Genomic DNA, 112,995 nt, shown 5'->3' on the forward strand with positions numbered 1-112,995 from the left:
TCCGACTTCATCGACACACCGATCTGGTCAGACTTTGGTTTCGACGGCAGCTACACCTACTCCGACAGCACATCGAATGATCCGGCCCTAGACGGCAGCGAACTGCCGTTCATGGACAACTCCGAGCATTCGCTGAACGCTGCGGTCTGGTATCAGGGCGACAAGCTTCAGGCTCGGGTCGCCTGGAACTATCGGACGCCTCGCTTGAACGGCACCATGGGCACAACCCTCGACGGGAAGCAGGTGTTCATTCCGATCTACCAGGACACGTCGCAATACGTGGACGTGAACGTGACCTATGACGTCAGCGACATGGTGACGATCTACGCGAACGGCTCGAACGTCCTGGGCGAAATCGAGGAATACTACCTCGAGTTCAAGGACGGCGCGAAACAGTTCCAAGCCCGCAACGAGTTCGAGCCGCGTTACACCATCGGCGTGCGCGCTCGCTTCTAATCCCTTCCTGAGCAGACTGGCCGGCGACATTCGTGTCGCCGGCCTCTTTTTTCGCGTATTGGTACCGAGCCATGGATGAGATCGACGATCCTCGCATCCGTTCCATCGTCATCGTCGGCGGCGGCACCGCCGGCTGGATGACGGCTGCGGCCCTGGTTCAGCATTTCCGCACCACCCCGCTGAAGATCACCGTGGTCGAGTCATCCGACATCGGAACCATCGGCGTGGGCGAGGCGACCATTCCCACCATCCGTCGGTTCTATGGGCAGCTGGGGCTGCGCGACGACGACGTTATGCGCGCCACCCAGGCGACGTGCAAACTGGGCATCCGCTTTATCGACTGGTCCGGGCCCGGCTCGGACTTCATCCACCCCTTCGGCCTGTACGGGCAGGACGTGAAGGGGATCGGTTTTCATCATTACTGGCTGAAGCAGAAGCGCGCGGGCGATCCCGCGCCGCTAGCCGCCTATTCGCTGGGCGCGTCGCTGGCCGCCGGCGGCAAGTTCACCCTGCCCTCGCCCAATCCGCCGTCGTCGTTGTCGGTGTTCGACTGGGCCCTGCATCTGGACGCCGGCCTGTTCGCCCAGCATCTGCGCGCCTATGCCGAGGCCGGGGGCTGCGCCCGTATCGACGCCCGCATCCGCGCGGTCGAACTGCGGCCCGAGGACGGTTTCGTGCGCGCCCTGACCCTGGAAGACGGACGCGAGGTCGAGGGCGATCTGTTCGTCGACTGTTCGGGTTTCAAGAGCCTGGTGATCGGTGAGGCCCTGGGCGTCGGGTTCGAGGACTGGGGCCGCTGGCTGCCGTGCGACGCCGCCTATGCGGTGCAGAGCGCCAACCGCCCCGGCGACGCCCCCGCCCCCTTCACCCGCGTCACCGCTCGTTCGGCCGGATGGCAGTGGGGCATCCCGTTGCGCCACCGCGCCGGCAACGGACTGGTGTTTTCCAGCGCCCATCTGAGTGATGATCAGGCCCTGGCCGAGCTGATGCCCCATCTGCTGGGCGATCCGCTGACGGAGCCGCGACGCATTCCGTTCCGCCCCGGTCGGCGATCGCAGGCCTGGGCCAAGAACTGCGTCGCCATCGGTCTGTCGGCGGGTTTCCTGGAGCCGCTGGAGAGCACCAGTATCGCGCTGATCGAGACCGGGATCGAACGGCTGAAGGCCCTGTTCCCCGACCGCCGCTTCGCCCAGCCGATCCTGGACGAGTTCAACGACCAGACCGCGCGCGAGATGGAGCGGGTGCGGGACTTCATCATCCTGCACTACAAGCTGAACCGGCGGACCGACACGGACTTCTGGCGCGACTGCCGCGAGATGCCGATCCCGGAGACGCTGGAGCGCAAGGTCGCCTTGTGGACCGCCCGAGGTCAGTTCGTCCGGTATCGGTGGGAGATGTTCCACCCGGCCAGCTGGCTAGCCATCTATGACGGCTTCGGCCTGTATCCCGACGGCTACGACCCCGCCGTGGAAGCCATGGACCCCGCCTATCTGGCGCGCAGCCTGGCCGAGATGCGCGCCAATATCGCCGACCTGGTCGCCCGCACCCCCGACCACGCCCAATTCCTGGCGGGGCTCGATCCCGCCGCCTCCGCCTCAGCCGCATGAGACCCGACATGGACCAGCCCCGCCGCCCCCTGAAGAAGATCTGCATCGTCGGCGGGGGCACCGCCGGCTGGGTCGCCGCCGCCCTTATGGCCGAACATTTCAAGGGGCGGATGGCCGAGATCGAACTGGTCGAATCCGACGACATCGGCACGATCGGCGTCGGCGAATCCACCGTGCCGCCCTTCCTGGAAATGCTGAAGCGGCTGGGTATCGACGAGCGCGACTTCATCCAGAAGACCCAGGCCAGTTTCAAGCTGGGGATCCAGTTCGAAGACTGGACGCAGAAGGGCGAGAGCTATTTCCACCCGTTCGGCGCCGTTGGGGTTCCGGTGGATATCAGCGACTTCTATCCGGTCTGGCTGAAGGCGCGGATGAACGGTTATGACCGGCCCCTGATGGATTTCGCCGCTGCGGCCCGGATGGCGGCCCAGGGCCGGTTCATGCTGCCGTTCAAGGCCCAGCGCACCCCGGTCGGGGGTGCGTCCTACGCCGTTCACGTCGATGCGAAACGGGTGGCGCGCTATCTGCGCGACTTTGCCGAAGCGCGGGGCGTCAAACGCACCGAGGGGATCGTCGAGGATGTGATGACGCGGCCCGACGGCTTCGTCAGCGGCCTGAAGCTTAAGTCGGGCCAGACGGTCGAGGCAGACTTCTTCATCGACTGCACCGGCTTCCGGTCCCTGCTGATCGGCAAGACCCTGGGGGTCGGCTATACGGACTGGTCCGAATGGCTGATGTGCGATCGGGCCATCGCCGTCCAGACCGAGAATGTCGGACCGCCCACACCCTATACCCTGGCTCAGGCTCAGGACTGCGGCTGGCGCTGGCGCATCCCGTTGCAGCACCGCACCGGCAACGGCCATGTCTTCTGCAGCCGCTACATGTCAGACGACGAGGCGACGGCGCGCCTGTTGGCGCAGGTCGAGGGGCAGCCGGTGGTCAATCCGATGGTGGTGCCGTTCAAGACCGGAGTGCGCGAGAAGATCTGGGACAAGAACGTCCTGTCGCTGGGCCTGGCCAGCGGTTTTATCGAACCGCTGGAATCCACGGCCATCCACCTGATCTATCGCGGCATGGACTTCCTGTTCCGGCTGATGCCGGACCTGGACTGCGATCCAAACCTGGCGGCCGAGTACAATCGGCGGATGACGGTGGACTACGAGGAGATCCGCGACTTCATCATCCTGCACTACGCCCTGACGCGACGGGACGACACGGCCTTCTGGCGGCAATGCCGGGACATGGTCCTGCCCGAGGGCCTGCAGCACAAGTTGGAGGTCTTCCGCGCCAACGGCAGCCTGGTCGAGGCGTTGGATCCGCTGTTCCGCAATGTCAGCTGGTATTCGGTGATGGACGGGATGGGGGTGCGGCCCCGGTCCTATCCGCCGCTGGTGGACCGGATCGATTTCGCCGGCCTGACCGACGAGATGGACCGCGCCGCCAATATTCTGAACGCCTTCGTCGCCGACCTGCCGACGCACCAGGCCTTCATCGACACCCATTGTCCGGCCCCATCGGTCAATCTGCCCACGCCGTTGGCCGTGCCGGCCTGACATCGGCGCGCTTGCCTTGGCGCGGCCAAGCCTGACACAATGGCGCAGGGGATAAGGGATCAGAGTTTGCGTCGCGCCGTCACCATCAAACACGTCGCCGCCGAGGCGGGCGTTTCGCTGCAGACCGTGTCGCGGGTCATCAACAACGAGCCGAATGTTCGCCCGGTTGTGCAGGAGCGTGTACGCGCCGCTGTCGCCAAGCTGGGCTATGTTCCCAGTCTGGCGGCGCGGCGAATGGGGGGATCGCGCTCCTATCTGCTGATGGCGCTGAACGACCGGGACCGGACCATTGAGGGCTGGAAGTCCGGCGAAGGCACCGACTGGGTCGATCAGATGCTGATGGGCGGCATGCTGAAGTGCGAGGCCCACGGCTATCGGATGATCTTTGAGCTCGTCGACACCCATTCCGACCACGTCGACGCCGCCGTGCGCGGGGCCATTGCGGCCTTGCACCCCGACGGCGTCATCCTGACCCCGCCGCACAGCGAGAACCCCGCCATCACCGGCCTGTTGAGCCGGCTGGGTCTGCCCTTCGCCCGCATCGCCTCCATCGCCGAAGGGGACGGGTTCGCGGTGTCGATGGACGACGCCAAGGCGTCGGCCTTCGCTGTCGATCACCTGCTGGGCCTGGGCCATGTCCGCATCGGCTTTATCACCGGCAGCGAGGAATACGCCGTCAGCGGCGCGCGGCTGGACGGTTATCGTCAGGCCATGTCGGCCTCGGCGCACGGCCTGGACGAGACGCTGATCGCGCGGGGCGATTTCTCATACGAGTCCGGCGTCGCCGCCATGGAGACCCTGTTGGCCCTGCCGTCGCCGCCGACAGCCGTCCTCGCCAGCAACGATCGCATGGCCCACGCCGCCTTGCGCACGGCCAAACGGCACGGCCTATCGGCGCCCGCCGACCTGTCGGTCATCAGCTTCGACAACACGCCCCTGGCCCGGTTCGCCGACATGACGGCCGTCATTCAGCCGATCGCCGAAATGAGCGCCGTCGCCGCCGAACTGCTGATCCGTTCCACGGTAGGCGACGCCGACCTGCCCAGGCAAAGCATGGTCGATTTCGGCTTTGCCCCGAGAGGGTCGACGGCCGCACCGAAAGCCTGACCCCCGTCCGCTTTCGTTCTGGCGGTTAATGAAACGTACACGGCTGGAATGTCTTTCATCCGCCGCCTCAACGTCATCCATCAGCATTCCCAGCGTCGCCTCAGCGACATGGCCGCCGGTTACTGATCGCCGTTCAGGCCAAGCTTGGGGAAAAACGATGGCGAATGAATTCAAGACGCGGCTTATGGCTGCGGCGGCGATGACCGGCGCGATGGCGGCGGCGCATGGGGCGCTGGCCCAGACGACGGAGCCGGCGAGCCTCGACGAGATCATCGTCACGGCCCAGCTGCGCGAACAGAAGACCATCGAGGTGCCGTTCGCCCTGACCGCCTATTCCGGCCAGTTCCTGGGAGACCTGGGCATTCAGGAGTTCGAACAGCTGTCGGCCTTCGTGCCCGGCTTCCTGGTGCAGAACCAGTCGCCGAACAACCCCGGTTTCGTGATGCGCGGCATCACCTCCGACTCCGGCGCCGCCACCGCCGAGCCCCGCGTGTCGGTGTTCCAGGACGGCGTGTCGATTTCCAAGTCGCGCGGCTCCTATGTCGAACTGTTCGACCTGGAGCGGGTCGAGATCGCAAAGGGTCCTCAGTCGACCCTGTACGGGCGCGGCGCCCTGATCGGGGCCGTCAATCTGGTCCAGAACCGCGCCCAGCCCGGCGAGACCGAGGCCTATGCCAATATCGAGGCCGGCAACGAAGACTACCGGATGGTCGAGGGCGCGCTGAATCTGCCGGTCGGCGAGGCAGCCGGCCTGCGCGTCGCCACCCGCCTGAAGACGCGCGGCGGCTCGGTCGAGAACCTGCTGGGCGGCGAAGACTATAACGCCATCGAGACCAAGGCCCTCCGCCTGTCGGGCGCCTGGGAACCTTCGGACGCCATGCGGTTCGACGTGATCGGCAACTATCAGAACGACAACGCCTCGGGCACCTCGTTCAAGTCGAACGCCTATGAGCCGGCCAATCCCACCACCGGCGCGGTGCTGGGCGGCACGGAGCCCTGGGAAGGCGCGGCCCTGACGTCGGGCGCCGATTTCGACGGCGGCAAGACCCTGGGCCTGAGCCGTGAAGTCTGGGGCGTCACGGGTCTGGCCCGGATCGATCTGAATTCGGCCTGGACCCTGAACTCGACCACCGCCTATCGCGAGTTCGACAACTACGAGACCTTCGACGCCGACGGCGTGTCCCTGCCGATCCTGACTGCGGCGGAAGAGACCCATGGCGAACAGTGGAGCCAGGAGCTGCGTCTGGGCTTCGACAACGGCGGCCAACTGACGGGCTTCGTCGGCGCCGGCTGGTTCCATGAAGAAGGCTATCAGCGCACGCCGACCCAGTGGAACGAGAGCATGGCCCTGGCGCAGTTGTCCGGCCTGCTGGACGGGTCGCCGACGGCGGTCGGCGACAACACCCTGCCCGCTTCGCTGTATCCGACCGTTGCGCGTGGGATCCTGGCCTCTCTGCTGACGCCGCTGGGCGCCGGCGCCCTGGCCACGCCGATCGCCGCCAACCTGGACTCGAACCATATCGAGACCCCGATCAACAGCTCGGAACTGACGTCCTACGACGTCTTCGCCGACGCCACCTACGCCTTCTCCGACCGGTTCGAAATGTCGGCCGGCGTCCGCTACACCCGCGACGACAAGACGACGGGCTACGCCAGCTCGGTCGAGAGCCGTTCGGCCCTGGGCGCCCTGCTGGCGATCCAGGCCGGCGCGATCCCGGCGGCCCAGCTGCCGGCCTTCCTGTCGGCCATGGCCAGCCCGGCCTTCGCCAGCCTGCCCGCCAGCGTCTTCCCGCTGTTCGGCCTGACGTCGCAGCCGACCGCCAACAACGGCGACTTCTCCTATTTTGACTCGGAGGACGACGGCGTCACCTGGCGCGTCACGGCCCGTTACGAGCTGACCGATGCTGCCAATGTCTACGCCAACTATGCGCGCGGCCGTCGCCCGGAAGTGATCAGCGCCTCGGGCCCCTCCGGCCCCGGCGGCGCGCCGCGCTTCAGCCCGGTCGACGCGGAAACCGTCGACAGCTACGAGATCGGCGCCAAATCGGCCCTGCTGGACGGCCGTCTGCGCGTCGACGGCGCGGTCTTCATGTACAACTATGAAAACTTCCAGACGACGATCCAGGAAGGGACGCAGACGATCACGACCAATGCGGGCGAGGCCAAGTCCTATGGCTTCGAGGGTCAGGCCAACTTCGCCGTGGCGTCGATGCTCGACCTGTTCGCCACCTACGCCTACAACCACTCGCGCTTCGAGAACGGCATCTACGAGGGTAACCAGTTCCGACTGTCGCCGGACAACGCCGCCTCGATCGGCGCGACCTGGCGCCTGCCGGTCGCGGGCGGCGAGATCGAGGTCCAGCCGACCTATACCTGGCAGTCCAAGGTCTTCTTCGACGACGACAACGACATCCCGGCGCTGCAGACCAGCAACATCGTCGCCGACCTGGTCCAGGACGAATACCAGGACGCCTATGGCCTGCTGAACCTGCGCGTCCGCTATACGCCGGAAGGTGGGAACTGGGGCGTCGAAGCCTTCGGCGAGAACGTCCTGGACGAGGAATATATCAAGGACGCCGGCAACACCGGCGACGCCCTGGGCATGCCGACCTTCATCGCCGGTCGTCCGGCGGCGTACGGCCTGGTGTTCAAGCTGAAACTCTGAGGATCGAACGATGAATCTGGATCGCCGCAGCCTTCTGGGACTGCTCGGCGCGGGGGCGGCGACGCCCGCCGTCGCCCAGTCCGCCCAAACCGGTCAGGTCGCCTTCCTTCATGGGGTGGCCAGCGGCGATCCGGATCAGCATTCGGCAGTCTTCTGGACGCGCGTCACCCCGACCGATCCGTCGGCCGGGGATGTCGCCGTCACGCTGGAGGTGGCGAACGACGCCGCCTTCGCCGACGTAGTTCGCCGCTCTTCCGGCCTGCGCGCCCGGGCGGAGCGCGACTTCACCGTCAAACACGATCTGGACGGCCAGGGCCTGGAGCCGGGTCGCGAGTATTTCTACCGCTTCGTGGCCAATGGCGTGACCTCGCCGGTCGGGCGGGTCCGCACCTTGGCTGCGGGCGCGACGCCCCAGGTCAGTCTGGCCGTAGTCTCATGTCAGCTTTATCCCGGCGGTCTGTTCAACGCCTATGAGGCGATCTCACAGCTGGAACGGTTGGACGCGGTCGTCCACCTGGGCGACTATATCTACGAATACGGCGCCGCAGCCGACGACTATGGCATGACCACCGGCGCAGCCCTGAACCGGGCGCCCCTGCCGCCGCATGAGATCGTCAGCCTGGCCGACTATCGGACGCGCCACGCCCAGTACAAGACCGACCCCGATCTGCAGGCCGCCCACGCCCGCGCCGCCTTCATCTGCGTCTGGGACGACCACGAGGTGGCCAACGACACCTGGATGCTGGGCGCCGAGAACCACCAGCCGGCGACTGAGGGCGACTTCGCGACGCGCAAGGCGGCGGCCCTGCGCGCCTATTACGAATGGATGCCGATCCGCGAGGCCAAGGCCGGCGGCATGAAGGAGGCGATCAACCGCAGCTTCCACTTCGGCGACCTGGCCAGCCTGCATATGGTCGAGACCCGGCTGCTGGCCCGCGCCGAACAGATGGATTTCGCCAACATCCCCAAGACCGCCGACGGCCGCCCGGACGTCGCCGCCTTCGAGGCCCAGCGCCAGGAGCCTTCCCGCGACCTGCTGGGCGGCGATCAGCGCCGCTGGCTGGGCGAGGCCATGAGCCAATCCAAGGCCGCCGGTCGTCCGTGGCAGATCCTGGGCAATCAGGTCGTCATGGCCCGGGTCAAGGGACCGAATATCGAAGAAATGGTGCCGCCGGCCCAACTGGCGCAGATGATCGCCGGCCTGCCCGCCGAGTATCAGCCGCAGGTTCAGGCCGCGATCCAGTTGTTCAAGCTGGGCCTGCCGTTCAATCTGGACAGCTGGGACGGTTATCCGGCCGGGCGCGAGCGCCTGTACGAGACGATGGAACAGGCGGGCGTCGAGCCCATCGTCCTGGCCGGCGACAGCCATGCCTTCTGGGTCAACGAACTTTACGACAACGGCGGCCAACGCCGGGCGGTCGAGTTCGGAACCTCGTCCGTCTCCAGCCCCTCGCCGGGCGATCTGGTGGCCGGCTTGCCGCTGGGCCTGGCGCTTCAGGCCGCCAATCCGGAGATCAAGTTCTGCGACCAGTCAGCCAAGGGTTATGTCCTGCTGACCCTGGAGCGGGATCAGGCGGTGGGTGAACTGCGCGCCGTATCGACCATCCTGGCCAAGCCGTATGAGACCAGGACGCTGAAACGCTACCGGCTGACGCGGACCGAGACCGGCCTGGGCCCGCTGGAAGACGTCACCGCACCCGCCTGATCGAAGCCACCGCCAGGGTCGCCCCGCCGAAACAGGCGGCGGCGGCCAGGAACAGGCTGCGGAAGTCCTGGCCCAAGGTCTCCAGCAGGACCAGGGCGACCAGGGGTGCGATCGCCTGGGGCAGGGTTACGGCCAGATTGATCAGGCCCAGGTCCTTGCCCCGGTCCTCGACCGACGGCAGGACATCGGTCATCAGGGCGATATCGATGGCGCCGTAGCAGCCCTGGCCCACCCCATAGAGGGCGAAGGCGACGACCACGGCCGTCCAGTCCTGAGTAGTCGCCATGACCGCCGCCGCTAGGGCCAACAGCACCCCGCCCGCGATGGCCAGCGGCTTGCGTCGGGTGATCCGCGAGCCGCCCATGGCCACGATGGTGCTGACGCTGACCACCCCGACGACGGCGATGGCGGTCAGCAGAGAATGGCCGGCCTCGGCCGAGCGTCCAGGGAAGAGGCGCGGGAAGCCGATGGCGTCGGCGACGTAAAAGAGCAGATAGAAGGCCACCAGCGAATAGCCGGTGACGACCAGAAACCGATACGACCAGGCCAGGGTGAAATCGCGAACGGCGAAGGGCGCCAGCAGGCTGGGTAACGAAAAACCTGACAGGGGCGCCCGCGCCCGGTCTGCCGGCACGGGATCCTCACGCGACAGCACAGCGAACGGCACGGTCGCGACCAGAACGACGGCGGCCAGGGTCGCGAAGCGCGCCGCCTCGCCCTGCGGCCCCCAGGCCATGACGACCGAGCCGACCATGGCGGCCAGCGGATAGCCCATGCCCATGACGGCGGACATGGCGCTGCGCCGGTTTTCAGGCACCCGGTCGGCGAACAGGGCGATCAGCGGGGCAAGGAGGATGTTGAAGGTCAGCTGGAAACAGACCAGGCCCAAAATGAGTCCCAGAGGGGTCGAGGACTGCTGGATGGCGGCGTAGCTGCCGACCGTCAGCACCGCGCCGACCACGATCCACGGCCGCCGCCGGCCGTGCCGCGACCGGGTCCGGTCGCTGAGGGCGCCGCCGATGATATTGCCGACCCCGGCCGCCATACAGCCCCAGAACAGGGCCTGGCTGAGCAGCGGCCCCTTGGCCTGGCCGTCGATCAGCTCGGCGTGGAGGGGCGCGAGCACCTGAAGCAGGGGCGCGACGCCGATGAAGGCGCCGATATAGGCGACGGCGTAACCGATCAGAAAGGCCGAACCGACCGGCCGGGGAGACGCGCCGGCGGTCATGCTTCTGGTCTCAGGCCCGTACGGCTCGGGTCGCTTCGACCCCCAGCGCGGTCAAGGACGCCGCCGCGATATGTTCGGCGTTGAGCCCCGCCAGAGCATACATGGCGGCGGGGGCGTCCTGGTCCTGGAAGACGTCGGGCAGGTTCAGGGTGCGGACCTTCAGGCCGCGATCCAGCGCGCCCTTTTCGGCGAGCAGTTGCAGCACGAAGGCGCCGAAGCCGCCCATGGCCCCCTCCTCCACCGTGATCAGGGCCTCATGCTCGCGCGCCAGACGCAGGATCAGGTCGGCGTCCAGCGGCTTGGCGAAGCGGGCGTCGGCGACGGTGGCCGACACGCCCCGGGCCGCCAGCAGGTCGGCGGCCTTCAGCGACTCCTGCAAGCGGGTGCCGAGGGACAGGATGGCGACGGACGTGCCCTCGCGCACGATCCGGCCCCGACCGATCTCGAACGGGGCGGCTAGTTCCGGGATCTCGACCCCGACGCCGTCGCCGCGCGGATAGCGGAAGGCGCTGGGACGGTCGTCGATGGCCAGGCTGGTCGAGATCATGCCCGCCAGCTCGGCCTCGTCGGCGGCGGCCATCAGCACCATGCCGGGCAAGGCGCCCATGAAGCCGATGTCGAACGACCCGGCGTGGGTCGCCCCGTCGGCGCCGACCAGACCGGCCCGGTCCATCGCGAACCGCACCGGCAGCGACTGGATCGCCACGTCGTGGACCACCTGATCATAGCCGCGCTGGAGGAAGGTGGAATAGATGGCGCAGACCGGCTTCATCCCGTCGGCGGCGAGACCGGCGGCGAAGGTGACGGCGTGCTGTTCGGCGATGCCGACGTCATAGGTCCGCTCGGGGAAGGCCTGGCCGAACAGGTCCAGCCCGGTGCCCGACGGCATGGCGGCGGTGATGGCCACGATCGAGGGATCGACCTTGGCGTGTTTGATCAGCTCGGTCCCGAACACCTTGGTGTAGCTGGGGGCGTTCGACACGGACTTGGCCTGTTTGCCCGAGATCACGTCGAACTTGACGACGGCGTGCAGCTTGTCAGCGCTGCTCTCAGCCGGGGCGTAACCCTTGCCCTTTTGGGTCACGACATGGACCAGAACGGGCCGGTCCTCGATGGCCGCAGCCTTCTTCAGGATCGGGACCAGGTTCTCCATGTCATGCCCGTCGATGGGGCCGACGTAGTAGAAGCCCAGTTCCTCGAACAGAGTGCCGCCGGTGACCATGCCCCGGGCGTATTCCTCGGCCTTCTTGGCGGCGTTGCGGAAGGGGCGCGGCAGGTGCTGGGCGACCGAACGGCCCAGGCGGCGGACGTTCTGATAGGCGCCGCCGGACACAAGACCGGCTAAATAGGCGCTCATCCCCCCGACCGGCGGGGCGATGGACATGTCGTTGTCGTTCAGTATGACCATCAGCTGGCCGTTGGTCGCCTCGGCCGCGTTGTTCATCGCCTCATAGGCCATGCCGGCGGACATGGAGCCGTCGCCGATGACGGCCACGACCTTGTTCTTCTCGCCCTTCTGATCGCGCGCGGCGGCGAAGCCGAGGGCGGCGCTGATCGAGGTCGAGGCGTGGGCGGCGCCGAAGGGGTCGTATTCGCTCTCGCTGCGCTTGGTGAAGCCCGACAGGCCGCCAGGCTGGCGCAGGGTGCGGATACGGTCGCGACGGCCGGTCAGGATCTTGTGCGGATAGCACTGGTGGCCGACGTCCCAGATCAGGATGTCCTTGGGCGTCTCGAACACATGGTGAAGCGCCGTGGTCAGTTCGACCACGCCCAGGCCGGCGCCCAGGTGGCCGCCCGTGACCGAGACGGCGTCGATGGTCTCGGCCCGCACTTCTTCCGCCAGCTGCTTCAGCTGGGCGATGTCGAAGCCCCGCATGTCGGCGGGAAACTTGACGGTGTCGAGAAGCGGGGTGTCGGGCATCAGCCGGGAAAACCTTGAAAGTCTGATCGATCAACCCCTGAGGGAGATCGATGTTTCGTATCAGGACCGGCGCTTTAGCACAAAGTCCACGCTCGCCTTGAGGATTTCCGCCTCCAGTCCGAACGGTTCGAGATGGGCGCGGGCCTGGTCGGACAGGTGGGCGACACGTTGGCGCGCCTCCTCCAGGCCCAGCAGGGTGACGAAATTGGTCTTGCCCAAAGCCGCATCCTTGCCGCCGGCGGCCTTGCCCATTTCCTCGGGCGAACCTTCCGCATCCAGAAGATCGTCGACGATCTGATAGGCCAGGCCGACGTCGTGGGCGAAACTGATCAGGGCGTGCTGATGCTGGGCCGAGGCCTCGGCGATGATCAGGGGAATTTCGAAGGCGTAGGCGAACAGGGCGCCGGTTTTCAGCCGCTGCATCCGGGCGACGCCGCCCAAATCGTCGCGCACGCCCAGCAGATCGATCATCTGGCCGCCGGCCATGCCCCGCGCGCCGGAGGCCAGCGACAGCCGCGCCGCCAGTTCGCACCGTACGGCCGCGTCGTCGTGTGTGTCCTCGTCCAGGATGATGTCGAAGGCCGCGGTCTGGAGCGCGTCGCCGGCCAGGACAGCCGTGGCCTCGTCATAGGCGCGGTGGACCGTCGGGCGGCCGCGCCGCATGTCGTCGTCGTCCATACAGGGCAGGTCGTCGTGGACCAGGCTGTAGGCGTGGACGCATTCCAGGGCGCAGGCGGCGCGCAGCACCGACCGCTCATCAATGTCAAACAGCCGTGCGGCCTCAAGGGCGAAGAAGGGCCGCAGTCGTTTGCCGGGCCCCAGCGCCGCATAGCGCATGGCCTCGGTCAAGCGGGCTTCCGGGCCCTCGGCGCGGGGCAGCAGTTCGTCGAGCGCCACGGTGACCAGGTCCGCGACCTCGGCGACCCGGTCGATCACGGCCTGCTCAGGCGAATTGGCGGCGAGGATGTGAGTCAAAACAGCCGCCCGCCCAGCGGCAAGTCGCGATCCACGCCGACCAGCACCACCTCGCCGTCCGCGTCGGGGAAGCCCAGAGTCAGGACCTCGGACTTCACCGGCCCGATCTGGCGCGGCGGAAAATTGACCACTGCCGCGACCTTGCGGCCCTCCAACTCTTCCAGCGTGTAGTGGCGGGTGATCTGGGCCGAGGACTTCTTGATGCCGATCTCCGGGCCGAAGTCTATCTGCAGCTTGAAGGCCGGCTTGCGCGCCTCGGGGAAGGCTTCCGCCTTGACGATCTGGCCGACGCGGATGTCGACCTTCATGAAGTCGTCGAAGGTGATCGCCTGCGTCATTCGAACGACGCCGCCTCGACGCCCTTGGCCTGGCCGTCGGGGCCGACCACGATCTTTTCGACACGCAGCTGGGCCGCCTTCAGACGCGCCTCGCAATGGGCCTTCAGCTTCGCGCCCTCCTCGTACAGGGCGATGGATTCCTCCAGCGGAGCCTGGCCCGATTCCAGGCGCGAGACGATGGTCTCCAGGCGCTGCAGGGCGTCTTCGAAGCTGAGGTCGGCGGGGATGGCGGCGGCGGTATCGGTCATGGCGCGGACCCTAGAGGGGGTCGAAGCCTGCATCAACGGTGGATGCGGCTATCGCTTCTCGTAGCGGCGCTGGGACCAGTATTTGAAGCCCTGATTATGCACCAGTTTCCAGCCGTCGGCCTTCAGCCGGGCGCCGACCATGTGATTGAAATAGCCGTGGGCGAAGACCAGCACGTCCTGGCCGGTTTCGGCGCGGGCGATCAGTTTGCGCGCCGCCTGTTCGGCGCGGACCTCGGCCTGGGCACGGGTTTCCTGGCCGCCGTGGTGGTCGAACGCGTGCCACCAGAAGCGCGACACCACGCCCCACCATTTCGGCGACAGCTTGATCCAGTCGGGGATCGGCGGCGGCGGCAGGGGCGCCTCGATGAACAGGACGTCCGACATCACCTCACGCCCGGCGGCGACGGCGGCGGCGGTTTCCTGGGCGCGCTGGCGGGTCGAGGCGTAGATGGCGCCGGCGCCCTGGGCCGTGGCCACCAGTTCCGGCGGCGGCGTCTGGCCGGCCAGCAGGCCGCCGATTTCGTATTTCGCCCACCAGTCGCCGTACTGACGCGCGGTGATCAGGCATTTGCGTGACAGGGCCGGCTCGCCGTGGCGCGTCAGGGTGATGGCGCCCGGCCGCATGCCGGCCAAGGCGCGGGACGCAGACCCGCCGGCCGGCTGGGCGACAGAGTCTTCGGTCGAATCGAGGGACAGGGCGGGGGATGACATGGCGATCGGACGGGCCTTAAGTTTCAAGGCGTTGTACGTCCTATTCCTCCCCGAGCGCGGCGACATGTGCGACCGCAGAGCGGCCTAGTCCTTCAAGGTCGTAACCGCCCTCGAGCGCGGACACAACCTTGCCTGCGCAGGACCGGCGCGCGACCTCCAGAACCGCGCGGGTCGCCCAGGCGAAATCCTCGGCCTCCAGCGACTGGTGGGCCAGGGGATCGCGGCGGTGGGCGTCGAAGCCCGCAGAGATCAGGATCAGGTCCGGCCGGAAGGCGTCCAGCGCCAGCATCAGCCCGCCGGCGAAGGTCGCGCGCCAGGCCTCGCGCGCCGCATGGGGCGCGACCGGCGCATTGACGATATTGCCCACGCCGGTCTCATTCGCCGCTCCAGTGCCGGGATAGAGGGGCATCTGGTGGATCGAGGCCAGGAAAAGGCTGTCGTCGTGTTCGAACGCCGCCTGGGTGCCGTTGCCGTGGTGGACGTCGAAATCGACTACCGCCACCCTCGCCATCCCCTCGGACTGGGCCACGCGGGCCGCGACGGCGACGGACGAGAACAGGCAGAAGCCCATCGCGCGATCCGGCTCGGCATGGTGGCCGGGCGGGCGGACGGCGGCGAAGGCACGGTTCATCTCGCCGCGCGCCACAGCCCGGACGGCGTCGATGGCGGCGCCCGCCGCCAGCCGCGCCGCAGGAACACTGCCGGGCGACAGCACGGTGTCGGCGTCGAGCCGATTCAATCCCTCGGCGGGGGACGCCTCAAGCAGGCGCGCGACATAGGCGGCCGGATGCACCCGCTCCAGATCGGCAACCTCGGCGTGGGTCGCCGCGCGTCGGTCGCCGGCGAGCCCTGCGTCGGCCAAAGCATCCACAACCGCCTTAAGCCGTTCGGGACTTTCAGGATGGCCTGCACCCGGCGCGTGGGACAGCATCGAGGGATGGGTGAAGATCGGCAGGTCGGTCATGGCGGATGGGTCATTTCTTAGATGCGCCTTGCGGGCAGCCTATCGCAAGCCGATGTGCAAGGCGACGAAACAAGCCCTAGGAGATCGTCATGAAGGCCATTGGCACGACCGGCCCCCGACCTGCGACCGCCCCCGCCGCCCTGGTCGCCTTCGACGCGCCGGAGCCCAGCCTGCGCCCCCGCGACCTGCTGGTCGAGGTCAAGGCCGTCAGCCTGAATCCCGTGGACACGAAGGTGCGCGCCAGCCGAACGCCGGAAGACGGCCAGCCCAGCATCCTCGGCTATGACGCCGCCGGGATCGTGGTCGGCGTCGGGTCCGAGGTCAGCCTGTTCAAGATCGGCGACGACGTCTTCTACGCCGGCCAGATCGACCGCCCCGGTTCCAACGCCGAACGCCAGGCCGTCGACGAGCGGATCGTGGGGCCCAAGCCCACCTCGTTGAGCTTCCCCGAGGCTGCGGCCCTGCCCCTGACCTTCATCACGGCCTGGGAGCTGCTTTTCGATCGGATGAGGGCGGGCCGCGACGAGGACGAGACACTGCTGGTGGTTGGAGGGGCCGGTGGCGTCGGCTCGGCCCTGATCCAGATCGCGCGCGCCGTAACGAAACTGAGGGTCGTCGCCACGGCCTCGCGTCCCGAAACCCGTCAATGGTGCCTCGACCTCGGCGCCCATGCCGTCATCGACCATGCCGGCGCCATCGACGAGGCCCTGACGGCGGCGGGCGAACGCGCACCCAGATACGTCGCCGCCCTGAACCAAACCCAGCCCCATTTCGAATCCCTGGCGCGCGCCGTCGCCGTGCAGGGGGTGGTTGGCTGCATCGACGATTTCAAGGGCCTGCCGATCGAGCTTTTGAAGCTCAAGTCGGCAGGGTTCGTCTGGGAGTTCATGTTCACCCGTTCGCTTCAGCAGACGCCGGACATGATCGCCCAGCATGAGCTGCTGTCCGAGGTATCCCGTCTGGTCGACGCGGGCGTCCTGCGCACGACCCTGACCGAGAACCTGGGGGCCCTATCGGTGGAGGCCCTGCTGGAGGGTCACAGGCGGCTCGAGAGCGGATCGACCATCGGCAAGGTCGCGCTGGACGGCTTCTGAGGCTATGGGCGGATCATGACCGAGACCCTGATCCGCCCCGCCCGCCCCGAAGACGCCGAAGCCCTAGGCGCTCTGGGTCGCCGGACCTTTGTCGACACCTTCGTGACCGGTTTCTGCATCCCCTATCCCGAGGCGGACCTGAAGGCCTTCCTCGACGCCAGTTTCGATCCCGAGCCGACGCGGAAGAAACTGGCGGAGCCCGGCTGCGCCTGGTGGGTGGCCGAGCGGGACGGCGAACTGCTGGCCTTCGCCAACGCGGGCCCCAACGGCCTGCCCCATCCCGAGGCCCGATCGGAGCACATGGAGTTGCGCCGCTTGTATGTATCCAAGGCCGCGCAGGGTCTGGGCCTGGGCACGAAGCTGCTGAACCTGTCGCTGGACTGGATGGAGACCAACACCCAGGGGCCGTTATGGATCGGCGTCTGGAGCGGCAACGAAAAGGCCCAGCGCCTGTATGCGGCCTATGGGTTCGAGAAGGCGGGCGAGTATGAGTACCCGGTCGGCGCCTGGCGCGACCACGAGTTCATCTTGCGGCGCGGATAGACTATGGTGTGGGCATGACCCGCGCTGAACTTCTGGAAAAGCTGCGCGACCTCAAGCCCTGGCTCGAAGAGCAGGGCATCGTAAACGTGCGCCTGTTTGGCAGCTACGCCCGCGACGAAGCGGGACCGGGCAGCGACGTGGATTTGCTGGTGGATACCTCCAGGCCCATGGGCATCGAGTTTCTGACCACGGAACGCCTGCTGGCTGAGCGACTGGAGACGCCGGTCGAATTCTGTTCCTGGGAAGTCATGCGGCCCTATGTCAGGACGACGGTCGAGAAAGACCTGATCCTTGTCTGACGAGGCCGACGCGAACCTGGTCGCCGAAATCCTGGACGCCGCCGGTCGTGTGAAATCCTACCTCGCGTCCGAAGGCCGGGAAGGCTTCATGCGTCAGACGCTGGTTTATGACGCCGTCTGCATGAACCTTTTGCGGACGGGAGAATGCGCACGCTTCCTGAGCGACGACATTAAGATGCGCCTGCCAGACATTCCGTGGCCCGACATCGTCAATCTGCGGAATCGTGTGGCGCACAGCTATGAGACGCTGAAACCGGACGTTCTATGGCTGATCTCTAGCGTAAGCTTGCCAGAACTGGACCAGGCGCTCCGCAGCCTGAGCGAGATTTAATGCTCCTGCCCTTCTTCACCGCCCTGCGCGACGCCAAGGTTCCGGTGTCGATGAAGGAATGGCTCCATCTGATGGAGGCCATGGATCACGATCTGGCCGGGCGCGAGATCGAGGCCTTTTATCACCTGTCGCGCGCGGTGCTGGTCAAGGACGAGAAACACTATGACCGGTTCGACCAGGTGTTCGGGACCGTGTTCAAGGGCGTGGAATCGGTCGGCGCCGGCGAGGATCTGACCACCGACATCCCCGAGGACTGGCTGCGGCTGCTGACCGAAAAATATCTGACCGACGAGGAAAAGGCGCAGATCGAGGCGCTCGGCGGCTTCGACAAGCTGATGGAGACGCTGAAGCAGCGGCTGGAGGAGCAGAAGGAACGCCATTCCGGCGGCTCGAAATGGATCGGCACGGGCGGGACCAGCCCCTTTGGCCACGGCGGCTATAATCCTGAGGGGGTGCGGATCGGCGGGCCGGGCAAGCATGGCCGGGCGGTCAAGGTGTGGGAGAAGCGCGAATTCCGGAACCTTGACGACACGGTCGAGCTGGGCACGCGCAACATCAAGGTGGCGCTGCGTCGCCTGCGCCGGTTCGCGCGCGAGGGGGCGGCGGAAGAACTGGACATCGACGGCACCATCGACGGCACGGCGCGCCAGGGCTGGCTGGACATCCAGATGCGGCCAGAGCGGCGCAATACGATCAAGGTCCTGCTGTTCCTGGACATCGGCGGGTCGATGGACGGCCATATCAAGCTGGTGGAGGAGCTGTTCTCGGCCGCCCGGACCGAGTTCAAGAACCTGGAGTTCTTTTACTTCCACAACTGCCTGTACGAAGGCGTCTGGAAGGACAACCGGCGGCGTCACACCGAGCGGATCGCGACCTGGGATCTGCTGAACAAATATCCCGGCGACTGGCGGGCCATCTTCGTCGGCGATGCGACCATGTCGCCCTATGAGATCACCATGCCGGGCGGTTCGGTTGAGCACTGGAACGAGGAGGCCGGCGCCGTTTGGATGCAACGCGCCCGGCGGCAGTGGGAAAAGTCCGTGTGGCTGAACCCGGTGCAGGAGCGGTACTGGAGCTATACGGCTTCCGTCGGCCTGCTGCGCGAGGTGATGGACGACCAAATGTTCCCCCTGACGCTGGAAGGGCTCGACAAGGCGATGCGAGCGCTGACAAGGTAGTTTTCGCGTCCCGGGCGAACCGCCCCGAAATAGTGTAAGAGGCCTGAGACATGCTCGCCGCCCTCGCCCTGCTTCTTCTAGCCCAACAGGCGGCCCCTGCCGTTGTCTGGGAGGCGCCTGCGCCAGTGGCCGAGACGCCCGCGCCCGCCGTGGCGCACACGGTGCCGCAGTGGGGTCTTGCCGATCCGTTCGGCTATGAGCGGGCGCGGTGCAGCCCGCAGCTACGCGGCGCGCGGTCGCTGGAGGTCTGTCAGGCTGAAGTTCGCGCCCAACTGGCCCTGGCCCTGGGGCCGGATCTGCCCGACGCCCTGCGCCCAGCGGGCATGGCGGGCGACTGTCAGATGACCCAGGCGGCCGAGCGCGGATCGCCCTACGGGCTGCAATGCGGCGCCCAATCGCGCGCACCAACGAATTCCCCCCTGCCCAAGGAGGTGGATTGCCGCCCCCGGCCTGTCGAAGGCGGTTTCAGTTCGGAATGCCGACCCGTCGGTGAGACGGAAGACAAGGGGTTGAAGCTGAAGCTGTGGGGCAACGACTGACGGCTCGCCGTCCTCCAAAGCCAAGCCGCGCGGTCCTCGTTCGCCTCACACCTCGAGCGTCGCTTTGACCCTCGTCAGAGAGGATTTTTTGAGAACGTTCTCAAACATGCTAGCCCTGTCGAAGTTGTCAGGGGGCGGCGATGACTCAGAAAAGCGGCGGACGGCTGAACGCACTGGATGTGCTGCGCGGCCTTGCAGTGGCGGGGATGATCCTGGTGGTCAGCCCGGGCGATTGGGGAATGACGTGGAGCTGGTTGCAGCACGCGGCGTGGGACGGCTGGCATCTGGCCGACATGGTGTTCCCGACATTCCTGTTCAGCGTGGGCGTGGCCATCGCCCTATCCTTTCCGCGGGCCTTCGATCCAGCGGCGCAACGCGCCTTCTGGCTCAGGGTGGGCCAGCGAGTCTTGCTGCTAATCGCACTGGGGCTGGTTCTGGAGGCGACCTATAATCTGACCCTGGCCTTGGGCGGCGGCGGGCCGGGTCAGGCCGATTTAGGACATCTGCGCCTGCCCGGAGTGCTGCAACGGATCGCGCTCTGCTATGGCCTGGCGGTGCTCGCCGTCGTCGCCACGGGACAGATGGCCACGCAGCGGATCAGCCTGCGTCCCGGCGCCGTGGGCGCCGTCATCGCCGCCGTTTTGATCAGCTACTGGCTGTTGCTGACCTTCACGCCCGTGCCGGGCTATGGCGCGGGACGACTGGATCCGGAGGGCAATCTGGGCGCATTCATTGATCGGGCCGTGTTTACGCCCCCGCATCTGTGGCCGTTGGGCTGGGCCGAGCCGGGCGGACCGGTGGTCTATGACCCGGAGGGGCTGCTCTCGACCCTGCCGGCGACGACCAATGTGCTGTTCGGCGTCTTGGCCGGACACATCATCGCCACCCGAGCCGCGCGGGCGCCGCTGATCCTGGCCGCCTCAGGCCTCGGCCTATTTCTCGCCGGCCTGGCGTTGGACCCTGTCTTCGTCGTCAACAAGCGACTCTGGACCTCTAGCTTCGCCCTGGTGAGCAGCGGCTTTTCAGTCATGCTTCTGGCCGCCCTGATGTCTGTCACGGGGCAAAGGGTGATCGCCACGCTGTCGACGCCGTTCCGCATCCTGGGCGGAAACGCGATTGCCGCCTTCATCCTGTCGACCCTTTTGGGACGTCTGTACGGCCTGCCCGTGCTCCCGAGCGCCGAGGCCGTTCAGCGGACGCCGCAGGGCTGGCTCAACGCCCGGATGCTGTCGGTGTTTGGAGAGCCGTATTGGGCCTCCTTCGCCTGCGCCGTGCTGATGGTTTCGGTGGTGACGCTGATCCTCACGCCGCTCCATCGACGGGCCATACACATCCGCCTTTGACCAAAAGAAAGGGCCGCCGGCGAACCGGCGACCCTGACTTCATTCTGATCTGGTTTGATCAGTTACGGTTGTCGCGAAGAGTGTCTTTCACGCCGCCGACGGCGTTCTGGACCTTGCCCTCGACCTGATCGGCCTTGCCTTCGGCCTGCAGTTTGGAATCGCCGGTCATCTTGCCCGCGCCTTCCTTGATCTTGCCGCCGATGTTCTTGGCGGAGCCTTCGATACGGTCATGATCAGCCATGGGAATTCTCCTTTTTGGGCGGCGCCGTCATAGCGCCGCGACGTGAAAGGAGAACGGGACGATCGCCCGCCTTGTTCCGTAAGGTTCAGCTTGCCCGACGCAGCCAGACCGCGACGGCCCAGGCGTGGGCGTCGTGGCGGAGGCGCGACAGAGCCACGGTGGGCTCAAGCCAGACCAGGGTGTGGTCGTCCTCACACTTGGCGTCGGGGTTCTCGGCCACGACCGATGCAGTCCAGAAGCCGCCGACGTTGTAGAGCGGCTGGCCATTGCTCTTCAGATGATACTGGCCTGCCTCGGCGATGCGGTTGAAGGGCGTCACGGTAAGCCCCGTCTCTTCGACGAACTCGCGCACCAGGGCCTGAACCTCCGTCTCCTCCCCGTCCACGGCCCCGCCAGGGAGATCGAAATAGGCGCCGGCCGGACGTTCCACCCGGACGCAGGCGATCAGGCCGTCACGTTGGACGACGCCGAAGGCCGTCGCGCGATGGCGATAGTCTAAACCGGGATTGCGAAGGCCGAACTGGAGCATGGCGAATGTCCGACCTCAGAGGTCGAAGGCCAGTCTGGCGCGAACGCCTTTGTGGGCCCCATCGAACTCGACGGCCGAACGCAGGCCCGAGGCCATGGCCGAGATGATCTTGCCGCCCAGGCCGGTGCCCTTGGGCGTGCCGTCGCCCAGGCCGGGCCCGTCGTCCTCAACGGTCAATATGGCGCGATGCTCGCCGTCCGGTTTCAGGCTGATGCGAATCTCGCCGCCCTGCCCCGGCTGATAGGCGTATTTGACCGCATTGGTGACCAGCTCGGCGACCACGACGCCCAGAGACACGGCCTGGTCGGTGGTGACCCACATGGGAGCGGCGTCCACCACCAGACGGGGCGAGCCTTCGCCGGGGCCGACCGATTTAGACAATTCGTCCATCAGGCCTTCGAGATATTCGTCCATGGCCACGCGGCTCATGTCGCCCGAGGTGTAGAGGCGGCGATGGACATGAGCCACGGCCTCGATCCGCGCCTGGCATTCGCGCAGGGCTTCACGGGCGCGTTCGTCATCGATGTGCCGCATCTGCAAGGAGATGAAGCTGGACACCAGCTGCAAGGAGTTGCCGACGCGGTGATTGACCTCGCGCAACATGGCCTCGGCGCGGTCGCGGGCCAGTCGGATTTCTTCTTGGGCGATCTCGTTCTCTCGCTCCAGCCGGCGGCGGAGCAGCGCGTCCTCCAGCGCGGAGCGAAGCAGGGAGGTGAAGTCCTCGGAGACGTCCTTGATCACATAGTCGGCGGCGCCGGCCCGCAGAGCCGCGACGGCGATCCGGCCGTCCTGAGCGCCGGTCACATAGACGATGGGCGGCGGTGCGGTTAGAGCCAGAATATCCGGCAGGACGTCCAGCCCGTCGCGGGTCGGCATGTAGTGATCCAGGGCGCAGACGTCGTATTCATTGGCCGCAAGCAGGGCCAGGCCCGCGTCCCCGTCGGGGGCGCAGGTCACGGCGTAGCCGTGGCGGCTCATCTCCTTCTCGACTAATCGCGACAGGCCGCGATCATCGTCGATATAGAGCAGCCGAATGGCGCCCGAGGTTTCTATCACTCGATCTCCGGAGCCTGCATCACCGACAGGAACAGACCCAGTTGGCGGATCGCGCCGGCGAAGGACTCATAGTCCACGGGCTTGGTGATATAGACGTTACAGCCCAGGTCGTAGCAGCGCTGGATCTCGACCTTGTCGTCCGTCGTGGTCAGAACGACGACTGGGGCCCGCTTCAGGCGGTCGTCGGATTTGACCCGTTCCAGAATGTCCGTTCCCGACATGTCCGGCAGGTTCAGGTCCAGCAGGATCAGCAGCGGCCCATTGGCCAGGATCTCAGGGCTGAACAGATAGTCGAGGGCCGCGCCGCCTTCATCGAAATGCTTGATCTCGTTGTTGATGTTGGCGCGACGGATGTTTTTTTCGATCAGCTTGGCGTGACCGTGGTCGTCCTCGACCATGATGATTTTGACGGCTTGCGTCACAGTACGCCTCCGGGTTCCGACAGGATCAGTCGTTTGGGGAATTTCAGCAGGAAAGTCGAGCCCTTGCCAAGCTCGGACTCCACATCGATCGTGCCGCCGATACGGCGCACGCTGTTGCGCACGAAGGCCAGGCCCAGGCCCTCGCCGGCGCGGTCCTGTTTGCCGGAGCGGCGGAACAGTTCGAAAATCCGCTCATGGTCCCGCGGAGCGATACCGCGGCCGTTGTCGGCGACGCGATAGACGACCCAGCCGCCGGCGATCTCTTCGCCCGAGACGATGATCTCGCCGGGGCGGCTCGCATCCAGGTATTTGACGGCGTTGTCGATCAGATTGCCCAGGATCTGCTCCATCGACAGGCGGTCGCTATCAACCGACGGCAGGTCTTCGACGATGATGCGAGCGCCGGACGCCTCGGTCTGGTGGTGGACGCTGTCGGCGATGTTCTGGGCCATGGCGGTCATGTCCAGGGTCTCGGGCAGCAGGTTGCGACGCCCCTCGCGCGACAGCTTCAGGATGGCGTTGATCAGCCGGTCCATCTTCTCGGTCGAGGCGCGGATGAAGCCAATGGCCTCCGGCATGTCTTCGCGAACGGCCATGATGACGTCCGTTGGGACGGCCTCACGGCTCTCGACCTCGGTGATCACCTTGTCGATGACCTTTCCGGCCTGCTCCAACTCGGAAGTGTAGCCCATGACATTGACCAGGGGCGCGCGCAGGTCGTGGCTGACGATATAGGCGAAGCGCTGAATCTCGTCATTGGCGCGGGTCAGGGCGGCCGTGCGGTCGCGCACCGTGTCTTCCAGCCCGGCGTTCAGGGCGTCCAGTTCTTCGCGGGCCCTCTGAATTTCGCCGACGTAGCGACGGACCACCCAGGCCGACAGGATCGCCAGCACCAGCACCAGCAGCCCGGCGATGGCGTTCATGACGACGGTCAGGACGCCGAGCCGTTCCGACATCCGTGTGCGCTCGACGATGCGCGTCGATTTGAGGGTATCGAAGGCTTCGATCGTCCCCCTCAGCTCATCCATGTACAGCTTGCCCTGCCCCGACCGCACCAATTGGATCGACTGGCCGATCCTGCCGGCCCGCGTCAGGTTTAAAGTCTTGTCCATCTCGCCGAACTTGGCGTCGGCGAGGGTGTGGATGCGGGTCACATAGGGGCGGAGCGACGGATCCTGGGCCGCGCCCTCGTCCAGCAGGGTCAGAGCGGGAGCCAGTTCGCCGCGCGCCGCCTCGAAAGGCTGCAGGAAATCGCTTCGTCCCGTCAGAAGAAAGCCCCGTTGGGCCGTTTCAGCATCGACCATGGCGATCAGGACGGTCCGCGCAGCCCGGCGCATCCGCTGCGCATTCTCGATCGCGTCGTTGATCGTCGCCGTCCGCTGGATCATCACGAAACTGGCGACATTGACCGTCAGCAGCAGGACGAAGGCCAGGGTTAGGAGGGCGGTAATCGAGCGCACCAGCGACGGCGTCCGCACGAAGTCGCTAAAACGCGACCAGTTCTGGCTTGAGCGAGGTATCATGACGCGGAGCATTAGCGGCGCAGCCGCGCGCGTCAAACGCCCGTTGCACGAAACCTGAGGGCGTTTGGCGACTTAGGGTTAATATGGCCCGGCTTGGACTTGCGGGGGCAGGTCAAACATGGGGAGCGGGACGATGATCTGGTGGTGGTGGGTTTTGCCGGCGGCCGTGGCGCTGATCGGCTTTGTCGTATTGATCCGAGGCCTGCGGGCGCTGTTCGGGGGCAAGCCAGTGCGGGGCGTGGCGGGTTCGCTGTTCGGGGGCGGAGCCCTGTGGGCGGCGTCGTTGGCGGCGCTGTTCGGCATGAATCTCCAGACCTACGAGCGGCTGACCTATGAGCGTCCGGTGGCGACCCTGGCCCTGCGCCAACTCGGGCCGCAATATTACGAGATCAACCTGACGCAGCCGACGCCGCAGGGACAGACGGCCGACGCCGGAACCCTGCATCCCGTTCACGGCGACGACTGGCGGATCGAAGCCCAGGTTCTGAAGTGGAGGCCGTGGGCCAATGTCATAGGTCTGGATTCGCAATACCGGCTGGACCGACTATCCGGTCGGTACCGCACCATCGAACAGGAGTTGCACGGCGAACGCAGCGCCTATGATCTGGCGGCGGCGGCGTCCAACGCGCGCAACGGGGCGGTGCCCTTCAAGGTCGAGGCCTGGGACGCCATTCGCCGGTATCGCCCCTATGTCGATGCGGCCGACACCCTGTACGGCTCGGCCGCCTATATGCCGATGGCCGACGGCGCCCGGTACGAGGTGTGGATCACCCAGTCAGGCCTGGTCGCCCGCCCCGTCAATGACGTGGCGCGCAACGCCTCGGCCGGTGGTTGGACCGTGGCGAACTGAGCCTCATATTGGGGCCTCAGACTTGGCCCAGGGTCCGCAGCTTGGCGCGGGGGTGAATTTCGTTCTGGCTCATGACCACGGTCTGCCCCCGGAACCGCTCGATGATCGAGCGGACATAGGGGCGGGTCTGCGGGCCCGTCAGCAGGACCGGGTTCTCACCGGACATGGCGATCCGTTCGAAGGTGTCGCGCACGGAGCGGATGAAGTCCTGAAGCCGTGACGGGGCCATGGCCAGTTGCTTGTCCTCGCCGCCGCCGATCAGGCTCTCGGCGAAGGCGGCCTCCCATTCGGGCGACAGGGTGACGATCGGCAGGGCGCCGTCGCCGCCCTGATGCTGCCAGCACAGCTGCCGGGCCAGGCGCGCACGGACGTGTTCGACCAGGGTGGTGACGCTGGAGCTATGCGGAGCCGCCTCGGCCAGACCTTCCAGGATGGCGGGCAGATCACGGATCGAAACCTTCTCGCGCAGCAGGGACTGAAGCACACGCTGGAGCGTGGTGACGGTGACGACCGTGGGGATCAGTTCCTCGACCAGCTTCTTCTCTTCGACGCCCAGTTCCTTCAGCAGCTTCTGGGTCTCGCTGTAGGATAGCAGGTCCGCCATATTTTCCTTGAGGATCTCGGTCAGGTGGGTCGTCAGCACCGTCGAGGGGTCGACCAGCGTATAGCCCTGGAAGGTGGCTTCCTCGCGCAGGTTCTCGTTGATCCAGGTCGCGGGCAGGCCGAAGGCCGGTTCTCGCATATGCTCGCCGGGCAGTTCGACCTGACGTCCGGAGGGGTCCATCGCCATCAGGTGGCCCAGACGCACCTCGCCCTGCCCCGCCTCCATCTCCTTGATGCGGATGGCGTAGCCCTGGGTCGGCAGGCGCATATTGTCGAGGATGCGCACCTGGGGGATGACGAACCCATATTCCTGCGCCAGCGAACGTCGCAGGGCCTTGATCTGATCGGTCAGCCGTCGCCCCTCGAGATCATTGATCAGGCTGAGAAGAGAATAGCCCAGCTCGATCTTCACCTCGTCGATGGTCAGGACGTTGCTGATCGGCTCCTCGACCTCCTCCTTGGGCTTGGCGGCAGCGGCGATCTCCGCCTCGGTCGGCTGGGGCTTCAGTCGCCCCCGGCCCAGCCTCCAGGCCATGAAGCCTGATCCGATAGCCAGGGCCGCGAATGGCAGCAGCGGCATACCGGGGATCAGGCCGATCAGGCCTGCGGCGCCCGACACCACGCCCAGCGACACCGGGTTGGTGGCCAGCTGGGTGACCATGGCCTTGTCCGCCGTGCCCTCGACGCCCGCTTTCGACACCAGGAAGCCGGCGGCGATCGAGATGATGATGGCCGGCACCTGGGTCACCAGACCGTCGCCGATGGTCAGCTGGACATAGGTATTGGCGGCCTCCATCGCCGGCATCCCATGTTGTAGGGTCCCGATCAGAATGCCGCCGATGGCGTTGATGAAGGTGATGATCAGGCCGGCGACCGCGTCGCCGCGCACGAATTTGGAGGCGCCGTCCATGGCGCCGAAGAAGGTGGATTCCTGTTCCAGCTCTTTACGACGCAGCTTGGCCTGGTCCTCTGTGATCAGGCCTGACGACAGATCGGCGTCGATGGCCATCTGCTTGCCCGGCATGGAGTCCAGGGTGAAGCGGGCCGACACTTCGGCGATGCGGGTCGAGCCCTTGGTGATGACAACGAAATTCACCACCAGGATGATGGCGAAGATGATCACCCCGATGATGAAATTGCCGCCCATCATCAGCTGACCGAAGGCGTTGATGACCTGGCCGGCGCTGTCGTGGCCTTCTTGGCCGTGGGTCAGGATCAGGCGCGTCGAGGCCAGGTTCAGGCCCAGGCGGAACAGGGTCGAGACCAGCAGCACCGTCGGGAAGATGGCGAAGTCCAGCGGCCGCTTCATCATCACGGCAGTCATCAGGATCAGCACGGACGAGACCAGCGAGATCGCCAGCAGCAGGTCCAGAAGCATCTTCGGGACCGGCAGGATCAGCAGCATGATCACGCCGATCACGCCGACGGCCATCAGCACTTCGCCGCGATTAACCCAGCTCAGCACATCGCGGCCGGTGGGACGCGCCATGCCGTCCTTCATCATCGTGGGCGCGTCAGGCGCAAGAGGCGTGTCAGTCACGGCCCAGCGCCTTCAGTGCGCGGCGGGTCGCTTCGGCGATCACGGCGTCGCGCTGATCGTCGGTCGCCTGGGCCGCGCCGGTGAAATAGGCGGCGACGATGACCGGCGACCCGCTCAGCGGCGTCAGCATGGCGATGTCGTTGGCCGTGCCGTTGGCGCCGCTTCCGGTCTTGTGGGCGACGGTCCAGCCTTCGGGAACCCCGGCCTTGATGCGGTTCGGGCCAGTCGGCGAGGCGATGAGCCACCCCTGCAACAGGGCGTCATATTCAGGCGCCAGCCGGTCGCTGAAGGTCATCTCCCGGATGTTGGCCAGCGTCTGCTCGGGCAGGCAGGTATCGCGCGGGTCGTCAGGCAGGGCAGTGTTCAGGTCCGGCTCCAGGCGCGAAATGACGGTCGTCGTGTCGCCGAACGTCGGCCACCACGCACGCCATACGGCGATTCCGCCCATTTCGCGGATCAGGATATTGGCGGCGGGATTGTCGCTGACCTCCACCGCCGCCTGCATCAATTCGCGGATGGTCAAGACGCCGCCGACCGCTTTCTCGGTCACAGGCGCATGGGGAACCATGTCGGCCTGAGTGATGCGGACGGCGCGATCCAGCCCTTCCTCATTGCGCTCGACCCGTTGCAGGGTCGCCGCCGCTAGGAAAGGTTTGAAGGTCGAGCAGAAGGGGAAACGTTCCTGGCTGCGCCACAGCACGCGCCGGCTGCTGCCGACGTCCAGGGCGGCGAAGCCCAGGCGACCGCCGTGGCGGGACTCCAGATCGTTCAGAAAGAACCCCGGCCCTTCGTCCGCCGTCGCCTCGACCGGACGGGCCGGCTTACAGCCAGCCAGGCCCAACGCGCCGGCGCCGGCGATCATCATCCGCCTGTCCAGCCCGCGTTTCATGATCAGGCCGCATAGCCCGAGGCGGAGACGCCCGACTGGGGCGCGGGGATGGCCGTGCCTTCGTCGGCGTATTCGTTCAGCTTGTTGCGCAGGGTGCGGATCGAGATGCCCAGGATGTTGGCCGCATGGGTCCGGTTGCCCAGGCAGTGGGTCAGGGTGTCCAGGATCAGGGTCTTCTCCATCGCCGCCACCGTCTGGCCGACGAAGCTGCGCGTCACGGCGTCAGCGGCCTGAGCCGCACGCGCCGCCACGCCGCCGCCGTAGGGGTTCTCATGCCCGGTCGAAGCCGTCCCCATCATGCCCGAAGCGGGGTTCAGGGGCTGGCCGTCCGGCAGGCGGATGGCGTCGACGTCGATCTCGGGACCGCTCGCCAGCAGCACCGCGCGGTGCATGGCGTTTTCCAGCTCGCGCACATTGCCGGGCCAGCGGTGGGCGCTGATCGCCTGGCTGGCGCGCGCCGAGATCGGCCGAACCGGCACGCCGTTGGCGGCGGCGTATTTCTTGATGAAATGTTCGGCCAGCACGCCGATGTCGCCCGGACGCTCGCGCAAGGCCGGCAGGCGCAGATTGACGACGTTCAGCCGGTACAGCAGGTCTTCGCGGAACGTGCCTTCCGACACGGCGCGGGCCAAGTCACGATTGGAGGTGGCGATGATGCGGATGTTGACGGGCACCGGCTTGGCGCCGCCGACCCGGTCGATGACCCGCTCCTGGATGGCCCGGAGCAGCTTGGCCTGAAGCCGGGCGTCCATCTCCGAGATTTCGTCCAGCAGCAGGGTGCCGCCGTCGGCCTCTTCGAACTTGCCGATGCGGCGCGCGACGGCGCCGGTGAAGGCGCCCTTCTCGTGCCCGAACAGTTCGGACTCCAGCAGATTGTCGGGAATGGCGGCGCAGTTGACGCTGATGAAGGGGCGTTCCGACCGGCGCGAGTTGTCGTGCATGTAGCGCGCCATCACCTCCTTGCCGACGCCGCTCTCGCCGGTGATCAGGATCGAGGCTTCCGAGCGCGCCACCTGGTCGGCCAGCTGCAGCACCGCCTTCATCGACGGGTCGGCCGAGATCATCGGCTTCTCGTCGTCGGCGACGGCGGCCAGGACGGCGGCGATCAGTTCCGCGTCGGGCGGCAGGGGGATGAACTCCTTGGCCCCGGCCTTGATCGCTGCAGCGGCCTCGCGGGCGTCGGCGTCAACGCCGAAGGCCACGACCGGCACCGTGATCCGTTCGGCCTCGTTCGCAGCGATCAGGGCCGCGATGTCGAGCTGGTAATCGACCATCAAAAGGTCGGCGCCCTGCCCTCGTCGCAACTGCTCGGTCGCCTGGTCCGCGCGCTCGACGTGGCTGACCTTGGCGCCGTGCGCCATGGCCATCTTCACCGCCGAAGCGAGCTGTCCGCTCAGTCTGCCTACCACCAGAAGACGCATTGTTCTTCTCCTCTAAACTTTCATCCGGGTCGCCGTCGTTCAGCCGCGCAGAGCCTGCGCGGCGTCGCCTCAGCCTCCCGAGTCCTCGGTCTTGATGATTTCCGTCATGGTCACGCCCAGCCGGTCGTCGACGACGACGACCTCGCCGCGCGCGATCAGGCGGTTGTTGACGAAGATGTCGATGGCCTCGCCGACCTTGCGGTCCAGCTCCAGCACCGACCCCTTGTTGAGTTTCAGCAGTTGGGCGACCGACATGTGCGACTTGCCCAGGACCGCTGAGATATTCACCGGCACTTCAAACACTGTCGCAAGGTCGGCGGCGGTCTTGTCGCCATGATCATCGACCACGGCCAAAGCGGTGGAGTCCGGGAACTCCTCGAGCGAAAGATCGTCGGAGGCCATCAGAAATCACTCCGGTCAGTATTGATAGGGGGTTCAGCGTGCCCAGCCTCGGCGGCCAGGGCGGCGGTCAGGGCCTCGGCCACGCGTTGGGCCGAGCCTTCCGGATCATGGTCGGCGCGGCCGTCGGCCCATTCCAGCTGGAAGGCCGCAACTCCCATGCCCGGCTCGTCGCGGAAGGCGACGACGCCGGTGAAGCCGCTGTCGGTGCAGGCGCTCTCGATCTGGGCGCGGCCTTCGTCGTCCAGACCGGCCGCGCGCACGACCAGACGCGGCGAGGCGTCGATCTCCTGAGCCAGCGCCTCGAGCGCGGCGCGTAACGGCGCTTGAGGGAAGCGCTCAAGCGCTGCGCCGCCGATAGCGCGCGCGGCCGCCAGGGCCAGGTCGGCCGACTGTTCGCGGTGCGCCTGGGCGACGCCGCGCAGCGACGGCATGGCCGCCGCCACGCCCTGGGCGATGTTGGTCAGGGCCATGGCGCGAATATTCTCGACCTCGGCCAGCGCCTGTTGGCGGGCCTCCAGCTTGGCGTGCGCCACCAGAGCGTCCACCTCGGCCGGCAGATAGCTGCGTTTGGCCGGCTTCCAGGCGCTTTCGCGCACCACCGAGCCATCGGCGCTGAACTCGGTGTCGAAGGCGAAGGGGGTGCTCATGTCAGTAGATCAACTCGTCGTCGGAGCCTTGGCCGGCCAGCATGATTTCGCCCCGCGCCGCCAGATCCTTGGCGACCTGGACCATGGCCATCTGTGCGGCGTCGACGTCCTTGAGGCGGACCGGGCCCATGGACTCCATGTCCTCGCGCATGATCTTCGAGGCGCGTTCGGACATGTTGGAGAAGAACATTTCACGCAGCGGCTCGGATGCGCCCTTCAGGGCCAGACCCAGCGAGTCCTTGTCCACAGCGCGAAGCAGGGTCTGGACGCCGCCGGGGTCGAGCTTGGCCAAGTCCTCGAACACGAACATCAGGGCCCGGATCCGCTCGGCCGACTCTCGGCTGCGCTCTTCCAGGGCGCCGATGAAGCGAGCCTCGGTCTGGCGGTCGAAGCTGTTGAAGATGTCGGCCATCATCTCGTGGCTGTCGCGCTTGGAGGTGCGCGCCAGGTTCGACATGAATTCGGTACGCAGCGTCGCCTCGATCTTGTCCAGGATCTCGCGCTGGACCGGCTCCATCCGCAGCATCCGCTGCACGCATTCCAGAGCGAAATCTTCCGGCAGGGCCGTCAGCACGCGGGCGGCGTGATCGGACTTCACCTTGGACAGGATGACGGCGACGGTCTGGGGGTATTCGTTCTTCAGATAGTTGGCGAGGACCGCCTCGTTCACATTGCCCAGCTTGTCCCACATGGTCCGGCCGGCCGGACCGCGGATTTCCTCCATCAGCCCGTCGACGCGATCCTTGGGCAGGAAGGCGGCCAGTAGCTTCTGGGTCTGTTCGAAGCTGCCCACGACCGCGCCGGAACCCGCCAGGCCGGAGACGAATTCGATCATCAGGGCCTCGACCGCCTCTGCGGCCACGGAGCCCAGGGTCGCCATGGCCTGGGAGATCTCCTTGACCTCCTCGTCGTCCAGCCGCTCCCACAGGGCCGTATGGTCCTCGCCGAGTGCCAGCAGTATGACGGCCGCCTTCTCCGGCCCCGTCAGCTTGTTGGGATCGTCGATAGTGTTCTTCTTGTTGACGAGCTTGGCCATCAGCCTTCCGCCACCCAAGTGCGCAGGATGTTGGCCGCCTCGTCAGGATGGGCTGCGACGAAATCAGCCACCTTCTTGACGGAGGACGCCTTAACCTGACCTTCGATCCGCGCGATGTCGATCTTCTGGTCCATCTCGTTTGGGGCAGGAAGCTGAACCAGTTGCGGCTGTCCGTCCGGTCCGATGACGGTCGTCGTCACCATCTCGACAGGCACGCCGTCAGGACCGGCGACCATCTTTGACGCGGGACCGCTCCCCGCCGTCTTCAGCAACGGGCGCAGGACGAAGAAGATCAGCAGCAGGGCGACCACGGCCAGGATAGCCAGCTCGATCAGCCGCATGATGTCGGCGCGCGAGAAGTCGAACAGCGACGCCTTGCCCTCCAGACCGCCGGCAATGCCCGTGTCGTGGTTGAAGCGAACGTTGATCACTTCGATCTTGTCGCCACGGGCTTCGTCGATGCCCGCAGCGGCGGCCACCAACGACTTGATCTGGGCGATCTCCTCGGCAGTGCGCGGCGCATAGGTCGGTTCGCCCTTGCCGTCTGCAGCGGGAGTCCATTTGCCGTCGACCGCGACCGCGACCGCCAGCTTCTTGACCTCGCCCGGCTCCTTGGTCGTCGTGGTGGTGGTGTTGGAGATTTCGTAGTTGGTCGTCTCGGCGTTCTCGGCGCTGGTCGCGCCGGCCGGCGTATTGGCGGGCGGCGCGCCGCCGGGAATGTTGTTGGCGGCCGTCACGCCGCCGTCGTTCTGGCCGGTCGTGTCCGACGATTGCGATCCGTTGGCTGTGGTCGAACGCACGACCTGACCGTCGGGGTCGAACTTCTGCTCCTGGGTGGTGGAGCGGCTCTGGTCGATGTCGGCGGTCACCTGGACCCGCGCAGCGCCGATGCCGACGACGCCTTCGACGATATCCTTGATCCGCGCCTGCAACTGAGCCTCGGTGTTGCCCTTGGTCTCGGCGGCCGAGGCGGAGGAGAAGGTCCCATCGTCAGAGCCGGCCGCCAGGGTGCGATTGTTCTGATCGGCGACGGTGACACGGTCCGGCTTCAGGTTCGGCACGGAGGAGGCCACCAGATTGCGGATCGCCCGCACCTGATCCGGCGTCAGATCACGACCGCCCAGACCGACCAGGACAGCCGCGGTCGGCTCTCCGGCGGCCGCGGTGAACATTTCGCGGCGCGGCATGGTGATGTGGACACGGGCGGCGGTGATGCCGCGCATCGACATGATCGTACGCGACAGCTCGCCCTGCAGCGCGCGCTGCTCGTTCAATTGCTGCTGGAACTCGGTCTGGCCCAGAACTGATTGGTTATCGAAGATTTCGTAGCCGACGGAGCCGGAGGTCACGAGCCCCTTTTCGGCGATCAACAGCCTGGCCGTACCGACGTCGTCGCGGTTGACCATCACGGTCGAGCCGTCGCCCTTGGAGGCGTATTTAATACCGGCCTGTTGCAGAGCGGCGGTGATCTCTCCGGCTTCGCGCAGGTCCAGATTGGAATAGAGCAAGGCGTCAGGCGCCTGGCCCATGCGCAGCATGACGGCGACCAGCACGGCGGTCACGCCTGCGGCGACGCCGAGGACCGCAGCCAGACGGCCGATCCCGAACTTCTGCAACGCCGCCGTAAAGCCGCCCACGCGTTCCCGCCCCAAACTCGCGGAAGACACAGACGCTCCGCTAGGCAGAAAATGCCGCCTGGATGGTAAACGTCGCGTTAAGAGACGTTTACGCGCTGTCCTAGAGGAACATCCTTAACGCGCCGCCTCGTCTCAATCTTGTGATCCCAGGCCGAGAACCCAAGCCCCGACTCGAGCGTATGATCCGTATACGCCCCCGTCAGAGGGGCATGGAGGATGCTATGACGATCTGGAATCCCCACCACCGTCGCCAATTCGGCGGCGGTCTGCGCGCCACGATGGCCTATGCCGTTGCGGCGGTTCTCTCGATCGCGGTCTGGGTCTTTCTGGCCAGCCTTATGGCCTGACGGCGGTCCCCTGTTTCAACTGAGGCAGGACTTCGGGCGCGCCTGACGGCAGCGGGTCCGACGGGTCTCTTAACCAGGACACGACGTCGCGATAGACGATCTCGGCGTCGAGATCGCGGTTCAACAGATGCCAGCCGTTCGGATACCAGGCTGTGCGCAGCCTCCCGCCTTCAGCGCGTGCACGTTCCAGGGCGATCCGCATCGGACCCTTTTTGACGATGTCGTCATGCGCGCCATACATCAGGATCGCGTCGCCCCGAATACGACTCAGGCTGCGCGCCGAGGTCTCCATCAGATCGACCAGCCCATAGACCGTATCGAACCGGGTCGAGAGGATGCTCATCGGATCCCGCCCGTTACGGATCAGTTCCAGCGTGTTCGATGAGGCATGGATGTCGCGGGTGACGAACTCAGGCGGCGCCAGGGCCACATCCCCAAGGGCGCGCGCGGCTATGTTCAGCGCCGTGCTGTTCACCGGCCCCTGCGTCGACCAGCCCCAGACCCCCGGCGCCAGCAGCACCACCCGATCGGCGTCCGGCGGGTCGTCTGAGCCGAAGGCCGCCGCCGTCACCGAGCCGCCCATGCTCTCGCCCACCACAGCGATGACGGCGCTCGGATAACGGGCGCGAGCCAAGGCCGTGATCTCGCGCAGATCGTCCGTCATGCGTTGCTGTCCGGCCCAGACGCCCCGGCCGGGCGCAGCGCCGAAGCCGCGTTGGTCATAGGACCAGGTCTCAATCCCCTGCTCCGCCCACCAGGGTCCTGCCAGACGGAAGCTGGCGTTGTGGTCATTCATGCCGTGCAGGGCCACGATAACGGCCCAAGGCGCGTGATCGGCCGGTCCCCAGCGTAGATAGGGCAGCCGCGCACCGTCCGACATCACCAGAGCCCGATCCTCAATGTGAGCGCCGGCGAACCCTGGCGGCGGCGTCATCGGCGGCTGGATATGGGGCGCCGCGCAGGCCGACAGACCTATCGTCAGAGCCAGAACGGTAATGGAAACGACGGCTTTCATGCGCACATCCTTGCGGAGCCCATCAAGATCGACCGCACCCGTTCCCGCAGATAGGGAACCACCTCGTCGTCGAACCCCGGGTTCTTCCTCAGCCAGGCTGTATTGCGCCAGGACGGATGCGGCAGGGGCAGAAGGTCCGGCGCATAATCCCGCCAGGCCCGCACCGTCTCGGTCATGCTTGGCTTCGCGCGCCGGCCCAGAGCCCAGGCTTGGGCGTAGCCGCCGACCAGCAAGGTCAGCTCCATTTGCGGCAGGGCGTCCAGCAACTGGGGCCGCCACAGGTCGGCGCACCGTTTAGGCGGCGGATAGTCACCGCCTTTCGGCGCCGTTCCCGGATAACAAAAGGCCTGGGCCGCCACGCCGATGCGATGATCGGCGTAGAAGGTCTCGTAGTCCACGCCCATCCAGTCGCGCAGCCGATCGCCCGACGGATCGGTGAACGGCAGGCCGCTTTCATGCACCCGCCGCCCCGGCGCCTGGCCGCAGATCAGCAGCCGCGTCTCGGGAAAGACCCGCACCACCGGGCGCGGCGTATGCGGCAGCATGCCCGCGCAGGCGCGACAGGCGCGGATGTCGCTCAGGACTGCGTCGAGATCAGTCGTCATCATCCTCGACGACCGGCGGACGGCGGCTGAGGGCCAGGGCCGTCTCCTCCTCGGTCGCTTGACGCAGGCGCGTCACGCCGCGGAAGTCGTCCGGATCGACCGGCTTGCCCTTCTTTGTGATGGTCAGCTTGCCCTGGCGCATCAGGCCCAGGGCTGTGGCCCGCACCTTGGGCAGCATGCGCTGCCACTGCTCGGGCTGTAGCGCCTTGGCCACTTCAGCCGGCTCGATGCTCTTGCCGGGCTCAAGCGCGGCGATTTTGTTCAGGATTGCGGTTTCGATCGGATCGCTCATTGCGCCTATATGCTGCACAGCGAGACCAGAAGTAAGGCCGAGTCGTCATGCCGAAGAAAATCACCGTCACCGAGGGCGAATTCGCCGGCTGGCAGACCTACGACCTCCACGACACTTTCGACGTCGTCGTGGGCCCCTTCTACGGCCGGCTGGACCCCGACGGTCATATGCGCTGCGCCTTCCGCGCCGAGCAGAAACACATGAACGCCGGCGGACGGATGCACGGCGGCTGTCTGATGACCTTCGCCGACATCGCCATGTTCCAGATCGCCTATCAGGAGATGGAGGGCGCCTCCGGCGTCACGGTCCAGCTGGATTCCACCTTCATCGACGGCGCCTATGTCGGCGAACTGATCGAGGCGACCGGCCAGGTCACGAAGGCGGGCAAGAGCCTGATCTTCGTGCGGGGCCAGATCAACACCGGGGAACGGCTCCTGATGACCTTCTCCGGCGTGATCCGGAAGTTCACGCCGCGCGGTTGAGCCGCACGACCAGGGCCATAAGCAGGGCGAAGCCGGCGGCTGGCCAGAGGGCCGCCAGTCCCAGATAGCCGAAGGTCAGGGCGCCCAGCACAGCCCCGAAACTCAGCCCTGCCCACAGGATCAGATAGGCCTTGTAGGCGTATCGGTCTCCGCCGTTTACAGCGCCGGCCAGGGCCTGACCCAGCTTGACCAGGGTTCCGGTCATATAGGTGAGGCTGACCCCGACCTCTCCGTTTCTCAGGAAGACCGAGTTCTCTGCGCCCATGGCCATGACCATCAGGCCGACGGCCGCAGGCGTCAGCCCCATGCCCGCCGCAGCAGCGGCGAGGGCCAGCAGCAGGGCCTCGAACATCAGGACCCGGCTACGCGAACGGGCGTCCTCGCCGCCCGCGACCAGGGCGCCGAGAAACGAACCCAGCACGAACAGGGCCAATATGGCCGCCAGATGTGCGGCCGCCGGCCAATGTCCTTCAGCGAGGTTGGCGGCCAAGCGTGTGGAGTTGCCGCTCATGAAGGAGACGAAGACGCCGCCCAGGTGCAAAAAGCCGAGGCTGTCGACATAGCCGGCCAGACCCGCCAGCAGCAGGGCCAGCCAGCGATCCGACGGCGTCAGCGACCGCAAGGCGGTTCAGACTCCGGCCTTGGCCGCCGGCCGCGCCCGGCAGGCGTCGAACCAGCGGTGCAGGTGCTCGAACTCGGCGGGCGGGCGGTAGCGGACCAGTCGCGCGAAGTCCAAACCGACCAAGGCGACGATGTCGGCGATGGTGAACCGGTCCAGGGCGATGAATTCCCGCTCGGCCAGATGCCGGTCCAGGGTCTTCATGAACCGCTCCGCCGAAACCCGGTTGTACTCAGCCACCTGCGGGATCTGCACCGCCTCCAGCGCCGCCAGGGCCGGGTGAGAGTGCCGGACGTTCAGCATGATCGGGTTGGACAGGTAAAATTCGCACCGGCGCGTCCACATCTCGACCACCGCCTGTTCGCGCGCGTCGCGGCCGAACAGGTTCGGCTCTGGATACAGGGCCTCCAGATAGCGGCCTATGGCTACGGATTCGGAAATGGTCGTGCCGTCGTCCAGCTCCAGCGCCGGCACATGGGGCACGCCGACCTTGGCGCGATATTCGGCCTTCTTGTGCTCGCCCGTCAGGATGTCGACGTCGATCAGTTCGACATCCTCGATTCCCTTCTCGGCCATGACCCAGCGGACCCGCCGCGGATTGGGCGCGCGGTGCGAGGTGTAGAGCTTCATCGGGCGTCTCCGTTGTTTTGGGAAACGCTACTGCCCGAAGACCGCCGCTGGCAAGGCGCCGACGATGGCCGCGCTCATCAGGGTGGCCATGAAACCGGCGAACAGGGCCTTCCAGATCAGGCCCAGAACCTCGTGACGCCGTTCCGGCATCAGCACCGACAGACCGGTGACGGTGATGCCGACCGAACCGATGTTGGCGAAACCGCACAGCGCATAGGTCATCAGCATCCGCGTCCGCTCGCTCATGGCCTCGGGCGGCAGCTTGCCCAGTTCGATGAAGGCCACGAACTCGGTCAGGGTCAGTTTGACGCCCAGCAGCCAGCCGCCCAGCGCCGCCTCGCGCGTCTCGACGCCGATCAGCCAGGCCAGGGGGGTGAACAGGACGCCCAGGATCCGTTCGACCGTCAGCGGCTCGCCAAAGACGACGAAGCCGCCCAGCATGATGTTGACCAGGGCCACCAGGGCCACGAAGACGATCAGCACCGCCGAGATGTTCAACACCACCATCAGGCCGTCCGACGTGCCCTTGGAGATGGCGTCGATGCTGCTGTCGTACTTCAAGGCTGAGTCATAGCTGATCGACTGGATGGCTTCCTTGTCCGGCTCGGGCACGATGATCCGGGCCAGCAGCACCCCGGCCGGGGCCGAGACGATGGAGGCGACCAGGACGTGGCCGGCGGCGTTGGGCAGGGTCTGGGACAGGATGCTGGCGTAGGCGACCATGGTAGAACCGGCGACCGTCGCCAGGCCCACGGTCATCATCAGGAAGATCTCTGACCGGCTCAGCTTGTCCAGATAGGCCTTGATGACGATCGGGCTCTCGATCGTGCCAAGAAAGATGTTCGCCGCCACCGCCAGGGCCGAGGCGCCGCCCAGGCCCATGGTGCGCTGGAACAGCACGCCGAAGCCGCGGATCAGCCACTTCAGGATCTTCCAGTGCCACAACAGGGCCGACAGGGCCGAGATGACCATGATCAGCGGCAGGACGTTGAAGGCGAAGGTGAACAGGGCCCCCTCGTTCTGGACCGCATAGGGCTGATCCCCCCCGGCCAGATAGCCGAACACGAACCGCGTGCCCTGGGCCGTGGCGACCGCCAGGCCGTCGATGGCGCCCGTCACCGCCGCCAGAACGGTGCGCGACCCCGGAATGGCGAAAAGGGCTAGCACCAAGGCGGCCTGAACCGCTACGGCGCCGATGGCCAGTTTCCACGGGAAATCGCGCCGGTTCTCGGAGATGGCCCAGCACAGGGCGACGATGACGACCAGGCCGAACAGGCTCTGGAGGTTCAGCAGACTGAACATGAAAAGGCGATCCCCTGCCCGGCCCGCGCCGGCTTCATCCGCTTCAAGGACAAAGTGACGCGGCTGACAAGGGGCGCGCGCGTATCAGTCGATCTTCAGCACACGGTCCAGACTGATCGCACCCGGTCCGCGGGCGATCAGATAGGCCAGCGGCCCGGCCCAAAGCAGGTGGACGGGCCAGCCGCCCGGCTCGACGAAGAGCTGGATCACCAGGGTCATGACCAGCAAGCCCGCCGCCGCCGGCCGGGTCGCCAGACCCAGCACCAGCAGGATCGGCAACAGATGTTCGGAATAGGTCGCCAGATGAGCCGCCAGGTCGGGCGGCAGCAGGGGCACGCGGTATTCCTCGGCGAACAGATAGCGCGTCGAAGGCGTGATCGTCAGCAGCCCCTCGACCTTGGTCCGCCCAGACAGGAAGAAGGGCGTGGCGATCCCGACGCGCAGCAGCAGGGCCAGACCGGCCTCCGGCACGGCGGCTGTGATGCGTCGGTGAATATCGGCGATGCGATTCATGGTCGGTCCTTTGGGATCGAGGGTGAGGTGAAGACGCCGAGCGCGATGAGGCCGGCGAAAAGGGCGGACAGATCCAGACCGCGCGCGGCGAACTGAGCCGAAGCCGCAGCGACGCCGAACGGCCGGTTGAGGCGGCAGGCGTCCAGGAAGACCCATTCCGCGCGGCTCAACCGCCGCGCCTGCACCTCTGCGCCTGGCCGGTGCACCAGCAGGCCTTCCGCCTCAGCCCGCCATTCAAGAGACGCGTCCGGGGACGGATAGCGATGCGCCAGCCAGAGCGAGGGCGCGGTCCACTCGAACCAGAACAACTGAACCGACGGGTGCAGGTTGGCCGTCACGCCCGCCAGGGCCGGGCCGAGCGCGGCGGCCGAGCGCGCCTCGAACGGCGCTGCGTCCTTGGCCAGATGAGCTTGGGTCCAGGCCCGGTCGAGCCTGGCGCTGGGCGCCAGATAAGTCATGTCCCGAGCCGGCTCGAAGCCGGCCAGCCAATCGGGGAAACCAGCGCCGTAATCGACCAGGACCGGCATATCGCCCGGCTGTTCGGTGACGAAGGCGGCGGCGGCGGCGCGGAACCAGTCTTCGCCGACCATCTGCAACACGGTGGGATAGTTGGCTTCGAGGGCGTCGATCCGACCCTTGATCGTCGTGTTGCGATAGACGGCCAGCGCCCCCAGCGTCCGGTCGCTCGGCTCCAAGTGCGGCCATAGACACTCCAGGTCGCCGGTCAGCGCCCTGGCGAAAGCGGCGTGAAACGCGGTCACGCCACGGCCTCCACGGCCATCAGCGCCGCAGCGGCGCGCGCCTGTTCAGCCAGAAGGACCGGGAATTCGGGAACATCGCCGTCGCGCTCGACCAGGGTCGGCCGGGGACCGATCCGCGCGATCAGACGATCATAAAGCGCCCATACGGTCTCGGAAACCGGGGCGTCGTGGCTGTCGATCAGAAGGGCCTCGCCCCAGACTGGATCGGGCCGATGGCCCGCGAGATGGATTTCGCCCACCAGCTCGCCGGGCACGGCGTCCAGCCAGGCCTCGGCGGAGAAGCCCATGTTCGAGGCGCTGACATGGACGTTATTAACGTCGATCAGCAGGCCGCATCCTGTCCGCCGAGCCATCTCGACCAAAAACTCGACCTCGTCCCACTCATGACCGGCCAGGGCCAGATAGGCGGACGGGTTTTCGATCAGCAGCCGTCTCCCCAGGGCCTGCTGCGCCTCATCGATATGGTCGCACACCAGGTTCAGCATCTCGCGGCTGCGCGGGACGGGCAGAAGATCGGGGTGGTAGACGCCGCCACGTCGTGACCAGGCCAGATGTTCGGACACCATAAAGGGTTCGAACCGGTCGATCAGGGCGCGGAAACGGGCCAGATGATCGCGATCCGGGCGTTCGTCACCGGCCAGGGACAGGCCCACCCCGTGCAGCGACAACGGGCGAACGGCGCGCACCGTCTCCAGCCACGACAGGCGGGGGCCGCCGGCGACCATGTAGTTCTCGGGATGAACCTCGAACCACAGGCCGCGCTGGGCTCCGGCCGCCGGACAGGCCGCGGCCTCCGAATAGTGCTGAGGCTTCAGCCCCAGTCCGACGGTCGGAAGCGACGACATCAGCGGTTCGGGATCGGGGTCAGCGAACCATTGCCCTTGGGCGTCTGGATCGAGGCGCAGGTGCCCTTGGCGACCAGTTTCCAGGCATTGCCCTGATAGTCGCGCACAGACGTGCCGGCGCAGGTGGTGCCGGGGCCGGCGGCGCAGTCGTTCTTGCCCGCCTTGGCCACGCCGTAGCACTTCTCCATGGCGTTTTCCTGCTGCGCGGTGGGGTGGTTTTGCGCGGCGGCGGCATTGGCGCCGAGGGCCAGCAGAGCGCCTGCGCCGACCAGGATCTTGGTGGAGATGTTCATGGGATCGTTTCCTGTTTGACAGCCGTCCGGGGCGGACCAGCTTGACAGGAGGGGTTTCGGTCGCGGCGCGGCCAAGGTTACGCCGACGAGCCGAAAAAAGAATTCGTCGCCGATCCGTACCAGGCATGTAACCTTCGCGGTGTCCGGCGCGAATGGGATGCTGCGTGGTCGACAAGGAAGCCGAGCTCAAACGTCTTATGTTACGGGGTCTCGACGGCGACCCCGTGGCCTGGCGCGCCCTGCTGTCCGAGATGCGCGGCGCCCTGACCCCCTTTTTCAAACGTCGCCTGATCGGCTGCGAAGCCGATGCGGAGGATCTCGTGCAGGACTGCCTGATCGCCATTCACGCCAAGCGCGCGACCTATGACCGGTCGCTGCCGTTCACGGCCTGGGCCTATGCGATCGCGCGCTACAAGCTGATCGATCATTTCCGCCGCCAGGGCCGCCGTCCCGACGTGCCGCTGGAGGAGGCGTCGGTGCTGCTGGCCGAACACACCGTCGAGGACGGCGTCGTGCGCCGCGACCTGAAGAAGGTCCTGTCCATTCTCCCGCTGCGCCAGCGCCGCCTCATCGAGGATGTGCGGGTCGGCGGGTTCAGCCTGGCCGAAGCCGCCCAGCGCAACGGCTTTACCGAGGGCGCGGCCAAGGTCAGCGTCCACCGCTCCATGAAGACGCTGGTCGCCAGCGTGAATCCAGATGAAGACTGACGACCTGATCGACGCCCTGGCCGCCGGACTTGAGCCGGCCAAGCCCGCACGGCCCAGCGCCGTGCTGCTCGCCGCCGCCGCCTTGACGGCCGTGGCGGCCGTGGCCCTGCTGTTGGGAGTCCGGTCGGATCTGGGCCAGGCGCTGCAGGGGCCCATCCCCTGGCTGAAGGGGCTCTATACCGCCGCCCTGGCGGGAACCGGGATCTGGCTGGCGACACGGCTGGGGCGGCCCGGCGTCGATCCGCGTCCGGCGGCCTTCGCCATGCTCGCCGTCGTGGCGGTGGCCTTGCTGTGGGGCGGGATCGAGATGAGCCTGACCCCGCCGGAGCAGCGGATGGCCGACTGGCTTGGAGGGACCTGGACCATCTGCGGCCGCAACATCGTGCTGGTCTCGGCCTTCGCCGCACCGCTGGTCTTCCTGTCGGCGCGGCGGCTGGCGCCGACACGGCCGACGACGGCCGGTCTGGCGCTGGGTCTTGCGACGGGCGGCCTCGCCGCCACCGCTTACGGACTTCTGCACTGTGGCGAGGCGACCGCCGCCTTCGTCGCCACCTGGTATACGCTGGGGATCGCGGCCGCCGGCCTGATCGGCGCCGCCGTCGGCCGCTTCGCCCTGCGTTGGTGACGCCGCCTTAGGCTTGGCGGCGCACCAGCCTGCCGTAGGTCTCCATCAGGTCCAGCGACAGAGCGCCCGGGGTGAAGCGATAATCGCCCACCTCGGCCACCGGCGTCACCTCGACGGCGGTGCCGGTCAGGAAGCATTCCGAGAAGTCCGACAGTTCTTCCGGCATGATGTCGCGCACCACGACCTCGATCCCCTTGGACTTGGCGATCTCGATAACCGTCTGACGGGTGATGCCGTCCAGGATGTGCTCGACCTTGGGCGTGTGCAGCACGCCGTCCTTGACGAAGAAGACGTTGGCGCCCGTGGCCTCAGCCACATAGCCGCGCCAGTCCAGCATCAGGGCGTCGGCGTAACCGTTCCGCTCAGCCGTGTTCTTGGACATGGTGCAGATCATGTACAGGCCCGCCGCCTTGGCGGTGGTCGGCGCGGTGGCCGGATCGGGCCGGCGCCACTTGGACCATTCAAGCTTCAGGCCGCGGGCCTTGACCTCGGGGTCGAAATAGCTGGGCCAGTCCCAGACGGCGACCGCCAGGTGGACCTTGTTATTCAGGGCCGAAACGCTGGTCTGTTCCGGGCCCAGATAGGCGACCGGGCGCACATAACAGTCGGTCAGACCGTTCTTGGCGCAGGTTTCGTTACAGATGGCGTCGATTTCGGCGACGCTGTAGGGTATCTCGAAATCGAGCAGGTTCGCGGACCGCTTCAGGCGCTCCGAATGCGGCGTCAGCTTGAAGATTTCGCCGCCGTACATACGCTCACCCTCGAAGACCGACGAGCCGTAGTGAAGGGCATGGGTCAGAATGTGCGTCTTCGTTTCCCGCCAGGGCACGAAATCGCCGTCCATCCAGATCCAACCATCACGATCGTCGAAAGGAACTAAGGCCATTGAAACACGTCTCCCGCAGAATTGCCGGTGTTAGAGCCGCCCGAATCGTTCAGGTCAACGCCCTGATCGCGGGGAACGTCGCATGAGCATCACCGAATACCGTTCGCAAGGCCGTTCCGGCCCCATCGCCGGGCCGGGCGTGGGTCGCCATCTGCTGATCGTCGACGACGACGACCGCATCCGCGAACTGCTGAAGGAATATCTGTCGCGCGAAGGCTATCGCGTCACCGGCGCCGCCCACGCGGCGGCGGCCAAGCGGATGATGGAACTGATCGAGTTCGACCTGGTCGTGCTGGACGTCATGATGCCGGGCGAAAGCGGCCTGGACCTGACCTCCTGGGTTCGCGCCAAGGCCGAAACCTCTAAGACGCCGGTCCTGCTTCTGACCGCGCGCGGCGATCCGGAGGACCGGATCGAAGGCCTGTCGCGGGGCGCCGACGACTATATGTCCAAGCCGTTCGAACCGCGCGAACTGGTGCTGCGGATCGAGGCCATCCTGCGCCGCACCGGCGGTAAGCCCATCGGCCCGCGCGAGATCAAGCTGGGCACGGCCGTGTTCGACATGGAGCGGCTGGAGCTGATCCGAGACGGCGCCCCCCAGCGCCTGACCGAGGCCGAGGCGCAACTCCTCAAGACCCTGGCCCTGCACGCCCACGCCCCCGTCGAGCGCATGAGTCTGTCGCCCGACACGGCCGACATCACCGGCCGCGCCGTGGACGTTCAGGTCACCCGCCTGCGCCGCAAGCTGGAAGCCGACCCCAAGAACCCGCGCTATCTCCAGACCGTGCGCGGCGTCGGCTATATGCTCGCGCCCGACTGATATGCGGCTGCTGCCCGCCCCCCTGTGGCCGCGCTTCCTGAAGCGGCGCCTGCCGACCTCGCTCTGGGGCCGTTCGCTGCTGATCATCGTCCTGCCAGTGCTGGTCATGCAGGTGGTGGTGACCTGGATCTTCTTCGACGCCCACTGGCAGACAGTGACCGCGCGCCTGTCCGAAGGCCTGGCCGGCGACATCGCCTGGGCTGTCGAGAGCTATGAAGACGATCCCAGTCCGCGAAATCTTGAGCGCCTGGCCGACCGCGCCGAACGGTCCATGTCCCTGTCGATCGCGCTTCAGGAAGGCCGCAGCCTGCCCACAGAGCAGAGGCGCGGGGCCATCGGCGTCGTCGACCGGGTGCTGGACCGCGCGCTGGCGGCGCGGCTGGACCGGCCCTACTGGTTCGACACCACCCGCTACCCCGCCTATGTCGATATTCAGGTGCAGGAGCCGCAGGGCGTGCTGCGCATCATCGCCCCGCGCGAGCGGGCCGTGGCGACCCAGGCCCACATCTTCGTGCTGTGGCTGACCATCGCCACCGTCCTGCTGATGTCGGTGGCCATCCTGTTCATCCGCAACCAGGTCCGCGCCATCGAACGCCTGGCCGACGCCGCCGAGGCCTTCGGCCGGGGCGAGACCGTGCCCCGGTTCAAGCCGCATGGCGCGCGCGAGGTTCGCGCCGCCGCAGTGGCCTTCCTGGCCATGCGCGATCGCATCCAGCGCCACATCGACCAGCGCACCGCCCTGCTCGCCTCGGTCAGCCACGACCTGCGCACCCCACTGACCCGGCTCCGACTGGAGCTGGCCTTGGCGCCGCCGTTCAAGCGTCAGGCCGCCATGCGCGGCGACCTGGACGAGATGGAGCATATGATCGACGAGTACCTGGACTTCGCCCGCGGCGAGGCTGGAGAACCGCCCCAGCCCGTGTCCATCGCAGACCTGCTGAAGGCGGCCGGCGAGGATGCGAAGCGCGCCGGCGCCGAGGTGGATGTTGCGGTCACGGAAGGGCTGACCGCATCGCTTCGCCCGCTCGCCTTCAAACGCGCCCTCGTGAACCTAGCGGGCAACGCCGCCGCCCATGGCGAACAGGTGCGTCTGTCGGGCCGATCCCTAGCCTCGGGCGGGCTGGAGATCACGGTCGAGGATGACGGCCCCGGCATTCCCGAAGAGATGTACGACGAGGCCTTCCGACCCTTTTCGCGGCTGGACGAGTCTCGCAACCAGAATCGCAAGGGCGTGGGCCTCGGACTGGCCATCGCTCGCGACGTGGCGCGCGGTCACGGCGGCGACGTCACCCTGGATCGCAGCGACATGGGTGGGCTGAAGGCAATTATTCGCGTGCCCGGCCATGTCACAATCATCGCCCCCCCTAGCGAAACAACCCCATAAGGCGCATCTTCGAATCCGACAGGGCATGGAGACAAACACGATGCGTAAACTCGCCTTCTTCGCCCCCCTCGCCGCGACGCTCGCCGTCGCCGCCATGGCCCAGGCGCAGACCCCCACCGTCAACGTCACGGTCGGCCCCGAACTTCAGCGACAGATGGAAAAACTCGGCGACCAGGAGGTCAACGAACAGATCGCCGCGCTCCAGACCGAGGTCGCCCAGGCTCTGGCGCAACGCTATCCGGGCGCCACGGCAAATCTGGTCCTGGTCGATCTGAAGCCCAACCGGCCGACCATGGAACAGATTCGTCAGACCCCCGGCCTCGACCCAATCCGCAGCATCTCGATCGGCGGCGCCGCGATCAAGGGCGAGATCGTGACCGCTGACGGTCAATCCCGACCGGTCGAGTTCTCGTACTTCTCCCCGACCCTCCGCGATGTCTGGGGCTTCAGCGTCTGGCGCGACGCCGACCGAGCCTTCGAACGCTTCGGAGATCGGATCGAACAGGGTCGCTACTGATCGCTCGCCCCTCTCCGACCAGGAGAGGGGCGACAATCAGCCCATCTCGCGATTTCGCCGCACGGCCGCCGCGACCGTTTCATCCAGCATGACGTCCAGACGGCCGTCTTTCGCCAGGGCGTCCAGGCCGGCGCGTGTCGAGCCGCCGGGCGATGCGATCCGCCCTATCAGTGCCTCAAGCGCATCCTCGCCCATGGAATCCGCCGCCGACCGCAGGGTGGCGCGGGCCAGGACGTCGGCCGTCGCGGCGTCCAGCCCCGCCGCCTCGCCGGCGCGAGCCAAGGCCTCGGTGAAGGCGTAAAAATAGGCGGCGCCCGATCCCGCCACAGCCGTCGCCGCATCCATCAGGGCCTCGTCCGCCAGCACGACCGTCTCGGCCATCGGCGCGAACAGGGCCAGCCCCAGCGCCCGCGCCCGGTCGTCCGCCGACCAGACCGAGGCCACGCCGCGTCCCCGCGACACGCCCGTCGTCGGCATCACCCGCACGATGGGCCAACCGCCGATCCCTTCCGCCAGGGTCGGGGCGGTGACCCCGGCCATGACCGACAGGATCACGGCCCGGTCGCCGAGGAAGGGCAGCAGCGGCGTCACCACATCGCGCCACATCGCCGGCTTGACCGCCAGCACGATCACGCTCGCCTCCGCCAAAGCCTCCAGCGGCGGATTGATCCGCGCGCCCTGCGCCCGCGCCGCCTCGGCGGCCGGCTTTTCAGATGGGCTGAGAATGATCAAGTCGGGGGCCGCGACGGTCCCGGTCAGCAGCCAGCCTTCCAGAATGGCCGAGCCCAGCCGGCCGCAGCCGACCAGGACGACGGGCCCGACCACGGGCATCAGGCGTTACCGACCGTCTCGAACAGGCAGGCGTCGATCGCCTCCTGCGGCTTCTTGTTGCCGCGCACCATGAAGTCGAAGGCGGGGTAATAGCGATCCGCCGCCTCGATGGCCGCATCGATCATCGACGCCGCCTGGGCCAGGGTCGGACGTTCGCCCATCGGCAGGGCCAGCGAATGACGGAAGACGATTTCCCCGTCCTCGGCCCAGACCTCGAAATGGCCCATCCATGTGCGCTGATTGATCAGGCCGACCAGTTCATAGGCGGCCGTCTTGCGGCTCTTGGCCACCTTCAGGTCCAGGGCGCAGCACAGTTGAAGACAATCCCCCTCCGGACGCCAGGCGAACCACAGCTCATAGTCCTTCCAGTCCCCCGCCAGGGCGAAGGCCAGGTCGCCGTCGTCGGTGCGGTCGAAAGGCAGGTTCTCGGCCGTGAGAACATGCTCCACGACCTCCAGCGGGTCGAAGGGCACGTCCGTTTCCTCGGGCCGGGCGATGTCCATCAAGTCTCTCGATTCACGCTGCCGCGAGAATCGCGGCTGTTAACAGAGTGGTAAGCCTGTTCGCGGATTCGGCTCAACCGGCTGCGTCCCCGGGTTGAGTTCCATCTGTGGACGTTCCCGCCCCTGGCTTGCTCGACGCCTTGGCGCTGGGCTTCTTCGCCGCCTTCAGGTCGGCGATCTCGGCCCGCAGGGCGGCGATCTCGTCCTTCAGCACGTCGAACTCGTCGCGGCGCACCAGATCCATCTCGGCGGCGATCCGGTCGGCCTGGGCGCGCCAGGCGGTCTTGGCTTCTTCACCGGCGGCCTGGGCAAGGCCCATGGCGCCCGTCGTCAGCTTGGCGAACTCGTCCAGGATGGGGTTGCGGGTCTGCATCGAAGGCTCCGACTCAAACGTCGTTAAGGGAGGATCACCAATCATGGTGAACGAAACCTTTCTTTCTGCTGCTTCGGGGGCGCCATCAAGGCGTCGTGATGTGTCTTCACAGGCGACGGCGGCGGCGGCGCTTGCTAAACCGCCCTCAGAGACAGGCCAGCACAGGAACGCCCCTTGCCCTTTCCCGAATTCGATCCGGTCCTGATCCATCTCGGACCGCTTCCGATCCGCTGGTACGCCCTGGCCTATGTCGCGGGCATCGTTCTGGGCTGGTGGTACGCCGCACGCCTGGTGAAGACCGAACGCCTGTGGACGCCGGGCAAGCCGCCGATCAACACCACGCAGCTGGACGATCTGGTGCTGTGGATTGTGCTGGGCATCATCCTCGGCGGCCGGCTGGGCTACGCCCTCTTCTACAAGCCGATTATGTACGCCCAGCTGTTCACGGGTCAGACCCTGGGCGAACGGTTCGAGCTGTTCCAGCTCTGGACCGGCGGCATGAGCTTCCACGGCGGTTTCCTGGGCGTCTGCCTGGCCATCGTCCTCTACTCGCGCGGCCAGAAGATCAACATGCTGCGCCTCGGCGACGTCGTCGCGCCGGTCGTGCCCATCGGCCTGATGTTCGGTCGGCTGGCCAATTTCATCAACGGCGAGCTGTGGGGTCGCGAGACGACCGTCCCCTGGGCCGTGCGCTTCTGCAACGCGCGTATCCAGCAGATGTACGGCTTCTGCCCCGCCGGCGACGCGCCTCGCCACCCCAGCCAGCTCTATGAGGCGGGCCTTGAGGGGATCGTGCTGTTGTCCATCCTGTCGCTGGGCATCTGGAAGTTCGATCTGCTGAAAAAGCCGGGCTACATCACCGGCCTGTTCCTGGTCGGCTACGGCGTCTGCCGCGCCGCGCTGGAGAATGTGCGCGAGCCTGACTACGGCATGCCCGACTTCCCGCTGGGCCTGACCATGGGGATGATGTTGTCCATACCGATGATCCTGGTCGGCGGCTGGCTGATCTGGCGCGCCTGGAAACGGCCCCCCGTCGAAGCATGAGCGATACCGAAACCCTGAAGACCCGTCTGGCGCGCGAGATCGCCCTGACGGGGCCGATGACGGTCGCCGACTATGTCACCCGCTGCCTGCACGATCCCAGGGGCGGCTACTACGCCTCGCGCCCCGCATTAGGGGAAGGCGGCGACTTCATCACCGCTCCCTTGGTCAGCCAGATGTTCGGCGAACTGATCGGCCTGTGGGCGGTCGAGACCTGGAACCGCCTCGGCGCGCCCGAGCGGTTCCGCCTGGTCGAGGTCGGGCCCGGCGACGGAACCCTGATGAGCGACGCCCTGCGGGCCGCGCGCCTGGTTCCAGGCTTTCTCGAGGCCTGCGACCTGATCCTGATCGAGCCCAGCGCCCCATTGCGCGATCTCCAGGCCAAGGCCCTGGCCGGCGCCGACCTGTCGCCCCGCTGGGTGCGCGACCTCACGCGGATCGAAACCGATGCCCCCGTCATCCTGATCGCCAACGAGGTGCTGGACTGCCTGCCCGCGCGGCAGTTTGTTCGCACCGAGGGCGGCTGGGCCGAACGCCGCATCGGCGTAACCGACGACAACGACCTGATCTTCGGCCTGACCGCGATTTCTGGGGGTTTCGAAAAGCCTGCTTTCGACGTTGAACCCGGCGGGATCTTCGAGATTTCCGAACAGCAGGCGATCTTCGGCCGCGACCTGGCCCTGCTGATGAAGGCCGCCTCGGGCGCCGCGCTTCTGATCGACTACGGGCGCGCCCGGCCCGAGGTCGGCGACACCCTCCAGGCCCTGCGCCGTCACCAGAAGGTCGATCCGCTGGAAAGCCCCGGCGAGGCCGACCTGACCCAGTGGGCCGACTTCCCCCGCGTGCTGGAGGCCGCCGTTCGCGCCGGCGCCGACGTCACCGGCTGCCTGGGCCAAGGCGAGTTCCTGCGACGTCTGGGGATCGAAGCCCGCGCCGAACGATTGAAGTCGGCGCGACCCGACGCAGCGCCCGTCGTCGACCACCAACTGAACCGCCTGACCGCCGAGGACCAGATGGGAAGCCTGTTCAAGGCCGCCGCGATCTTCTCGCCCCGCGCGCTGATCGTTCCGGGGTGGGAGCAATGAGCGCCCTCGCCCCGATCACCCATCCGCTGCTGAGCGCCGCCGGGATCGACCACGGCTTCTTCACCCGCGCGGGCGGCGTCTCGACCGGCATCTATGAAGGCTTGAACGCCGGCGTCGGCTCGAACGACGCCCCTGCGGCCGTGGCCGAGAACCGCCGCCGCGTCGCCGCCCATTTTGGCGCCGACGCCGATCATCTGAACGGCTGCTACCAGATCCATTCCGCCGTCGCCCGAGTCGCAGAAGGCCCGTGGCGGGGCGACAGGCCCGAAGGCGACGCCGTCGTCTCCGCTGAACCCGGCCTGCTCTGTTCGGTCCTGACCGCCGACTGCGCACCGGTGCTGCTGGCCGATCCCGAGACCCGCATCGTCGCCGCCGTCCACGCCGGCTGGAAGGGCGCCCTGGGCGGCGTGGTCCAATCCGCCGTCGCGGCCATGGAGGCCCTTGGCGCCGACCCGCGCCGCATTCTGGCGGTCGTCGGCCCCTGTATCGCCCAGGCCAGCTATGAGGTCGGCGTCGATTTCCAGGACCGGTTCGCCCACCACGACCGCGGCAGCGAACGCTTCTTCCGCTCCGGCGAGACCGACGACAAACGCCAGTTCGATCTGCCGGGCTTCGTCCTGTGGCGGCTGCAGCAGGCCGGGGTCGGTCAGGCCGTCTGGACCGGCCACGACACCTGCGCCGATGCGGATCGCTTCTATTCGAACCGCCGCGCTTATCAGCAGAGCGAGCCGGATTTCGGGCGGTTGATCAGCGTGATCGGAGCTTAGACGGCCTCAGCCCGCCCGCGCCAGCTCAGGCACGCGAGTCACTTCCCGCCACGCATGCGGCGCAGCCAGCAGGGCCCGGACCAGCTTGTTGTTGACCGCGTGACCGGCCTTATAGCCTTCGTATCGACCCAGCAGGGGCGCGCCCAGGACATACAGGTCGCCGATGGCGTCCAGCGCCTTGTGCCGCACAAACTCGCGTTCCATGCGCAGGCCGCCGGGGTTCAGTATCTCGTCGCCATCGATGACCACGGCGTTCTCCAGCGAGCCGCCGCGCGCCAGGCCGGCCTGACGCAGGGCCTCGACCTCATGGGCGAAGCCGAAGGTGCGGCAGGCCATGATTTCCTTGCGGAAGGTCGGCTCGTCCACGACGAAATCGATGATCTGGTTGCCGATCACCGCCGAAGGGAAGTCGATCTCGAACCGCATTTCATAGCGGTCGCACGGCAACAGGGCCGCGTGCTTGTCGCCTTCGGTGACGTGAACCGTCTCCAGGATCTCGATATAGCGCTGCGGCTGCGCCTGGGGACGGAAGCCCGCCCGGTCCAGCAGTTGCACGAACTCCAGCGCCGACCCGTCCAGGATCGGCAGTTCCGGCCCGTCCACCTCGACCACGGCGTTTGAAACGCCCAGGGCGCAGAAGGCCGCCATCAGATGTTCGATCGTCGACAGGCGCACGCCGGCGCTGTTCTCGATCATGGTGTTCAGGCGCGCGTCCACGACGGCCTCGCCCGACACGGGGATACGATTGTCGAAATCCGTGATGTCCGTCCGCACAAAGACAATGCCCGCCCCCGCAGGCGCAGGACGAACCGCCAGCCGCACCCGGCGGCCAGTATGCACCCCGACACCGGCGATGATGGCCGGCGCGACGATGGTGCGCTCGTGATGGTCGTTCCTGACCGACAAACTCAAACTCGCTTCAACCTGTGCGGACCGCCTTGATGTGCGGATTACGCCCCACGACCGATCTAGCGCGGGGGGCTCAAGCTCGAAATGAAAGTCGAGTTTCGGATTGTTTCGTTCCGGGACTCCCGCCCGGGAGCTCCCGCCAAAGAAAACGCCCCGGAGCCTGGGCTCTGGGGCGCGATCTTCAAAATTTCAATCGGTCAGTTTGCGAGCCGGCGGAGAAAAGAAGGAATCTCCAGGTCATCGTCCGCCTCGCCGGCGGTCGGTTGCGGCTGGGCCTGCGGCTGTTCAGCCGTCCGCATTTGCGACGTCGGGCGGGTGCTGTAGGTCGGCTCGGGCTGCGGCTGCGCGCGCTTTCCTCGGCCGAACAGGCTCCAGCCGCTGCGGCGGTGATCGCGGTCGTCATAGTCTTCGACAGCCGGCTCCGGCGACCGGGCGGCGTACAGATCGGGCTGCGGCTCAGGCGCGCGGGGCGACTGCGCCGAGGGGGCGCGGGTCGTCTCATATTCCTCGACCCAGGGATCGACGATCGGATCCAGGGCGCGTGGGGTCGGTTCCGCGACGCGGATCACCGGCTCGGGCCGAGGTTCCGGCGCGGGAGGGGCCTGAAAGGTGGGGACGACGGGCGCAGGCTCGATGCGAGGCTCCGGGCGGGCCTCGAAACGCGGCTCAGGCGCGCGTTCGGCGCGGACCGGCTCGCGATAAGTTTCGCGGGCGGGCTCGGGCGCAGCGCGCGAGGTCTGGGTTCCGTACAGGCCGCCGGCCGAGCGACGGGCGCCGTGATCGGCCAGCGGGGCGGCGGGAGCCGACGGCTCGGCGCGCTGCACCATGCCCTCGTCCATGCCGGTGGCGACCACCGAGACGCGAATCTTGCCGTCCAGGGCCGGATCGAAGGCGGCGCCGAAGATGATGTTGGCGTCGCCGTCCACTTCCGCGCTGATGGCGTTGGCGGCCTCGTCGACTTCCAGCAGGGTCATGTCCAGACCACCAGTGATGTTCACCAGTACGGCCTTGGCGCCCTTCAGCGAGGTCTCGTCCAGCAGCGGGTTGGCGATGGCGTTCTGGGCGGCCAGCAGGGCGCGATCATCACCGGACGCCTCGCCCGTGCCCATCATCGCCTTGCCCATTTCGGACATGACGGCGCGGACGTCGGCGAAGTCCAGGTTGATCAGGCCCGGCAGGATCATCAGGTCGGTGATCGAACGCACGCCCGAGTGCAGCACCTGGTCTGCCATGCCGAAGGCGTCGGCGAAGGTGGTGCGTTCGTTGGCGACGCGGAACAGGTTCTGGTTCGGAATGACGATCAGCGTATCGACATAGCGCTGCAGCTCGGCGACGCCCGCGTCGGCCAGGCGCATGCGGTGGCGGCCTTCGAAGGTGAAGGGCTTGGTCACGACGCCGACGGTCAGGATGCCGCGATCACGCGCGCATTTGGCGATCACGGGCGCCGCGCCGGTGCCGGTGCCGCCGCCCATGCCACAGGTGATGAACACCATGTGCGCGCCTTCGAGGTGCTGATGGATCTCGTCGGCGGATTCCTCGGCGGCGTTCATGCCGACTTCGGGGTGGGCGCCCGCGCCCAGGCCCTGGGTGATGGTCTCGCCCAATTGGATGCGACGATCCGTCTTGGCGAACGACAGGTGCTGCGCGTCGGTATTGGCGACAACGAACTCGACCCCTTCGAGGCCGGCGTCGATCATATTGTTCACGGCGTTGCCGCCTGCGCCGCCGACGCCGAACACGACGATGCGGGGCTTCAGTTCAGTGTGTTGCGGCTTGACCAACGAGAGCGACATATTTTTCCGACCTTCCGAGCCCTGGACCCTTCGCACCAAAGCGAACACCCCGCCGAATCGCTTTGGTTATGAGCGCGTTAATGATTGCGCCCACGAGGGTTAAGAGAAGGTTACGGCGATAATGTGAGTCGGACGCGAGAACAGCAGGTTTTCAGGGATTTCCCTGAATTTCTAAACAAGAGGGCGTCAACAAAAAAAGGGGCGGCCCAAAGGCCGCCCCCTCCCATGTGGCACTCAAACTCAGACCAAATCGACTTAGAAGGCCGTGAAGTTCAAGCCGAAGTAGAAGCGACGACCGTAGGGGTCAAAGTTCGAATACAGCGTCGAGCCCAACCAGGGGTTCTGGCTGTCGTTGAAGACGTTGGTGACGCCGGCACGCAGTTCCAAGTCTTCACGCACCCGATAACGTGCGCTGATATCGTGACGGGCAAAGTTTCCAGTATCCAGCGTGTTAACCGGACGGGAGTCGGTGTTTCCGGAGTCCACGAACTCCTTGAGGCGCTGAATGTCCTGCGCCGACTGCCAGTCCGTCGTCCATGTGACAGACACGTCGTCGTTCGGCTTCCAGTTCAGGCGAGCCGTGAAGCGGACCCGCGGGTAGTAGAGATCGCTAGCGTACTCTTCGTAATAGTTGGGTTGAGTGACGTCGTTGAAGTTTTTCTGGGTGATCAGATAGGAACCGCCCACGTCAAGCATGAACCGACCAAAGTCGCGACCGAACACTTCCGCCGAGTCCAGGCCGTACCGCAGCTTGAAGTCCAGACCTTCGACCTCACGCTTGGCGTAGTTCAGAGGCCCTTGGATGAAGCCGCCGACTGCGTCACCGAGCGGTGCACCCACCTTGAAGACGTCGAACTCGTCACCCTGATCAGGATTGTTCCGATAGATCAGGTTGCACGCCACCGGGTTCAGAGCCGGTCCGTCGACGCACTGGTTGGCCAGGGTTTGAGCGGTCACCGAGGCGATCACATCGTCGATTTCGATGGAGTAATAGTCCAGCAGCACCGAGAAGTTCGGAATGAAGCGCGGCTGGAGCACCGTCGAGAAAGTGAAGGAGGTCGAGGTTTCGGGCGATAGAAGCGGATTGCCGCCGTTCAGTCCGGGAATGCCGGACGAATAGGTCGGGCGATAGTCATCGTCCGTCGTCGCCGTGGAACCAGCGAAGTCATAGGTTAGGCCCTTCTGCGCCGCCAGCGCCGTACAGTTGGCGATGCGGTTTGTGCGCTCCTCAGCCGTCCGAGCAGAAGAGGTAATCTGGCGTGTATCGCAGGGATCGGCGAAGTTGTTCGCGAACGTCTGGGTCTGCGGCGCATAGAGCTCCGCAAGAACCGGAGAGCGGAAGGAGGTATTGTAGCTGGTCTTGAACGTGATGTCCGGGATCGGACGATAAACCAAGTTCACGCCATACACGTCGCCCGTTCCGACGGTGGAGTAGTCGAAGGTCCGGTACGAGCCGCTGAGTTCAGCGAACTCCCCCAGGAAGCTGTCGCGCAGCAGCGGGATCGCCAACTCGGCGAAGAACTCGTTGGTTTCATATTCCGAAGGCAGGAAGTCGCCGCCGGTGTTCAGTTGCAGGTACCGCGTGCCGCTCGAAGAGCTGCGTCCCAGGCCTTCGGCCATTTCCTTGCGGTACTCATAACCGACGGCGTAGCCCAGCGGGCCGGCGCCCCAGAAGTCCCAGAGCAGACCCGAAGTCGAAGCGACGAAGTTGTGCTCTTCATTCTTCTCGTCAAGGAAGATCGACGCCGTCACATATTCCAGAGCTTCGGCGGACTGGTTTCCTTCACCGAACACGTTCAGCGGGCGGCAATCAGCAACTTCCGAATCCGTCGCCGACAGCGTATCGCGCGGATCATTGGGGTTGTAGTTGGCGACGGGGCGGCCCTGCGAGGCGAGCAACTGCGCACGGCAAACGATCTGCCCGCTACCGTCACGTACCGCATCCAGCGCTAGAGTCGTGCGCAGGATGTCCATACCGGTCTCGGTGTTCCGGTTGTCCATCCGCCCATAGACGTAAGACAGGTCCCAATCCATCGCCTTGATGAAACTGACCTGATCGTACGAACCGTGCAGGTTCAGCACATAGCGCTGCAGCTGGCGGTCATTTTCCTGAGTCCGGTCGACGCCGAACACCGAGTGACGCGCGTAATTCCGCACGGCCGTGCCGGTCACAGCGCCGGGCGTGTTCGTCGCCGGCGTGCCGTAGGTCGCGACGGCATTGTTCTGAAGCGCGGCGCGGATGATGTCAGGCAGGAAGGCGTTGTCGTCGATGCGGGTGGTGAAGGCGGATGAACTCAGAATCGGCTGGACTGCAGTGGCGGAGTAGGTGTTTGAGATATAGACATCGAAGAAGCTTGGCTGAGTAGTGATGAACGACTGCTCATCGACATACTTGGCTTCAACATAGGCGGTGATGTTGTCGTTCACCTTGTAGTTGGCGCCGACTTGGAACCGCTGTGATTCCGATTCCGGCGTGCGGCTGTAGCCACCGAAGTAGGTGTTATAGTTGACGCCGTCGCCGCCGATATTGAACGGACGGTTGATGCCGACCGCGCCGATACGGGTGCCCAGATTGATCAGACGCGCCTGACCGTTCTCGTACCAGTAGGACTTGTTCGGATCGATTGAGTAGCAGTTCGCAGACGTCAGGCCAGTGCAGTTGGCCAGCGGCACATCGGGATCGGCTTGCGAGCTCGGTTGCTGGCTGTTGGCCACATTGGTGACGCCCCAGCGAGGCCGGCCGACGTAACGCACGTCATAGAACAATGCCTGGTCGACGATGCCGTCAGACCGCGGACCGAAGGTTGCCGACGTCGGGTCGGCGTCGACGCCGACGACAAACCGTCCGTCCCGCAGCCACTCGATGTCCTCGCCCAGGATCACATCGAGTTTCTCGTACTCGGCGAAACCGTAGACGTTCAGGCGATCGTCGAGAAGGTTTTTACCAACCAGGGCCGAAATCCGGCGGGTCAGAGGCGCATCAGCACTGTCGCCTGCCAGCTGACCGACATTGGCGTCGATCTCCAAGCCTTCGAAGTCCTTGCGCAGCTTGTAGTTCAGCACGCCGGACACGGCGTCGGCACCGTAAACGGAAGAAGCGCCGCCCGTGATGATGTCGATGCTTTCGATCAACAGGCGCGGAACCGTGTCGACGTCCACAGCCATACGTCCGACCTGGGCGCCGACCTGGCGACGACCGTCGATCAGCGTCAGCACGCGGTCAGACCCCAGCGACCGCAGGTTCGCCAGCGAAACGCCCGCAATGTTCAGAGAACCTGTGGTATCCGAGGGAACCTGCGAGTTCGAAAGCGCGGGAATGGTGGCCAGGTAATCGATAACCGTAGGCAAACCGGTTTCCAGCAGGTCCTCCCGCCCGACGATGATGGTCGGCTGGGGCGCATTAGCTGGATCTGTGCGGCGAATCCGCGAGCCGGTAACGACGATCTCGTCAACCGCCGCGCCGTCGAGTTGGGTTTGCGACGAAGATTGAGCAAACGACGGCGAAGCCGCCAGAATGCCCGCGAGAATCGTTGTCGCGAAAAGATGATGACGATTGATATTCATGCCTTAGGGCCCCCACTAAAAATCGGCGCGCGGCGTCGTGTTCCGATCCGCGTAACGTGGGTGTAACCAAATGTGGCGGAACCACAACCATTGTGGTCCAAATCAGGCACAGAAGTGGAGCTTATGTTACAGCTTCGCCACAGTTCAGCGAACAGCGGAACTATGGAGCCTCAAAACTACAGATTATCCCGCAGCCAACCCGCCACACGCCCGACCACATTGCCGCGATGCACACGCGGCGCATCCGCCGCTGTGATCTGCCGCGCCATCAGTTTCCGGGCAGAGACGGCTTCACGCGGGCCGTAAGCCGCCCGCAACAAGACGCCGGCCGTGGCGCAGAAGGCCGGGCCCGACGCGGCGTCGGCCAAATGTGGCGCCCGTTGGGGTTTTCCGAGGCGCACCGGACGGTCGAACACCCGCACGGCCAGTTCACGCACCCCGTTCAGCTGGCTGGCGCCCCCGGTCAGGACGAGTCCTGCGCCGGGCTCCAGCCCCACGCCGGCGTTCTTCAGCCGGTCGCGCAGCAGCTCCAGCGTCTCTTCCACGCGCGGAGCGATGACCGTCTTCAGCATGGCGCGCGGCACGATGACCGGGCCGGCGGAGGCGTCCTCCCCGCGCGGCGGGGCCTCCAGCATCTCGCGGTCCTCGTTGGCGCTGGCCATGGCCGAGCCGTGCAGGGTCTTCAGCCGTTCGGCGCCGGCCTTGGACGTCGACAGGCCGCGCGCGATGTCGGAGGTGACATGGTCGCCGCCGACGTTCAGGCTCTCGATATGCAACAGGGACCGGCCGCCCCAGACGGCGGCGCTGGTCGAGCCGCCGCCCATATCGATGCAGACGGCGCCCAGGTCCATCTCGTCCTCTTCCAGCGCAGCCAGGGACGAGACGACGGGCGCGGCGGCCACGCCCTGCAGGTCCAGGTGCGCCAGCTCGAGACAGTGGCTCAGGGTGGTGAAGACGTTCTCGGCCATGGAGACGACCAGCAGGTCGAGCCCCAGCGAACCGCCGCGCATCGAACGCGGATCATGCACGCCCCGCGCGCCGTCGACCGACCAGGCGATGGGCAGGACGTGGATGGGCCGGCGATTCGGCAGGCGGATCTGGGCCAGGGCCATGCCGATGGCGCGCGCCAGATCGGCGTCCCCGACCGGATTGGCGCCCAGGGACACCCGGGCCTGGACCCGGTGGCTTGCCATCTGGCCGATGGCGGTGGTGACGACGACGCCGGAGACGGGGCTCTGGGCCGCGCGTTCGGCGCGTTCGACGGCGTGGCCTATGGCCTGGGCGGCCTCGTCCATATTGATGATGGCCCCGCCCTTCACGCCCTTGGACTGGACGTGACTGGCCCCGGCGACGCGGATGGTGCGGTCGGCGTGGCGCACGCCGTCAGGCTTCATGATGAAGCACGACACCTTGGACTGGCCGATGTCCAGGGCGGCGATCACGGGGGCGCGGCCGGCGCGGGGGTCCATGCCCCGGCCCTGGTCGTTTGCCGATCCGCGCTGCTTTCCCGCCATGTCTTATACTTCCTTTAAGCGTCGGCGCCGGGGCGCACGGCGACCTCGTCCGGCGTTCTGAGATCGACCCGGGCGAAACCGAGGTCGAGCAGGCGTTCGCGCTGATCCATCGCATCGAGACGGATCAGGGCCCCCTCCTGGTCCACCGCAGGCAATTGAATCAGACTGCCGTCCTTCAGGCGCAGGTTCCAGCGGCGCTCGTCCACCCGCACCAGGGCGTCGATCCGGCTCATCAGGCGCGGACGCTGGGCCAGCAGGGGCAGGACCTCGCCGGCGGCTTGATCCGCCCCCTTGCCCACGACCAGAGGCAGGGTGGGATAGCGGCGGGCGTCGGCGCCCTTGATCACCTGGCCCCGCGAGTCGATGACCTTGATCTGACCGGCTTCCTGCCAGACGGCGAGGCGGTCGTGTTCCTTGATTTCAACGATCAGGGTGTCGGGCAACAGGCGCACCACCCGCGCCTCCTTGACCCAGCCGACGGCCTGCACCCGGTCGCGGATGGCGTCCAGGTCCAGACTGGTGATCGGTTGGCCCGAATAGAGCCCCAGCGCCTGCTGGATGGCCGGCTCGGCCTCGGCCGAGGCGCCGGTGATATGGACCCGCTTCAGCGACAGACCCATGCCGGCCGTCATCCCGTCGATCCCGTGAGAGACCGACTGGCCGATCCGCTCGGCGCGCGCGCCGGTCGCCAGAACCCCGACGACCAGCAGGGCGCTGGCGCCCAGGGCGATCATGACGGTGCGGGGGGAAACATCGATACGGCCGATGGCGGCCATCTTGCCGGGGATGGCGGACACGGGCTTGGGCGCGCCGCCGCGAGGCCGCCCGCCCTTCTTGGAGGCGCCGCCACGCGAGGAACCCGAACTCTGTCGCCGACCGCCGCGAACTACCGCGGGCATGAGGCGTCCTCCACCATCCACCGTACCAGTTCTTCGTAGCTCATTCCGGTATGGGCGGCCTGCTCGGGGGCGAGCGAGGTCGGCGTCATGCCCGGCTGAGTGTTGACCTCCAACAGAACCAGATCGTCCTTAACATCATCATAACGGAAGTCGCTTCTGGACACGCCTTGGCAACCCATGGCCAGGTGCGCCGCCTCCGCCTGACGCAGGGCGGCCTCAAAAACGGCGGGCGGCAGGACGGCGGGCAGGACGTGGACCGAGCCGCCGGGCGCATATTTGGCTTCGTAATCATAGAAGCCCTTGGTCGGGGTGATGTCGGTCACGGTCAGGGCGCGCGGGCCCGACTTTTCGCCGATCACGGCGACGGCCAGTTCCTTGCCGGCGATATAGGGCTCCACCATCACCTGCTCGCCATAGGTCCAGGCGGGATCGCCCACCTCAGCGACCGGCCGATTGGCGCCCTCGCGCACCAGATAGACGCCGACCGACGAGCCTTCGGCGTTCGGCTTGACCACATAGGGGGGCTCGATCACATGGCGCGCCGCCACCTCGTGCCGGTCGTACAGACCGCCGCCGGGCACCTTGACGCCTGCGGCCTTCAGCACGGCCTTGGACTTGTCCTTGTCCATGGCCAGGGCCGAGGCCAGGACGCCGGAATGCGTATAAGGAATCCGCAGGGTCTCAAGCACCCCCTGGACGCAGCCGTCCTCGCCCCAGGCGCCGTGCAGGCAGTTCAGCACCACGTCGGGCTTGATCAGGCCCGACAGCACATTGGCCAGATCGCGCCCTGCGTCCACGCGGCTGACGCGCACGCCCTGCCGTTCCAGCGCCTGGGCGCACTGTTCGCCGGAGGTCAGCGACACCTCCCGCTCAGCGGAAAGACCGCCCATCAGGACGGCGACATGAAGGTCTTTGAATGCGCGGGTCATGGCCTCTCCGATTGCGGCCGAGATGTTTAACAGGCCGTCAACCTTATCGCCCGCACGTCGTGAAATTTGTGCGTCAAACCTCGGCGATCAGAGGCGCCGGCCGATCCGCTTGATCTCCCAGTCCAGCTGAACGCCGGTCTTCAACAAGACATCGGCGCGCACCGCCTCGCCCAGGCCTTCGATGTCGGCGGCGGTGGCCTCGCCGGGGTTGATCATGAAGTTGGAGTGCAGCTCGCTGAACATGGCCCCTCCCCCCCCGTACGGCGCTGGCTCGGCGTGCAATTTCCCGCGCCAGCCGGCCTCGTCGACCAGTTTCCAAGACGAATGGCCGGGCGGGTTCTTGAAGGTCGAACCGCCGGTCTTCTCGCGGATGGGCTGGGTGGTCTCGCGACGGCTGGTGATCTCGTCGATCCGGGCCTGCACCGCCTCGGGCGCGTCCGGCGTTCCGCGATAGACGGCCTCAACCCAGATGATGTCGGCCGGCGCCTGCGAATGGCGATAGGTATAGCCGAAGTCGGCCAGGGCGTAGTCGACCCGCTCGCCCCTGCGGTTCAGCCCCCAGGCCGAGACCAGCACATCCTTTGTCTCCGATCCGTAGCAACCGGCGTTCATGGTCAGGGCGCCGCCCACGGTGCCGGGAATGCCGGCGTAGAATTCCAGCCCCGCCAGCCCCGCCTTGGCGCTGGCCTTGGCCACCATGGAGTCCAGCGCGCCTGCGCCGGCCGTGATGGCGTCGCCGTCCGTCGTCACCTGCGCCCAAGGCCGGCCCGCCAGACGGATCACCACGCCCTCGACCCCGCCGTCGCGGACGATGACGTTGGACCCGACGCCCAGCACGGTCACGGGGACAGACGTATCCAACGCCTTCAGGAAGTCAGCCAGGTCCTCGGCGTCCGCCGGAATGAACAGGGCCTCAGCCGTCCCGCCCACCCGGAACCAGGTGAAGGGCGCCAGGGGCTCGTCCCGCAGCAGCTTGCCGCGCACGGTGGGGAGGTTGTCACGCCAAGTCATCAGGTCCTCATCTCTTGCTTCCTTCTCCCCTTGCGGGAGAAGGTGGCCCGCAGGGCCGGATGAGGGGACCGCCGGTGGGCCAGCCCGCACCACCTTACCCCTCACCCTTTCGCGCCAGAACGACGGCTTCGCCGCCGTGCGCTCAAGCCCTCTCCCGGCGGGAGAGGGTGACTATCACCCCAACGCCTCCAGCTGCGCCGGCAGGCCATAGGCCCAGCTGGTGATGTCGCCGGCGCCCAGCAGCACGACCACATCGCCCGGTTTGGCCTCTTCCTTGATCAGGCGCGGCAGGACGGCGGCGTTCTCCAGCGCCTGGACATGGCGGTGGCCATAGCGGCGGATGCCGTCGGTCAGGGCGTGTTTGTCCACCCCCTCGATCGGCTGCTCGCCGGCCGGATAGACGTCGGCGACGATCACGCTGTCGGCGTCGGAAAAGGCGGTCGAGAACTCGTCCATCAGATCGCGCAGTCGGGTGTAGCGGTGCGGCTGGACCACGGCGATGACCCGGCCTTCGGTCACCTGGCGCGCGGCCTTCAGCACGGCGACGATCTCGACCGGGTGGTGGCCATAGTCGTCGACGATCCGCACGCCCCCGACCACGCCCGTGGTGGTGAAGCGGCGCTTGACCCCGCCGAACCCGGCCAGCCCTTCGCGGATCGCCTCGTCCGACACGTCCAGCTCGCGCGCCACCGCAATGGCGGCCAGGGCGTTGGAGACATTGTGCCAGCCGGCCATCGGCAGGTGCACGCCCTTGATCGTATGTGTCTCGCCTTTCTGGATCACGACATCGAACCGGCAACCGTCCGGCCCCATCTCGACATTGTCGGCCCGCACCATGGCCTGGGGATTGGTCCCATAGGTGACCAGCCGCCGGTTATCGATCGAGGCGACCAGCTTCTGCACCTCGGGATGATCCAGGCAGACAGCGGCGAAACCATAGAAGGGGATGTTCTCGACGAAATCGACGAAGGCCTTCCGCACGGCGTCGAAGTCGCCGTAGTGGTCCAGGTGTTCCGGGTCGATATTGGTCACGATGGCGACGGTGGACTTGAGCCGCAGGAAGCTGCCGTCGCTCTCGTCCGCCTCGACCACGATCCAGTCGCCGTCGCCGACCTTGGCGTTGGTGCCATAGGCGTTGATGATGCCGCCGTTGACCACCGTCGGGTCCAGGCCGGCCGCATCCAGCAGAGCCGCGACCATCGAGGTCGTGGTGGTCTTGCCGTGGGTGCCGCCGACCGCGATGGAGAATTGCAGCCGCATCAGTTCGGCCAGCATCTCGGCCCGGCGCACCAGGGGGATGCGACGCTCGCGCGCGGCCTTCATCTCGGGATTGTCGGCCTTGACCGCCGTCGAATAGACCACGGCCGACACGCCCTCGCTGACGTGAGCGGAATCGTGGCCGATGAAGATCCGCGCGCCCAGCTTCTCCAGCCGTTCGGTATTGGCGCTGGCCTTGGCGTCCGAGCCCTGAACCGAATAGCCGATCTTCAGCATGATCTCGGCGATGCCGCTCATGCCTATGCCGCCGATGCCGACGAAATGGACGGGACCGAGGTCAAACGGGACGGGGCGAAGGCGAGCGATCATCCGATGCGCTTAGCAAGGGATCGGGCGGAATGCACGGGGGTGTGTGCGCCCAATTCCAACCCCGCAAACGCTCCGGACGCGCTGGCCCGTGCATAGGTTGGATCCGCCTAGGCCGGGAAGGCTACCGGCCACGGCGCCGACCTATAGTCCGGCGGCCAGGCTCTGCGCCTGGGCTGGATCCCGGGCCCTCAACGCGGCGATGGCCGCCTCCAGGGTCGGATCCTCGCCCGCCCGTCGCTGGGCCACGGTGCGCGGGGCCTCGATGTCCGGCGTGACCCCGTGCTTCTCCAGCCGCACGCCGCCCGCCGTGACGAAATTGGCCCGGCTCAAGGTCAGCCGCCCGCCGTCCGGCAGCTCCGTCTCCTGGGCGATCAGCACCGAACCTATGGTCTTCTCCCCCACGACGATCCCGCGCCGCGCCTCCTGCAGGGCCGCCGGAGTCAGTTCCGCCGCACTGCGGCTGCCCCGATCCACCAGAACCGCGACCTCATTGGATACAGGCTCGCGCCGGTCGCCGCAGTCGCCCGATGCGGTCAGGGTCACCGACCGCCCGGTCCGCCCCGTCTGTGTCGCCCAGACGCGGTCGCGCGGCAGGAAACAGGTCAACACCGACTCCGCCTCCGACAGACGCCCGCCCGGATTGGCCCGCAGGTCCAGGATCACGTCCACATCCGGCGACAGCCCGTCTAGCTCACCGCCCAGCCAGCGTCCCAGGCCGGCGTCGAACTGCTCCACCGTCAGCACCAGGACCCCCGGCCGCGTCTTGTCCGCCGTGAACGGCTGCGGCCCGTCCATCAGGCGCGGAACCAGGGCCTTGTCACGCCGCGCGCCCGTCTCGTCGGTCAGGACCAGATGCACCGGTCGCCCGTCCTGCACCTCGACATCCGCCCCCCAGGGACGCCCATCGACGCTGTTCAGGGTCCAGCCCAGCTGCACCCCAGCCTCCTGCGCCGGCGAGCCCTCGCGCACCCGCTCCACCGTCCAGATGTCCGGATCCTCGCCCCGCATCAGGGTCATGCCCATGACCGCGCGCCGCTCATACTGCGTGTCCTGACGGCGCACGGCGGCCGGAGGGCTGGCCCCGGCGTGACCGTCGTCCAGCAGGTCCAGCATCTCGTTCAGCACCCGGTACAGGGCGCGATCATCGCCGGCCGACGCCGCCAGGGGCCGAAACCGATCCCGCGCCGCCCCCCAGTCCACCCCGTGCAGGCCGGGGTCGTAATAGCCGCGCCGCACCTCACTCCAGACCCTGTCGAACACCCGCTGGTTCATGCGGGCGCGGTCTCGCGACGGCGCCATCTGCACGATGTCGGAGAAGCGGGTCCCGGTCGTCGCTTGGGGCGTGCTCGACGCCGATCCGGCCGCGAGCAGCAAGCTTAACGACAAGGCGCTGGAAACACTCAGGAAGCGACGACCGGACATGGGACGATCCTTGGCCGAACCCCGCTCGCCGCGCAAATCACGAAGAGTCGCGCACGTCTTGTCTTCGCCACAGGCTCGGGCCAAGAGCCCCGCACCTGATTTGCGGACCGCGCCCCGGACGACCCCCATGCCCATCACCACGGTCGGCCTCGATGCCGACGACACCCTTTGGCACAACGAGACGATCTTTCGTCTGACCCACGCCCGGTTCGTCGATCTGCTGGACGATCACGGCGACGCCGCCACCATCGAGGCGCGCCTGGCCGAAACGGAACAGCGCAACCTCCGCCTCTACGGCTACGGCGTGAAGGGCTTCACCCTGTCGATGATCGAGACGGCCATGGAGCTGTGCGACGGCGGCGCCCCGCCCGAGGTGGTGCGCGAGATCCTGGCCGCCGGTCGCGAAATGCTGGCCCACCCGGTCGAGACCCTGCCGGGCGTGGACGAGGTGGTCGCCGAACTGGCCGAAAACTACCGTCTGGTCCTGATCACCAAGGGCGACCTTCTGGACCAGGAGCGCAAGCTGGCGGCCTCAGGCCTCGGCGACCGGTTCGCGGCGGTCGAGATCGTCTCCGAAAAGGACCGCGCCACCTACGACCGCATCTTTTCCCGCTATGGCGCCGGCGCGGCCGAGGCCGTCATGGCCGGCAATTCCATGAAGTCCGACGTCCTGCCCGCCATCGCCGCCGGCGCCTTCGGCGTCCACATCCCCTACCACGTCACCTGGGCCCACGAACTGGCCGATGCCCCGGTGAACGAGCCGCGTTATGTCTCCCTGTCCCGGATCGGCGAATTGCCGGATTGGATTGCTGCGATAGAGGACTGACGTCTCAGGTGTATCCCAAAAGGGCGCGCAAGCCCGGGGCGTGAAACTCGATCAGCTTCTTCTGCGCCTCAGAGATTTCGTCGGGCAGGACGACCGCGCTGGACACATTCAGGTTCTGGCGCGCCGTTCGGCTCTGCCGCTTGTCTGCACCGACCCTGACCCGCTCGCGCCAATCGGCGGGCACAGCCTCCAGGCCGCAATCCGCCAGCAACCGTAGGAAGAAGACCTCCGAAGCCTTGCTGTCCAGATCTTCCACCGCAGCGACAATGTCTTCGTACCGATAGAGGACCGCCCGCGTGCCCAACCAGGCGACGACATTATGGGTGTACATGTCTTCCAGCGTCGGCGTTCGCTCGTGAATGCCGAAGATCATCATATTGATCAGTTCGTCGGCCGGTATGGCGCCGCTCTTCAGATGCGCCAGATTGGCCTGCTGAAACTCGTCGGACAGATAAAAGCGCGCACGCGCCAGCACCCAACTGTGCGGATCGCGCGCCAGAACGATATGTCTCGCGGCTCCCAGGGCGTGGACGCCTGAATCGCTGAACAGCAGATGGCCGCAGCTCATCATCGGCCGAGCCGGGTCGAACAGATGACGATGTTGGGCCAGGTTAGGAATCTGCACGAACTCGCGCCCATAGTGCTGCCCCACCGGCACGAACATTCGCAGGATGTTGCGAATAAGGTGAGTACCGCCCTTGGGAATGCTGTTCAGGAAGAGGGGCGTCGACAACGGAGCCGGATCAAAGCGCGCCACATCTTCGTCCAGCGTATCCTTCATGCCCAGAATGACCGCCATGTCTCGAACTCCCCGCGAACAAAAGGGGCGGCAGGTTTGAGAACCCGCCGCCCCGTCAGGACCTTATAGTCCGTTTGTCGATCAGAACGACTTGCTGATGCGGACAAAGCCGCGGCGGCCGTACATGCCTTCGGTATACTGCGAGGTGAAGGCCGAGGTGCCGACGGTGTTGAATTCGCCCAGGTTCAGGGTAGTCAGTTGCGGCGGCAGTTCGTCGAACAGGTTGGCTACACCCGCCAGGATCGACCAGCTTTCAGCATCATAACGAACCGAGAAGCTGTGGAAGGCCGTGAAGGGCGCATCAAGCTTCAGGTAGACTTCCTGTCCGCCGACCGTGGCCGTGTCGCTGCCGTAAGAGGCGTAGTTGCCTTGGTGCCCAATCATCTGGACGGCCCAGACGCCGGTCCAGGGGCCGCGTTCGTATTGCAGGTTCAGATTGCCCACGAACTGCGGATTGCCGACCTCACCGAGGGTGTCGACGATATTGTCGGCGAAAAGAGCTTCGCGGGATTCCAACTGCCAGGTCGCCTGACCGTCGATAGAGAACCGGTCGCCCCAAGGCAGGTCGTGGGCGTAACGCGCTGTAAAATCGATGCCGCGGTTGGTCTGTTCGGCGATGTTGATGAACTTGCCGGAGATGGTGTCGATCCGGTGCGTTCCCTCGTTACGGACGAACTGGCTGCAGACTGGGTCGGTCGGGAAATTATCCGAGAGGTAGCAGGCAGAGACGGTTCTCGAGCCCAGGCTCGTGACCTGGTCCTCGATCTCGATCTCGAAATAATCGACCGCAGCGCTGAAGTTGATGAACTTCGGCGTCCAGACCAGGCCGATAACATGGGCGGTGGAGGTTTCCGGCTCAAGTTGTCCCAGGCCGCCGCCCTCAAACAGAGTCGCCGAACTGCCGGCCCCGTTGTGGGTTCCGGGCACGCCGCCGCCCGGTCCGTTCGGGTTGGCGCAATTGTCCGCCAGGCGTTGGCTGATGGTGCCGTCTGCCAGGTTTTGTTGCCAGTTGATGCAGGGATCCACGGTGCGCTGGCTGGCGAAGCTGCTCTGGTCGGCGAGATACAGTTCAAACAGGGCGGGGGCGCGGAACGAGGTTCCGGTGGTGGCGCGCATGCGGACGTCCGGCAAGAACTCCCAGTTCACGCCGACCTTGTAGGTCGATGCGCTGCCCGAGGTCTTGGTGTTGGTCACCCGCCCTGACAGGCTCAGATCCAGACCATAAGCGAACGGCATGTCCTTCAGGACAGGGATCGACAGTTCGGTGAAGATCTCGGCCGTTCGCTCGGATCCTTGGGTGATGCCGGCGCTGGAAGAACCCCAGGCGTTGGCGTTGCGTGTGATCTCGCCCGGGACGTCGTTGATTTCGTCGTGGCGAATATGGAAGCCGAGCGCCGCCCCGATCGGACCCGCCGGCAGGTCGAACAGCTCGCCGCCCATGAAGCCTTCGACATAGGCCTGTTCATAGACAGTGTTGCCCTTATCGACGTCGAACAGGAAGGCGCGCTGTTCGTCGGTCAGATTACCGGCCAGGAAGTCGGGATCGGCCCAGTTGATGTCGATGCAGGTCCGGCCGCTGACCGGCAAAATCTCGCCGGCGCAGGAATCGGTGCGGAAGCTCTGGCTGTCAACGGCGTCCTGCAGGATGACGTCAGCGGTATAGTCGCCATCCGAACGGCTGTACTGGAAGAAGACGTCCCACTTCCAGTCGTTGAGGAAGCTGCCCGGATCGACGAAGTCGCCCCGGACGCCGCCGACGACGCGCGCGTAATCGACCTGCTGGCTGGCCGAGTTATGATTCGTGATCGGCGTGGGGCTGAGCAGATAGTCGCCGCCCCAGCTTTCGTAGCCATAACCCGCGCCATAGGACCAGTCGCCGGCGTAGGCGTAGTTCCAGAACTGGCGGTAGCCCTTGGTCGAGGATTTGCGACGGTTCAGCAGGACTTCGGCATAGGCCTCTGCGTGTTCGGTCAGCTGGTATTTGCCCTCGGCGAACACCGTGTAACGCTCGACCTCGGGGATAAGGGTCTGCTCGTCATCAAACGGGTGGTTGCCGTTCATGACCGCCGTACTGGGGCCGTCGTAGCCAACCAGATAGAAACCCGGAGGCGGGACCGGCACCTGACCGGCCAGGCTGCCCGGCACCGTCGGGATATAGTTGCCCAGGTCGCCGTCGTAATCATACTGGTAACGGCCCGGCAGCGAGGCGAAGGTGTTGTCATAGGCCCAGACGTGGCCCCACAACAGGTCCAGGCATGCGGGCTTGCCAGTACGCGGGTCGATCCGGTCCGCACGATTGCCTTGAGCGTCAAATACATACTGTTCGGCGCAGCTGGTGTAGTCGCGATCACCCTGCAGTTGCTCGAACTGCTTGTAGTAGTCGCCTGAGATGCTGAAGCTGCCGCGCTCGAACGTCTTGCCGAAGGTGCCGGAGAAGTTCATCTGCTCGCCACCGCCCTCGAAGGGCGCGGTATAATAGGCGGTCAACTCGCCGCCGTCCTGCTCGACGCCGGTAATCAGGTTCACCACGCCGGCTACGGCGTCAGACCCGTAGATCGACGAGGCGCCGTCTTTCAGGATGTCAACACGCGACAGGGCCGATTGCGGCAGGACGTTTAGGTCGAACGCCGAAACGCCGCCACGTGTGCCGGCCGGACCGGCGCGGCGCCCGTTCAGCAGAACCAGGGTGCGGTTGGCGCCTAGGCCGCGCAGCGAAACCGTCGCCGCGCCTGGACCGCCATCGGTGACGAAAGAGCTGGAGATCGTCGAGGTGACCTGGGGCGAGCCGGCGGCCAGGGTCGATTGCTGCAGCAATTGCGCCGTGTCGCTGAGACCGCGCGCCTGGGCGTTCTCAGCGGTCAGCACCTGTACGGGCGAAGCGCTCGTGTATTCGTTCCTCGGGATACGCGAACCAGTGACTACAATTTCCCCAACTTCGGACGAGGCTTCAGTCTCCGCAGCCGTAGGCTGAGATTCCTGCGCCATTACCGGCGCGGCGGCCATCAGAGTAGCGAACGCGCCGCCAACCAAGGCGGAAGCATTCAAAAGCCCCATCCGACGAGTCATTGAATCCCCCAGTGTAGTTCGAAATTAAGCGCCTACTTACAGTGAAATTCGAACCACACACCACCTCGATGACGCAAAGTCGACACCTTCCCGCAACGAATGTGGCAAACTCGCATCACTTTTTGACCTGATTTGACAGCCTGAAAGCTCTTGCCCCCCCGCCCCTCCCTCTCTAAACGGGCCGCTTAACCGACAACCCGACGCGAGCTCCGCATGGCGACGCCCTGCGGCGGCTACGCGCGCGCAAACTACGAAGGATCAGGTCGCCCCTTGGACGCCTCGGACATCAGTCATGACGAACGCGACGCCATGGTGCGCGCAGCGCTGGCCGAACAGGGCGACAGCGGCGTGACTCCGCGTCACACGCGGTTCTACTTCTATGGCGAGGGCGATCACGGCGACCTGAACGAGGTCGCGCGCCGCGCCGGCTTCCTGACCGGCGGCGCCGACGACTCCACTACACTCGAGACCACCATGGCGGTGGACGAGGCGTCCTTCGCGGCGACCTCCGCCATGATGCAGACCTGGGCCGCAGCGTTTCAGCTAGACTACGACGGCTGGGAATGCGCGGTCGTGACCCATTAGCGTTCAATAAGAAGAAGAGCTGGCGATGCCCAAGCGCACAGACATTAAGTCCATCCTCATCATCGGCGCCGGCCCGATCGTCATCGGCCAGGCGTGCGAGTTCGACTATTCCGGCGTTCAGGCGTGCAAGGCGCTGAAGGCCGAGGGGTACCGGGTCATCCTGGTCAACTCGAACCCCGCCACCATCATGACGGACCCCGAGGTGGCCGACGCCACCTATATCGAGCCGATCACGCCCGAGATGGTCGAGAAGATCATCGCCAAGGAACGCCCCGACGCGCTTCTGCCCACCATGGGCGGCCAGACGGCGCTGAACACCGCCCTGGCCCTGGACGCCTCGGGCGCGCTGAAGAAATACGGCGTCGAGATGATCGGCGCGAAAGCCGAGGTGATCGACAAGGCCGAGGATCGCCAGAAATTCCGCGACGCCATGGACAAGCTGGGCCTTGAGAGCCCCCGCTCCAAGGCCGCCCATTCGATGGAAGAGGCGCTGGAGGGGCTTGAGTTCGTCGGCCTGCCCGCCGTGATCCGTCCGTCCTTCACCCTGGCCGGCACCGGCGGCGGCATCGCCTTCAATCGCGAAGAGTTCGAGGAGATCGTCCTGCGCGGCCTCGACCTGTCGCCGACCACCGAGGTGCTGATCGAGGAATCGGTGCTGGGCTGGAAGGAATACGAGATGGAGGTCGTCCGCGACAAGGCGGACAACTGCATCATCATCTGCTCGATCGAGAACATCGACCCGATGGGCGTCCACACCGGCGACTCCATCACCGTCGCCCCTGCGCTTACGCTGACCGACAAGGAATATCAGCGGATGCGGACTGGCTCGATCAACGTCCTGCGCGAGATCGGCGTCGAGACGGGCGGATCGAACGTCCAGTGGGCCATCAATCCGGCCGACGGCCGGATGGTGGTGATCGAGATGAACCCGCGCGTGTCGCGTTCGTCCGCCCTGGCGTCCAAGGCCACCGGCTTCCCCATCGCCAAGGTCGCCGCGCGTCTGGCCGTCGGCTACACCCTTGACGAACTGACCAACGACATCACCCAGGTCACGCCGGCCTCGTTCGAGCCGAGCATCGACTATGTCGTCACCAAGATCCCGCGCTTCGCCTTCGAGAAATACCCCGGTTCGGAGCCCCTGCTGGGCACCTCGATGAAGTCGGTGGGCGAGGTCATGGCCATCGGCCGCACCTTCCAGGAATCGATGCAGAAGGCCCTTCGCGGGCTTGAGACCGGCCTGTCCGGCTTCGACGAGATCGAGATCGAAGGCGTCGCCGACGTCGAGGACGCCGGCGCCGCCCGCGCCGCCGTGGTCCGCGCCCTGGGCGTCCCCACCCCCGACCGGATCCGCGTCATCGCCCAGGCCTTCCGCCACGGCCTGACGGTGGAAGAGGTCAACGCCGCCTGTTCCTACGAGCCCTGGTTCCTGCGCCAGATCGCCGACATCGTGCGCGAGGAAGGCCACGTCCGCATCAAGGGCCTGCCGACCGACCCGACCGAGTTCCGCCGCCTGAAGGCCAAGGGCTTCGCCGACGCCCGCCTGGCCCATCTTGTCGGGTCCACGGAAAAGGCCGTGCGCCTGGCCCGTCGCGGCCTGAACGTCCGCCCGGTGTTCAAGCGGATCGACACCTGCGCCGCCGAGTTCGCCTCGGCCACCGCCTATATGTATTCGACCTATGAGACCGGCGCCCTGGGCCAGATCCCCGAGTGCGAGTCCGAGCCGACGAACAAGAAGAAGGCCATCATCCTGGGCGGCGGTCCGAACCGGATCGGCCAGGGGATCGAGTTCGACTACTGCTGCTGCCACGCGGCCTTCGCCTTCGACGACATCGGCGTCGAGTCGATCATGGTCAACTGCAACCCCGAGACCGTCTCGACCGACTACGACACCTCCGACCGCCTGTATTTCGAGCCCCTGACGGCCGAGGACGTGCTGGAGCTGATCGAGGTCGAGCGCTCGAACGGCGACCTCATCGGCTGCGTCGTCCAGTTCGGCGGCCAGACCCCGCTGAAGCTGGCTCACGCCCTGCAAGAGGACAACATCCCCGTCCTGGGCACCAGCGTCGACTCCATCGACCTGGCCGAGGACCGCGAGCGCTTCCAGCAGATGCTGGAGGCCATCGGCCTGAAACAGCCGCCCAACGGCCTGGCCCGCAGCGCCGAAGAGGCCGCGCAGAAGGCGGAAGAGGTCGGCTATCCCGTCGTCCTGCGCCCCTCCTACGTCCTGGGCGGCCGCGGCATGATGATCGTCCACGACCGCGAGCAGCTGGACCGTTACGTCCACGAGGCCATGCGCGTCTCAGGCTCCGACCCCGTCCTGATCGACCACTATCTGAACCGCGCCACCGAGGTGGACGTGGACGCCCTGTGCGACGACGAGACGGTCTTCGTCGCCGGCGTGCTGGAGCATATCGAGGAAGCCGGCGTCCACTCGGGCGACAGCGCCTGCTCCATGCCGCCCTGGTCCCTGTCGGCCGAGACGGTGGCCGAGCTGAAGCGCCAGACCACCGAAATGGCCAAGGCCCTGAAGGTCCGCGGCCTGATGAACGTCCAGTTCGCGATTGAAGAGCCGCACAGCGAGAACCCGCGCATCTTCGTGCTGGAGGTCAACCCGCGCGCGTCCCGCACCGCCCCCTTCGTGGCCAAGACCATCGGCCAGCCGATCGCCTCGATCGCCGCCAAGGTCATGGCCGGCGTGCCGCTGAAATCCTTCGGCCTGACCGACAAGCCCTATGACCATATCGCGGTCAAGGAAGCGGTCTTCCCCTTCGCCCGCTTCGCCGGGGTCGACACCATCCTGGGCCCGGAAATGCGCTCGACCGGCGAGGTCATGGGCCTGGACTGGAAGCGTGAGGGCGAGGCCGACATGGCCCCCGCCTTCGCCCGCGCCTTCGCCAAGTCCCAGATCGGCGGCGGCACCACCCTGCCCACGGCCGGATGCGCCTTCGTCTCGGTCAAGGAAGACGACAAGCCCTTCATCGTCGATGCGGTGAAGACCCTGCTGTCCGAGGGCTTCTCCATCATCGCCACCAGCGGCACCCGCGACTATCTGGCGACCCAGGGCATCGAGGTCGGCCTGGTCAAGAAGGTGCTGGAAGGCCGCCCGCACATCGTGGACGCCATGAAGAACGGCGAGGTCCACCTGGTCTTCAACACCACCTCGGGCAAACAGTCGCTTCAGGACAGCTTCAGCCTGCGCCGCACCGCCCTGATGATGAAGATCCCCTACTACACCACCACCGCCGGCGCCCTGGCGGCCGCCCAGGCCATCGGCGCCATCAAGGCCGGCGACCTGGATGTGAGGCCGATCCAGGACTACGGCTGAACGACGAACGGCGATTCATGAGAAAAGCTTAACTGGACGCCGCACACGGCGTCGTGGTCCCCTTCGTCGGCGACGAGGGGGACTTCTACATGGTTGAGCCGCGCAAGGTTGGACCGGGCTTTTACGTCCTCCTGCTGTTGATCGCGGTCGCGACCTTCGTCCTTCACGAAGGGGCGCACTGGTTAGCCGGTGTCGCTCTGGGGCACGAGATGACGGTCACCCTGAACAGCAGCGCCCCCGTCGGCGCCGTACCCCACGACCATGACCTGTTGATCGCGGCCGCCGGGCCCTTGGTCACCCTGGCCGGAGGCCTGATCGCCTTCGCCCTGGTCCTGACCCGCGACAGCCTGGCCGCCTATGGCGTCCTGTTCTTCGCCCTGTTCATGCGGCTGATGGCGGCGGTGATCAGCCTGATCAACCCGAACGACGAGGCCCGGATCAGTCTGGCCATGGGACTGGGCCTCTACGTCCTGCCCCTGATCATGGTCGGCGCGCTGTTGGTGCTGACGATCGTCGCCAGTCGGCGTCTGCGTCTGGGTTGGAAGACCAACCTGATGACCTATCTGGTCTCCACCCTCGCCGTCACCGCCATCGTCGCGGCTGACCAGTTCATCTTCGCGCCCGGCTGACGCCCTCTTGTCTCGCCGCGATCCCGGTCTAAGGTCGCGAACGGGGTCGGGGGATCGGACATGAAACGCGCGATATTGACCACGGCGGCGATGGCTCTGGCTCTGGCGGCCGGGACGCACGTCGTGGCGCAGGACGCCGGTCTGAAGGCGGCGGTGAAGGCGGATTATGACGCCAATCTCGCGACCCTGTTCGACTGGTTCCACCGCAATCCCGAACTGTCGGGGCAGGAGGTCCAGACCTCGGCGCGGCTGGCGCGCGAGCTGACGGCCCTGGGCTATCAGGTCACGACCGGCGTCGGCGGCACAGGCGTGGTCGCGGTGCTGAAGAACGGCGACGGCCCCACCGTCATGATCCGCGCCGACATGGACGGCCTGCCGCTGCAGGAACGCTCGGGCCTGGCCAACGCCTCGACGGCGCGGCAGCTGGACGCCGACGGGGTCGAAAAGCCGGTCATGCACGCCTGCGGCCATGATGTGCACATCACCGCCCTGGTCGGCACGGCGCGTCAGATGGCGGCGCGCAAGGCCAACTGGTCCGGCACCCTGGTCCTGATTGGCCAGCCGGCGGAGGAGCGGATCTTCGGCGCCCGGGCCATGATGAAGGACGGCCTCTACACCCGCTTCCCCAAGCCGGACTACGCCCTGGCCTTCCACGTCTCGGCCGACACCCCGACCGGCAAGATCGAGGCCCCGCTGGACATCACCTCGTCCAGTTCGGACAGCGTCGATATCGCGGTGCGCGGGGTGGGCACGCACGGCGCCTATCCGCACCTGGGGGTCGATCCGGTCTTGGTGGCCTCCCAGATCGTGGTCTCGCTCCAGACCCTGCGCAGCCGCGAGGTCAGTCCGCTGGAGGGGGCGGTGGTCACCGTCGGATCGATCCACGGGGGGATCAAGCACAACATCATTCCCGAACAGGTCGATCTGCAACTGACCGTCCGCGCCGACAGCCCCGAGGTTCGCACGACCCTGCTGGACGGGATCGACCGGGTGGCCCGCAACACGGCCCTGGCCCTGAACGTGCCCGAGGACCGTCTGCCCGTCGTGACCCGTTCCGCCACCGAGACCACGCCGGCGACCATCAATGACCGCGAGACCGCCCAGCGGGTGCGCGACATCTTCGCCTCGACCTTCGGCTCCGACGTGCTGCGCGACACCCCGCGCGGCGGCATGGGGGCCGAGGACTTCGCCTATTTCGTTCAGCCCGAGACGGGGGTGAAGGGCGTCTATTTCAGCGTCGGCGGCACGCCGGAGGCCGAGCTTGAGCAGGCCGCCGGCCACCATTCGCCCCTGTTCAAGATCACGCCGGAACCGGCCGTCACCCTGGGCGTCGAGGCCTCGGTCGCGGCGGCCGAGGGCCTGATGCCCCGCACGAACTAGAGGTCAATTAGGCGGCTTCGGCCGCCGCTTCTTCCCCGTCCTCGCCCGCCACGATCCGCGTCGCCGCCAGGTCGCCGGTGACATTGCCGACGGTGCGGAAGATGTCGGGGATGACTTCGACCGCCAGCAGCAGGGGCAGCACCCCCAGCGGCAGGCCCATGGCCAGACAGATGGGGCCGACGCTGGCGAAGAAGCTGACCTGACCCGGCAGGCCGACCGAGGCGATGGAGACGGCGACAGCCGTCAGCCCGCCGGCGATCAGGGCGGCCAGGCTCAGCTCCACCCCGTTCAGCTGGGCGACGTACAGACAGACCGCCAGATTGGCGACCGGGCTAGTGATGCGGAACACCGCCACCGCCAGCGGCAGGACCAGACCCGCCGAGGTCTGGGGCACGCCCAGCCAGTCGCGCGCCCGTTCGATCATCACCGGCAGGCTGGCCAGCGACGACTGGGTCGAGACCGCCACCACCTGGGCCGGGGCCACGGCGCGCGCGAACCGGCCCAGCGAGATCCGCCCCCAGACCGTCGCCACCACATAGATGATCAGGATCAGGCCGATCTGGCTCAGGCAGACGATGGCGACATAATGGGCCAGGGTGCCCGCCACGCCCAGGCCGGCCCGCAAGCCCACGCCCAGGGCCAGGGCGAACACCCCGAACGGCGCGGCCAGCAGCACCCAGTGGACGATCACCACCAGGGTCTCGGCCACCGCCTCGAAGAAGCCCGCCAGGGGCCGGCGCAGCTCGGCCTTGATCCGGGTCGCGGCGAAGCCGAAGGCCAGGGCGAAGACCACCACCGCCAGCACCCCGTCGTCCGCCGCCGCCTTGATCAGATTGGCCGGCGCCAGGCTGGCCAGGAAGGCGCGCAGCCCGTCCGTCCGCGCCGCCTCGCCCACCGTCGCCAGCGAGTCCGCCGGAACTCCGGCCAGCAGGGCCCGCCCCGCCTCCGGATCAATGGGCCACAGCGCCAGCAGCCCCAGGCCCGCCAGGATCGCATAGACCGTCGCCCCGACCAGCAGCAGGCCGAACACCGTCAACGACCGCACCGCTATCCGCCCCGTCGCCGCCGCGTCGGCGATGGAGACGATGCCCGTCACCAGCAGGCTGAACACCAGGGGGATGACCGTCATCCGCAGCGCGTTCAACCATACCTGCCCCAGGCTCTCGACTACGCCCAGCGCGCCGGTCAACCATGGGGCGTCGGCTTCCTGGGCCAGGGCGCCGACGACGACCCCGGCGGCCAGGGCCGCAATGACAAAAAAGCTCAGGGAGGTGAAGAAGGCGGCGACGCGAGATCTTTTCATGACGCACGGCTAGCACCGCTTTCACCGTCGCGCCCGTCGAAATTCGCGGTTGCGCCTCCAGTTCATGTCGTCGCAGGCCGAAACGCGACGTCCGCCGGCGCGTTGAGCCGGGGAAGGAGCCCTCCATGTCCCGTCTGCACAAACTCGTCCCGCTGCTCGGCGGCCTGCTTTTGTCCCGAGGCGGTCGCCGCGTCGCCGGGCGACACGCCGGCAAGCTGGCGCTCGCCACCCTGGCCTATGAGGTCTGGCGCAACCGCCGCGAAGGCGCCGCCCCCAAGCCGCGCCCCGAACCCCGCACCCGCTGGAGCGGCCGCACCCCGCGATAGGTCTGGACTTCCCCGACGGCGGCGCGGAATAGTCGGCCCCGTTCGAACGGAGCCGACCCATGATCAAAGTCCACCATCTGAACGACAGCCGCTCCCAGCGGGTGCTTTGGCTGCTGGAGGAACTGGGCCTCGACTATGAGGTGATCCGCTACGAGCGGGATCCCAATAGCCGCCTGGCGCCCACCGCCCTGCTGGCGATCCACCCGCTGGGCAAGTCGCCCGTGATCGAGGACGGCGCCGTCAAGGTCGCCGAGACCGGGGCCGTCGTCGACTATCTGCTGGAAACCTATGGCGCCGGCCGGCTTCGCCCCGCCGCTGGAACCGAGGATGGGCGGCGCTTCACCTACTGGCTCCACTATGCCGAGGGCTCGGCCATGCCGCCCCTGCTGCTGAAGCTGGTCTTCTCCGTGCTGCCGCAGCGCGCGCCGGGCCTGCTGAAGCCCCTGGTCAAGGGCGTCGCCGCCAAGGCCCTGACCGGTTTCGTCGATCCGCAGCTGCGCACCCACGTCGGCTTCTGGGAGGACGAACTGGGGCGTTCCGAATGGTTCGCCGGCGACCAGTTCACCGCAGCGGACATCATGATGAGCTTCCCGGTCGAGGCCGGCGCCGACCGCGCCTTCGACCCGGCGACCAAGCCGAGGCTGAAGGCCTTCCTCGAGAAAATCCACGCCCGCCCCGCCTATGTCCGCGCGCTGGAACGGGGCGGCGCCTACAGCTACGCCTGACGCGACAAGACAAGGGGGACGCAACCCGCCGGGTCCAGCGGCGTTAATCCCCCATGAAATTCAGAACCATCCAGATTGTAGCAGGCCTGACGGCGGCGGTGGCCTTCGTTCTGGCCTTCATGGCCGCCGGCGCCGCCCTCGTGTCCGGCCTTTTCATGCTGCTGGGCCTCGCGGCCATCGGCTGGCTGGCCTACAGTCTGATCAAGGGCATGACACGTCGCAATTCCAAGGCCGAACCGCCCGCCCGAGCCTGATTTCCGCCATCGACGCGGGGCAGGCCTTGAATTTACGAGTGCGAAACCCTAGTATTGATGCCCGGCCGCGCCCGCCCCGCGGCCTTTTGTGTGCCTATTTCGCGTCTTTCCAGTCTCCGGGCGAACCAGAAAAATCACGACACCAATGGAAAAAGTGCCGATGACGGGCGAGGGCTATCGCGTCCTCGACGATCAACTGAAGCAATTGAAGTCGGTCGAAAGGCCGAGCGTCATCGCGGCCATCTCTGAGGCCCGCGAACACGGCGACCTGTCTGAAAACGCCGAATACCATGCCGCCAAGGAGCGTCAGGGCTGGATCGAAGGCCAGATCGCCGAGATCGAGGACAAGATCAGCCGCGCCCAGGTCATCGACGTGTCGAAACTGTCGGGCAGCCAGGTCAAGTTCGGCGCGACGGTCACCGTGGTCGACGAGGACACCGAGGACGAGGCCCGCTACCAGATCGTCGGCGAACACGAGGCCGACGTGAAGAAGGGCAAGGTCTCCATCGCCTCGCCCATCGCCCGCGCCCTGATCTCCAAGGAGGTCGGCGACGTCGTCGAGGTCAACACCCCCGGCGGTGTGAAGGCCTACGAGATCCTCAAGGTCGAGTGGAAATAAGCCCGATGGCGGGGACCGCATCCGCGCGTCCCCTCTCCATCTGGGTCGTCTCCGACGGTCGCGCCGGGATCGAGAACCAGGCCTTGGGCCTCGCCGAAGCGGTTCAACGCCTGACGCCGGCCCAGATCGCCGTCAAACACATCCGCTGGCGTCCGCTGTTCGACCGCCTGCCGTCGGCCTTCAAGACGCCGGCCATGCTGGCGCCGACGTCCGACACCCTGAGCGCCCCCTGGCCCAATCTGTGGATCGCCACCGGCCGCGCCACCCTGCCGCTCTCGACCCGCGTCAAGGCCTGGAGCCAGTGCCGCACCTTCGTGGTCCAGACCCAGGACCCGCGCTGGTCGAACGCCAGCTACGACATGATCGTCGCCCCCGCACACGACGGCCTGTCGGGCGACAATGTCTTCGAGATCACCGGCTCGCCCCACCGCATCACGCCCGACCGGATCGCCGAGGCCGCGCCGGCCTTCGCCGACCGGATCGCCCCCCTGCCCCATCCGCGCGTCGCCGTTCTGGTGGGCGGTAGATCCAAGGCCTTCGACCTGACCGAGGCCCATGCGGCGGACCTGGCCGACCAGATCGCCGACGCCGTTCGCGCAGCAGGCGGTTCGCTGATGCTGACCTTCTCGCGCCGCACGCCGCAGGCGGCCAAGGCCGTGATGACCGCCCGCCTGTCCGATCTGCCCGGCTGGATCTGGGACGGAACCGGCGACAACCCCCTGTTCGGCTTCCTGCATTTCGCCGACCACATCCTGGTCACCGAGGACAGCGCCAACATGGCCGGTGAGGCCGCATCCACAGGCAAGCCTGTCCACATCCTGTCCATGATCGCGCTCAAGTCCGGTGACAAGTTTGCTCGGCTGCACGACGACCTGGCCGAACGCGGCGCCACCCGTCCCTTCGATGGAACGCTGGAAAGCTGGACCTACGCGCCTCTCGCCGAAACCGAGCGGGCGGCGCGGGCGGCGCTTGAGGCGATGGGGACGCGATAAAATCTTTCGTCATCCTCCGGGCCGCGCAGCGGAACCGGGGGACCCAGCGGCGCGCGTGAGCGCGAACCTGTCGCGGATTGGATGCTCAGCGGCGTTCGGCGGACGCATCGCCTTCGGCGCCGCTGGGTCCCCCGGTCTGCGCCGCAAAGCTGCGGCTTGCCGGAGGATGACGAAAGGAGGGGTTCAGTCGCCGCCCCCACCTCCGCCGTCTCCGCCGCCGTCAGAGCCCCCGTCGGAGTCCCCGTGCTTGGCGCCGTGATGATGCGTGCCCCCGTCCGGGATCACCGTCCCGCCGCCGTCCGAACCGTCGCCCTTCTTTGACTTGGCTTTCGCGCTAGAGGCCACGCCCAGGCCGGCCCCGATGGCGACCCCGACCCCGATCCCCAGGGCCAGATTGCCCAGGGCCAAGCCCAAAGCCACCCCGATCGCAATCCCCACGCCTATGCCCACCGGCAAGAAAGCCGCCTTCTTGTCGTTCATCCCCGTTCCTCCCTACGCTTCAGGCGAGACTAACATCGCGCAAACGGGAATCAGCCCCTAAATAGGGGCCATGACCCAAGCTCGTACCGTACGCGTCGCCATCATCGGTTCCGGCCCCGCCGGCTGGACCGCAGCTATCTACGCCGCCCGCGCCTCGCTGAACCCCGTCGTCATCGCCGGCATCCAGCCCGGCGGCCAGCTAACCATCACCACCGATGTCGAGAATTATCCCGGCTTCGCCGAGACCATCCAGGGTCCGTGGCTGATGGAGCAGATGCAGGCCCAGGCCCTGCACGTCGGGACTGAGGTCATCCACGACATCGTCGTCTCCGCCGACCTGTCGCAACGCCCGTTCCGCCTGAAGCTGGACGGCGGCGACGAGATCCTGGCCGAGACCGTCATCATCTCCACCGGCGCCCAGGCCAAATGGCTGGGCCTGGAGTCAGAGGCCGCCTACCAGGGCTTCGGCGTCTCCGCCTGCGCCACCTGCGACGGCTTCTTCTATCGCGGCAAAAACGTCGTGGTCGTCGGCGGCGGCAATACCGCCGTGGAAGAGGCGCTGTTCCTGACCAATTTCGCCGCCAAGGTCACGGTCGTCCACCGCCGCGACGAGTTCCGCGCCGAGAAGATCCTCCAGGACCGCCTGTTCGCCCATCCCAAGGTCGAGGTGATCTGGAACTCGGCGATCGAGGAAATCGTCGGCGTCGTCGACGGCATGGCCAAGAACGTCACCGGCGTCCGGCTGAAGAACGTTGAGGACGGCTCGACCCAGGAAATCGCGGCCGACGGCGTCTTCATCGCCATCGGTCACGCCCCGTCGTCGGAACTGTTCAAGGGTCAGCTCGAAACCAACTCGGGCGGCTATCTGCGGGTCAAGCCGGGCACGGCCCAGACCGCGATCGAGGGCGTATGGGCCGCCGGCGACGTCACCGACGACGTCTATCGTCAGGCCGTCACGGCGGCGGGAATGGGCTGTATGGCCGCGCTAGAAGCCAGCCGCTTCCTCGCCAAGGAAGACCACGCCAAGGCCAACCACCCGATCAGCCATAAGGAAGCCGAGAAGATCGGGGCCTGGTGACAGGCCCCTAGCCCTTCGTCAGGCGAACAACTGCAGGCCCGGCGGCGCGTATTGCACCGGCTCGCCCTGACGGCGTCGCAGGGCGTAGTCGATGGCCGTCTGGACGGCGCGTTCGTCGGTCGGCTTGGACAGGACGCCGATGGTCCCCGCCACCCCTTCGCGCACCATGCCGGGGTTGGCGGTCATGAACAGGACGGTCACGCCCATCTCCTGCCCCAGCTCCCGCCCCAGGCCGATACCTGTGGGGCCGTCCGAAAGATGGATATCGACGAGCGCCAGATCGACGTCGGTTTCGCGCGCCATGTCACGCGCCGACTTCGCCGTCGCCGCGACCCCGACCACTTGGTGGCCCAGGTCTTCCAGCACGAAGCGCAGTTCCATCGCCACGAGGGCTTCGTCTTCGATGATGAGGATACGCGCAGTCATATCAGTCTGAACTTGTGTTCGGGAGCCGACAAAACGCAGACTAGTCCGAAGGGTTTCAAGCGAGGCTTAATCAAATCGCCTTTTCCGCCGCGCGCCGTCGGGAAAGCGCGGTGGATGGCAAATCCACCACAATCTTGAGGCCCTCAGGCCGCCATTCGCTTACCAACCGTCCCCCCAGCTGGCCTTCGACCGAAAGCAAGGCCAGCGAAGATCCAAAGCCTGTCTGTTTAGGCGGCCCGCCCACGGCCGGTCCCCCGGTCTCGGTCCAGGCCAGCACGAACCGGCCGTCCTCCCCCCGCGTCGTCAGCTCGACCCGGCCTTGATCATTGGACAGCGCGCCGTATTTGGCCGCATTGGTCGCCAGCTCATGGAACAGCAGGGCGACCGAGGTGGCGGCCTGGTCGTCGAACACCGCATCATCCCCGGATATGACCACCCGCGCCGCCCCCGCATCGTCCGCATAGGCGCCGAACAGGTCCGACAGGAAGGCATGCAAGGTCGTCGGCCCCACCGTCGGCTTCGACGTCTCGGTGTGCGGCCGCACGAACTCATGGGCGCGCGCCAGAGCCGCAATCCGCGTTCGCAGCGAGGCCGCGAAGGCCTTCGCCTCGGGATATTGCCGCGCCGACAGCGCCACCAGGGCCGTGATCACCGCGAAGATGTTCTTGATCCGGTGGCTCAGTTCCTGGCTGATCAGCTCCCGGCCCTGCTCCAGCCGCTTCAGTTCGTCGATATCGGTGCAGGTCCCGAACCACCGCGTAATCTCGCCCTCGTCGTTCAACACCGCCACCGCCCGGCCCAGCGTCCACCGATAGACGCCCGAATGATGTTTCAGCCGGTATTCGATCTCATAAGGCTCCCCCGTCTCCAGGGACCGGCTCCAGCGCTCCCACGCCCGGGCCTGATCATCGGGATGGAACATGTCGTTCCAGCCCTCTCCGTCGGTCGAACCCGCCGGCACGCCGGTGAACTCGTACCAGCGCGCGTTATAGTAGTCGTGAAACCCGTCCGGCCGCGTCGACCACACCATCTGCGGCATGGCGTCAGTTAGAACGCGGAATTGGGCTTCCATTTCGTTACGCAGACGCAGCGCCCGGCGCAGTTCCATGTGCGACATGACCTGACGGGCCATGGTCTCCAGCGCCATGGTCTGCAGCTCGTTGAGGCCTTCCGGCCGGGGCTTGGTGTCCAGCACGCACAAGGTGCCCAAGGGCAGGCCTTCCGGGGTCTTGAGAAGCCGTCCGGCATAGAAGCGCAGACCCGGCTCGCCGGTCACCAGCGGATTGTCGATGAAACGCGGATCCTCCGCCGCATCCGGCACCACCATGCCGTCTTCCTGCAGCAGGGCGTGGGCGCAGAAGGAGGTGGCCAGGGGCGTCTCGCGCACGCCCAGTCCGGTCTCGGCCTTGAACCACTGCCGGTCGGCGTCGATCAGATTGACGACCGCGATGGGGGTTTCGCAGATGCGGGCGACCAGGGCGACCACGTCATCGAACGCCGCCTCCCTCTCGGTATCCAGAACACCATAGTCCCGAAGGATCGCCAGACGTTCGGACTCGTCCCACCCAGGACTGTCTCTATCGGGCACGGTCAATCAGGCGTCCTCGTTCGGTGTCGGTCAAGCCGGCCCTCAATGCTTCAACCCGGCGAAGCGTTGCATTGCCTCCCGGCGCCCAAGTCAATTCGCGGGTCGCCCCACTTCCTCCACCGGCATCCTCGTCACCCCTTCGGGCGCCACGACGACATTGGGCGCAGAGGGCGCCGCGCGTTCGAGCGCCTGAAGCCGGGCGTTGATCGCGGCCACCTCGTCATGGGTCGGCAGGCGACGGCCGCCCAGGCTGACCACGCCGACGACCCGCTGTTGTCCATCGATCTCGACGGTCTTCATCGGCGTCGCGGCGGCTTCGGGCGGCGGCGCATCCGGATCCGCTCCGCCGGTCGCCTGACCGGGTTGAACGCCGGGGCGCGGGCGCGAGAACCGCGCCTCGTCGATCAACGGCTCATGCCCCCTATAGGCGGTGCGGAAGGCGGCGGTTTCGCCATAGACGCCCTTCCAGCGATAGAAGATGTGCACCCCGATCTGGTTCACCTTGGCCACCGACGGCGCCCACCAGGGATCGACATAGTCGGCGTGATAGTGCGTAGCGGTTCCCACCTGCTGGGCCACTTCGCCGTTCAGCGCCTTCTCCGCCGCCTTGCGCGCCCGCTCCCAGGCCCAGGCGACCGGCGCCTGGGACAGCGACCCGTCGCAGGTGAAGCTGAACTGACAGCCGGTGATCCGCTCGGCGCCCTCGAACACTACGCCGCACACCGTCTTGGCGTAGTTGGGATCGCGCACCCGGTTCAGCACCACCTGGGCCACCGCAGCCTGACCGGCGTCCGGCTCAAGCGCCGCCTCGAAATAGACCGCCTGGGTCAGGCAACGCAGCGCGCGCCGGCGATCTTCAGCGCTGCCCTTGAACACGAAGGGTCGGGCCGGGCGCAGAGCGCCGGTCGCCAACAGAGTATCGTCAGGCTTGTAGACCGCCGGCTGCAAGCCCGGGTCGTGGCGTTGCGCCAGCGCCAATTGAGACGGCGTCAACCGCCCCTTGACCGCATCCAGACCCGCCGCGCTCAGATCCCCGCCCGTCACCCGCGCCACCGCCTCGGCCGTGCGATCCACGTCGGGCCGGACGGTCGATCCCGCCGCCATGGCGACGCCCAATACGGCGCCGGCGGCCGGCAGGGCCGCCGCCGAGCGCTTCAGCGCCGTCCAGACCGTCTTCCAATGCGTCAGTGTCATTCATGTCCACAAAAGACGAGGCTCCAAAAACGGAGCCTCGCTTCAAGACGATCATGGCCCGACTTCGGGGCCGTTTTCAGGCGCCAGAACGACCGACGTTATCGCCCGCCCAGCGTCGAGCGTAGCATCCAGGCGAATTTCTCATGCGCGCCCAGTCTCTGGGTCAGCAGATCGACGGTCACGTCATCGCCGTCGCCGTCCGCCACATCCAGGGCCGCGCGCATGGTGGCGATCAGGGTCTCGTGGTCCCGCATCAGCTCGCGCAGCATCTCGGGCGCGTCCTTCTCCGGATCGCCGTCGCGAATGCTCGTCAGATTGGCGAAGGTGCCATAGCCCTGCGGGGCGAACTCGCCCAGGGCCCGGATGCGCTCGGCGATGGTGTCCAGCGCCTCCCACTGGTCGCGATACTGCTGCTCCAGCAGATTGTGCAGGGCGAAGAACTCCGGCCCCCGCACGTTCCAGTGATAGCCGTGGGTCTTCAGATAGACCGCATAGGCGTCGGCCAGCACCCGCGTCAGCTGCTCGGCGACATCGCCACGCTCGGTCTGGGACAGTCCGGTGTCGATCGTTGCGGTCATATTCGCTCCATCCGTTGATTGGTCTTTACGTCGGACAGGCGCTGTCCGAGCATGACGCTAAGGAACGCGAATCACGAGCAAGCGTTGCATCAACAAGCGCTGCACAAGATCGGCGCGATAAGGGCGGAGCGGCATGAACGCAAATGCGTTCTTCACGCGATTTCTGGATGCTGATCGCAGCCTTCTGGCGCTTGCACGTCTAAAGCGCGGCTCTGTCGGAACTCGTATCCTGATCGGCGTGATCGGCGCCGGGGCCGCACTGGCGATGCGCGCGGCGGGGGCGGCCTTCTACGGCGAAATCACCGGCTTCATGATCCTCTTGCCGGGTGTGATACTCGCCGCTCTTGCAGGAGGTCGGCTGTCGGGCGCCACAGCCGTCTTCGTCGCCCTAATCGGCGGCTGGGGCGTGGTGGCGCTCAGCAGCGGATCCAGCGCCGGCATGCAGCCAGGCCTCAGCCTTGTCGCGACGGTGAACTTCATTGTCGTCGGCTTGTTCTGCACCTGGCTGGGCGCGTCGCTGCGCCGAACCTTAGCCCGGCTCGATGCGGTGGTCTCGGCCTTGTCCCTGTCCAACGCCCGCGTAGACGAGACCGAAGACCGGCTTCACATCATCAGCGAACTGGCCCCGGTCATGCTGTGGATGACAGACGCCAATGGCGACGTCATCCACCTGAACAGCGACCAGCGCCTGTTCTGGGGCGAGCGGGCGGACCTGCGCGCGTTCGACGCCGAAGCCATTCTGCACCCTGACGACCGCGACCGGGTCCTGGCCGTTTCCCAACAGGCCAACGACGCTCGCACCGGCTATGTCGTGGAGGGTCGCCATCGTCGCCAGGACGGCGAATGGCGCGTGCTGCGTACCGAGGCTCGCCCCCGTCTGAACGCCGCCGGCGACTTCATGGGCATGATCGGCGTCAACATCGACGTCACCGACGCCCGCGCCGCAGAAGCCGCCCTGCGCGACAGCGAGACCCGGTTCCGTCTTCTGGCCGACACGGCGCCGGTCCTGATCTGGGTCACGGATCAGAACCGACAGAGGTCGTTCGTCAATCAAGCCTACGTCGCCTATTTCGGCGCCGACTATGAGACGGCGCGGGCCGCCGACTGGCGCGCCTCCCTTCATCCCGACGATGTGGAACGCATCATCGACGAATCCATCGCGGGCGAAGCCACCGGCGAACCCTTCTCGCTCGAGGCTCGCTATCGCCGATACGACGGCGAATGGCGCTGGCTGAAATCCTTCTCCCGACCCCGCCTGGCCGGAAAGGCGGTGATCGGCTTCGTCGGCGTGGCCTTCGACGTCACCGACATGCGCGAAGCCCAGGCTCGCCTGGCGGAGTCCGAAGTCCGCTTCCGCACGGTCGCCGACAGCGCCCCGGCTCTGATCTGGATGACCGACGACAGCTCCAGGATCGTCTTCGGCAACAGACGCTACCGCCGCTTCTGCGGCATCCGGTCCCAGAAGCAGCTGGCCGACGCCTGGCGCAGGCTGATCCATCCCGACGACGAAATGGTGTTCGAGGCCGCCTTTCTCCGCGCCTTCCAGGCCCGTGACCGGTTCGAGGCGCTCAGCCGCGTCAATCATCCGACGCTCGGCCTGCGCTGGATCCGCACGGAGGGCGTGCCGCGTTTCGATGCGTCCGGCGGCTTCCAGGGCTATGTCGGCGCCAGCCTGGACGTCACGGACGCCAAGCGGGCCGAGGACGACCTCAAACATATCAACGAACTGCTGGAAGTCCGGGTCGCTGAGGCCCTGGAAGAAAAGGCCGCCGCCGAGGCCCACCTGATGCACGCCCAGCGTATGGAGGCCGTGGGCCGCCTGACCGGCGGCGTCGCGCACGACTTCAACAACCTGCTGACGGTCGTCATCGGCGCGCTGGACATCATCCTGCGCTCGAACGATCCGGCCAAGACGAAGAAGCTGGGCGAGGCCGCCCTGGCTGCGGCCAGACGCGGCGAAAGCCTGACCCACCAATTGCTGGCCTTCTCACGCCGTCAGGCGCTGAGGCCAGAACCTCTGGACCTGAACGGGCTGATCCGCGAGGGCGAGCCCCTGCTGCGCCGCGCTGTGGGCGAGGCCGTGGATTTCAAGGTCAAGCTGAAGCGCGGCGGCGCGCTGGTGAAGGTCGATCCGGCTCAGTTCGAAGCCGCCCTGCTCAACCTGGTCGTCAACGCCCGCGACGCCCTTGGCGATGTCACGGGCGGCAAGGGCGCGCGGATCACGATCCAGACCATGAGCTGCGCTATCGAGGCCGGTCAGGTCGCCGAGTTGGAGCCGGGCGACTATGTCTGTGTGACGGTGTCGGACAATGGATCGGGCATGTCGGCCGAGGTGATCGACCGTGTCTTCGAGCCCTTCTTCACCACCAAGCCGGTCGGCAAGGGCACCGGCCTGGGTCTCAGCCAGGTCTATGGCTTCGCCCGCCAGTCGGGCGGCGGGGTCCACGTCACATCGACGGTCGGACGCGGCTCGGAGGTCCGTCTCTATCTTCCGCCGCTGCGCCCGGAAGATGTCGTCACCCCCGTCGCCACAGGCAGCGCAAGTGAACGGGCTCCCTCCAGAGGCGGTCGGATTTTGCTGGTCGAGGACGACGCCAGCGTCGCCGCTGTGGCCCTGGATCTCCTGGAAAGCTTCGGCCTGGAGGTGCAACTGGCGGAGAGCGGGCCAGACGCGCTCGAGGCGCTGCGCCACGCCCGGTTCGACGTCATGCTGACCGACATCGTCATGCCCGGCGGCATGAGCGGCATCGATCTGGCGCGTCAGGCTGCGCAGGACTGGCCCGAGATGCGTATCGCCCTGACCTCGGGCTATGTCGGCGACGACGTGGACCAGGCCTTGGCCGGCACGCCCTGGCCCTTCCTGCGCAAACCCTATTCGACCGAACAGTTGCGCAGCATCGTCGACGGGCGGGCCGCCCTCCCGGCGGAATAGGTCCGCTTCAGGCGCAGCGGCGCTGCAGGCAAAGAAAAGCACGCCGCGAAACTCGCGACGCGCAAATCTTTCGGTCAGACGGCCAGTGAACTAGCGACGCGCCTTGCGGGCGGCGTAGCGGGCGTCCCGCTTGGCCTTCTGCTCTTCCTTGGTCAGTTGTTTGCGCGCCTTGCGGTCGGCGCGCTTCTCGGCCTCTACGGCTTCCTGGGCCTCCAGATCGGCGGCCATGCGGGCCGCGTCCTTCTCGGCCTTCTCACGGCGCTGTTCGGCCTTGGCCAGCTCGTGCTGCTGGCGCAGGGCTTCCTTCTCGGCGGCGCGCTTTTCGGCGAGGCGTTCGAATTCGGGGTCGGGGGCGGCGGCCTTCGGCTTGAATTTGGCGAGCAGGGCCTTTTTGGCCTCCTGCTGGGCGGTAATGCGGTCGGAAAATCCGGTCTTCAGATCTTTCATGCGAAAGCGTCAGGGTTCCTTGTGAACAGCCAGGGGCGGCTATCGGGGGTCGGGCGGCGACTAGAAACGCACGACCCGAAGCGGGGCGCACAAACCCGATACGGGCGCTAAAAGCAAGGTTTGCAGCGGCGAAATCGGGCCGGCGCGCCATTTGAAGCGCATATCGCGCGCCTCGGGCGCCTTAGTGATGCAGATAGGTCGCGCCCTCGCGATGACAAGGGCGCGCCGTGGCCTAGTTCGGCTTTTGCGCCTGACCGACCGCCGTGCCGGCGGCTCCGCCCACCGCCGCGCCGACCGGTCCGCCGACGACTGCGCCCGCGACGGCGCCGCTGGCCGCCTTCTGTTCTATGGTCGTGCCGCAAGCGGCCAGGACCAAGGCTCCAGCGGTTACAGCCGCCAGGGTGAGGATCTTCGACATGGGCTTCTCTCCAAAGGTGAAGTGTCAACGCTGAACAGACATTCAGGTTCCGTAGCGATCCGAATACGCGACTCGGCCTAAATGCGAACAGACGATTCCCGCGCCTTAGCTGAAATGCGTTCACGCCTCCCCGTCGAATGAAGACACAATGAAACCCAATACAGTATTCGTCTTCAGGACTGTCACATTGTCGCCCCAGCTGCGAAAATGTCCTGAGGTTACAGTGAAAACACCTAATCCTTTCGAAGCCTTAACCCCACACTTGCGAATCAGCCACATTCAGGTCACAAACTCCGTTATATAGGCCCGTCCTCGACGTCGGGCGGATTACGCCGTGCGTTGAAACGTCATCCGGAATGCGACTGTCACGGTCGCCTGGAAGGCGAGACTACCCGGGGGCAGCGTTTCTCGCCCTGCTGAAACAGGACGAACCGTTGTCGCATTCCTCTCAGACGCGCGCCGTATCGCGCGCCGATCGTGTGGCGAAGATCAAGCCCATGACGGCTGCTGCGGCCTTTGGCGGTCTGGTGGGACTGGCGATCGGCGGCGCCTATCTGGGCGGGACTCTGGCGCGCACGACGACGTTGCGCGCCCAGGCCGAGCGGATTCAGGGCGCCACCGCGGCCGGTTTCACCGAAGAGGCCCTGTCGGCGGCCGCCGGCGGGCTGGACGCCAGCGCCCTGTCCATCGCCCGTCGCCACGATCCCTATACCAGCGCGGGCTCGGCCCAGCGCGACCGTCAGGCGGAGCTGCTGACCGCCCGCCTCGACCAGTTGGACAATAACCGCGACCCCAACCTGCGTCGCGCCAACCTGACCTCGCCCGTCGGCGCCAAGCCGTTCCGCATGGCCAGCGCGCTGGACGCCAGCCGCGACCTCGATTGCCTGACCCAGGTCGTCTATTACGAAGCGCGCGGCGAAGGCCGCGACGGCATGCAGGCGGTGGCCCAGGTGGTCCTGAACCGCGTCCGCCACCCCGCCTTCCCCAAGACCATCTGCGGCGTCGTCTATCAGGGCGCGGCCCGACGGACCGGCTGCCAGTTCTCCTTCACCTGCAACGGCGCCATGCGCGGCCGGGTCAACACCGCCGCCTGGAACCGCGCCAAGACCATCGCCTCGGGCGCCTTGTCCGGCTCGGTCTATTCCGGCGTGGGCAACGCCACCCATTTCCACACCACGGGCGTCTCGCCCGTCTGGCGAAATTCGCTGATCCGGGTGAACCAGGTCGGCAGCCACCTCTTCTACCGCTTCGGCGGTCGCTCGGGCTCCAGCGGCGCCTTCACCTATGCCGCCCGCCCCTCGACCTCGGACGACCAACCCCGCCTGATCCAGGCCGGGCTCGATCCGGTCGAGGCCGCGCGCCAGGCCGGCCAGGCCGTCGCCTATTCTCTGGTCCTGGCCCAGGAAGGCCTGTCCGCGCCTGAACCGGCCCCTGCGCCTCAGCCGCGCCCGCAAGCCGCACCTCACACTGACGCCGGCGCACCCCGCGCCCAGCCGACGCCGCCAGCAGCCCAGGCTTCGGCTCGCACGGCCCGCCCTGCGGTCACCCCCGCCAAGACCGCCGCCAAGGTCGAGGCCACGGACGTCTCCAACCCGGCCTAAAGCCTCAAAGCGCGTCCAGGCCGATGTCCAGCACGGGCGCCGAATGGGTCAGTGCGCCGACCGAGATGACGTCCACCCCGGTCTCGGCGATGGCGCGCACCGTCGTCAGATCGACCCCGCCTGACGCCTCGAGCGTCAGGCGCCCTGCCACGCGCGCCACGGCGATCCTCAGGTCCGCCAGGCTGAAGTTGTCCAGCATGACCACGTCCGGCGCTGCGCCCTCGGCGATCAGGTCCAGCACGGCGTCCAGCTGATCCAGCCCGTCCACCTCGACCTCGACCTTCATCAGATGGGGCGCAAAGGCCCGCGCCCGCCGGACGGCCTCCGCCACCCCGCCGCACACGGCCACATGGTTGTCCTTGATCAGGATGGCGTCATCCAGGCCGAAGCGATGGTTCATCCCCCCGCCGCACGCCACCGCATGTTTCTCCAGCGCCCGCAGGCCCGGCGTGGTCTTCCTCGTATCGGCGATCCGCGCCCCGGTCCCGGCCACCGCCTCGACATAGGCCCGCGTCAGGGTCGCCACGCCCGACAGCCGCCCGACCAGGTTCAACGCCGTCCGCTCGGCCGACAGAAACGCCCGCGCATCCGCCTCCACCACCGCCAGCACTGCCCCCGCCTCGAACGCCGCCCCGTCCCTCAGCCGCACCTCAACGGCGGCCTCCGGGTCCATCGCAAGCACCGCCAGCCGCACGCAGTCGATCCCGGCCAGAACCCCCGGCTTGCGCGCGACAAAGGCCGCCTTCATCCGCGCCCCTTCGGGAATACAGGCCGCGGCGGTCACATCGCCCGCCCGCCCCAGATCCTCGGCCAGGGCCATCCGTACGACCGGTTCGATCAATACATCGGGCAGGGCGCGGCTCATTCCGCCGCCTCCAGCACCGCCGCCCGCGCCGCCCGGACGCGCGTATGGCGCGCTTCAGCCTCCGTCTGCGGATAATCCGACCGGTAGTGCCCCCCCCGGCTCTCGCACCGGTCCAGCGCGCCCCGGACGATCAGCCGCGCCGCCCCCAGCGCCGCCGCCGCCCCGTGCTGGGCCTCCAGCCGGTCGATCAGGGCGATCAGCCCCGTCAGACCCTCGGCGTCGCGCACCACCCCCGCATAATCCGTCATCCCCGCCCTCAACTCGGCCAGGGCCGCCTCGGGCAGGTCCGGCGCCGCGACGACCGGCAAGGCGCGCCCGCCGCCCACCTCGCCCGCTACCGCCCGCCCGGCGCGTCGTCCAAAGGCCGCCGCCTCGAGCAGGGAGTTGGACGCCAGCCGGTTGGCGCCATGCACCCCCGTCGCCGCGCATTCCCCGACCGCATACAGGCCCGCGACCGTCGTGCGACCGTCCGCATCGGCGGCGATCCCGCCCATGTGATAGTGGCAGGCCGCCATTACCGGTATCGGACTGATGCGCGGGTCCAGACCGCTGCGCATACAGGCGGCGAAGACGGCCGGAAACTCATGCGGAAACGCGTCGCCTATGGCCGTGCGCGCATCCAGAAAGGCGCCCCGCCCGTCGATCCGCGCCGCATGCACCGCCCGCGCCACCACGTCGCGCGGCTTCAGGTCGGCGTCGTCCTCGGCCCCCAGCAGGAACCGCCCCTGCCCGTCGATCAGCCGCGCCCCCTCGCCCCGCAAGGCCTCGGTCGCCAGGGGCGCCGGGTCCAGCCCTACGTCTATGGCCGTGGGGTGAAACTGCACGAACTCGGGATCCAGGATCTCCGCCCCCGCCCGCGCCGCCAGCGCCATCCCCTCGCCCTTCAGCGCCGCCGGCGTCGTGGTCGCCGCAAACAGTCCGCCCGCCCCGCCGGTGGCCAGCACCACCGCCGTCGCCGTGACCTCCACCAGCCGTCCGCCGCGCTCGACCACCGCCCCGACCACCCGGCCGTCGGCGTCCTGCACCAGGCCCTTCAGCCGCGCCTCGTCCCAGACCTCGATCAGCTTCTCGGCCCGCACCGCCGCCACCACGGCCGACAGGATCGCCCGCCCAGCCCCGTCGCCGCCGACCCGCGCCACGCGCGGCACCGAATGCGCCGCCTCCAGACTGACCACAAAACCCCCGTCCGCATCCCGGTCGAACGGCGCGCCCTGGGCCGCCAGCCATTCCACTGTCTCGCGCCCCGCGCCCGTCAGGGCCTGGGCCGCGCCCGGCTCGACCAGACCCGCGCCCGCCGCCTCGGTGTCCTTCGCGTGCAGTTCAGCCGAATCCACAGCCGTCAGTGCCGCCGCCATCCCGCCCTGGGCCCAGGCCGAGGAACAGGCGTTCAGCAAGGGCTCCGGCGTCGCCACCAGAACCTTCGCCCCCGCCCGCGCCGCCTCCAGCGCGGCCGACAGCCCCGCCAGACCCGCGCCGACGATCAGCGGCCCGTCATGTCGCGTTCGGTTCATCACCGCACTCCGAGAGAGTTGAGGCCCAGGCGCACCGCGCTCGCGGGATCGCCTTCGACCATAGGCATCAGGGCGCCGACCGCCGCCGCCGCACAGACGGCCAGGGTCATTAGATAAAGCGCCAGGCTCTTGCCCGCCTCGGGCCAGCTCAGCGTGCCCCAGGCCGCGCGCCAGACGCCGCGACGGAAATGCTGGAACAGGGAAAGGCCCAGGAACACCGCGAGGAAAGGACGCCCCGTCGAGATACTCCACCACAGCACCGCGGCGCCGATGACCAACAGGACAATCTGCTCCAGTCGCGGATGCACCCGCGTCAGCACCGGCCCCAGGGCCTTGGACCCGTCCAGCGGCGGCGCGGGGACCAGGTTCACCAGGTTCAGCATGGCGATGAAGAAGGCGCCCATCAGCCACTCCCCCTGCCCGGTCGCCATCCACACCCCGACGAACGGGATCATGGCCAAGAGCCCGAACGCCGGCCCGGCCAGCGACACCAGAACCCCGTGCCACTCGCTCTTGGCCACCCGCCGCGCCTTGGCCAGACCGCCCAGGAAGGGAATGATGTAGATCCGCGCCGGCCCCATGCCGAGCTTGTTCATCACCACGGCGTGCCCCGCCTCATGGACGAACAGGCCGATCAGCACCGCCCCCGCCACGATGACGCTGCCCGTGATCCACCACAGGAAGCCGGCCATCAGGGCCGTGGACAGCACGGCCCAGACCAGGCTCTGGTCCTTCTCGACCGGCTCCTCGAAGGCGGGCTGGGCCTGCGCCTCGCGAACGGCGACCTCCTCGGGTTTCAAATCCCAAGGACCCGGCGTGCGGCTGGGTGTGCGGGCGGGTGTGTCTGTGTTGTTCATGGCGTCCAGATGGGCGTCGCGCACGCTCCCGGCGAGGGGACCGAACGCCGCGCCTCAGATCAGCTCCACATCGACGTGATGCCGCGCCTTGACCAGGTCATAGCGGGCCGGGACCGCCGGCGGCGGCAGGTCGATCATCCGCTGCACGGCCATGCGTCCGCGCTCGATCATCGCCTCCGGCACCGTCACCTCGAACTGCATGTGCAGCAGGCAGTCGTGGATGTTCTGCAGCGTGATCCGCTTCATGTGCGGGCACAGGTTGCACGGCCCGATGAACTGCACCCCCGGCACGTCGCCGGCGACGTTCGAGGCCATCGAACATTCGGTGATCATCACCACCTGTTTTGGCCGACGCGCCTCGACATAGTCGGTCATGGCCGCCGTCGAACCGGCGAAGTCCGCCGCCGCCAGCACGTCCTCGGGGCATTCGGGGTGGGCCAGGATCTCCGCGCCCGGATAGGCGGCGCGCATCTCGGCGATGTCGTCCACCGTGAACCGTTCGTGCACCTCGCAGCGGCCCTTCCAGGCGATGATCCCGACCGTCGTCTGGGCCGCGACATTGCGCGCCAGATATTCGTCGGGGATCAGGATGACCCGGTCCACGCCCCATTCCTTCGCCGCCCATTCCACCACCTGAACGGCGTTGGCGCTGGTGCAGCAGATGTCGGTCTCGGCCTTCACATCAGCCGTGGTGTTCACATAGGTCACGACCGGCAGGCCCGGATAGCGTTGCTTGATCAGCCGCACATCCGCCCCTGTGATCGACGAGGCCAGCGAGCATCCCGCCCGCAGATCGGGGATCAGCACGGTCTTTTCCGGGCTCAGGATCTTCGAGGTCTCGGCCATGAAGTGCACGCCCGCCTGGACGATCACCTTCGCATCCGACCGCGCGGCCTCCTTGGCCAGGCCCAGGCTGTCGCCGACATAGTCGCCGACCCCGTGGAAGATCTCGGGCGTCATATAGTTGTGGGCCAGGATCACGGCGTCGCGCTCGCGCTTCAGCCGGTTGATCTCGCTGATCAGCCGCGCCTGGGCCGGCCATTCCAGCGGCGTGACGTGGTCCTTGACCTTCGCCCACACCCCGGCGGTCTCCCGCTCCAGTTCCTTCGTCAGACCAAAGGCGCCGTCCGCCATGACCGTCTCCCTAGACCCTTATGCTCAAAGTTAGCATAAGCACAGCCAATGTAGGCCGATGGGGGCCGCGCGCAAGGAATTATTCAGTCGATCAGTTCGAACAGGTCGCTCAGCGGAACATCCAGCGCCTTCGCCAGGGTCAGGGCCACCACGACCGACGGTGTGAACACTCTGTTTTCAATCGTGTTCACCGTCTTGCGCGACAGCCTGGCCCGGTCCGCCAATTCCTGCTGCGTCAGACCGGCGGCGGTACGAACCTCCTTCAGCCGCACGACCAGCCGAGGCTCAGCCACGCTCGGCCTCGCGGTCCAGCCACCAGTAGCGCAACACCGCCGCCGTGGCGGTCAGATAGAGCAAGGCCGGCAGGGCCGTGACCGCCACGTCGGGCCGCCACAGCCCGATTGCGAACACCACGACCATGCCGATGGTCGCGACCCCCAGCGCCGTCGCCAACGCCCTGCGCCGGAACAAAAGCGTCAGCTCATCCTCCAGCAGCCGCTTCATCTTCTTGTCGCCGGGATTATCCAGCCCCGCCACCATCAGCAGCATCACGCCGGCGACCATCGGGCCCATCACCACCATCAGGTAGTCCAGACTGTCGACCTCTCCGGTGACTACGCTCCACGCCGCCTTGACCGACATGATGGTCAGATAGCCGCCCGAGATCGGCAGGATCGCCATGGAATGCGCGCGCTGCCGTTGAACCCGATCGCGATAGCTCCCCTTGACCAGCATTCTCGTGTCGTCGTTTGGCAGGAACTTTTGCGACCGCCATGCCCCGAAGATCATGGCCGCCACGCCGCACGCCAGGATGAGCCAGATGGGCCATGGGTCCGATCCGAAGGCTTCCGGACTCTCCATCCAGACGATGACGGCGCCCACGGCGCCGCACAGACCGACCATACTGAGAAGGATACAAAGCCTCTGCCGCCGGATTCGTGTCTCCTCTCGCGCCCGCACGTCTTGTCTTTCATGATCGTCCATAACAGCCTCACGTCACCTACAGGTGACATATAACCTATAGGTTACTCGACGCGTCAAGAGGCTCGTTGCCGGCGTCCACTCGTGACGCCGTCATCCTGTGAGAGGTTCAGCCGCCCATCGCCCACAATGTCGCTGCTTGCCGCCCCGCAATTTCAACGCCTTGCTGAATTCTGAGAGCGAGTTCCGCGACCTGGTTTCGGCCGCCTTTATAGTCGTCCTCATGGAGAAAACCGCCTCACAGCCGCAGACCTCTCGACGCCCCGAAACATGCGGTTCGTGCGGCGCATATTGGCGGTTTGGCGGTTTGTCGTATTGTTTTACCGCCACGCCATGCAGCAAGAACCGTTCCCTATCCGCCCGACTTCGCCTAGACGACAGCCCACTTCATTCCAAAACCCACCGACTTCGCGACATTTGAATGCAAGACACCATCCGCCGCATCCTCACCGCCCGCGTCTATGACGTGGCGGAGGAAACGCCCCTCGATCCGCTGCGCCGCCTGTCGGCGCGGCTCGCGCGGCCCGTGCTGCTGAAGCGCGAGGATCTGCAGCCGGTGTTTTCGTTCAAGATTCGCGGCGCCTACAACAAGATCGCCGGCCTGACCCAGGCCGAACTGTCCAAGGGGGTCATCTGCGCCTCGGCCGGCAATCACGCCCAGGGCGTGGCCCTGGCCGCCGCCCGCCGCAACATCCCCGCCGTCATCGTCATGCCGACCACCACCCCCGGCATCAAGGTGGCCGCCGTCCGCGCTCTGGGCGGCGAAGTGGTCCTGCACGGCGACAGTTTCGACGAGGCCTACGCGCACGCCCGCTATGTGGAGAGCCAGACCGGCGCGGCCTTCATCCACCCCTTCGACGATCCCGACGTGATCGCCGGCCAAGGAACGGTAGGGCTTGAGATCGCCCGTCAGCACGCCGACCCTATCGAGGCCGTCTTCGTGCCCATCGGCGGCGGCGGCCTGGCCGCCGGCGTCGCCGCCATCGTCAAATTCCTGCGCCCCGACACCCGCGTCATCGGGGTCGAGCCAGTCGACGCCCCCACCATGAAGGCCGCTATCGACGCCGGCGAGGTGGTGACCTTGAACGAGGTCGGCCTGTTCGCCGACGGGGTGGCCGTGCGCCGCGCCGGGGATCACACCTTCCGCCTGTGCAAGGATCTGCTGGACGAGATCGTCCTGGTGGACACCGACGCCATCTGCGCCGCCATCAAGGACATCTTCGACGACAGCCGCGCCATCGCCGAACCCTCGGGCGCCGTCGCGCTTGCTGGATTGAAGGCCTGGGCCGCCGCCCATCCCGGCGCGGGCACGCTGATCGCCGTCAACTCGGGCGCCAATCTGAACTTCGACCGGCTGCGCCACGTCGCCGAACGCGCCGAGATCGGCGAGGGCGCCGAGGCCCTGCTGGCCGTGGCGATGAAGGACGACCGCGACGACTACCGCCGCTTCCTCGACAGCCTGGACGGCCGCTCGGTCACCGAGTTCAACTACCGCTGGTCCGGCGACGGCGCGGCCCAGATCTTCGTCGGCGTCGCGCTGCGCAACGGCCCGCACGAGCGCGACGACCTGATCGCGACCCTCCGTTCCAACGGCTACGCCGTCGAGGACATGAGCGACAACGAGACCGCCAAGCTGCACGTCCGCTACATGGTTGGCGGCCGCACCGTCGGCCTGCCCCACGAACGCATCCTGCGCTTCCAGTTCCCCGAACGGCCCGGCGCCTTCCTGCGCTTCCTCAACAGCCTCCAGCCCGCCTGGGCCCTGACCCTGTTCCACTACCGCAACCACGGCGACGACGTCGGCCGGGTGCTGGCGGGCGTCAGCGTCCCCCCCGAAGAACAGGCCCAACTGTCCGCCGCCCTCGCCGACCTGGGCTACCCCTATGTCGACGAAACCGCCAACCCCGCCTGCCGCCTGTTCCTGGACGGCGCCTGAACCACGAAAAAGGGGCGACCGTCGCCGGCCGCCCCCTTCAACTAACCATCTAATAAATCAAGCTTTTTCAATCGCCGCAGCGATCTGATCCGTGCTGTGCCCGGTCAGGTCCTTAGCGATCTCGCCCGCCAGCTTCCCCTGCAGATCCTTGTGCCAGTGCTTGCGCAACTCGCCCAAGGTCTTGGGGGCGGCAATGACCAGCAGTTCGTCGATCTTGTTGGTGACCGACCACTTGTTCAGCACCTCGGCCACGCCCATCGCGAAACCGTCCTCGGCCTGGGTGTCGTTATCGGGATTGGCCTCGCTGGAGCGACGACCGGCCGAGCCCGAGACCCGATCCTCGATCGCCGGCGTCTCCAGGGCCGTCAGCCGGATCTCCTGGGCATTGGTGTTCTTGAACAGGGCCAGCTTCTCGCCGTCGACCACGGCCACCAGGGCGCCATTGGATAGTTTCATCGTCGATACTCTTTCGGTCTGTGGCCTTAGGTAACGGCCTGGGACCGATGCCGTTGCCTCACCGATCAGAGCAGCCGCCCGCCGGCCTCGTGCGCCAGCAGCCAGCGCTTCCGCTCCAGCCCGCCCGCATAGCCCGTCAGGGTCCCATTCGCCCCGATCACCCGATGGCAAGGCACGATCACCCCGACCGGGTTGGAGCCATTGGCCAGCCCCACCGCCCGCACCGCTTTGGGCGACCCAATCGCCGCCGCCAGCTGCCCATAGCTGCGCGTCTCCCCCGCCGGAATGGTCCGCAACGCGGCCCACACCGCCTGCTGGAACACCGTCCCGCCGGTCTTGACCGCCACCCCGTCGAACGCCGCCAGATCACCGCCGAAATAGGCCTCGACCGCCCGGCGCACCGCCTCCGGCGCCCGCCCCTCGACCAGTTCCACCGGCCCGTAGTGAAGCCGCAGCAGCCGCCGCATCCGCTCCTCGTAATCGTGGAAGTCCAGCGCCCGCACCGCCCCCTCGCCGTCGGTCGCCACCAGCACCTCGCCCACCGGCGAGCCGATCCGATCCAGGGTCAAGGTCATCGACTGTCTAGGCATCGCCCGTCTCCTTCGTGTTCCAGTACAGCGCCCCATAGGCCCGCCAAGGCCGCCACCGCTCGGCCCGCCCCGCAAGGGCCGCATCCGCCAACCGATCGCTGGGCGCATCCTCCCCGCCGTCGACCCAGTCGCCCGCCGGCCTCAATCCCGGCCAGGCCTCAAGCGCCGCGCGCAGGTCCGGATCCACCGACAGATCGCGCCGGATCGCCTCGGGATCGGCAGCCAGGTCAAACACCCGCCGCACCCGCGCCAGCACGCCGGGCAGGGCTCTCAGCTCGTCCACCCGAGCCTCCACCACCGCCTTGCCCATGGCCCCGGCCCGCACGGAAACCTCGCCCTCCGTCCCGTCCGTCTCGACCCGCAGCCGCCGCCGCCAGACCCCGTCCACCACGCTCTCGTCCGGCGCGGCCCGCGCCGCCAGGGCCGACATCATCGCGGGCCAATCATAGGGCGGTCGATAGGCGAGGCCCAGCTTCACCACGCCCCCGCCCTCGCCTTCCCCCTTGCGCCGCCGCAGCTCGGAGGGCGGCCGGCCATACAGGGCCTGGAAGGTCTCGTTGAACCGCCGCACGCTGCCGAAGCCCGACGCCATCGCCACCTCGGCCATCGACAGGTCGCTCTCGTGGATCAGCTGTTTGGCCAGCAGCACGCGCCGCGTCTGGGCCACGCTGACCGGCGCCGCGCCCAGGTGCTGGCGGAACAGCCGCCGCAGATGCCGCTCGCCCACCCCCAGCCGCGCCGCCAGGGCGTCTGCATCGCCCCCGTCCAGCGCCCCTGCCTCAATCAGGGCCAACGCCCGGCTGACGGTGTTCGACGTCCCCCGCCACGCCCCCATCTCAGGCGCCGTCTCGGGCCGACACCGCAGGCACGCGCGAAACCCCGCCGCCTCCGCCGAGGCCGCCGTGGGATGAAACACCACATTCTCGCGCCGGGGCGTCCGTGCCGGACAGACCGGCCGGCAATAGATCCCCGTCGAGGTCACGCCTGTGAAGAACCGCCCGTCGAACCGCGCATCCCGCGCCCCCAAGGCTCTCCAGCAGACCTCCTGATCCAGCGTCTGTTCCATCACCACACGATGGCGGCTCGGCCCGACGATGTCTCGCGGTTTTCGGACATGGATGCTCAGTCCTTCAGATAGAAGATCGCCTCCACCGTCGTGTTCAGCGCCCGCGCCAGATCCAGGGCCACAATGGTCGAGGGGATGAAGACCCCGTTCTCCACCGTATTGATCGTCTTGCGCGAAACCTTGGCGGCGTCGGCCAGCTGAGCCTGCGTCAGACCTGCCGCCGTGCGAACTTCCTTCAACCTCAGCCCCAGCCGGCTACTCCCCATCGCGCCCGGCCTCCCGGTCCAACCAGGCGAACCTCAGGCCAGCCGACGCCCCGCCTATCGCCAGCACATAGGGCAAGGCCATGATGCCGTACTGGGCGCGCCAGAGGCCCAGCCCCAGGGCCAAGGTTATCCCCGCCATCAGGACAACGAAGGCCAGGATCATCGACTTGGCCCGCATCAGCTGGGTCAGTTCGTCTTCCAGGAAGCGGCGGTGCTTGCGCGTGTGCGCGTCCCAACCCATGACCACAAGCGGGATGAGCCAGCCATAGAGGACCGGCAGAAGAACCTGCACATAGGCGCCCAGATTATGGTCCCCGCCCAGGATCCGCTCCATTGCTCGATGCGCCTGAGCCATAAAGAGCAGCAGAACCACGGGCAGCATCACAAGCTGTTGGGTGCGCGCGCGCTCCAACTTGTCACGACGCGCCCCTTCGCCGCTCGCCGCCACATTGATCAGCTGGCCTGGACGCGCGCTCCACGCCCAGATCGCGCCGATGAGCGTCAGACCGAAACCCACCCCCGCCGCCACACCGGCCGCCGTCGCCTGATCGCCCTCTACGCCATACACAACTGCAAAGCCCGCGCCGCCGACCATGGCTGCGACCCCGACGGCGGTCAGGGCGAGCGCCGTCCACCAGCACCGGCTTCTCTCCAAGTTCGCGCGCTGGATCGCCTTATCGTCGCTGTTGCTCATGCCGTCCTCCTGACGTAACCTTGAGGTGACATATCACCCATAGGTTACACGTCAAGCCGTTTTCTTTTTCCGTGCGCCGACTAAGGTGACTGCCTCCTGGGGGTTCAATTCATGTCCAGTCATCGTCGCACCGCGCGTACGCTCGCTTTCGCCCTGGCCGGCGCCTGCGCCGCCGCCTTGCTGTCGGTCCAGCCTGCTGTTGCCCGCCAGACGACCGTAGACATCCCCACCGTGCGCCAGGCCCTCGGCTATGACAGCGGTCAGGAGATCACACGCGCCGCCGACGTGCGCCGCTATTTCGAGGCCCTGAAGACCGCCGCCCCCGACCAGGTCGCCATCGGCGACTATGCCACGAGCTGGGAAGGCCGCCCCCTGTTCTGGGCCGCCGTCGGATCGCCCGCCAACATCGCCCGCCTGGACCAGATCAAGGCCCAGTCCCGCGCCCTGGCCGATCCGCGCCTGACCTCGGCCCAGCAGGCCGCCGCCCTGATCGCGGACCAGCCGGTGCTGGTGTGGATGGCCTATTCGGTCCACGGCAACGAAATCAGCCCCGCCGACGCCGCCATGGAGGCCGCCCGCCGCCTGTTGACCGACCCGACCGCCCAGGCCTGGCTGGCCAACACCGTCGTCGTCTTCGTCCCGACCCAGAACCCGGACGGACGCGAGCGTTTCCTCAACAGCTTCGCCTCGGGTCGCGGCTCCCTGCCCAATCCCGACCCGGCCTCGGCCGAGCGCGACGAACCCTGGCCCAGCGGTCGCTACAACCATTATCTGTTCGACCTGAACCGCGACTGGTTCATCCAGACCCAGCCCGAGACCCAGGGTCATTCCGCCCAGGTCCGCGAATGGCGCCCCCAGGTCGTCGTCGACAGCCACGAGATGGGTTCGGACGAGACCTTCTTCTTCCCGCCCGAGGCCGAGCCGCTGAACCCGTGGATCTGGCCGCGCACCCTGGAGAACCGCGCCCTGTTCGGCCGCAACACCGGCGCCCGGTTCGACGCGGCGGGCCTGTCCTACTTCAACCGCAAGGTCTTCGACGCCTTCTATCCCGGCTACGGCGACGGCTGGCCCGGCTATCTCGGCGCCGTCTCCATGACCTACGAGGTCGGATCGGCTCGCGGTCTGGCCGCCCGACGGAGCTCCGGGGAGATCTTCACCTACGCCGATACCGTCCGCGCCCACCTGACCGCCACACTGGCCACCATAGAGACAGCCTCGCGCAATCACGACCGGCTGCTGAACGACTTCTACGCCTATCACCGCGACGGCGTGGCGGGACGCGGCGCCTATGTCCTGTCGCGCGCTTCGGATCCCGCCGCCGCCGACCGTCTCGCCGGCCTCCTGGTCCGTTCGGGCATCGAGGTCGGGGTCGCGCGTCAGGCCTTCGCCTGCGCCGGCCAACACCGCGCGGGCGACTATGTGATCAACCTGGCCCAGCCCCAGCGCCGGATGGCCGAGGTGCTGCTGACCCGCGACGTGCCCATCCCGCCCGCCTTCCTGGCCGAGCAGGAGCGCCGTCGCGCGCGCGGCCTGGACGACGAGATCTATGACGTCACCGCCTGGTCCCTGCCCCTGATGTTCGGCGTCGATGCGAGCCGTTGCGACAGCGCGCCCGGCGTCGCCGTCGAGGCGCGCGGCCCGGAGCTGGTGACGCCCGCCGCCGTCCAGAACGCCGAGGCTCGCTACGGCTTCCTGGTCGCGCCCGGATCGGCCCAGCCCCGCTTCCTCGCCACCGCCTTGCAGGCCGGGCTGACGATCAGTTCCGCCGACCAGCCCTTCACCCAGAACGGCCGGGACTGGCCCGCCGGAACCTTGGTCTTGCCGAAAGCCGGCGCCCCCGCCGATCTGGTCGCCACTCTGGGACGTCTCGCCGCCGACACGGGCGCCGAGGTGATCGGCGTCGATGAATCCTGGGTCGAGCGCGGCGCCGGCTTCGGCTCCAGCGACGTGGTGCGGCTGCGCGCCCCGCGCATCGCCCTGGCCTGGGACAGCCCGACCGCCCCGGACGCCGCCGGCGCGACCCGTTGGCTGCTGGAACGCGACCTGGGCTACCCGGTCACCGCCATCCGCACCGCCAGCTTCGACGAGGCCGACCTGTCGCAATACCAGGTCCTGATCCTGCCCGAGGGCCGCGACTACGCCTCCGTCCTGGGCGAGGGCGGGGTCAAGGCCCTGCACGACTGGGTCTCGCGCGGCGGCACCCTGATCAGCCTGGGAACCGCCACCCGCCTGCTGACCGACCCCGACAGCGACATGCTGGCCTCGCGCCGCGAGGACGGCGCCTTGGACCAGGACGACGACAAGCCCGAAAGCCCCGCCCGGATCGCCAACCAGACCGACTACGCCGCCCTGCTGGCCCACAGCGACCACGGTCCGGACTCCGTCGCCGGCGTCCTGGCCCGCGCCCACGTCGATCCCGACCACTGGATCGGCGCCGGCCTGCCGTCCGAGTTGAACGTCCTGGTGCGCGGCGCCGACATCTACGCCCCGCTGAAGCGCGGCGAGGGCGTCAACGCCGTGCGGTTCGAAGGCTCGGACCGGCTGTTGGCCTCGGGCCAGCTGTGGGCCGAGAACCAGGCTCAGCTCGGCTACAAGCCGGTGGTCATGGTCGAGACCCTGGGCTCGGGCCAGTTGATCGCCTTCACCCAGGACCCCACGGTGCGCGGCTATCTTGAAGGCCTGAAGCCCCTGTTCGCCAATGCGGTGTTCAAGGGGCCGGCCCACGTCTCGCCACGCTGGTAAAGTCCCAGAGCCTGACCGCGATCAGGGCTGGACACAGGCTCAGAGGGGCATAACCTCGTTTTTCGCCCGCAGAGGCGCGAATAGAAAAACGGGAGCTACGCCTTGATACGACAGTCTCTTTCCACCCTTGCCTATATCGGCGCAGCCGTCGGGGCCGCCGGCCTGGTCGCCTTCAGCGCCACGGCCCAGGACCGGCCGAGCCCGGAGCCCGCCGCCTCGGGCCGCGCCCTGCCGGTCGGCGCCTATCGCGAGACTTGCCGCAGCATCAGCCTCAACGGCGACCGGCTGCGCGCGCGCTGTATCGCCAAGGACGGCCAATCGGTCTCCTCGACCCTGAGTGTTCGCAGCTGCCGAGGGGCCCAGATTCAGAACGACAATGGTCGGCTGTCCTGCGCCGCCGCCCCCACCCGCTCCACCTGAGCACCATCAAGCGCCGGTCCCAGCTCGCAGGGACCGGCGCGTCCTACATCGGCCAGAACAGCAATATGGTCGGCGGACCGATGACCAGCACCAGCAGACTCAGCGGCGCCCCCAGCTTGGGATAGTCCGAGAACCTGTACCCGCCCGGCCCCATGACCAGCGTATTGCACTGGTGCCCGATAGGGGTCAGGAAGTCGCACGCCGCCCCCACCGCCACCGCCATCAGGAAGGGATCGGGCCGATACCCCAACTGCTGCGCCAGGGTCGCGGCGATGGGCGCCACCACCAGAACCGTCGCCGCATTGTTCAGGAAGGGCGTCACCGCCATGGCCGCGAACATCATGCCCGCCACCGCCACCACCGGCGGTATGCCCTGGAACACCGACTTCAGCCCCCCGGCGATCAGGTCCGCCCCGCCTGTCTGCTGGATCGCGTCCGACACCGGGATCAGGGCGGCGATCAGCACCAGCAGCGGCCCGTCCAGCGCGGCATAGGCCTCGCGCATCTTCAGCCCGCCCAGGGCCACGATCACCACCGCCGCGCCGAAGAAGGCGATCGACACCGGGATCAGGCCGAACCCGACCATCACCATGGCCGTCGCCAGCACCACGGCCGGCAGGAATTTGCGCCGCTGACCGCCCAGCCGCATGTCCCTTTCCGCCAAGGGCAACAGACCCAGGGTCGCCAACCGCCCGGGCAGGCCGGCCTCCGACCCCTGCAGCAGCAGTACGTCCCCCGCCTGCAGCCTGGCCGTCCGCAGATGCTGGGTCAGCTCATAGCCGCTGCGAGAGACGCCCAGCAGGTTCAGCCCATGCTGACCGTACAGGTCCAGCGACCGCACCGACTGCCCGATCAACAGCGAGTCCGCACCGATCACCGCCTCGGCCAGGCTGACCTCGTCCTTGGCCTCTTCCAGCAGCACCGGCCGATCGCCCCGCACCAGTTTCAGCTTGGTGGCGTCGATAAACCCTTCCAGCGCCTCCTGATCCCCCTTGATCAGCAGGGTGTCCCCGGCCCGGACCAGGGTGTTGCCGCGCGGCCGGGTCTTGCGCTTGCCGTCGCGGATCAGGGCCATCACCTGGATCTCGTCCGGCGCCATGGCCTTCAAGGCGCTGATCGCCTTGGCCTCCATCGTCCAGTCGTCCGGAACCCGCGCCTCCGTCAGATAGGCGTTGGCGGACAGAGCCGCCGACAGGCCGATGCTCCCCGTCCGGTCTTTGGGCAACAGCCGATACCCAAACGCCAGAAACACCAGAGCCACCCCGGTCAGGATCAGGCCCACCGGCGCATAGTCAAACATCTGGAACGGTTCGCCGATCACGTCCTGACGCACCTCGGCGACCAGGATATTGGGCGCGGTCCCCACCAGGGTCACCATCCCCCCCGCCATGGCCCCAAACGCCATGGGCATCAGCAGCCGCGATTGTTTGGTCCCCGTGCGCCGGCTGACCTGCAACGCGACCGGCATCATGATGGCCAGGGCGCCGACATTCTTGGTCACCATAGACAACAGGGTCACGGCCGTGGTCAGCACGGGCACCTGCGACCGCTCGGTCTTCAGATACGGCATGATCCGTTTCAGGGCCATTTCGACGATGCCCGACTTGGCGAAGGCCGCCGACACCACCAGGGCGCAGGCGATGATCACCGTCACATCGTTGGAAAAGCCTTCGAACGCCGCCTCGGCCGGGATCACCCCAATGGCCAGCCCCGCCACCAGCGCCGCCACTGCGACCAGGTCATAACGGAACCGGCCCCAGATGAAGGCCGCGACCGTCAGACCGACCAGGCCGAAGGCCAAACCCTGTTGTAGTGTCACTCAGATGCTCTCGCCCCCGGCCGCCCAGCGCCGCCGATGGACAGCAACGGCGAAACCGACCGGAGGTTCAACGCCCCTTCATCGTCCCGCGACCAGTCGCCCCGCCGCCCGCAAGATGCGCCAGATCTCGCCCAGGAAGGCCCAGACCACGATCAGCATCAGGATCGCCGCCAGCCCGCCGCCGTCGCCCGTCGTCCGATGGAAGGTCGACTGGAGGCGCTCGGCGAACTCCGTCACCGTGCCGACCCAGATCACCGGCGTCAGCGGCGACCAGAACCACAGCCACGCCACGCCCCAGGCCGCCGCCGCCCCGAAGCCGATGTCGCCCAGAGCCGTCAGCCGCACATTGCCGCCCGACGCCGCCCGCATCAGGTCGAACACCACCTTGGCCGCCGCGAACAGGGTCACGGGCCAGTAGGCGGCCGCCACGATCTCGGCCAGGATCCGGCCGTAGTCGACGCCGTCCAGCACCCCCGCCACCTCGTCCGGCCGGATCGAGGCGACCGGCAGCAGGCCGGTCCACCACAGCAGCAGCACCGCCCAGGCGATGGCGCTGGACACCGCGCGCGCCACCGGCGACATCTCGGCGCTCTTGCGCACCTCCGGCCCCGACTTGGCGGCCACGCCTTCACGCAGCGTCGCCCCGCCGCGCGCCAGCCTCTGCCCCCAGGTCTCGGCGTCGATGTCGCCGCCCAGTTCAAAGAGGCCCAGGTCCTTGACCCGCCATTTGGCGATGAAGTCGGGCTTCTTCTCCTGCCGTTCCAGCACGAAACCGATCAGGGTCACCACCCCGATCACCGACACCGCCCCGTTGAACAGACCCCCGACGACCTCGCCCAGGCTTTGCCCCGCATAGACGTCGCCGGTCAGCACCTGCACCCCCACCCCGATCAGGGTGACGCACGCCATCACCAGCAGCGCCGTCTTCACCGCGAACAGCCACCAAGGATACAGCTCCGGCCCGATCAGCGCCTGCGGCCCCGACCGATAGCGCGCCGCCACCGTCAGCGGATGGCCGACCTCGCGCAGCAGGGCCTCGACCTCGTCGTCGCTCGGCGCCCGGCCCAGCCGCGCCTCCAGCGCCTCGAGCCGCCCCATGATCTCGTCGCGCAGCTCGGCGACGATGTCGTCGCGCGTCGCCTTGGGCAGCTGGGCCGCCACCGCCTTCAGATAGGATTCAACCAGGTCCATCCCACGCTCTCCCTCTTTCCCGATGTTCACAGCATCTTCTCCAGCGAGGCCGACAGGCCCCGCCATTCGGCCGCCAGCCGCGCCAGCATGGCCTCCCCGCGCAGCGACAGGCGGTAGAACCGCTTCTTGCGCCGCTCCTCCTCGCGCCACTCGCTGTCCAGCAGCCCCTGGCTCTCCAGCCGGCGCAGCAGCGGATAGAGGGTGCTCTCCTCCATCTCGACCCCGACCTCGCCCAGGGCGACCCGCAGCGAATAGCCGTATTGCTCGCGCCGCAAGCTCGCCAGCACCGCCAGGATCAACGACCCCCGCCGCAGCTCCAGCCGCAGGCTCTCGAACAGCAGTTCCTCATCCTGGCTCACCCGCTCGCCTCCGTGCGTCACATAGTGTGTGACACACAGTGTATGGGACATACTGTGCGAGGGAGTCAAGAGGCCGCCGTAATGCGAGCGGCGATGCTGTCGTCAATGATCAGGGAAGCAAAGAAAGCGCCGGGGCCCCGGCGATAAAATAGGCCTCGGGGATTTTCAGAGGCGCGGCGCAAAGCGCCTCCAACACGCCGCCGCTCCGAAGACCATATCGCACCGGCTCGCCTGTCGCGCACCGCGCCGTCACGGCGTCGAACATCGGTTTGACCTCGGCGAAGGGGTCGAAGCCTTCAATGGTCGCGATCTCAGGATCTCCCGACAGGACGCCACACGTGTCGCCGTGTCCAGTTTGATGCCCTCTCGCGTCGTGTAGTAGCCCTTGCCCGCACCGTCATTGCTGCAGTTCTGGCTGTTGAGATGCCACAGAACGGCTTGGCGATAGTCATTGTCGCTGGGCCTGTTCTCCAGAACGACCCCGAGTGCGCCGAGCCGCGCCTCGATCCCGACCCATCGCCCCTCCCCCGCCCCATCAATCACCATTGAGACGGCGGCGTTCGCCTCAGGCCAGGCGCGAAATTCAGCGACGCCATATCCTCCGCTGCGCCGGCCAGTCGTCAAGATTTCGCGCCAAACGTCCATCACCGTCTGCTTGCCAGCCTTGCGCAGTTCCATGTCCGTCAACCACTGGATCAGGACGCCGCAGTCATAGACAGCGCTTCCATTGCGGATACCACGTCCATTCAGCGTCTTTGATCCGAGAAAGGACCGGCACCCGTTCAGCCGCGTTGTCAAAGAGGCGCGGCCCTGTTCTTCGGTCATATCCCCGGTGCTGACCGAACCAAGCATAGCGGCATATTCCGCCCCGTCCTCGTGCAACCAGGGCGCCGAGCCTCCGTCGGTCAACGCGACGCCGTGGCCGTTCCACAGATGGAAACTCTCATGCCAGACGAAGCTCTTCACGAACGGCCGCGTATCGTCCTGAGGCCCGCTCCAGTCGCCATGAAAACGCGTGGAGATGAGGCCGGTATCGCTGACATCGCCACGGAAACCTGACGGCCCGGGACTATCGGCGGTAATGACCAGGGTCGGCGTATAGGGCAGCGTCAGCGCCAGTCTGGTCCCGTAGAAAACCCGCGCCTCGACAAAGGCCTCGCGCATCGGCGTGGACAGCGCCTCTGCGACCCCCGCCCCCGTCACCACCAGTGCGCCGTTCTCCGACAGGATTACATCAGCGGGCCCGACATAGACTGCGCCCTCTATACCGCCCTGTTCCGGCAGCACGGCCTCGCCGGGCGCAAGATCGACCGCCAGCACAGTATCGACGCCCTCGAGCGCCAATGCGGGGCCATGCAAGATCCAGCCATCCCCGACTCGAACCAACCCCATGTAGATCCGGTCCAATTCCGCCGCATCGGGCGCGATCACCAGGTCGAACTCAGAGAACGGTTGCTCCGAAACGATGGCGCCCTCCTCCAGACGCAGTCCGGGCGTCTCTACTGTCCAAAGCGTTCGGATCGTGTGGTCGTTGGCGAAAACCAGTCGCGAGGTCGGCTCAGCTAGGCGATAGTGAACGTGGAGTCCATCCTGGCCGGTCCGGATACGAACCTCCGCCTCGCTGGCGGCCGTCGCCCCCGCGCCTGCCCCGCTGATCGCCAGGATCATCAGACACAAGAGAATACGTCCCAAAGCCATCGTCGCCCCCGCACAAACAACGAGAGAGCGTAGCGCGATGCGACGCCCCACAACAACCCAGACGCACTCACCAAAAAAAGGCGGCGGACCGAAGTCCGCCGCCTCATTCATTCTAGAACCGAGTGATCCTTAGAAGGACTTGGTCAGGTTCACGAAGGCCGTGCGGCCCAGGTAGTCGTAGCCCGAGTACAGCGGGGCGTTGCCGACCCGGTTATACACGCCCGACGAGATGGTCGGCGGGTTGTCGTTCAACAGGTTCCGGACGCCGAGCGTGGCGGTCCAGCCGTCGGACGCATACTGGACCGAGGTGTTGTGCAGCCAGTAGTCGTCCGTCGCCAGGTCGTAGTCCGACGTGGCCGGATCTTCCTCATAGTAGGCGTAGCTGTCGGTGCCCTGGATCCATTCGACGCCGTAGCGCACGCGCCACTTGTCCCAGGCGTAGGAGACGTCGGCCGTTCCGGTGAACTCCGGATTGTCGATCATGCCGGTGTAGTCTTCCAGCGGATCTTCGGCGAACAGCTTGTTCGAGATTTCCGTGTACTGGGTGATCGCCAGGTTGAACAGCGCCGTGCCCGGGCCGACGTCCTTGCGATAACGGACGGTGTAATCCAGCCCCTTCACATTGTCCGTCGCCAGATTGACGTAGCTGTCGCGGACCGTGAGGCTGTTGTCCGCCGCATCGCGCGTGATCAGGCGGCAGAAGCCGGCGTCGGCCGCGAAGTCTTCCGGGTTGGAGTCATAGCAGCGGGTCAGGATTTCGCCTGCGCCGGTGCGCGACACGCCGTTCTCGACCTCGATCTCGTAATAGTCGACGGCGAAGGCCAGATCGCCCCAGCCCGAGGGCAGCGGGGGCTGGACGACCAGGCCGACGGTCATGTTGGTCGAGGTTTCGGCCGCCAGGCCGGCGTCGGCGCCGCCTGCGGTGATCACTTCGACGCTGGTGGTCGACTGGAAATCATCCGCCAGGCCTTCGGCCGAGCAGTTGGCGACGCGGTTCGGGTTCACGCCCGGCGCGCCGTAGTTGTTGCAGCGGTCGTTGGTGTTCGACAGGAAGCCGGTGGTGGCGCCGACGAACTGTTCGAACAGCGCCGGGGCGCGGTACGAGGTGCCGTAGGTGCCGCGAACCGTAACCCAGTCGATCGGACGATAGACCAGCCCGACCTTGTAGGTCGTGTCGTCGCCGTAGGAGTCATAGTCCGTGTAGCGGAACGAACCGTTCAGGGTCAGCTCGCGCACGCCCGGCAGATCGACCAGGATCGGCGCTTCGATTTCGCCGAACACTTCCTTCACCGAGTCCGAGCCGCGCGTGATGGCCGAGGTCGAGAAGTTGTAGGTGTTGCCCAGCTGGCTATCCAGGCCCGGGGTGTCGTCGATCTCGGACTCACGCCATTCGGCGCCGAAGAAGCCCATGACCTGGCCTGCGGGCAGGCTGAACAGCGGACCGTCGATGCCGATGCTGACCACCTTCTCGATGAACTCGGTCGTGCCGGTCACCGGACGGAAGACATAGTCGACCCAGTCCTGCGGCAGGACGCCGCCGATGGTCTGTGTCGTCAGGGCCGGGGCCGCGACGCAGCCCGGGTTCGAAGCCAGTTGGGCGCACTGGAACTGGCCCGGCGCCGTCTGGACCACGTCCAGCGACTCGATCATGCGATCGGTCAGGAACTGTTCGCTAGTGTAGGTCGACTTGGAGCGCGAATAGCTGACGTAGGCGTCATAGCGCCATTCCGGCAGGAACAGATCGCCCTTGATGCCGGCGACATAGCGGCCGAAGTCCACTTCCTGTTCGGAGTAGTCATTGCCGAAGCCGATGAAGGCGCGGACGCCGACGTTCTGGCCCTTGTTCAGGCCCTGGTCGCCGAAGGCGACGCTGTCTTGCAGGTTCGCCGGGATCAGCGGGCTGCCGACGGCGTAGTCCAGCGACAGCTGGCGATAGCCGGTCTGCGACGACTTGCGCTGGTTGAACAGGGCTTCGCCATAGACCTCGGCGTTGCCTAGCGCGTGCAGGTCGTAGCCGACTTCGCCGTACAGGGTGGTGATGTCCACCGGCGAGATCAGCGACTCGTTCAGCATCCGATCTTCAAAGGTGTCACGGATGTTGAGGTCGAGCGCCACCGTGCGGGTGGGGTTGGCCGGGTCGTTCAGGTAGGAGCCACCGACGCCTTCGAAGCCGACGAGGCCGGTCGAGACGCCGGAGTTCGGACGCCAACGGTTGAATGAGACGCCATTGGTATAGGCGACGCCCGGAACGCCCGCCGCGCCCACGACGCCCGGCCGCAGGCCGGCGCCCGTCAGGGCTGCGTTCTGCGCATCGGATGTGAACGGCCCGGTGGCGATGGTGTTGATCGTCACGCCGTTCGAGCCGGTCGTGGTGATCGGATAGCATTTCGACTGGCCGGTCAGCGGGTCGATATAGTCTTGGCCGTTGCGGAAACCGTCGGTCTGGCAGCGCGTGAACTCACGGTCGCGCAGGGTCAGTTCGTCACGCTCATAGCGTTCGACCGAACCGGCGGCGCGCCAGCGGTCGCCGCGCGTACCGGCGGTCAGCGACAGACGGGTCGAACCGCCTGCGCCATTGGCTTCCAGCGGCTCGTTGCGCTGGCCTTCGAAGGTGACGCCTTCGAAGTTGTTGCGGGTCTGGATGTTGACCACGCCGGCGACGGCGTCCGAGCCATAGACCGACGAGGCGCCGTCACGCAGCACTTCGACGCGGTCGATGATGGCGGTCGGCAGCACGTTCAGGTCGGCTGCGCCGACCGAACCGCGCGAACCGGCCGGCGAGACGCGACGGCCGTTCAGCAGCACCAGGGTGCGGCTGGGGCTCATGCCGCGCAGGCCGATGGTGTTGGCGCCGGGGCCGCCGTTGGTGACGTAGCCGCCGTACGAGTTGTTGATCTGCGAGGTGCCGCCGGTCACGGCCGTGCTCTGCAGCGCCTCGGTCGTCGAAGCGAAGCCCTGCAGGGTCGCCTCTTCGCGCGTCACCACCTGAGTCGGCGACGGGGCGTTGTAGTTGTCGCGGCGGATGCGCGAGCCGATGACGACGATGTCGTCGACGCTGGCCAAGTCTTCGGCCTGGGTGACCGAAGCATCCTGCGCCAGAGCCATGGACGGGGCAAACATCGCCATGGAGGCGACTGCAATTCCACCGACCATGGTCGATGCAAGAAGGTTGTTCTTACGAGTACGCATACGCCTCTTCACAGATAAGATTGACACAATACTCGAACACGATATGTATATCAGTGTTATGTATCACCGATATACAGAATGCATCCGTTATGGGACCGGCCTAAGCGCCCTGAAAGCGAACTGCAACTAAAAAGTCGCATAAAAGTTGAGAACAAGGACAAATTGCGCGCGAAATGCATCATTGTGCGGCGTAAAGTAGCATTTTATTTCTACATTACGCCGTTTTCTCGCCATTTTTGGCGTCCAGCCCCTTTCTGAGCTTGGCAGCGCTCATCGCGGCTATGGCGGACGCCTGAGCCGCGCACTAAGTTCTGTTCATGAACCGTTCCTCGACGCCGAAGCCCGCCGCCGCAAAGCCGGCCAAGCCCGTCCACACGCCTGACCCCGGCGTGCGAGAGGCCGCCGCCGCCTTCAAGCGCGACACCGGGAAAATGCCGATGTTCGCCCCCGTCACCGGCCCGCGCCTGACGCCGGAGGAGCCCGTCGCCGCCCCTTCCGACTGGGTCCCGCACCGCCCCTCGCACGAGGGCAAGAAGAAGGGCGGACGTTTCCGGCTGGAGACGAAATACACCCCCGCCGGCGACCAGCCCGCCGCCATCGCCGAACTGGTCGCCCAGGCCGAGGCGGGCGACCGCGATCAGGTGCTGCTGGGCGTCACCGGCTCGGGCAAGACCTTCACCATGGCCAAGGTCATCGAACAGACCCAGCGCCCGGCGCTGATCCTGGCCCCCAACAAGACCCTGGCGGCCCAGCTCTATTCCGAGTTCAAGAGCTTCTTCCCGGACAACGCCGTCGAATATTTCGTCAGCTACTACGACTACTACCAGCCTGAAGCCTACGTCCCCCGCACCGACACCTACATCGAGAAGGACTCGTCGATAAACGAGCAGATCGACCGGATGCGGCACTCGGCGACGCGGGCGATACTGGAGCGGGAGGATGTGATCGTGGTCGCCTCGGTGTCCTGCATCTACGGCATCGGGTCGGTGGAGACCTATACGGCCATGACCTTCACGCTGAAGGTCGGGGACCAGATCGACGAGGGGAAGCTGCGGGCCGATCTGATCGCGCTGCAGTACAAGCGCAACGACCTGAACTTCGACCGCGGCATGTTCCGCAAGCGCGGCGACGTCATCGAAATCTTCCCGGTCCACCTCGAGGACCGCGCCTGGCGCATC

Annotated in this window: 109 protein-coding genes (2 of these 109 running past the window's edge); 41 read left to right on the forward strand and 68 right to left on the reverse strand. The window is 66.9% G+C overall.

Annotated elements, in window-relative coordinates; translation table 11 throughout:
• The 6 genes from ACW170_RS00295 to ACW170_RS00320 form a co-directional block, all read left to right on the forward strand.
• On the forward strand, positions 1-456 hold the final stretch of the coding sequence (locus tag ACW170_RS00295; protein ID WP_492087725.1) for a TonB-dependent receptor. It extends 2,709 nt beyond the left edge of the window; 456 of the gene's 3,165 nt are visible here — the last part of the coding sequence; its start codon lies off the left edge, out of view; the stop codon is at positions 454-456.
• Between the two features lie 71 nt (positions 457-527).
• Positions 528-2,063 carry a tryptophan halogenase family protein gene (locus ACW170_RS00300; protein ID WP_492087726.1) on the forward strand — a complete coding sequence of 512 codons (1,536 nt, stop codon included), beginning with the start codon at positions 528-530 and terminating at the stop codon, positions 2,061-2,063.
• Positions 2,064-2,071: 8 nt separating this feature from the next.
• Entirely contained in the window at positions 2,072-3,616 is a 1,545-nt protein-coding gene (locus ACW170_RS00305; protein WP_492087727.1) for a tryptophan halogenase family protein, read from the forward strand.
• A 66-nt stretch (positions 3,617-3,682) separates the two neighbouring features.
• Positions 3,683-4,723 (forward strand): LacI family DNA-binding transcriptional regulator, encoded by a 1,041-nt coding sequence (locus ACW170_RS00310; protein ID WP_492087728.1) that lies wholly within the window; start codon positions 3,683-3,685, stop codon positions 4,721-4,723.
• A gap of 157 nt (positions 4,724-4,880) precedes the next feature.
• On the forward strand, positions 4,881-7,388 hold the full coding sequence (locus tag ACW170_RS00315; RefSeq protein WP_492087729.1) for a TonB-dependent receptor: 2,508 nt from the start codon (positions 4,881-4,883) through the stop codon (positions 7,386-7,388).
• 10 nt (positions 7,389-7,398) lie between these two features.
• Positions 7,399-9,093 (forward strand): alkaline phosphatase D family protein, encoded by a 1,695-nt coding sequence (locus ACW170_RS00320; protein WP_492087730.1) that lies wholly within the window; start codon positions 7,399-7,401, stop codon positions 9,091-9,093.
• Here ACW170_RS00320 and ACW170_RS00325 read toward each other — a convergent pair.
• Genes ACW170_RS00325 through ACW170_RS00355 form a run of 7 tightly spaced genes read right to left on the reverse strand, consistent with a single transcriptional unit; the run spans position 9,077 to position 15,478 of the window.
• On the reverse strand, positions 9,077-10,321 hold the full coding sequence (locus ACW170_RS00325) for an MFS transporter (protein ID WP_492087731.1): 1,245 nt from the start codon (positions 10,319-10,321) through the stop codon (positions 9,077-9,079). The genes ACW170_RS00320 and ACW170_RS00325 overlap by 17 nt on opposite strands.
• Positions 10,322-10,331: 10 nt before the next feature.
• Positions 10,332-12,245: a 1-deoxy-D-xylulose-5-phosphate synthase gene (gene dxs, locus ACW170_RS00330; protein ID WP_492089205.1), complete on the reverse strand. Its 1,914-nt coding sequence runs from the start codon at positions 12,243-12,245 to the stop codon at positions 10,332-10,334.
• Between the two features lie 57 nt (positions 12,246-12,302).
• Positions 12,303-13,178 (reverse strand): polyprenyl synthetase family protein, encoded by an 876-nt coding sequence (locus ACW170_RS00335; RefSeq protein ID WP_492089206.1) that lies wholly within the window; start codon positions 13,176-13,178, stop codon positions 12,303-12,305.
• Positions 13,179-13,213: 35 nt separating this feature from the next.
• On the reverse strand, positions 13,214-13,555 hold the full coding sequence (locus ACW170_RS00340; protein ID WP_492087732.1) for a tRNA-binding protein: 342 nt from the start codon (positions 13,553-13,555) through the stop codon (positions 13,214-13,216).
• Positions 13,552-13,803: an exodeoxyribonuclease VII small subunit gene (locus tag ACW170_RS00345; protein ID WP_008260204.1), complete on the reverse strand. Its 252-nt coding sequence runs from the start codon at positions 13,801-13,803 to the stop codon at positions 13,552-13,554. Before ACW170_RS00345 ends, ACW170_RS00340 begins: the two co-directional genes overlap by 4 nt.
• A gap of 48 nt (positions 13,804-13,851) precedes the next feature.
• Positions 13,852-14,514, reverse strand: coding sequence for a histidine phosphatase family protein (locus ACW170_RS00350; protein WP_492089207.1), 663 nt, complete (start codon positions 14,512-14,514; stop codon positions 13,852-13,854).
• A 40-nt stretch (positions 14,515-14,554) separates the two neighbouring features.
• Positions 14,555-15,478 (reverse strand): histone deacetylase family protein, encoded by a 924-nt coding sequence (locus ACW170_RS00355; RefSeq protein WP_492087733.1) that lies wholly within the window; start codon positions 15,476-15,478, stop codon positions 14,555-14,557.
• Positions 15,479-15,567: 89 nt separating this feature from the next.
• Here ACW170_RS00355 and ACW170_RS00360 point away from each other — a divergent pair, with 89 nt between their 5' ends.
• From ACW170_RS00360 to ACW170_RS00390, 7 genes are all read left to right on the forward strand, one after another.
• Positions 15,568-16,572, forward strand: coding sequence for a zinc-binding alcohol dehydrogenase family protein (locus tag ACW170_RS00360; RefSeq protein ID WP_492087734.1), 1,005 nt, complete (start codon positions 15,568-15,570; stop codon positions 16,570-16,572).
• A gap of 15 nt (positions 16,573-16,587) precedes the next feature.
• Positions 16,588-17,115: a GNAT family N-acetyltransferase gene (locus tag ACW170_RS00365; RefSeq protein ID WP_492087735.1), complete on the forward strand. Its 528-nt coding sequence runs from the start codon at positions 16,588-16,590 to the stop codon at positions 17,113-17,115.
• A gap of 14 nt (positions 17,116-17,129) precedes the next feature.
• On the forward strand, positions 17,130-17,414 hold the full coding sequence (locus tag ACW170_RS00370) for a nucleotidyltransferase family protein (protein ID WP_492087736.1): 285 nt from the start codon (positions 17,130-17,132) through the stop codon (positions 17,412-17,414).
• On the forward strand, positions 17,407-17,745 hold the full coding sequence (locus ACW170_RS00375) for a HepT-like ribonuclease domain-containing protein (protein WP_492087737.1): 339 nt from the start codon (positions 17,407-17,409) through the stop codon (positions 17,743-17,745). The genes ACW170_RS00370 and ACW170_RS00375 overlap by 8 nt, the downstream gene beginning before the upstream one ends.
• Positions 17,745-18,923, forward strand: coding sequence for a vWA domain-containing protein (locus ACW170_RS00380; RefSeq protein WP_492087738.1), 1,179 nt, complete (start codon positions 17,745-17,747; stop codon positions 18,921-18,923). Before ACW170_RS00375 ends, ACW170_RS00380 begins: the two co-directional genes overlap by 1 nt.
• Before the next feature lie 50 nt (positions 18,924-18,973).
• The gene (locus ACW170_RS00385; RefSeq protein ID WP_492087739.1) at positions 18,974-19,462 is read left to right on the forward strand and encodes a hypothetical protein; all 489 of its coding nucleotides are present in this window, start codon (positions 18,974-18,976) and stop codon (positions 19,460-19,462) included.
• A 140-nt stretch (positions 19,463-19,602) separates the two neighbouring features.
• Positions 19,603-20,805, forward strand: a complete 1,203-nt coding sequence (locus tag ACW170_RS00390; RefSeq protein ID WP_492087740.1) for an acyltransferase family protein — start codon at positions 19,603-19,605, stop codon at positions 20,803-20,805.
• A 58-nt stretch (positions 20,806-20,863) separates the two neighbouring features.
• Here ACW170_RS00390 and ACW170_RS00395 read toward each other — a convergent pair whose 3' ends face one another.
• From ACW170_RS00395 to ACW170_RS00415, 5 genes are all read right to left on the reverse strand, one after another.
• Entirely contained in the window at positions 20,864-21,046 is a 183-nt protein-coding gene (locus ACW170_RS00395) for a CsbD family protein (RefSeq protein ID WP_492087741.1), read from the reverse strand.
• 85 nt (positions 21,047-21,131) lie between these two features.
• Positions 21,132-21,575, reverse strand: coding sequence for an NUDIX domain-containing protein (locus tag ACW170_RS00400; RefSeq protein ID WP_492087742.1), 444 nt, complete (start codon positions 21,573-21,575; stop codon positions 21,132-21,134).
• A gap of 15 nt (positions 21,576-21,590) precedes the next feature.
• Positions 21,591-22,631 carry a sensor histidine kinase gene (locus tag ACW170_RS00405; protein ID WP_492087743.1) on the reverse strand — a complete coding sequence of 347 codons (1,041 nt, stop codon included), beginning with the start codon at positions 22,629-22,631 and terminating at the stop codon, positions 21,591-21,593.
• The gene (locus ACW170_RS00410; RefSeq protein ID WP_492028085.1) at positions 22,628-23,029 is read right to left on the reverse strand and encodes a response regulator; all 402 of its coding nucleotides are present in this window, start codon (positions 23,027-23,029) and stop codon (positions 22,628-22,630) included. The genes ACW170_RS00405 and ACW170_RS00410 overlap by 4 nt, the downstream gene beginning before the upstream one ends.
• A gap of 20 nt (positions 23,030-23,049) precedes the next feature.
• Positions 23,050-24,576, reverse strand: coding sequence for a sensor histidine kinase (locus tag ACW170_RS00415; RefSeq protein ID WP_492087744.1), 1,527 nt, complete (start codon positions 24,574-24,576; stop codon positions 23,050-23,052).
• Between the two features lie 133 nt (positions 24,577-24,709).
• On the opposite strand from ACW170_RS00415, the gene ACW170_RS00420 reads away from it, so the two are divergent.
• On the forward strand, positions 24,710-25,426 hold the full coding sequence (locus ACW170_RS00420; protein WP_492087745.1) for a hypothetical protein: 717 nt from the start codon (positions 24,710-24,712) through the stop codon (positions 25,424-25,426).
• Positions 25,427-25,442: 16 nt separating this feature from the next.
• Here ACW170_RS00420 and flhA read toward each other — a convergent pair whose 3' ends face one another.
• The 7 genes from flhA to fliF all read right to left on the reverse strand — a co-directional run bounded on the left by flhA (position 25,443) and on the right by fliF (position 33,601).
• The gene (flhA, locus tag ACW170_RS00425; RefSeq protein WP_492089208.1) at positions 25,443-27,533 is read right to left on the reverse strand and encodes a flagellar biosynthesis protein FlhA; all 2,091 of its coding nucleotides are present in this window, start codon (positions 27,531-27,533) and stop codon (positions 25,443-25,445) included.
• 28 nt (positions 27,534-27,561) lie between these two features.
• On the reverse strand, positions 27,562-28,434 hold the full coding sequence (bla, locus tag ACW170_RS00430; RefSeq protein ID WP_492087746.1) for a class A beta-lactamase: 873 nt from the start codon (positions 28,432-28,434) through the stop codon (positions 27,562-27,564).
• A 26-nt stretch (positions 28,435-28,460) separates the two neighbouring features.
• Positions 28,461-29,879 carry a sigma-54-dependent transcriptional regulator FlbD gene (flbD, locus tag ACW170_RS00435; protein ID WP_492087747.1) on the reverse strand — a complete coding sequence of 473 codons (1,419 nt, stop codon included), beginning with the start codon at positions 29,877-29,879 and terminating at the stop codon, positions 28,461-28,463.
• Positions 29,880-29,948: 69 nt separating this feature from the next.
• On the reverse strand, positions 29,949-30,281 hold the full coding sequence (gene fliN, locus ACW170_RS00440) for a flagellar motor switch protein FliN (protein ID WP_008258919.1): 333 nt from the start codon (positions 30,279-30,281) through the stop codon (positions 29,949-29,951).
• The gene (locus ACW170_RS00445; protein WP_492087748.1) at positions 30,281-30,928 is read right to left on the reverse strand and encodes a FliH/SctL family protein; all 648 of its coding nucleotides are present in this window, start codon (positions 30,926-30,928) and stop codon (positions 30,281-30,283) included. Before ACW170_RS00445 ends, fliN begins: the two co-directional genes overlap by 1 nt.
• A 1-nt stretch (position 30,929) precedes the next feature.
• Complete coding sequence (gene fliG / locus ACW170_RS00450) at positions 30,930-31,964, reverse strand: flagellar motor switch protein FliG (RefSeq protein ID WP_492087749.1); 1,035 nt, start codon at positions 31,962-31,964, stop codon at positions 30,930-30,932.
• Positions 31,964-33,601 carry a flagellar basal-body MS-ring/collar protein FliF gene (gene fliF / locus ACW170_RS00455; RefSeq protein ID WP_492089209.1) on the reverse strand — a complete coding sequence of 546 codons (1,638 nt, stop codon included), beginning with the start codon at positions 33,599-33,601 and terminating at the stop codon, positions 31,964-31,966. Before fliF ends, fliG begins: the two co-directional genes overlap by 1 nt.
• 221 nt (positions 33,602-33,822) lie before the next feature.
• On the opposite strand from fliF, the gene ACW170_RS00460 reads away from it, so the two are divergent.
• On the forward strand, positions 33,823-33,948 hold the full coding sequence (locus ACW170_RS00460) for a hypothetical protein (protein WP_492087750.1): 126 nt from the start codon (positions 33,823-33,825) through the stop codon (positions 33,946-33,948).
• On the opposite strand, the gene ACW170_RS00465 is transcribed toward ACW170_RS00460, so the two are convergent.
• From ACW170_RS00465 to ACW170_RS00475, 3 genes are read right to left on the reverse strand one after another with little or no spacing between them, the layout of a single operon-like run.
• Positions 33,938-34,963 (reverse strand): alpha/beta fold hydrolase, encoded by a 1,026-nt coding sequence (locus ACW170_RS00465; protein ID WP_492087751.1) that lies wholly within the window; start codon positions 34,961-34,963, stop codon positions 33,938-33,940. The genes ACW170_RS00460 and ACW170_RS00465 overlap by 11 nt on opposite strands.
• Positions 34,960-35,568, reverse strand: coding sequence for a uracil-DNA glycosylase family protein (locus ACW170_RS00470; RefSeq protein WP_492089210.1), 609 nt, complete (start codon positions 35,566-35,568; stop codon positions 34,960-34,962). The genes ACW170_RS00465 and ACW170_RS00470 overlap by 4 nt, the downstream gene beginning before the upstream one ends.
• A complete protein-coding gene (locus ACW170_RS00475) occupies positions 35,558-35,860 on the reverse strand; it encodes a DUF3253 domain-containing protein (protein WP_492087752.1) in 303 nt (100 codons plus the stop codon). The genes ACW170_RS00470 and ACW170_RS00475 overlap by 11 nt, the downstream gene beginning before the upstream one ends.
• Before the next feature lie 47 nt (positions 35,861-35,907).
• On the opposite strand from ACW170_RS00475, the gene ACW170_RS00480 reads away from it, so the two are divergent.
• A complete protein-coding gene (locus ACW170_RS00480; RefSeq protein ID WP_183198120.1) occupies positions 35,908-36,342 on the forward strand; it encodes a PaaI family thioesterase in 435 nt (144 codons plus the stop codon).
• Here the strand turns inward: ACW170_RS00480 and ACW170_RS00485 are convergent.
• From ACW170_RS00485 to ACW170_RS00515, 7 genes are all read right to left on the reverse strand, one after another.
• Complete coding sequence (locus ACW170_RS00485) at positions 36,326-36,964, reverse strand: YoaK family protein (RefSeq protein ID WP_492087753.1); 639 nt, start codon at positions 36,962-36,964, stop codon at positions 36,326-36,328. The two genes, ACW170_RS00480 and ACW170_RS00485, sit on opposite strands and share 17 nt — an antisense overlap.
• Positions 36,965-36,970: 6 nt before the next feature.
• A complete protein-coding gene (locus ACW170_RS00490) occupies positions 36,971-37,591 on the reverse strand; it encodes a glutathione S-transferase family protein (protein WP_492087754.1) in 621 nt (206 codons plus the stop codon).
• A gap of 27 nt (positions 37,592-37,618) precedes the next feature.
• Positions 37,619-38,893 (reverse strand): NupC/NupG family nucleoside CNT transporter, encoded by a 1,275-nt coding sequence (locus ACW170_RS00495; protein WP_492087755.1) that lies wholly within the window; start codon positions 38,891-38,893, stop codon positions 37,619-37,621.
• Between the two features lie 84 nt (positions 38,894-38,977).
• Complete coding sequence (locus ACW170_RS00500) at positions 38,978-39,406, reverse strand: DoxX family protein (RefSeq protein WP_492087756.1); 429 nt, start codon at positions 39,404-39,406, stop codon at positions 38,978-38,980.
• On the reverse strand, positions 39,403-40,167 hold the full coding sequence (locus ACW170_RS00505) for an HvfC/BufC family peptide modification chaperone (protein WP_492087757.1): 765 nt from the start codon (positions 40,165-40,167) through the stop codon (positions 39,403-39,405). The genes ACW170_RS00500 and ACW170_RS00505 overlap by 4 nt, the downstream gene beginning before the upstream one ends.
• Entirely contained in the window at positions 40,164-41,012 is an 849-nt protein-coding gene (bufB, locus tag ACW170_RS00510; RefSeq protein WP_492087758.1) for an MNIO family bufferin maturase, read from the reverse strand. Before bufB ends, ACW170_RS00505 begins: the two co-directional genes overlap by 4 nt.
• Complete coding sequence (locus ACW170_RS00515; RefSeq protein ID WP_492087759.1) at positions 41,012-41,305, reverse strand: BufA1 family periplasmic bufferin-type metallophore; 294 nt, start codon at positions 41,303-41,305, stop codon at positions 41,012-41,014. The genes bufB and ACW170_RS00515 overlap by 1 nt, the downstream gene beginning before the upstream one ends.
• Positions 41,306-41,469: 164 nt before the next feature.
• Between ACW170_RS00515 and ACW170_RS00520 the strand changes: the two genes are divergently transcribed.
• Positions 41,470-42,012 carry a sigma-70 family RNA polymerase sigma factor gene (locus ACW170_RS00520; RefSeq protein ID WP_492087760.1) on the forward strand — a complete coding sequence of 181 codons (543 nt, stop codon included), beginning with the start codon at positions 41,470-41,472 and terminating at the stop codon, positions 42,010-42,012.
• Positions 42,002-42,637: an NrsF family protein gene (locus tag ACW170_RS00525; RefSeq protein WP_492087761.1), complete on the forward strand. Its 636-nt coding sequence runs from the start codon at positions 42,002-42,004 to the stop codon at positions 42,635-42,637. The genes ACW170_RS00520 and ACW170_RS00525 overlap by 11 nt, the downstream gene beginning before the upstream one ends.
• Positions 42,638-42,644: 7 nt before the next feature.
• Here ACW170_RS00525 and ACW170_RS00530 read toward each other — a convergent pair whose 3' ends face one another.
• Positions 42,645-43,523, reverse strand: a complete 879-nt coding sequence (locus tag ACW170_RS00530) for a branched-chain amino acid aminotransferase (protein ID WP_492087762.1) — start codon at positions 43,521-43,523, stop codon at positions 42,645-42,647.
• An 82-nt stretch (positions 43,524-43,605) separates the two neighbouring features.
• Between ACW170_RS00530 and ACW170_RS00535 the strand changes: the two genes are divergently transcribed.
• From ACW170_RS00535 to ACW170_RS00545, 3 genes are read left to right on the forward strand one after another with little or no spacing between them, the layout of a single operon-like run.
• Entirely contained in the window at positions 43,606-44,343 is a 738-nt protein-coding gene (locus ACW170_RS00535) for a response regulator (protein ID WP_267514271.1), read from the forward strand.
• 1 nt (position 44,344) lies between these two features.
• Positions 44,345-45,727 carry a sensor histidine kinase gene (locus ACW170_RS00540; RefSeq protein ID WP_492087763.1) on the forward strand — a complete coding sequence of 461 codons (1,383 nt, stop codon included), beginning with the start codon at positions 44,345-44,347 and terminating at the stop codon, positions 45,725-45,727.
• 40 nt (positions 45,728-45,767) lie between these two features.
• Complete coding sequence (locus ACW170_RS00545) at positions 45,768-46,244, forward strand: hypothetical protein (protein ID WP_492087764.1); 477 nt, start codon at positions 45,768-45,770, stop codon at positions 46,242-46,244.
• A 36-nt stretch (positions 46,245-46,280) separates the two neighbouring features.
• Here ACW170_RS00545 and ACW170_RS00550 read toward each other — a convergent pair whose 3' ends face one another.
• The 3 genes from ACW170_RS00550 to ACW170_RS00560 form a co-directional block, all read right to left on the reverse strand.
• Complete coding sequence (locus ACW170_RS00550) at positions 46,281-47,075, reverse strand: pyrroline-5-carboxylate reductase family protein (protein WP_492087765.1); 795 nt, start codon at positions 47,073-47,075, stop codon at positions 46,281-46,283.
• Positions 47,075-47,578: a type III secretion system chaperone family protein gene (locus tag ACW170_RS00555; protein WP_492087766.1), complete on the reverse strand. Its 504-nt coding sequence runs from the start codon at positions 47,576-47,578 to the stop codon at positions 47,075-47,077. Before ACW170_RS00555 ends, ACW170_RS00550 begins: the two co-directional genes overlap by 1 nt.
• Before the next feature lie 73 nt (positions 47,579-47,651).
• Positions 47,652-47,951 (reverse strand): accessory factor UbiK family protein, encoded by a 300-nt coding sequence (locus ACW170_RS00560; RefSeq protein WP_492087767.1) that lies wholly within the window; start codon positions 47,949-47,951, stop codon positions 47,652-47,654.
• A gap of 174 nt (positions 47,952-48,125) precedes the next feature.
• Between ACW170_RS00560 and lgt the strand changes: the two genes are divergently transcribed.
• Genes lgt through pgeF form a run of 3 tightly spaced genes read left to right on the forward strand, consistent with a single transcriptional unit; the run spans position 48,126 to position 50,844 of the window.
• Positions 48,126-48,995 carry a prolipoprotein diacylglyceryl transferase gene (gene lgt, locus ACW170_RS00565; RefSeq protein WP_492087768.1) on the forward strand — a complete coding sequence of 290 codons (870 nt, stop codon included), beginning with the start codon at positions 48,126-48,128 and terminating at the stop codon, positions 48,993-48,995.
• On the forward strand, positions 48,992-50,077 hold the full coding sequence (locus ACW170_RS00570) for a class I SAM-dependent methyltransferase (protein ID WP_492087769.1): 1,086 nt from the start codon (positions 48,992-48,994) through the stop codon (positions 50,075-50,077). Before lgt ends, ACW170_RS00570 begins: the two co-directional genes overlap by 4 nt.
• Complete coding sequence (gene pgeF / locus ACW170_RS00575) at positions 50,074-50,844, forward strand: peptidoglycan editing factor PgeF (protein WP_492087770.1); 771 nt, start codon at positions 50,074-50,076, stop codon at positions 50,842-50,844. The genes ACW170_RS00570 and pgeF overlap by 4 nt, the downstream gene beginning before the upstream one ends.
• A 6-nt stretch (positions 50,845-50,850) precedes the next feature.
• Here pgeF and lpxC read toward each other — a convergent pair whose 3' ends face one another.
• The 9 genes from lpxC to ACW170_RS00620 form a co-directional block, all read right to left on the reverse strand.
• Positions 50,851-51,750 carry a UDP-3-O-acyl-N-acetylglucosamine deacetylase gene (lpxC, locus tag ACW170_RS00580; protein WP_492089211.1) on the reverse strand — a complete coding sequence of 300 codons (900 nt, stop codon included), beginning with the start codon at positions 51,748-51,750 and terminating at the stop codon, positions 50,851-50,853.
• A gap of 200 nt (positions 51,751-51,950) precedes the next feature.
• Positions 51,951-53,546, reverse strand: a complete 1,596-nt coding sequence (ftsZ, locus tag ACW170_RS00585; RefSeq protein WP_492087771.1) for a cell division protein FtsZ — start codon at positions 53,544-53,546, stop codon at positions 51,951-51,953.
• A 255-nt stretch (positions 53,547-53,801) separates the two neighbouring features.
• Positions 53,802-57,110: a TonB-dependent receptor domain-containing protein gene (locus ACW170_RS00590; protein ID WP_492087772.1), complete on the reverse strand. Its 3,309-nt coding sequence runs from the start codon at positions 57,108-57,110 to the stop codon at positions 53,802-53,804.
• Between the two features lie 176 nt (positions 57,111-57,286).
• Positions 57,287-58,579, reverse strand: a complete 1,293-nt coding sequence (gene ftsA / locus ACW170_RS00595) for a cell division protein FtsA (protein WP_492041242.1) — start codon at positions 58,577-58,579, stop codon at positions 57,287-57,289.
• A gap of 59 nt (positions 58,580-58,638) precedes the next feature.
• Positions 58,639-59,523 carry a cell division protein FtsQ/DivIB gene (locus ACW170_RS00600; protein WP_492087773.1) on the reverse strand — a complete coding sequence of 295 codons (885 nt, stop codon included), beginning with the start codon at positions 59,521-59,523 and terminating at the stop codon, positions 58,639-58,641.
• Positions 59,511-60,452, reverse strand: coding sequence for a D-alanine--D-alanine ligase (locus ACW170_RS00605; RefSeq protein ID WP_492087774.1), 942 nt, complete (start codon positions 60,450-60,452; stop codon positions 59,511-59,513). The genes ACW170_RS00600 and ACW170_RS00605 overlap by 13 nt, the downstream gene beginning before the upstream one ends.
• 87 nt (positions 60,453-60,539) lie before the next feature.
• Positions 60,540-61,463 (reverse strand): UDP-N-acetylmuramate dehydrogenase, encoded by a 924-nt coding sequence (gene murB, locus ACW170_RS00610; RefSeq protein WP_492087775.1) that lies wholly within the window; start codon positions 61,461-61,463, stop codon positions 60,540-60,542.
• A gap of 174 nt (positions 61,464-61,637) precedes the next feature.
• On the reverse strand, positions 61,638-63,050 hold the full coding sequence (gene murC / locus ACW170_RS00615; protein WP_492087776.1) for a UDP-N-acetylmuramate--L-alanine ligase: 1,413 nt from the start codon (positions 63,048-63,050) through the stop codon (positions 61,638-61,640).
• A 141-nt stretch (positions 63,051-63,191) separates the two neighbouring features.
• Positions 63,192-64,472: a S41 family peptidase gene (locus tag ACW170_RS00620; RefSeq protein WP_492087777.1), complete on the reverse strand. Its 1,281-nt coding sequence runs from the start codon at positions 64,470-64,472 to the stop codon at positions 63,192-63,194.
• Positions 64,473-64,599: 127 nt separating this feature from the next.
• On the opposite strand from ACW170_RS00620, the gene ACW170_RS00625 reads away from it, so the two are divergent.
• Positions 64,600-65,298 carry an HAD family hydrolase gene (locus ACW170_RS00625; RefSeq protein WP_492087778.1) on the forward strand — a complete coding sequence of 233 codons (699 nt, stop codon included), beginning with the start codon at positions 64,600-64,602 and terminating at the stop codon, positions 65,296-65,298.
• Between the two features lie 4 nt (positions 65,299-65,302).
• Here the strand turns inward: ACW170_RS00625 and ACW170_RS00630 are convergent, their stop codons facing one another.
• Positions 65,303-66,097, reverse strand: coding sequence for a hypothetical protein (locus tag ACW170_RS00630; RefSeq protein ID WP_492087779.1), 795 nt, complete (start codon positions 66,095-66,097; stop codon positions 65,303-65,305).
• A gap of 81 nt (positions 66,098-66,178) precedes the next feature.
• Positions 66,179-68,962: a TonB-dependent receptor domain-containing protein gene (locus tag ACW170_RS00635; protein WP_492087780.1), complete on the reverse strand. Its 2,784-nt coding sequence runs from the start codon at positions 68,960-68,962 to the stop codon at positions 66,179-66,181.
• Between the two features lie 414 nt (positions 68,963-69,376).
• Between ACW170_RS00635 and ACW170_RS00640 the strand changes: the two genes are divergently transcribed.
• The 4 genes from ACW170_RS00640 to ACW170_RS00655 are packed head-to-tail and all read left to right on the forward strand — an operon-like array spanning position 69,377 to position 75,082.
• Complete coding sequence (locus tag ACW170_RS00640; RefSeq protein WP_492087781.1) at positions 69,377-69,748, forward strand: hypothetical protein; 372 nt, start codon at positions 69,377-69,379, stop codon at positions 69,746-69,748.
• Between the two features lie 25 nt (positions 69,749-69,773).
• Positions 69,774-73,073 carry a carbamoyl-phosphate synthase large subunit gene (gene carB / locus ACW170_RS00645; protein ID WP_492087782.1) on the forward strand — a complete coding sequence of 1,100 codons (3,300 nt, stop codon included), beginning with the start codon at positions 69,774-69,776 and terminating at the stop codon, positions 73,071-73,073.
• A 53-nt stretch (positions 73,074-73,126) separates the two neighbouring features.
• The gene (locus ACW170_RS00650) at positions 73,127-73,702 is read left to right on the forward strand and encodes a hypothetical protein (protein ID WP_492087783.1); all 576 of its coding nucleotides are present in this window, start codon (positions 73,127-73,129) and stop codon (positions 73,700-73,702) included.
• A 60-nt stretch (positions 73,703-73,762) separates the two neighbouring features.
• Positions 73,763-75,082 (forward strand): amidohydrolase, encoded by a 1,320-nt coding sequence (locus ACW170_RS00655; RefSeq protein WP_492087784.1) that lies wholly within the window; start codon positions 73,763-73,765, stop codon positions 75,080-75,082.
• Positions 75,083-75,089: 7 nt separating this feature from the next.
• On the opposite strand, the gene ACW170_RS00660 is transcribed toward ACW170_RS00655, so the two are convergent.
• Entirely contained in the window at positions 75,090-76,385 is a 1,296-nt protein-coding gene (locus ACW170_RS00660) for a dicarboxylate/amino acid:cation symporter (protein WP_492087785.1), read from the reverse strand.
• A gap of 125 nt (positions 76,386-76,510) precedes the next feature.
• Between ACW170_RS00660 and ACW170_RS00665 the strand changes: the two genes are divergently transcribed.
• From ACW170_RS00665 to ACW170_RS00685, 5 genes are all read left to right on the forward strand, one after another.
• Positions 76,511-76,711, forward strand: coding sequence for a cysteine protease (locus ACW170_RS00665; protein ID WP_492087786.1), 201 nt, complete (start codon positions 76,511-76,513; stop codon positions 76,709-76,711).
• A 59-nt stretch (positions 76,712-76,770) separates the two neighbouring features.
• Positions 76,771-77,436 carry a glutathione S-transferase gene (locus ACW170_RS00670; protein ID WP_492087787.1) on the forward strand — a complete coding sequence of 222 codons (666 nt, stop codon included), beginning with the start codon at positions 76,771-76,773 and terminating at the stop codon, positions 77,434-77,436.
• Between the two features lie 53 nt (positions 77,437-77,489).
• A complete protein-coding gene (locus tag ACW170_RS00675; protein WP_492087788.1) occupies positions 77,490-77,690 on the forward strand; it encodes a hypothetical protein in 201 nt (66 codons plus the stop codon).
• A 145-nt stretch (positions 77,691-77,835) separates the two neighbouring features.
• A complete protein-coding gene (gene greA / locus ACW170_RS00680; protein ID WP_271164338.1) occupies positions 77,836-78,309 on the forward strand; it encodes a transcription elongation factor GreA in 474 nt (157 codons plus the stop codon).
• Positions 78,310-78,314: 5 nt separating this feature from the next.
• A complete protein-coding gene (locus ACW170_RS00685) occupies positions 78,315-79,301 on the forward strand; it encodes a mitochondrial fission ELM1 family protein (RefSeq protein WP_492087789.1) in 987 nt (328 codons plus the stop codon).
• Between the two features lie 183 nt (positions 79,302-79,484).
• On the opposite strand, the gene ACW170_RS00690 is transcribed toward ACW170_RS00685, so the two are convergent.
• Positions 79,485-79,781 carry a glycine zipper domain-containing protein gene (locus ACW170_RS00690; RefSeq protein ID WP_492087790.1) on the reverse strand — a complete coding sequence of 99 codons (297 nt, stop codon included), beginning with the start codon at positions 79,779-79,781 and terminating at the stop codon, positions 79,485-79,487.
• Positions 79,782-79,851: 70 nt separating this feature from the next.
• Between ACW170_RS00690 and trxB the strand changes: the two genes are divergently transcribed.
• On the forward strand, positions 79,852-80,859 hold the full coding sequence (gene trxB, locus ACW170_RS00695) for a thioredoxin-disulfide reductase (protein ID WP_492087791.1): 1,008 nt from the start codon (positions 79,852-79,854) through the stop codon (positions 80,857-80,859).
• 18 nt (positions 80,860-80,877) lie between these two features.
• Here the strand turns inward: trxB and ACW170_RS00700 are convergent, their stop codons facing one another.
• The 4 genes from ACW170_RS00700 to ACW170_RS00715 all read right to left on the reverse strand — a co-directional run bounded on the left by ACW170_RS00700 (position 80,878) and on the right by ACW170_RS00715 (position 84,645).
• The gene (locus ACW170_RS00700) at positions 80,878-81,285 is read right to left on the reverse strand and encodes a response regulator (RefSeq protein WP_492087793.1); all 408 of its coding nucleotides are present in this window, start codon (positions 81,283-81,285) and stop codon (positions 80,878-80,880) included.
• A gap of 70 nt (positions 81,286-81,355) precedes the next feature.
• Positions 81,356-82,873: a sensor histidine kinase gene (locus ACW170_RS00705; protein WP_492089212.1), complete on the reverse strand. Its 1,518-nt coding sequence runs from the start codon at positions 82,871-82,873 to the stop codon at positions 81,356-81,358.
• A 90-nt stretch (positions 82,874-82,963) separates the two neighbouring features.
• On the reverse strand, positions 82,964-84,067 hold the full coding sequence (locus tag ACW170_RS00710; RefSeq protein WP_492087794.1) for a cell wall hydrolase: 1,104 nt from the start codon (positions 84,065-84,067) through the stop codon (positions 82,964-82,966).
• A 98-nt stretch (positions 84,068-84,165) separates the two neighbouring features.
• Positions 84,166-84,645, reverse strand: coding sequence for a Dps family protein (locus tag ACW170_RS00715; RefSeq protein WP_492087795.1), 480 nt, complete (start codon positions 84,643-84,645; stop codon positions 84,166-84,168).
• A gap of 133 nt (positions 84,646-84,778) precedes the next feature.
• Here ACW170_RS00715 and ACW170_RS00720 point away from each other — a divergent pair, with 133 nt between their 5' ends.
• On the forward strand, positions 84,779-87,577 hold the full coding sequence (locus ACW170_RS00720) for a hybrid sensor histidine kinase/response regulator (RefSeq protein WP_492087796.1): 2,799 nt from the start codon (positions 84,779-84,781) through the stop codon (positions 87,575-87,577).
• A gap of 90 nt (positions 87,578-87,667) precedes the next feature.
• On the opposite strand, the gene ACW170_RS00725 is transcribed toward ACW170_RS00720, so the two are convergent.
• Positions 87,668-88,024: a DUF6481 family protein gene (locus ACW170_RS00725; protein WP_304936432.1), complete on the reverse strand. Its 357-nt coding sequence runs from the start codon at positions 88,022-88,024 to the stop codon at positions 87,668-87,670.
• Between the two features lie 232 nt (positions 88,025-88,256).
• Positions 88,257-88,442 (reverse strand): hypothetical protein, encoded by a 186-nt coding sequence (locus ACW170_RS00730; protein ID WP_492087797.1) that lies wholly within the window; start codon positions 88,440-88,442, stop codon positions 88,257-88,259.
• A gap of 434 nt (positions 88,443-88,876) precedes the next feature.
• On the opposite strand from ACW170_RS00730, the gene ACW170_RS00735 reads away from it, so the two are divergent.
• Positions 88,877-90,043 (forward strand): cell wall hydrolase, encoded by a 1,167-nt coding sequence (locus tag ACW170_RS00735; protein ID WP_492087798.1) that lies wholly within the window; start codon positions 88,877-88,879, stop codon positions 90,041-90,043.
• Between the two features lie 4 nt (positions 90,044-90,047).
• Here ACW170_RS00735 and nadC read toward each other — a convergent pair whose 3' ends face one another.
• The 6 genes from nadC to ACW170_RS00765 form a co-directional block, all read right to left on the reverse strand.
• Positions 90,048-90,908, reverse strand: coding sequence for a carboxylating nicotinate-nucleotide diphosphorylase (gene nadC, locus ACW170_RS00740; RefSeq protein WP_492087799.1), 861 nt, complete (start codon positions 90,906-90,908; stop codon positions 90,048-90,050).
• Positions 90,905-92,419, reverse strand: a complete 1,515-nt coding sequence (locus ACW170_RS00745) for an L-aspartate oxidase (RefSeq protein ID WP_492087800.1) — start codon at positions 92,417-92,419, stop codon at positions 90,905-90,907. The genes nadC and ACW170_RS00745 overlap by 4 nt, the downstream gene beginning before the upstream one ends.
• Positions 92,419-93,300 (reverse strand): metalloprotease, encoded by an 882-nt coding sequence (locus ACW170_RS00750; protein WP_492087801.1) that lies wholly within the window; start codon positions 93,298-93,300, stop codon positions 92,419-92,421. The genes ACW170_RS00745 and ACW170_RS00750 overlap by 1 nt, the downstream gene beginning before the upstream one ends.
• Positions 93,301-93,330: 30 nt before the next feature.
• Positions 93,331-94,410, reverse strand: coding sequence for a quinolinate synthase NadA (nadA, locus tag ACW170_RS00755; RefSeq protein WP_492087802.1), 1,080 nt, complete (start codon positions 94,408-94,410; stop codon positions 93,331-93,333).
• An 83-nt stretch (positions 94,411-94,493) separates the two neighbouring features.
• Complete coding sequence (locus tag ACW170_RS00760; RefSeq protein WP_492087803.1) at positions 94,494-94,703, reverse strand: helix-turn-helix transcriptional regulator; 210 nt, start codon at positions 94,701-94,703, stop codon at positions 94,494-94,496.
• Entirely contained in the window at positions 94,696-95,313 is a 618-nt protein-coding gene (locus tag ACW170_RS00765; RefSeq protein ID WP_492087804.1) for a hypothetical protein, read from the reverse strand. The genes ACW170_RS00760 and ACW170_RS00765 overlap by 8 nt, the downstream gene beginning before the upstream one ends.
• A 499-nt stretch (positions 95,314-95,812) precedes the next feature.
• Here ACW170_RS00765 and ilvA point away from each other — a divergent pair, with 499 nt between their 5' ends.
• On the forward strand, positions 95,813-97,327 hold the full coding sequence (ilvA, locus tag ACW170_RS00770; protein WP_492087805.1) for a threonine ammonia-lyase, biosynthetic: 1,515 nt from the start codon (positions 95,813-95,815) through the stop codon (positions 97,325-97,327).
• Positions 97,328-97,384: 57 nt separating this feature from the next.
• Here the strand turns inward: ilvA and ACW170_RS00775 are convergent, their stop codons facing one another.
• The 5 genes from ACW170_RS00775 to ACW170_RS00795 all read right to left on the reverse strand — a co-directional run bounded on the left by ACW170_RS00775 (position 97,385) and on the right by ACW170_RS00795 (position 100,399).
• Positions 97,385-97,783, reverse strand: coding sequence for a host attachment family protein (locus tag ACW170_RS00775; RefSeq protein WP_492087806.1), 399 nt, complete (start codon positions 97,781-97,783; stop codon positions 97,385-97,387).
• A 65-nt stretch (positions 97,784-97,848) separates the two neighbouring features.
• Positions 97,849-98,373 (reverse strand): methylated-DNA--[protein]-cysteine S-methyltransferase, encoded by a 525-nt coding sequence (locus tag ACW170_RS00780; protein ID WP_492087807.1) that lies wholly within the window; start codon positions 98,371-98,373, stop codon positions 97,849-97,851.
• Positions 98,366-99,439, reverse strand: coding sequence for a bifunctional transcriptional activator/DNA repair enzyme AdaA (locus ACW170_RS00785; protein ID WP_492087808.1), 1,074 nt, complete (start codon positions 99,437-99,439; stop codon positions 98,366-98,368). Before ACW170_RS00785 ends, ACW170_RS00780 begins: the two co-directional genes overlap by 8 nt.
• Before the next feature lie 56 nt (positions 99,440-99,495).
• Positions 99,496-99,705 (reverse strand): helix-turn-helix transcriptional regulator, encoded by a 210-nt coding sequence (locus tag ACW170_RS00790; RefSeq protein ID WP_154726509.1) that lies wholly within the window; start codon positions 99,703-99,705, stop codon positions 99,496-99,498.
• Positions 99,695-100,399, reverse strand: coding sequence for a hypothetical protein (locus ACW170_RS00795; protein ID WP_492087809.1), 705 nt, complete (start codon positions 100,397-100,399; stop codon positions 99,695-99,697). The genes ACW170_RS00790 and ACW170_RS00795 overlap by 11 nt, the downstream gene beginning before the upstream one ends.
• 111 nt (positions 100,400-100,510) lie before the next feature.
• Here ACW170_RS00795 and ACW170_RS00800 point away from each other — a divergent pair, with 111 nt between their 5' ends.
• Positions 100,511-103,141, forward strand: a complete 2,631-nt coding sequence (locus tag ACW170_RS00800; protein ID WP_492087810.1) for a M14 family metallopeptidase — start codon at positions 100,511-100,513, stop codon at positions 103,139-103,141.
• 102 nt (positions 103,142-103,243) lie between these two features.
• On the forward strand, positions 103,244-103,561 hold the full coding sequence (locus ACW170_RS00805; protein ID WP_492087811.1) for a hypothetical protein: 318 nt from the start codon (positions 103,244-103,246) through the stop codon (positions 103,559-103,561).
• Between the two features lie 43 nt (positions 103,562-103,604).
• Here the strand turns inward: ACW170_RS00805 and ACW170_RS00810 are convergent, their stop codons facing one another.
• From ACW170_RS00810 to ACW170_RS00830, 5 genes are all read right to left on the reverse strand, one after another.
• Positions 103,605-105,380 carry an SLC13 family permease gene (locus tag ACW170_RS00810; protein WP_492087812.1) on the reverse strand — a complete coding sequence of 592 codons (1,776 nt, stop codon included), beginning with the start codon at positions 105,378-105,380 and terminating at the stop codon, positions 103,605-103,607.
• Positions 105,381-105,458: 78 nt separating this feature from the next.
• Complete coding sequence (locus tag ACW170_RS00815) at positions 105,459-106,571, reverse strand: HAAS signaling domain-containing protein (protein ID WP_492087813.1); 1,113 nt, start codon at positions 106,569-106,571, stop codon at positions 105,459-105,461.
• Positions 106,572-106,597: 26 nt separating this feature from the next.
• Positions 106,598-106,930: a PadR family transcriptional regulator gene (locus ACW170_RS00820; RefSeq protein WP_492087814.1), complete on the reverse strand. Its 333-nt coding sequence runs from the start codon at positions 106,928-106,930 to the stop codon at positions 106,598-106,600.
• Positions 106,931-107,179: 249 nt separating this feature from the next.
• The gene (locus ACW170_RS00825) at positions 107,180-108,739 is read right to left on the reverse strand and encodes a hypothetical protein (RefSeq protein ID WP_492087815.1); all 1,560 of its coding nucleotides are present in this window, start codon (positions 108,737-108,739) and stop codon (positions 107,180-107,182) included.
• A gap of 18 nt (positions 108,740-108,757) precedes the next feature.
• Positions 108,758-111,817 (reverse strand): TonB-dependent receptor domain-containing protein, encoded by a 3,060-nt coding sequence (locus ACW170_RS00830; protein WP_492087816.1) that lies wholly within the window; start codon positions 111,815-111,817, stop codon positions 108,758-108,760.
• 317 nt (positions 111,818-112,134) lie between these two features.
• On the opposite strand from ACW170_RS00830, the gene uvrB reads away from it, so the two are divergent.
• Positions 112,135-112,995, forward strand: the start of a protein-coding gene (gene uvrB / locus ACW170_RS00835; RefSeq protein ID WP_492087817.1) for an excinuclease ABC subunit UvrB. The gene runs 1,482 nt beyond the window's last position; only the first 861 of its 2,343 coding nucleotides appear in the window; it begins with the start codon at positions 112,135-112,137; the stop codon falls past the right edge of the window.

This window comes from Brevundimonas sp. FV2ps16, from assembly GCF_058681075.1.

What these genes read in the sequence shown, in the direction of transcription:
- ACW170_RS00515 (WP_492087759.1), bottom strand. Translation starts at nt 41,305, where the DNA reads ATGAACATCTCCACCAAGATCCTGGTCGGCGCAGGCGCTCTGCTGGCC.
- ACW170_RS00550 (WP_492087765.1), bottom strand. Translation starts at nt 47,075, where the DNA reads ATGCCCGTGGTCGGGCCCGTCGTCCTGGTCGGCTGCGGCCGGCTGGGC.
- ACW170_RS00445 (WP_492087748.1), bottom strand. Translation starts at nt 30,928, where the DNA reads ATGAGCACCCCCTTCGCCTTCGACACCGAGTTCAGCGCCGATGGCTCG.
- ACW170_RS00670 (WP_492087787.1), top strand. Translation starts at nt 76,771, where the DNA reads ATGATCAAAGTCCACCATCTGAACGACAGCCGCTCCCAGCGGGTGCTT.
- ACW170_RS00530 (WP_492087762.1), bottom strand. Translation starts at nt 43,523, where the DNA reads ATGGCCTTAGTTCCTTTCGACGATCGTGATGGTTGGATCTGGATGGAC.
- ACW170_RS00620 (WP_492087777.1), bottom strand. Translation starts at nt 64,472, where the DNA reads ATGTCCGGTCGTCGCTTCCTGAGTGTTTCCAGCGCCTTGTCGTTAAGC.
- ACW170_RS00300 (WP_492087726.1), top strand. Translation starts at nt 528, where the DNA reads ATGGATGAGATCGACGATCCTCGCATCCGTTCCATCGTCATCGTCGGC.
- ACW170_RS00370 (WP_492087736.1), top strand. Translation starts at nt 17,130, where the DNA reads ATGACCCGCGCTGAACTTCTGGAAAAGCTGCGCGACCTCAAGCCCTGG.
- bla (WP_492087746.1), bottom strand. Translation starts at nt 28,434, where the DNA reads ATGATGATCGCCGGCGCCGGCGCGTTGGGCCTGGCTGGCTGTAAGCCG.
- ACW170_RS00725 (WP_304936432.1), bottom strand. Translation starts at nt 88,024, where the DNA reads ATGAAAGATCTGAAGACCGGATTTTCCGACCGCATTACCGCCCAGCAG.
- ACW170_RS00690 (WP_492087790.1), bottom strand. Translation starts at nt 79,781, where the DNA reads ATGAACGACAAGAAGGCGGCTTTCTTGCCGGTGGGCATAGGCGTGGGG.
- ftsZ (WP_492087771.1), bottom strand. Translation starts at nt 53,546, where the DNA reads ATGTCGCTCTCGTTGGTCAAGCCGCAACACACTGAACTGAAGCCCCGC.
- carB (WP_492087782.1), top strand. Translation starts at nt 69,774, where the DNA reads ATGCCCAAGCGCACAGACATTAAGTCCATCCTCATCATCGGCGCCGGC.
- ACW170_RS00555 (WP_492087766.1), bottom strand. Translation starts at nt 47,578, where the DNA reads ATGGACATCGCCCGGCCCGAGGAAACGGACGTGCCCTTCGACCCGCTG.
- ACW170_RS00830 (WP_492087816.1), bottom strand. Translation starts at nt 111,817, where the DNA reads ATGCGTACTCGTAAGAACAACCTTCTTGCATCGACCATGGTCGGTGGA.
- ACW170_RS00785 (WP_492087808.1), bottom strand. Translation starts at nt 99,439, where the DNA reads ATGGAACAGACGCTGGATCAGGAGGTCTGCTGGAGAGCCTTGGGGGCG.
- ACW170_RS00540 (WP_492087763.1), top strand. Translation starts at nt 44,345, where the DNA reads ATGCGGCTGCTGCCCGCCCCCCTGTGGCCGCGCTTCCTGAAGCGGCGC.
- murB (WP_492087775.1), bottom strand. Translation starts at nt 61,463, where the DNA reads ATGACTTGGCGTGACAACCTCCCCACCGTGCGCGGCAAGCTGCTGCGG.
- ACW170_RS00745 (WP_492087800.1), bottom strand. Translation starts at nt 92,419, where the DNA reads ATGAACCGAACGCGACATGACGGGCCGCTGATCGTCGGCGCGGGTCTG.
- ACW170_RS00475 (WP_492087752.1), bottom strand. Translation starts at nt 35,860, where the DNA reads ATGAGCGATCCGATCGAAACCGCAATCCTGAACAAAATCGCCGCGCTT.
- ACW170_RS00315 (WP_492087729.1), top strand. Translation starts at nt 4,881, where the DNA reads ATGGCGAATGAATTCAAGACGCGGCTTATGGCTGCGGCGGCGATGACC.
- fliN (WP_008258919.1), bottom strand. Translation starts at nt 30,281, where the DNA reads ATGGCCTCCGACGATCTTTCGCTCGAGGAGTTCCCGGACTCCACCGCT.
- ACW170_RS00380 (WP_492087738.1), top strand. Translation starts at nt 17,745, where the DNA reads ATGCTCCTGCCCTTCTTCACCGCCCTGCGCGACGCCAAGGTTCCGGTG.
- ACW170_RS00545 (WP_492087764.1), top strand. Translation starts at nt 45,768, where the DNA reads ATGCGTAAACTCGCCTTCTTCGCCCCCCTCGCCGCGACGCTCGCCGTC.
- ACW170_RS00730 (WP_492087797.1), bottom strand. Translation starts at nt 88,442, where the DNA reads ATGTCGAAGATCCTCACCCTGGCGGCTGTAACCGCTGGAGCCTTGGTC.
- ACW170_RS00715 (WP_492087795.1), bottom strand. Translation starts at nt 84,645, where the DNA reads ATGACCGCAACGATCGACACCGGACTGTCCCAGACCGAGCGTGGCGAT.
- fliG (WP_492087749.1), bottom strand. Translation starts at nt 31,964, where the DNA reads ATGGCCAAGCTCGTCAACAAGAAGAACACTATCGACGATCCCAACAAG.
- ACW170_RS00780 (WP_492087807.1), bottom strand. Translation starts at nt 98,373, where the DNA reads ATGCCTAGACAGTCGATGACCTTGACCCTGGATCGGATCGGCTCGCCG.
- ACW170_RS00625 (WP_492087778.1), top strand. Translation starts at nt 64,600, where the DNA reads ATGCCCATCACCACGGTCGGCCTCGATGCCGACGACACCCTTTGGCAC.
- ACW170_RS00355 (WP_492087733.1), bottom strand. Translation starts at nt 15,478, where the DNA reads ATGACCGACCTGCCGATCTTCACCCATCCCTCGATGCTGTCCCACGCG.
- bufB (WP_492087758.1), bottom strand. Translation starts at nt 41,012, where the DNA reads ATGTCGTCGCTTCCGACCGTCGGACTGGGGCTGAAGCCTCAGCACTAT.
- ACW170_RS00395 (WP_492087741.1), bottom strand. Translation starts at nt 21,046, where the DNA reads ATGGCTGATCATGACCGTATCGAAGGCTCCGCCAAGAACATCGGCGGC.
- nadA (WP_492087802.1), bottom strand. Translation starts at nt 94,410, where the DNA reads ATGGCGGACGGCGCCTTTGGTCTGACGAAGGAACTGGAGCGGGAGACC.
- ACW170_RS00525 (WP_492087761.1), top strand. Translation starts at nt 42,002, where the DNA reads ATGAAGACTGACGACCTGATCGACGCCCTGGCCGCCGGACTTGAGCCG.
- ACW170_RS00815 (WP_492087813.1), bottom strand. Translation starts at nt 106,571, where the DNA reads ATGGACCTGGTTGAATCCTATCTGAAGGCGGTGGCGGCCCAGCTGCCC.
- ACW170_RS00560 (WP_492087767.1), bottom strand. Translation starts at nt 47,951, where the DNA reads ATGCAGACCCGCAACCCCATCCTGGACGAGTTCGCCAAGCTGACGACG.
- ACW170_RS00460 (WP_492087750.1), top strand. Translation starts at nt 33,823, where the DNA reads ATGACGATCTGGAATCCCCACCACCGTCGCCAATTCGGCGGCGGTCTG.
- ACW170_RS00590 (WP_492087772.1), bottom strand. Translation starts at nt 57,110, where the DNA reads ATGAATATCAATCGTCATCATCTTTTCGCGACAACGATTCTCGCGGGC.
- nadC (WP_492087799.1), bottom strand. Translation starts at nt 90,908, where the DNA reads ATGAGCCGCGCCCTGCCCGATGTATTGATCGAACCGGTCGTACGGATG.
- ACW170_RS00640 (WP_492087781.1), top strand. Translation starts at nt 69,377, where the DNA reads ATGGCGACGCCCTGCGGCGGCTACGCGCGCGCAAACTACGAAGGATCA.
- ACW170_RS00385 (WP_492087739.1), top strand. Translation starts at nt 18,974, where the DNA reads ATGCTCGCCGCCCTCGCCCTGCTTCTTCTAGCCCAACAGGCGGCCCCT.
- ACW170_RS00390 (WP_492087740.1), top strand. Translation starts at nt 19,603, where the DNA reads ATGACTCAGAAAAGCGGCGGACGGCTGAACGCACTGGATGTGCTGCGC.
- ACW170_RS00765 (WP_492087804.1), bottom strand. Translation starts at nt 95,313, where the DNA reads ATGGTCGGTCTGTGCGGCGCCGTGGGCGCCGTCATCGTCTGGATGGAG.
- ACW170_RS00570 (WP_492087769.1), top strand. Translation starts at nt 48,992, where the DNA reads ATGAGCGATACCGAAACCCTGAAGACCCGTCTGGCGCGCGAGATCGCC.
- ACW170_RS00415 (WP_492087744.1), bottom strand. Translation starts at nt 24,576, where the DNA reads ATGATACCTCGCTCAAGCCAGAACTGGTCGCGTTTTAGCGACTTCGTG.
- ACW170_RS00345 (WP_008260204.1), bottom strand. Translation starts at nt 13,803, where the DNA reads ATGACCGATACCGCCGCCGCCATCCCCGCCGACCTCAGCTTCGAAGAC.
- ACW170_RS00710 (WP_492087794.1), bottom strand. Translation starts at nt 84,067, where the DNA reads ATGACACTGACGCATTGGAAGACGGTCTGGACGGCGCTGAAGCGCTCG.
- pgeF (WP_492087770.1), top strand. Translation starts at nt 50,074, where the DNA reads ATGAGCGCCCTCGCCCCGATCACCCATCCGCTGCTGAGCGCCGCCGGG.
- ACW170_RS00360 (WP_492087734.1), top strand. Translation starts at nt 15,568, where the DNA reads ATGAAGGCCATTGGCACGACCGGCCCCCGACCTGCGACCGCCCCCGCC.
- ACW170_RS00350 (WP_492089207.1), bottom strand. Translation starts at nt 14,514, where the DNA reads ATGTCATCCCCCGCCCTGTCCCTCGATTCGACCGAAGACTCTGTCGCC.
- ACW170_RS00400 (WP_492087742.1), bottom strand. Translation starts at nt 21,575, where the DNA reads ATGCTCCAGTTCGGCCTTCGCAATCCCGGTTTAGACTATCGCCATCGC.
- ACW170_RS00655 (WP_492087784.1), top strand. Translation starts at nt 73,763, where the DNA reads ATGAAACGCGCGATATTGACCACGGCGGCGATGGCTCTGGCTCTGGCG.
- ACW170_RS00700 (WP_492087793.1), bottom strand. Translation starts at nt 81,285, where the DNA reads ATGACTGCGCGTATCCTCATCATCGAAGACGAAGCCCTCGTGGCGATG.
- ACW170_RS00795 (WP_492087809.1), bottom strand. Translation starts at nt 100,399, where the DNA reads ATGAGCAACAGCGACGATAAGGCGATCCAGCGCGCGAACTTGGAGAGA.
- ACW170_RS00665 (WP_492087786.1), top strand. Translation starts at nt 76,511, where the DNA reads ATGTCCCGTCTGCACAAACTCGTCCCGCTGCTCGGCGGCCTGCTTTTG.
- ACW170_RS00720 (WP_492087796.1), top strand. Translation starts at nt 84,779, where the DNA reads ATGAACGCAAATGCGTTCTTCACGCGATTTCTGGATGCTGATCGCAGC.
- ACW170_RS00325 (WP_492087731.1), bottom strand. Translation starts at nt 10,321, where the DNA reads ATGACCGCCGGCGCGTCTCCCCGGCCGGTCGGTTCGGCCTTTCTGATC.
- ACW170_RS00685 (WP_492087789.1), top strand. Translation starts at nt 78,315, where the DNA reads ATGGCGGGGACCGCATCCGCGCGTCCCCTCTCCATCTGGGTCGTCTCC.
- trxB (WP_492087791.1), top strand. Translation starts at nt 79,852, where the DNA reads ATGACCCAAGCTCGTACCGTACGCGTCGCCATCATCGGTTCCGGCCCC.
- ACW170_RS00535 (WP_267514271.1), top strand. Translation starts at nt 43,606, where the DNA reads ATGAGCATCACCGAATACCGTTCGCAAGGCCGTTCCGGCCCCATCGCC.
- flhA (WP_492089208.1), bottom strand. Translation starts at nt 27,533, where the DNA reads ATGATGAAGGACGGCATGGCGCGTCCCACCGGCCGCGATGTGCTGAGC.
- ACW170_RS00495 (WP_492087755.1), bottom strand. Translation starts at nt 38,893, where the DNA reads ATGTTCAGTCTGCTGAACCTCCAGAGCCTGTTCGGCCTGGTCGTCATC.
- ACW170_RS00490 (WP_492087754.1), bottom strand. Translation starts at nt 37,591, where the DNA reads ATGAAGCTCTACACCTCGCACCGCGCGCCCAATCCGCGGCGGGTCCGC.
- ACW170_RS00660 (WP_492087785.1), bottom strand. Translation starts at nt 76,385, where the DNA reads ATGAAAAGATCTCGCGTCGCCGCCTTCTTCACCTCCCTGAGCTTTTTT.
- flbD (WP_492087747.1), bottom strand. Translation starts at nt 29,879, where the DNA reads ATGCGTCTTCTGGTGGTAGGCAGACTGAGCGGACAGCTCGCTTCGGCG.
- ACW170_RS00500 (WP_492087756.1), bottom strand. Translation starts at nt 39,406, where the DNA reads ATGAATCGCATCGCCGATATTCACCGACGCATCACAGCCGCCGTGCCG.
- ACW170_RS00790 (WP_154726509.1), bottom strand. Translation starts at nt 99,705, where the DNA reads ATGGGGAGTAGCCGGCTGGGGCTGAGGTTGAAGGAAGTTCGCACGGCG.
- ACW170_RS00600 (WP_492087773.1), bottom strand. Translation starts at nt 59,523, where the DNA reads ATGCCCGCGGTAGTTCGCGGCGGTCGGCGACAGAGTTCGGGTTCCTCG.
- ACW170_RS00320 (WP_492087730.1), top strand. Translation starts at nt 7,399, where the DNA reads ATGAATCTGGATCGCCGCAGCCTTCTGGGACTGCTCGGCGCGGGGGCG.
- ACW170_RS00675 (WP_492087788.1), top strand. Translation starts at nt 77,490, where the DNA reads ATGAAATTCAGAACCATCCAGATTGTAGCAGGCCTGACGGCGGCGGTG.
- ACW170_RS00410 (WP_492028085.1), bottom strand. Translation starts at nt 23,029, where the DNA reads ATGGTCGAGGACGACCACGGTCACGCCAAGCTGATCGAAAAAAACATC.
- ACW170_RS00365 (WP_492087735.1), top strand. Translation starts at nt 16,588, where the DNA reads ATGACCGAGACCCTGATCCGCCCCGCCCGCCCCGAAGACGCCGAAGCC.
- ACW170_RS00800 (WP_492087810.1), top strand. Translation starts at nt 100,511, where the DNA reads ATGTCCAGTCATCGTCGCACCGCGCGTACGCTCGCTTTCGCCCTGGCC.
- ACW170_RS00465 (WP_492087751.1), bottom strand. Translation starts at nt 34,963, where the DNA reads ATGAAAGCCGTCGTTTCCATTACCGTTCTGGCTCTGACGATAGGTCTG.
- ACW170_RS00825 (WP_492087815.1), bottom strand. Translation starts at nt 108,739, where the DNA reads ATGAATGAGGCGGCGGACTTCGGTCCGCCGCCTTTTTTTGGTGAGTGC.
- ACW170_RS00305 (WP_492087727.1), top strand. Translation starts at nt 2,072, where the DNA reads ATGGACCAGCCCCGCCGCCCCCTGAAGAAGATCTGCATCGTCGGCGGG.
- ilvA (WP_492087805.1), top strand. Translation starts at nt 95,813, where the DNA reads ATGCAAGACACCATCCGCCGCATCCTCACCGCCCGCGTCTATGACGTG.
- ACW170_RS00480 (WP_183198120.1), top strand. Translation starts at nt 35,908, where the DNA reads ATGCCGAAGAAAATCACCGTCACCGAGGGCGAATTCGCCGGCTGGCAG.
- ftsA (WP_492041242.1), bottom strand. Translation starts at nt 58,579, where the DNA reads ATGGACCCCCGCGCCGGCCGCGCCCCCGTGATCGCCGCCCTGGACATC.
- ACW170_RS00470 (WP_492089210.1), bottom strand. Translation starts at nt 35,568, where the DNA reads ATGACGACTGATCTCGACGCAGTCCTGAGCGACATCCGCGCCTGTCGC.
- greA (WP_271164338.1), top strand. Translation starts at nt 77,836, where the DNA reads ATGGAAAAAGTGCCGATGACGGGCGAGGGCTATCGCGTCCTCGACGAT.
- ACW170_RS00775 (WP_492087806.1), bottom strand. Translation starts at nt 97,783, where the DNA reads ATGAAACTATCCAATGGCGCCCTGGTGGCCGTGGTCGACGGCGAGAAG.
- murC (WP_492087776.1), bottom strand. Translation starts at nt 63,050, where the DNA reads ATGATCGCTCGCCTTCGCCCCGTCCCGTTTGACCTCGGTCCCGTCCAT.
- ACW170_RS00340 (WP_492087732.1), bottom strand. Translation starts at nt 13,555, where the DNA reads ATGACGCAGGCGATCACCTTCGACGACTTCATGAAGGTCGACATCCGC.
- ACW170_RS00420 (WP_492087745.1), top strand. Translation starts at nt 24,710, where the DNA reads ATGATCTGGTGGTGGTGGGTTTTGCCGGCGGCCGTGGCGCTGATCGGC.
- ACW170_RS00630 (WP_492087779.1), bottom strand. Translation starts at nt 66,097, where the DNA reads ATGGCGGTCATTCTGGGCATGAAGGATACGCTGGACGAAGATGTGGCG.
- ACW170_RS00605 (WP_492087774.1), bottom strand. Translation starts at nt 60,452, where the DNA reads ATGACCCGCGCATTCAAAGACCTTCATGTCGCCGTCCTGATGGGCGGT.